Source organism: Paenibacillus sp. VTT E-133280 (assembly GCF_002264385.1).
Classification (GTDB): Bacteria; Bacillota; Bacilli; order Paenibacillales; family Paenibacillaceae; genus Paenibacillus_AQ; species Paenibacillus_AQ nitricinens.
The window spans coordinates 1-115,343 of the sequence record NZ_NFUX01000008.1 but is presented as its reverse complement, the minus strand read 5'-3'; the positions used below and the strand labels follow the sequence as shown (position 1 = coordinate 115,343).

The 115,343-nt window shown below is 41.5% G+C and carries 95 protein-coding genes and 4 pseudogenes (1 of these 99 running past the window's edge); 20 read left to right on the top strand and 79 right to left on the bottom strand.

All coding sequences use genetic code 11. The features are described from left to right. From CA600_RS05930 to CA600_RS32170, 7 genes and pseudogenes are all read right to left on the bottom strand, one after another. Positions 1-137 carry the 5' end (the start) of an ABC transporter substrate-binding protein gene (locus CA600_RS05930; RefSeq protein ID WP_094869337.1) on the bottom strand. Its footprint begins 1,318 nt before the window's first position, so 137 of the gene's 1,455 nt are visible here — the first part of the coding sequence; its start codon is at positions 135-137; its stop codon lies off the left edge, out of view. Positions 138-194: 57 nt separating this feature from the next. Beyond that, entirely contained in the window at positions 195-1,100 is a 906-nt protein-coding gene (gene murQ / locus CA600_RS05925; RefSeq protein ID WP_094869336.1) for an N-acetylmuramic acid 6-phosphate etherase, read from the bottom strand. A gap of 573 nt (positions 1,101-1,673) precedes the next feature. Next, positions 1,674-2,537, bottom strand: coding sequence for a MurR/RpiR family transcriptional regulator (locus CA600_RS05920; protein WP_094869335.1), 864 nt, complete (start codon positions 2,535-2,537; stop codon positions 1,674-1,676). A 305-nt stretch (positions 2,538-2,842) separates the two neighbouring features. Next, positions 2,843-3,148 (bottom strand): annotated as a pseudogene (locus CA600_RS32255) (hypothetical protein); the annotation flags it as partial. After that, a complete protein-coding gene (locus CA600_RS32250; RefSeq protein ID WP_094869333.1) occupies positions 3,129-3,491 on the bottom strand; it encodes a hypothetical protein in 363 nt (120 codons plus the stop codon). The pseudogene CA600_RS32255 and the gene CA600_RS32250, both read right to left, overlap by 20 nt. A 15-nt stretch (positions 3,492-3,506) precedes the next feature. Continuing rightward, a complete protein-coding gene (locus CA600_RS05905) occupies positions 3,507-3,722 on the bottom strand; it encodes a hypothetical protein (RefSeq protein WP_094869332.1) in 216 nt (71 codons plus the stop codon). Positions 3,723-3,906: 184 nt separating this feature from the next. After that, positions 3,907-4,155, bottom strand: coding sequence for a hypothetical protein (locus tag CA600_RS32170; protein ID WP_179281548.1), 249 nt, complete (start codon positions 4,153-4,155; stop codon positions 3,907-3,909). Positions 4,156-4,243: 88 nt separating this feature from the next. Here CA600_RS32170 and CA600_RS05895 point away from each other — a divergent pair, with 88 nt between their 5' ends. Next, positions 4,244-4,945 (top strand): response regulator transcription factor, encoded by a 702-nt coding sequence (locus CA600_RS05895; protein WP_094869330.1) that lies wholly within the window; start codon positions 4,244-4,246, stop codon positions 4,943-4,945. Positions 4,946-4,951: 6 nt separating this feature from the next. Next, positions 4,952-6,343, top strand: coding sequence for a sensor histidine kinase (locus CA600_RS05890; RefSeq protein ID WP_094869329.1), 1,392 nt, complete (start codon positions 4,952-4,954; stop codon positions 6,341-6,343). 82 nt (positions 6,344-6,425) lie between these two features. Here the strand turns inward: CA600_RS05890 and CA600_RS05885 are convergent, their stop codons facing one another. The 4 genes from CA600_RS05885 to CA600_RS05870 form a co-directional block, all read right to left on the bottom strand. Next, the gene (locus CA600_RS05885; protein WP_094869328.1) at positions 6,426-6,779 is read right to left on the bottom strand and encodes a YxeA family protein; all 354 of its coding nucleotides are present in this window, start codon (positions 6,777-6,779) and stop codon (positions 6,426-6,428) included. Between the two features lie 5 nt (positions 6,780-6,784). After that, positions 6,785-8,704, bottom strand: a complete 1,920-nt coding sequence (locus CA600_RS05880; protein ID WP_094869327.1) for an FtsX-like permease family protein — start codon at positions 8,702-8,704, stop codon at positions 6,785-6,787. Further along, positions 8,691-9,458, bottom strand: a complete 768-nt coding sequence (locus CA600_RS05875; protein WP_094869326.1) for an ABC transporter ATP-binding protein — start codon at positions 9,456-9,458, stop codon at positions 8,691-8,693. The genes CA600_RS05880 and CA600_RS05875 overlap by 14 nt, the downstream gene beginning before the upstream one ends. A gap of 173 nt (positions 9,459-9,631) precedes the next feature. Then, positions 9,632-10,780 carry a VanZ family protein gene (locus tag CA600_RS05870; RefSeq protein WP_094869325.1) on the bottom strand — a complete coding sequence of 383 codons (1,149 nt, stop codon included), beginning with the start codon at positions 10,778-10,780 and terminating at the stop codon, positions 9,632-9,634. 183 nt (positions 10,781-10,963) lie between these two features. Between CA600_RS05870 and CA600_RS05865 the strand changes: the two genes are divergently transcribed. After that, entirely contained in the window at positions 10,964-12,010 is a 1,047-nt protein-coding gene (locus CA600_RS05865) for a DUF418 domain-containing protein (protein WP_094869324.1), read from the top strand. Positions 12,011-12,383: 373 nt separating this feature from the next. On the opposite strand, the gene CA600_RS05860 is transcribed toward CA600_RS05865, so the two are convergent. The 7 genes from CA600_RS05860 to CA600_RS05830 form a co-directional block, all read right to left on the bottom strand. After that, complete coding sequence (locus tag CA600_RS05860; protein WP_094869323.1) at positions 12,384-12,782, bottom strand: nuclear transport factor 2 family protein; 399 nt, start codon at positions 12,780-12,782, stop codon at positions 12,384-12,386. A gap of 4 nt (positions 12,783-12,786) precedes the next feature. Next, a complete protein-coding gene (locus CA600_RS05855; RefSeq protein ID WP_094869322.1) occupies positions 12,787-13,608 on the bottom strand; it encodes a cytoplasmic protein in 822 nt (273 codons plus the stop codon). 124 nt (positions 13,609-13,732) lie between these two features. Further along, a complete protein-coding gene (locus CA600_RS05850; protein ID WP_094869321.1) occupies positions 13,733-14,353 on the bottom strand; it encodes a DsbA family protein in 621 nt (206 codons plus the stop codon). A gap of 728 nt (positions 14,354-15,081) precedes the next feature. Next, positions 15,082-16,722, bottom strand: a complete 1,641-nt coding sequence (locus CA600_RS05845; RefSeq protein WP_094869320.1) for an alkaline phosphatase — start codon at positions 16,720-16,722, stop codon at positions 15,082-15,084. 131 nt (positions 16,723-16,853) lie between these two features. Next, positions 16,854-17,990: a glycoside hydrolase family 18 protein gene (locus tag CA600_RS05840; protein WP_094869355.1), complete on the bottom strand. Its 1,137-nt coding sequence runs from the start codon at positions 17,988-17,990 to the stop codon at positions 16,854-16,856. 4 nt (positions 17,991-17,994) lie between these two features. Then, on the bottom strand, positions 17,995-19,095 hold the full coding sequence (locus tag CA600_RS05835; protein WP_094869319.1) for an acyltransferase: 1,101 nt from the start codon (positions 19,093-19,095) through the stop codon (positions 17,995-17,997). A 44-nt stretch (positions 19,096-19,139) separates the two neighbouring features. Continuing rightward, a complete protein-coding gene (locus CA600_RS05830) occupies positions 19,140-20,465 on the bottom strand; it encodes a glycosyltransferase family 2 protein (protein WP_094869318.1) in 1,326 nt (441 codons plus the stop codon). Between the two features lie 584 nt (positions 20,466-21,049). Here CA600_RS05830 and CA600_RS05825 point away from each other — a divergent pair. After that, a complete protein-coding gene (locus tag CA600_RS05825; protein WP_094869317.1) occupies positions 21,050-22,399 on the top strand; it encodes a lytic polysaccharide monooxygenase in 1,350 nt (449 codons plus the stop codon). 95 nt (positions 22,400-22,494) lie between these two features. Here the strand turns inward: CA600_RS05825 and CA600_RS05820 are convergent, their stop codons facing one another. Together CA600_RS05820 and CA600_RS05815 are read right to left on the bottom strand one after the other, a co-directional pair. Further along, positions 22,495-25,083: a metallophosphoesterase gene (locus CA600_RS05820; protein WP_094869316.1), complete on the bottom strand. Its 2,589-nt coding sequence runs from the start codon at positions 25,081-25,083 to the stop codon at positions 22,495-22,497. Positions 25,084-25,172: 89 nt separating this feature from the next. After that, positions 25,173-26,081, bottom strand: coding sequence for a chitosanase (locus CA600_RS05815; RefSeq protein ID WP_256989751.1), 909 nt, complete (start codon positions 26,079-26,081; stop codon positions 25,173-25,175). Between the two features lie 235 nt (positions 26,082-26,316). Between CA600_RS05815 and CA600_RS05810 the strand changes: the two genes are divergently transcribed. After that, complete coding sequence (locus tag CA600_RS05810) at positions 26,317-26,916, top strand: AraC family ligand binding domain-containing protein (RefSeq protein WP_256989750.1); 600 nt, start codon at positions 26,317-26,319, stop codon at positions 26,914-26,916. A 6-nt stretch (positions 26,917-26,922) separates the two neighbouring features. Continuing rightward, entirely contained in the window at positions 26,923-27,156 is a 234-nt protein-coding gene (locus tag CA600_RS31720; protein ID WP_256989758.1) for a helix-turn-helix domain-containing protein, read from the top strand. A gap of 21 nt (positions 27,157-27,177) precedes the next feature. Here CA600_RS31720 and CA600_RS05805 read toward each other — a convergent pair whose 3' ends face one another. From CA600_RS05805 to CA600_RS05755, 12 genes and pseudogenes are all read right to left on the bottom strand, one after another. Beyond that, positions 27,178-27,828, bottom strand: a complete 651-nt coding sequence (locus tag CA600_RS05805) for a polysaccharide deacetylase family protein (protein ID WP_179281547.1) — start codon at positions 27,826-27,828, stop codon at positions 27,178-27,180. Positions 27,829-27,906: 78 nt separating this feature from the next. Beyond that, positions 27,907-28,473, bottom strand: a complete 567-nt coding sequence (locus CA600_RS05800; protein WP_441339151.1) for a YkoP family protein — start codon at positions 28,471-28,473, stop codon at positions 27,907-27,909. A gap of 219 nt (positions 28,474-28,692) precedes the next feature. Next, the gene (locus tag CA600_RS05795) at positions 28,693-29,166 is read right to left on the bottom strand and encodes a hypothetical protein (RefSeq protein ID WP_143812103.1); all 474 of its coding nucleotides are present in this window, start codon (positions 29,164-29,166) and stop codon (positions 28,693-28,695) included. A gap of 141 nt (positions 29,167-29,307) precedes the next feature. Continuing rightward, the gene (locus CA600_RS05790) at positions 29,308-31,110 is read right to left on the bottom strand and encodes an SgrR family transcriptional regulator (protein WP_256989757.1); all 1,803 of its coding nucleotides are present in this window, start codon (positions 31,108-31,110) and stop codon (positions 29,308-29,310) included. A 383-nt stretch (positions 31,111-31,493) separates the two neighbouring features. Beyond that, entirely contained in the window at positions 31,494-32,549 is a 1,056-nt protein-coding gene (locus tag CA600_RS05785; protein WP_094869312.1) for an NAD(P)/FAD-dependent oxidoreductase, read from the bottom strand. Then, complete coding sequence (locus CA600_RS05780; RefSeq protein ID WP_256989749.1) at positions 32,550-33,554, bottom strand: ABC transporter substrate-binding protein; 1,005 nt, start codon at positions 33,552-33,554, stop codon at positions 32,550-32,552. It lies immediately after the preceding gene. Between the two features lie 114 nt (positions 33,555-33,668). Next, the gene (locus tag CA600_RS05775; RefSeq protein ID WP_256989748.1) at positions 33,669-35,285 is read right to left on the bottom strand and encodes an AraC family transcriptional regulator; all 1,617 of its coding nucleotides are present in this window, start codon (positions 35,283-35,285) and stop codon (positions 33,669-33,671) included. Between the two features lie 23 nt (positions 35,286-35,308). After that, positions 35,309-35,626, bottom strand: a pseudogene (locus CA600_RS32165) (alpha/beta fold hydrolase); the annotation flags it as partial. A 394-nt stretch (positions 35,627-36,020) separates the two neighbouring features. Continuing rightward, positions 36,021-36,401: pseudogene (locus tag CA600_RS05770) on the bottom strand (malic enzyme-like NAD(P)-binding protein); the annotation flags it as partial. Then, positions 36,400-36,909, bottom strand: a pseudogene (locus CA600_RS05765) (FAD-dependent oxidoreductase); the annotation flags it as partial. The pseudogenes CA600_RS05770 and CA600_RS05765, both read right to left, overlap by 2 nt. A 182-nt stretch (positions 36,910-37,091) precedes the next feature. Further along, entirely contained in the window at positions 37,092-37,502 is a 411-nt protein-coding gene (locus CA600_RS05760; RefSeq protein ID WP_094869311.1) for a DUF6855 family protein, read from the bottom strand. A gap of 121 nt (positions 37,503-37,623) precedes the next feature. Next, positions 37,624-38,901, bottom strand: coding sequence for a hypothetical protein (locus CA600_RS05755; protein ID WP_256989747.1), 1,278 nt, complete (start codon positions 38,899-38,901; stop codon positions 37,624-37,626). Positions 38,902-39,170: 269 nt separating this feature from the next. Here CA600_RS05755 and CA600_RS05750 point away from each other — a divergent pair, with 269 nt between their 5' ends. Continuing rightward, on the top strand, positions 39,171-39,644 hold the full coding sequence (locus CA600_RS05750; protein WP_094869310.1) for a hypothetical protein: 474 nt from the start codon (positions 39,171-39,173) through the stop codon (positions 39,642-39,644). Positions 39,645-39,973: 329 nt separating this feature from the next. On the opposite strand, the gene hcp is transcribed toward CA600_RS05750, so the two are convergent. From hcp to CA600_RS05735, 3 genes are all read right to left on the bottom strand, one after another. Continuing rightward, positions 39,974-41,266: a hydroxylamine reductase gene (hcp, locus tag CA600_RS05745; protein WP_094869309.1), complete on the bottom strand. Its 1,293-nt coding sequence runs from the start codon at positions 41,264-41,266 to the stop codon at positions 39,974-39,976. Positions 41,267-41,359: 93 nt separating this feature from the next. Next, positions 41,360-42,760, bottom strand: coding sequence for an MFS transporter (locus CA600_RS05740; RefSeq protein WP_094869308.1), 1,401 nt, complete (start codon positions 42,758-42,760; stop codon positions 41,360-41,362). 243 nt (positions 42,761-43,003) lie between these two features. Then, positions 43,004-43,462: an SHOCT domain-containing protein gene (locus tag CA600_RS05735; protein WP_094869307.1), complete on the bottom strand. Its 459-nt coding sequence runs from the start codon at positions 43,460-43,462 to the stop codon at positions 43,004-43,006. Between the two features lie 157 nt (positions 43,463-43,619). Here CA600_RS05735 and CA600_RS05730 point away from each other — a divergent pair, with 157 nt between their 5' ends. The 4 genes from CA600_RS05730 to CA600_RS05715 are packed head-to-tail and all read left to right on the top strand — an operon-like array spanning position 43,620 to position 47,759. Beyond that, complete coding sequence (locus CA600_RS05730; protein WP_094869306.1) at positions 43,620-45,200, top strand: spore germination protein; 1,581 nt, start codon at positions 43,620-43,622, stop codon at positions 45,198-45,200. Between the two features lie 5 nt (positions 45,201-45,205). Further along, positions 45,206-46,372 (top strand): Ger(x)C family spore germination protein, encoded by a 1,167-nt coding sequence (locus CA600_RS05725; RefSeq protein WP_179281546.1) that lies wholly within the window; start codon positions 45,206-45,208, stop codon positions 46,370-46,372. A gap of 5 nt (positions 46,373-46,377) precedes the next feature. Continuing rightward, positions 46,378-46,620 (top strand): hypothetical protein, encoded by a 243-nt coding sequence (locus CA600_RS05720; RefSeq protein WP_094869304.1) that lies wholly within the window; start codon positions 46,378-46,380, stop codon positions 46,618-46,620. Positions 46,621-46,643: 23 nt separating this feature from the next. Then, positions 46,644-47,759: a GerAB/ArcD/ProY family transporter gene (locus CA600_RS05715; RefSeq protein WP_094869303.1), complete on the top strand. Its 1,116-nt coding sequence runs from the start codon at positions 46,644-46,646 to the stop codon at positions 47,757-47,759. Between the two features lie 126 nt (positions 47,760-47,885). On the opposite strand, the gene CA600_RS05710 is transcribed toward CA600_RS05715, so the two are convergent. The 6 genes from CA600_RS05710 to CA600_RS05685 all read right to left on the bottom strand — a co-directional run bounded on the left by CA600_RS05710 (position 47,886) and on the right by CA600_RS05685 (position 55,189). After that, entirely contained in the window at positions 47,886-48,992 is a 1,107-nt protein-coding gene (locus tag CA600_RS05710) for a GerAB/ArcD/ProY family transporter (protein WP_179281545.1), read from the bottom strand. A gap of 30 nt (positions 48,993-49,022) precedes the next feature. After that, positions 49,023-50,207, bottom strand: coding sequence for a Ger(x)C family spore germination protein (locus tag CA600_RS05705; protein ID WP_094869301.1), 1,185 nt, complete (start codon positions 50,205-50,207; stop codon positions 49,023-49,025). Further along, entirely contained in the window at positions 50,197-51,753 is a 1,557-nt protein-coding gene (locus CA600_RS05700) for a spore germination protein (protein WP_094869300.1), read from the bottom strand. The genes CA600_RS05705 and CA600_RS05700 overlap by 11 nt, the downstream gene beginning before the upstream one ends. A gap of 466 nt (positions 51,754-52,219) precedes the next feature. Beyond that, positions 52,220-53,023, bottom strand: coding sequence for a CAP domain-containing protein (locus CA600_RS05695; protein ID WP_256989746.1), 804 nt, complete (start codon positions 53,021-53,023; stop codon positions 52,220-52,222). Between the two features lie 87 nt (positions 53,024-53,110). Then, complete coding sequence (locus tag CA600_RS05690; RefSeq protein ID WP_094869299.1) at positions 53,111-54,511, bottom strand: ADP-ribosylglycohydrolase family protein; 1,401 nt, start codon at positions 54,509-54,511, stop codon at positions 53,111-53,113. 96 nt (positions 54,512-54,607) lie between these two features. Continuing rightward, positions 54,608-55,189 (bottom strand): LysE family transporter, encoded by a 582-nt coding sequence (locus CA600_RS05685; protein WP_373455815.1) that lies wholly within the window; start codon positions 55,187-55,189, stop codon positions 54,608-54,610. 122 nt (positions 55,190-55,311) lie between these two features. On the opposite strand from CA600_RS05685, the gene CA600_RS05680 reads away from it, so the two are divergent. Then, the gene (locus CA600_RS05680; protein ID WP_094869297.1) at positions 55,312-55,866 is read left to right on the top strand and encodes a helix-turn-helix domain-containing protein; all 555 of its coding nucleotides are present in this window, start codon (positions 55,312-55,314) and stop codon (positions 55,864-55,866) included. A gap of 78 nt (positions 55,867-55,944) precedes the next feature. On the opposite strand, the gene CA600_RS05675 is transcribed toward CA600_RS05680, so the two are convergent. Then, on the bottom strand, positions 55,945-56,220 hold the full coding sequence (locus CA600_RS05675; protein WP_094869296.1) for a hypothetical protein: 276 nt from the start codon (positions 56,218-56,220) through the stop codon (positions 55,945-55,947). A gap of 16 nt (positions 56,221-56,236) precedes the next feature. After that, a complete protein-coding gene (locus tag CA600_RS05670) occupies positions 56,237-57,355 on the bottom strand; it encodes a copper amine oxidase N-terminal domain-containing protein (RefSeq protein ID WP_179281544.1) in 1,119 nt (372 codons plus the stop codon). A gap of 253 nt (positions 57,356-57,608) precedes the next feature. Here CA600_RS05670 and CA600_RS05665 point away from each other — a divergent pair, with 253 nt between their 5' ends. After that, positions 57,609-58,235, top strand: coding sequence for a glycoside hydrolase domain-containing protein (locus CA600_RS05665; RefSeq protein WP_094869294.1), 627 nt, complete (start codon positions 57,609-57,611; stop codon positions 58,233-58,235). Between the two features lie 228 nt (positions 58,236-58,463). Here the strand turns inward: CA600_RS05665 and CA600_RS05660 are convergent, their stop codons facing one another. Both CA600_RS05660 and CA600_RS05655 read right to left on the bottom strand, forming a co-directional pair. Continuing rightward, positions 58,464-60,290 (bottom strand): M56 family metallopeptidase, encoded by a 1,827-nt coding sequence (locus tag CA600_RS05660; RefSeq protein WP_094869293.1) that lies wholly within the window; start codon positions 60,288-60,290, stop codon positions 58,464-58,466. After that, positions 60,290-60,679 (bottom strand): BlaI/MecI/CopY family transcriptional regulator, encoded by a 390-nt coding sequence (locus CA600_RS05655; RefSeq protein ID WP_094869292.1) that lies wholly within the window; start codon positions 60,677-60,679, stop codon positions 60,290-60,292. Before CA600_RS05655 ends, CA600_RS05660 begins: the two co-directional genes overlap by 1 nt. 305 nt (positions 60,680-60,984) lie before the next feature. On the opposite strand from CA600_RS05655, the gene CA600_RS31140 reads away from it, so the two are divergent. Next, positions 60,985-61,332 carry a hypothetical protein gene (locus CA600_RS31140; protein WP_094869291.1) on the top strand — a complete coding sequence of 116 codons (348 nt, stop codon included), beginning with the start codon at positions 60,985-60,987 and terminating at the stop codon, positions 61,330-61,332. Here CA600_RS31140 and CA600_RS05645 read toward each other — a convergent pair. From CA600_RS05645 to CA600_RS05580, 14 genes are all read right to left on the bottom strand, one after another. Beyond that, entirely contained in the window at positions 61,329-62,204 is an 876-nt protein-coding gene (locus CA600_RS05645; protein ID WP_094869290.1) for an amidohydrolase family protein, read from the bottom strand. The genes CA600_RS31140 and CA600_RS05645 overlap by 4 nt on opposite strands. After that, the gene (locus tag CA600_RS05640) at positions 62,191-65,367 is read right to left on the bottom strand and encodes a GNAT family N-acetyltransferase (protein ID WP_094869289.1); all 3,177 of its coding nucleotides are present in this window, start codon (positions 65,365-65,367) and stop codon (positions 62,191-62,193) included. Before CA600_RS05640 ends, CA600_RS05645 begins: the two co-directional genes overlap by 14 nt. A gap of 305 nt (positions 65,368-65,672) precedes the next feature. Next, positions 65,673-68,714 carry an RCC1 domain-containing protein gene (locus CA600_RS05635; RefSeq protein WP_179281543.1) on the bottom strand — a complete coding sequence of 1,014 codons (3,042 nt, stop codon included), beginning with the start codon at positions 68,712-68,714 and terminating at the stop codon, positions 65,673-65,675. A gap of 324 nt (positions 68,715-69,038) precedes the next feature. Then, positions 69,039-70,214, bottom strand: coding sequence for an MFS transporter (locus tag CA600_RS05630; RefSeq protein WP_094869287.1), 1,176 nt, complete (start codon positions 70,212-70,214; stop codon positions 69,039-69,041). Positions 70,215-70,391: 177 nt separating this feature from the next. Beyond that, entirely contained in the window at positions 70,392-71,411 is a 1,020-nt protein-coding gene (locus CA600_RS05625; protein WP_094869286.1) for an LCP family protein, read from the bottom strand. A 30-nt stretch (positions 71,412-71,441) separates the two neighbouring features. After that, entirely contained in the window at positions 71,442-72,563 is a 1,122-nt protein-coding gene (locus tag CA600_RS05620) for an FtsW/RodA/SpoVE family cell cycle protein (RefSeq protein WP_094869285.1), read from the bottom strand. Between the two features lie 128 nt (positions 72,564-72,691). Continuing rightward, positions 72,692-73,225 carry a hypothetical protein gene (locus CA600_RS05615; RefSeq protein ID WP_094869284.1) on the bottom strand — a complete coding sequence of 178 codons (534 nt, stop codon included), beginning with the start codon at positions 73,223-73,225 and terminating at the stop codon, positions 72,692-72,694. Positions 73,226-73,318: 93 nt separating this feature from the next. Continuing rightward, a complete protein-coding gene (locus CA600_RS05610; RefSeq protein WP_094869283.1) occupies positions 73,319-74,701 on the bottom strand; it encodes a sensor histidine kinase in 1,383 nt (460 codons plus the stop codon). Positions 74,702-74,704: 3 nt separating this feature from the next. Further along, positions 74,705-75,409 (bottom strand): response regulator transcription factor, encoded by a 705-nt coding sequence (locus CA600_RS05605; protein ID WP_094869282.1) that lies wholly within the window; start codon positions 75,407-75,409, stop codon positions 74,705-74,707. 140 nt (positions 75,410-75,549) lie between these two features. After that, positions 75,550-76,632, bottom strand: a complete 1,083-nt coding sequence (locus CA600_RS05600; RefSeq protein ID WP_094869281.1) for a Gfo/Idh/MocA family protein — start codon at positions 76,630-76,632, stop codon at positions 75,550-75,552. 17 nt (positions 76,633-76,649) lie between these two features. Beyond that, positions 76,650-77,570, bottom strand: coding sequence for a helix-turn-helix domain-containing protein (locus tag CA600_RS05595; protein WP_094869280.1), 921 nt, complete (start codon positions 77,568-77,570; stop codon positions 76,650-76,652). Between the two features lie 27 nt (positions 77,571-77,597). Then, positions 77,598-78,602 carry a Gfo/Idh/MocA family protein gene (locus tag CA600_RS05590; protein WP_094869279.1) on the bottom strand — a complete coding sequence of 335 codons (1,005 nt, stop codon included), beginning with the start codon at positions 78,600-78,602 and terminating at the stop codon, positions 77,598-77,600. Between the two features lie 192 nt (positions 78,603-78,794). Then, positions 78,795-79,838: an NAD(P)/FAD-dependent oxidoreductase gene (locus tag CA600_RS05585; protein ID WP_094869278.1), complete on the bottom strand. Its 1,044-nt coding sequence runs from the start codon at positions 79,836-79,838 to the stop codon at positions 78,795-78,797. Next, complete coding sequence (locus CA600_RS05580) at positions 79,835-80,845, bottom strand: ABC transporter substrate-binding protein (protein WP_179281542.1); 1,011 nt, start codon at positions 80,843-80,845, stop codon at positions 79,835-79,837. The genes CA600_RS05585 and CA600_RS05580 overlap by 4 nt, the downstream gene beginning before the upstream one ends. Before the next feature lie 211 nt (positions 80,846-81,056). On the opposite strand from CA600_RS05580, the gene CA600_RS05575 reads away from it, so the two are divergent. Further along, on the top strand, positions 81,057-82,640 hold the full coding sequence (locus CA600_RS05575; RefSeq protein ID WP_094869276.1) for a helix-turn-helix domain-containing protein: 1,584 nt from the start codon (positions 81,057-81,059) through the stop codon (positions 82,638-82,640). A 185-nt stretch (positions 82,641-82,825) separates the two neighbouring features. On the opposite strand, the gene CA600_RS05570 is transcribed toward CA600_RS05575, so the two are convergent. Next, the gene (locus tag CA600_RS05570; RefSeq protein WP_094869275.1) at positions 82,826-83,446 is read right to left on the bottom strand and encodes a GNAT family N-acetyltransferase; all 621 of its coding nucleotides are present in this window, start codon (positions 83,444-83,446) and stop codon (positions 82,826-82,828) included. A gap of 86 nt (positions 83,447-83,532) precedes the next feature. Between CA600_RS05570 and CA600_RS05565 the strand changes: the two genes are divergently transcribed. Both CA600_RS05565 and CA600_RS05560 read left to right on the top strand, forming a co-directional pair. Beyond that, on the top strand, positions 83,533-84,114 hold the full coding sequence (locus tag CA600_RS05565) for a LysE family translocator (RefSeq protein ID WP_094869274.1): 582 nt from the start codon (positions 83,533-83,535) through the stop codon (positions 84,112-84,114). An 18-nt stretch (positions 84,115-84,132) separates the two neighbouring features. Further along, a complete protein-coding gene (locus CA600_RS05560) occupies positions 84,133-84,906 on the top strand; it encodes an AraC family transcriptional regulator (RefSeq protein WP_094869273.1) in 774 nt (257 codons plus the stop codon). A 27-nt stretch (positions 84,907-84,933) separates the two neighbouring features. Here the strand turns inward: CA600_RS05560 and nagA are convergent, their stop codons facing one another. The 13 genes from nagA to CA600_RS05495 all read right to left on the bottom strand — a co-directional run bounded on the left by nagA (position 84,934) and on the right by CA600_RS05495 (position 102,083). Beyond that, the gene (gene nagA / locus CA600_RS05555; protein WP_094869272.1) at positions 84,934-86,076 is read right to left on the bottom strand and encodes an N-acetylglucosamine-6-phosphate deacetylase; all 1,143 of its coding nucleotides are present in this window, start codon (positions 86,074-86,076) and stop codon (positions 84,934-84,936) included. A 23-nt stretch (positions 86,077-86,099) separates the two neighbouring features. Continuing rightward, on the bottom strand, positions 86,100-86,885 hold the full coding sequence (locus CA600_RS05550; protein ID WP_094869348.1) for a DeoR/GlpR family DNA-binding transcription regulator: 786 nt from the start codon (positions 86,883-86,885) through the stop codon (positions 86,100-86,102). Positions 86,886-87,051: 166 nt separating this feature from the next. Beyond that, a complete protein-coding gene (locus CA600_RS05545) occupies positions 87,052-87,531 on the bottom strand; it encodes a DinB family protein (protein WP_094869271.1) in 480 nt (159 codons plus the stop codon). A gap of 38 nt (positions 87,532-87,569) precedes the next feature. Next, complete coding sequence (locus tag CA600_RS05540) at positions 87,570-89,036, bottom strand: protein adenylyltransferase SelO (RefSeq protein ID WP_094869270.1); 1,467 nt, start codon at positions 89,034-89,036, stop codon at positions 87,570-87,572. Between the two features lie 196 nt (positions 89,037-89,232). Further along, positions 89,233-90,522, bottom strand: coding sequence for an L-cysteine desulfidase family protein (locus tag CA600_RS05535; protein ID WP_076299336.1), 1,290 nt, complete (start codon positions 90,520-90,522; stop codon positions 89,233-89,235). A gap of 111 nt (positions 90,523-90,633) precedes the next feature. Continuing rightward, positions 90,634-91,341 (bottom strand): DNA alkylation repair protein, encoded by a 708-nt coding sequence (locus tag CA600_RS05530; RefSeq protein ID WP_094869269.1) that lies wholly within the window; start codon positions 91,339-91,341, stop codon positions 90,634-90,636. A gap of 160 nt (positions 91,342-91,501) precedes the next feature. Further along, positions 91,502-92,332 carry a carbohydrate ABC transporter permease gene (locus CA600_RS05525; RefSeq protein WP_094869268.1) on the bottom strand — a complete coding sequence of 277 codons (831 nt, stop codon included), beginning with the start codon at positions 92,330-92,332 and terminating at the stop codon, positions 91,502-91,504. 15 nt (positions 92,333-92,347) lie between these two features. Then, a complete protein-coding gene (locus CA600_RS05520) occupies positions 92,348-93,253 on the bottom strand; it encodes a carbohydrate ABC transporter permease (RefSeq protein WP_094869347.1) in 906 nt (301 codons plus the stop codon). 271 nt (positions 93,254-93,524) lie between these two features. Further along, positions 93,525-94,937 (bottom strand): ABC transporter substrate-binding protein, encoded by a 1,413-nt coding sequence (locus tag CA600_RS05515; protein ID WP_094869267.1) that lies wholly within the window; start codon positions 94,935-94,937, stop codon positions 93,525-93,527. A gap of 178 nt (positions 94,938-95,115) precedes the next feature. After that, positions 95,116-97,143, bottom strand: a complete 2,028-nt coding sequence (locus CA600_RS05510; RefSeq protein WP_094869266.1) for a DUF5107 domain-containing protein — start codon at positions 97,141-97,143, stop codon at positions 95,116-95,118. 114 nt (positions 97,144-97,257) lie between these two features. Further along, positions 97,258-98,637, bottom strand: a complete 1,380-nt coding sequence (locus CA600_RS05505; protein WP_094869265.1) for a carbohydrate ABC transporter substrate-binding protein — start codon at positions 98,635-98,637, stop codon at positions 97,258-97,260. A gap of 22 nt (positions 98,638-98,659) precedes the next feature. Beyond that, a complete protein-coding gene (locus CA600_RS05500) occupies positions 98,660-100,303 on the bottom strand; it encodes a response regulator transcription factor (RefSeq protein WP_179281541.1) in 1,644 nt (547 codons plus the stop codon). After that, positions 100,281-102,083, bottom strand: a complete 1,803-nt coding sequence (locus CA600_RS05495; protein ID WP_094869263.1) for a cache domain-containing sensor histidine kinase — start codon at positions 102,081-102,083, stop codon at positions 100,281-100,283. Before CA600_RS05495 ends, CA600_RS05500 begins: the two co-directional genes overlap by 23 nt. A gap of 173 nt (positions 102,084-102,256) precedes the next feature. Between CA600_RS05495 and CA600_RS05490 the strand changes: the two genes are divergently transcribed. Further along, positions 102,257-103,102: a lipase family protein gene (locus tag CA600_RS05490; protein WP_179281540.1), complete on the top strand. Its 846-nt coding sequence runs from the start codon at positions 102,257-102,259 to the stop codon at positions 103,100-103,102. On the opposite strand, the gene CA600_RS05485 is transcribed toward CA600_RS05490, so the two are convergent. The 4 genes from CA600_RS05485 to CA600_RS05470 all read right to left on the bottom strand — a co-directional run bounded on the left by CA600_RS05485 (position 103,050) and on the right by CA600_RS05470 (position 109,674). Continuing rightward, the gene (locus CA600_RS05485; RefSeq protein ID WP_094869261.1) at positions 103,050-105,584 is read right to left on the bottom strand and encodes a GH39 family glycosyl hydrolase; all 2,535 of its coding nucleotides are present in this window, start codon (positions 105,582-105,584) and stop codon (positions 103,050-103,052) included. The genes CA600_RS05490 and CA600_RS05485 overlap by 53 nt on opposite strands. Positions 105,585-105,707: 123 nt before the next feature. Then, positions 105,708-107,408 carry a glycoside hydrolase family 3 protein gene (locus CA600_RS05480; RefSeq protein WP_094869260.1) on the bottom strand — a complete coding sequence of 567 codons (1,701 nt, stop codon included), beginning with the start codon at positions 107,406-107,408 and terminating at the stop codon, positions 105,708-105,710. Between the two features lie 38 nt (positions 107,409-107,446). Then, positions 107,447-108,817 (bottom strand): MFS transporter, encoded by a 1,371-nt coding sequence (locus tag CA600_RS05475; RefSeq protein WP_094869259.1) that lies wholly within the window; start codon positions 108,815-108,817, stop codon positions 107,447-107,449. Between the two features lie 515 nt (positions 108,818-109,332). Next, on the bottom strand, positions 109,333-109,674 hold the full coding sequence (locus CA600_RS05470; protein WP_179281539.1) for a DUF4181 domain-containing protein: 342 nt from the start codon (positions 109,672-109,674) through the stop codon (positions 109,333-109,335). A gap of 413 nt (positions 109,675-110,087) precedes the next feature. On the opposite strand from CA600_RS05470, the gene CA600_RS05465 reads away from it, so the two are divergent. Then, complete coding sequence (locus tag CA600_RS05465) at positions 110,088-110,519, top strand: flavodoxin domain-containing protein (protein WP_094869257.1); 432 nt, start codon at positions 110,088-110,090, stop codon at positions 110,517-110,519. 94 nt (positions 110,520-110,613) lie between these two features. Here the strand turns inward: CA600_RS05465 and CA600_RS05460 are convergent, their stop codons facing one another. Next, positions 110,614-112,683, bottom strand: coding sequence for a serine hydrolase domain-containing protein (locus CA600_RS05460; protein ID WP_094869256.1), 2,070 nt, complete (start codon positions 112,681-112,683; stop codon positions 110,614-110,616). 83 nt (positions 112,684-112,766) lie between these two features. Then, positions 112,767-113,489 (bottom strand): MOSC domain-containing protein, encoded by a 723-nt coding sequence (locus tag CA600_RS05455; RefSeq protein ID WP_094869255.1) that lies wholly within the window; start codon positions 113,487-113,489, stop codon positions 112,767-112,769. Between the two features lie 205 nt (positions 113,490-113,694). On the opposite strand from CA600_RS05455, the gene CA600_RS05450 reads away from it, so the two are divergent. After that, positions 113,695-115,158: an ATP-binding protein gene (locus tag CA600_RS05450; protein ID WP_256989744.1), complete on the top strand. Its 1,464-nt coding sequence runs from the start codon at positions 113,695-113,697 to the stop codon at positions 115,156-115,158. Positions 115,159-115,343: the final 185 nt, after the last annotated feature.

Sequence of the window (115,343 nt, the reverse complement as noted above, 5' to 3'; positions counted from 1 at the left end):
CCACCGTTACTAGTTCCTGTGTTACCGGAATCTGTAGAAGCTGGAGCGTTATTTCCGTTTCCTCCGCAAGCCGATAATAGTGATACCATCATGATTCCTGACAAAAACAGAGTTAATCCACGTGATCTTTTTTTCATCGAAAACAGCCTCCTCAATTATTAATAGCATCCATCCTGTTATTCCACTTTTCACACCTAAGCCAATGATGAGATTGCCTGTTTCAAGCGTCCTCCGTTTGCATTAAGTACTTGTTCTGCTTCTTTTGCATCTAACCCCGATTTAATCATCATAATTGCCAGCTTACAGTTCATAGATGCTTTTTCAAGTGTTTCTGCGGCGGTTGATGTATCTACACCGGTCGTGTTCATGATGATACGAATCGAGCGATCTACGAGCTTAAAATTACTAGCCTTCAGATCAACCATCAAGTTGTTGTACGTTTTTCCTAACTTGACCATTGTGCATGTTGTCAGCATATTAAGCACCAACTTCTGAGCAGTTCCTGCCTTTAATCGAGTCGAACCGCTAATGACCTCCGGTCCTACAACAGGTGTTATACAAACATCTACAATGGGTTCGAACTTTGAGCCTCTGTTGTTACAAACACCGATAGTGGCTGCTCCAAGTTCCTTTGCTTTCGCTAAAGCTGCAATAACGTAGTTTGCACTACCGCTTGCCGAAATCCCAATAAGTACATCTTTGTTTGTTACACCAATGCTTTCGATTAATGCGATCCCTTCATCCATATCGTCTTCACAGCCTTCAACCGCAGTACGCAAAGCAATATCACCACCAGCAATATAGCCCTGCACCAAGGAAGGATCTGTACCAAAGGTAGGAGGACATTCGGAAGCATCCAGAACACCTAATCTTCCTGATGAGCCAGCTCCTATGTAAAACATTCTTCCACCATTAGACAACCTATGATGTAGAATATCTACCGCCTTTGCAATCTGCGGAATCTCCTCAGCTATAGCTCTGGGGACCAGTGCATCTTGTTGATTCATTAACTGGATCATTTCTTCCGTAGTACATTCATCAATCATTAATGTGTCTGGATTCACAGCCTCTGTTGTCAATCCCGCAAGGTAGTCATTCATAGCCATCCTCCTTCTTCCCAGCCTTAATCTGTCATTGAATTAACAAAACGCGTTAGATTAACTCACAATCATTATGCTCTTATACTAATACAACACCATCGCTTCGTCAATAGATTTTGAAATATAATTTCATAAAGAAATTAAATTCTGATGTTTTATTTCATTCCTTACATACTATGTTATACCACATTTATAAAGCGCTTACAAGATGCAATTTAAATTCTTACCAATTGCTTTGATCGCTATGGCTCTAAGGTTAAAGCGATTTTAAAAAATGTATTATTTGCTGATTATCGCTCCAAACGAAACATAAAGTTACATCATCCGTTTTCAACCGGATGATGTTTCGTCTTCGATTCCATTCATTTTCTTTCTCATAATTGTGTGCCAAGCTACTAATTATTGAATTAAACTACTTATTATATTCATTAGATCAACGTATTCATCATGTAGATAATCTGACATGGATTGATAAGTAGTACATTTTAGTACACGAATAAGTGAATGAAATACAAAAAAAAGAAAGCATTGATCCATGATCAATGCTTTCCTCCACATTCATTCTATCAGAACCTAATTTCTAAGTTTTTTCTTTAATATATTATGCGTTTTTGTTAAGTAGGTTTTTACTTCTTCATATTCTGCACTTGCGACACCAGCAAATAATATGTCGATGATCGTAAGCATCGCAATACGCGAACCCATAGCCCCACTGCGGATTGTTATTTCAGGTGTGGATATGCTCAGTACAATATCCGCCCGCTCCGCAAGCTCACTTTTATTGTACTTCGTAATCGCAATACATTTCGCTCTATTCTTTTGGGCAATTTCCAGTGCATCAATAATATCACTAGTTGCTCCAGAGTTAGAAATGAAAATGGCAACATCCTCTTTCTCAAGTAAAGTTGCTGCCGTGAGCTGACTATGACCATCTGTATAGGCATGACACATCTTATTAATTCGCGAGAACTTCTGTTCCCCGTCCATACAAACGAGTCCCGAAGCACCTATTCCAAAGAAAACAATTCGCTTACTATGACATAGTAATTCTACAGCTCTTGTAATTTCTTTTCGATCAATAACACTAAGCGTATCCTCAATGGACTTGCAATTATTCAATGAAATATTTGATATAATTGTCGAGAGATCATCACCTGGCTGAATATCTGTATATTGAGCCTTTGAATCCTCATCACGAGAACCCAAAGATGCCGATATACTCACAATAAAATTGCGGTATCCGCTGTAACCCATCGTCTTACAGAAACGAAGGACAGATGCATCGCTTGTCTTACTCGATTGAGCCAATTCCTTAATCGACAAATGAGGGATCTCTTCCGTATTTTCTAAAATGTAATCTCCGACCAATCGTTCAACTGGTGTAAAACTCTCTCGCATCTCACGAATTTTAATTAATACGTTGTCATTTAGACTCATAATCTACCTACTCTAGATTTAATTAACACCTTAAATAATATCATAAACAATATAAACAACCTATTTCAAGAACAAAATACGTTTTGGCATATCAAAAGCTAATATTAATTAATCTATTAAAATCATCCTACTCTTAGGTCATCTGGTGACTTTACGTTGATTATAGCGTAATAAAGTTGTAAGGTATAGTCGATAATTATATACTTTCTGATATGGTGAAACAAGGGACCACAAAGGTCCCCGAAGATTCTTTCTATTGTTCTCAGCATACGTATAACGCATGTATTTTTAAATTTTACTGCCGTCTAAATATGACCCGATTTGTCAACTGCATTCTTTGATGTAGCACAATTACTTGAACCATTTAATTTGCTAGCAAGCTGCTTTAATGCAGTCAAGAACACCGGCATGGCCGCTACACTTAGTAATAATAGTGCAATGATTAATACGATTGCTACCTGTATAAGTGTCATTACGCCCGAAGGAATCAACGCGGCGCAGGTGCCTCCTAGAATAAAGGCAGCAGACAATACTACACTAACCATAACATGATGCCACTCAATTCTTGATCCAACATCCCCTTCAAGCTCGTTATACCGCATCATCAGGAATTTTTTGCGGAATGTAGAATCTTTCCGTTGTCTTGGATTTGCTAAAATCGCTTAAGAATTTTTGCGCATCTTTCAAACCACCGCTTACTTTATCAAGACCTTCACTACTAGTAGATAGACCAGATTCCAGCTTCCCCATCTGGTTCTGCAGGTCATTCAGAACACCCAGCAATTGCTTTTGTCCATCATTAATTTGAGTCACGCCTGATTGCAGCACAGCGGTTTTTTCCGCTATTGCCAAAGTTTGCTGAACATTAGGGTCGTTTGCCAGCTCTGGTTTGCTTTGTACCAAATTATTCACTAACTGCTTCTCCAACTCCTTGCCATCTAGGTGTGTAGTCATTTCGGTGATTCCAAGCTAGGATTTCTTATCCTGCAATGCCTTGATGACTGAGGCAATAGAATACTTTTTTGTATCGGTTAGGGCCTCATTGCTGCCGCTGTTAAATACCGCAATGATATCAAATGTTTCTTTGTTACTCTCATTCATGGTTTTTAACATCATATTTGCCAGAGCGCTTTGTGCAGTATCAGGTATCTTTATTTGCCCTTTCTCCTGCACCAGCTTTTCCATATTCGGCATCGTTATCAAGGCGACGATTGTAAGAATAATCCACAGTAAAAAATTAGGTTCTCCAGTCCCTTATCTTTTTCACTTAATACCTTCCTTTCATTTCTCGGAATGAATTTTCATTCTGAACGTAGTGACAAAGGAACCTAATGCTCCTTAGTCGGAAAATCAGCAGACTCCCTGCAATCTAATGGCATTCCAAAAGCTGTCTGTAAGTTCTTCTTCGAGACTCAAGCCAATACAGTAACTCACTTTCTTCCATCATTTTAGCGAACATCTTCAAAGGGCCATATACAGTGCAGATCAATGCCATGGAAGGCAGGGGGCGAAACAATTTCTCCTCCTTACCTGATTTGGGTATATCTAGAATGAATTTTAATAAATCACCGATTATTGCTTTGCTATGTTCGTCTAAGTAATATCCATCTTCATGCAAGCCTTTCTTTTGCGATTTTTTTGCGCAAGAAATAAAGAGTCCTTTATAATGTAATAATGTACATAAAGACGGATTTGGAGGGAAACAAATGGCAAGTCATAAATGGGTATTAATCATAGACGATGAAGATGATTTAGCTCGTCTGATGAAGGCAGTTTTACATAAAGAAGGTATTGCAGACGTTGTAACGGCCGGGACAGTTGCAGAGGGATGGGACAAGTTTCAGGAGTATAATCCTGAACTTATCTTGCTTGATATTATGCTGCCAGATGGAGAAGGATATGACTTATGCAGAAAAATTCGGGAAACATCAAATGTACCGATCTTATTTATGTCTGCAAAGGATGAGGAAATTAATAAGCTGTTAGGACTGGCAATAGGTGGCGATGATTATATCACTAAACCGTTTAGTCCAAAAGAAGTCGCTTATCGGGTAAAAGCACAGCTGAGAAGAGCTGGCTTTACAGAGGAAAAAAAGGCTCCGAAAAGTTTGCAAGTTGGCCCCTTTGAGCTTAGTGCCAACGAGACAGAATTAAAAAAGAATGGCGAACCCCTTGTGCTTACCGCCAAAGAAGTCGGTTTAATGAGCTGTTTCATGCATCATCCGAATCAGATCATAAGCAAAGAAACCTTGTTTGAACAGGTATGGGGTGAAGATTTTTTTGGTTCCGATAATACAGTGATGGTACATATTCGCCGCTTACGCGAAAAAATTGAGGCTGACCCTTCAAAGCCCGCCTTTATATTAACGGTTAAAGGTTTAGGTTATAAATTACATACCAAGGGGTGAGATAAGTTGAAATGGAAATTGACACTCCGTTTTTTAAGATCGGTCATGACTATTGTTGTGATCGTTGGTATAGTAAATGCGATTTTATTCCTTTTTATATTCTTTTTACAGCTAAAAAACAATAATTTCGGCACTGAAGAAGCATCTGCAGAAACCTTTAGCCGGACCTTTTCACAATATGTAGAACTACAATCCGGCAGACCCGTTGTCAACGAAGATGGCCTCAAAAAACTACAGGAAATGAGCGCCTGGGTACAATTTTTGAATGACCAAGGGGAGCAAGTAGCAGCCTTTTATGCCCCTGAAGAATTGCAAACAGCGTATTCTCCTATTGAAATCGTACAAATGTATAAGTATAAAGAATTAGATGCAAGCACGACTGTTTTTGTCAGCACAGCCCAAAATTTCAGCTACTTTTTAGGGATTCAAAATCCGAAAATAGGCCGCTATGTAATGACCTATGACTACGCTAAAATTTTCAAAGATGTTAATATTTTTCTCTCCATTTTTCTTATCGTTGATGTTCTTATTGTAATTATCATTGGATTTTTATTTGGGAAAAAGTTAACTGCACCACTTCATACATTGATAGAAGGTATTCAACAGCTCAGGGAACGACGTTTTAAGAAAATGCCTACTCCCAAAGGTGTGTATGAAGATGTGTTTCGTAATATGAATGAGCTATCTGAAAAGCTCGATCGACATGAAGAGGAACGTAAGCATCTCGACCAAATGCGTGAGGAATGGATTAGTAATGTTTCACATGACATGAAAACACCACTCGCTTCTATTCAAGGGTATGCAGAATTTATAAACGACAGTGCCACAGATTTAACAGCACAAGAATTACAGGACTACACAGCAATTATCAAGAGTAAATCGATGTATATGAAAGATTTGTTAGATGACCTCAATTTAACGACGCGTTTGCGTAATCACCAGCTATCCCTGCAATTTGAAGAAGTAAATCTCGTTCAGTTTCTACGAGAAATGACGATTGAACTTTTAAATGACCCGACCTTTGGTGAACGGCAAATAGAGTTTGAGGCAAATGAGGTTACAGCCGTATATAAAGTAGATGAAAAGTTACTAAAACGAGCGATCCTTAACTTTATCTACAACGCGCTGGTGCATAACGATGAAAATGTCGTGGTGAAGATTCGAGTGGAAACCATTCATCCGCATACCCAAATTACAATTTCTGATAATGGCCAGGGTATTCCGTCTAAAGATCTGGAACAGGTATTTGAGCGCTACTATCGGGGTACAAATACTACAAGCACACATGGAACTGGACTCGGAATGGCCATCGCAAGAGACATTATTTGGGCTCATGAGGGGAAACTCGATTTGACGAGCGTTGAAAATACCGGAACCACCATTACCATACTTTTATAATACAATTGCCTTACTTACTCATTAGGCAGAAAAAAGGGCTGTACTCCACTTACTTTATTGGAGACAGCCCTTCTTCAATCTATTAGTTTTTTAGTGCCTTTAGCGGAATATCCTCTAATTTCACTTCATCGAATGAGGATACTTGATCACCTTTTTTTACATACATTTTCAAGTAAGCTCCTTTGCGAAGATTTTTTTGTGCATTAAATTGGAGTGGAATGGTTTCACCTTTGGCATTTGTAGCCTCCAGTGTATACGAATAGGAAGTCATCACTGTACCATCGTTCAGTTTATATTCATGGGCTTCCCCATCCTTTGTTATTTGTAAATAGTAATTATCGGCATTAAAGCGATTGAAGTCAAATTTAGCTAGAGCAAAGACACCTGCAGCTCCTATAACAAACAAAATACCAATAGTAATTAGAAATTTTTTCATCTCAATCATCCTTCTGTTCTATTATTTAGTGTGATAATACGATTGTAAGAAGCTACGGTTAACAAATAATACAATCCGTAAATTACGGTATAAGCAATCATCCAGAGCAACACAGGTTTTGCTAAGTCCATCATCATTAGACTAGAGAAGGCTTTTAAAGCTACTACACTGTGCAATAACCCAACTGTGAGCGGTACTACAAAGATAATGAATACCTGTGACGCAATGGATTTTCGCATTTCTTTTGCATTGACACCCATTTTATGCAGCATATTGTACTGAGATTTATCTTCTTCTGCCTCAGTTAATACCTTAAAGTAAATGATACTGCCTGTTGCAGCCAGAAATACGAGACCCAGAAAACTTCCTATAAATAGTAGAGAGCCGACACCTTCCAAGCTTGTTTGGTAATCTTGCGGACCACTCGAGAATAACGCTTCTTCTGGTAATTGATTTGCTATTTTTTTAGATAAATCTACAGAGGCATGATCTACCCCGAGGACACGATAATGCAGCACTTTCCCATCATTTTGCAATATTTCATACTGATCATCTGAGACTACTACGGTTATACCTGCTGTACCTACATTCAATACGGTTTGCGTGTTAAAGCTTTGGAATGTGAGTGGATGGCCGCTGCCTGTTGTTATAGTTTTTCCTGTATAGTTAGGCGAGAATCTTTTGTCATATCCGATATCTAAAATAACCGCATAGCCGTCCTTTATATCTAATTTTTCTTTATGCTGTACACTTGCTAATTGGTTGTAGGTTTTTTCATCGATAACTGTATATTTTCTTTTATCAGAGCTATCGAATGTGGATGGTGAGTTTAACTCTTTCGTATGAAACGTAATGGATAGTGCTTCAAACTTTTTATCGTATTTTGTATCTGATAGCACAGCACTCACTTGCCTATCCAATTCTGAATCTGTTGATTGATACATAAAGGTATTCGGATTAATCGTTTTCGCCGAGTCATTCGTATTGTAATAAAGACTATATACCGCTCCACCGGCAGTTACTGTCGTAGCACTTAACACCGCAATCACAGTTAATGTTCGGGCATTCCCACGGATACGGTAGAGCAGCTGTGAAATAGTCATTACATGAAGGCCTTTCCACAGCCACTTTTCATTTTTCTTAATCATCGCTAACACAAATCCAGTCACACTGTGGAATAATAAAAAAGTACCCATAATAACCGTTGTTAAAATAATGAATACCGTCATAAGAAAACCAATTTGAGCCCATACGTTAGAAGTGAATAAATCCTGCATCGCGAGCCAATACCCTAAGACAATTAGCAATATTCCAAGTACAGCAACGATCATCGATGATTTGGGCGCCACTTCTCCCTTTTTTGAAGCATGAAATAAATCAATCAGTTTAAATTGATAAATCAAGCGATAGCCTTGAAAGGATGTGACTAAGAAAATAATCAGAAATACGATAGCAGTGTTCTTTGCTGCCGCCGCTGAAAATGTAAAGGGTGCTATAACGTTATATCCCATTAAATGAATCAAAATCGTCATAAACCCTTTTGAACAAAGGAACCCAAGTACAATCCCTACTACTAAAGAGAATAATCCTAATAATAGATTTTCAAAAAAGAGCATAAAGCCTATCTGACGATTACGAACACCAAGCAGCGCATACAATGCCACTTCTTTTTTACGTTTTTTCATGAAAAACGAATTGGAATACACTATAAATATGACCACGAAAAAGAAGAGAATGACTGCGGCTCCACTCATTAGTGAACCTAGTTTTTGGGATGAAGCCGTCTGTTCTGCTATCGTGTCACTATATTTCAAGGTCACAAATGTAAAGTAAATGATGATACTAAACACCATCGAAGCAATGTATAAAAAATATTGAGAAAAGTTTCGTGCTATATTTCTTCTGGCTAGACTAAATAACGTCATCTACCTCACCCCCAATGGCTGCATGAACATCTAAGATCTGTTGGAAGAAGGCTTTGCGTGTTTGATCCTGACGATATATTTCTGTTGAAAATGAACCATCCTTGATGAAAATAATCCGGCGGCAGAAGCTTGCGGCAAATGCATCATGGGTCACCATCATTATGGTCGAATTGTTATTTCCATTTAGGGTACTTAAGCTTTCCAATAAACCGGTTGCTGATTTGGAGTCAAGCGCACCTGTTGGCTCATCCGCCAAAATCAGTGCAGGCTCCGTCACAAGCGCTCTAGCTGCAGCGGTTCTTTGCTTTTGACCCCCAGAAATTTGATAAGGATATTTTGCCAGTAAATCTTCAATCCCAAATACTTTAGAGATCTGAGTCACGAGATGATTGATTTCCTTTGCTGGAACTTTAGCAATCGCCAAGGGAAGCAATATATTCTCCTTTACAGTCAAGGAATCGAGTAAATTGTAGTCTTGGAAGATGAAGCCGAGATGTTCACGTCGAAAGTCTGCTAAAGCGGCTTCCTTCATATCATGAATACTCTTGTTCTTCATATAGATCTTGCCTTCAGTTGGAGAATCTATAGTGGCTAACAAATTTAACAAGGTTGATTTCCCCGCTCCGGAAGGGCCCATAATCCCTACAAACTCACCTGCATGAATGTCAAAAGACACATTTTCTAACGCTGTATAAGCAGCGCTTAACTTCCCGTACACTTTTTTTACTTTTTCAACTTTTAACAATGGTTCCATTCATTTCACCTCATAATTTGCTGATACTTTTACTATAGGCGGCGAACCTTACAGCAAATTCATGCCAACCTTACAACAAGCTTAAATCTACAAAAAAAGGGATACCCTGTAGCCATTTAAGACTACGGAGTATCCCTTTGCTATTGAATAGGATTTGAGTAAGCGCCTCAGCTTTATTTTTTCCTGGTTGTATATAAATCAGATGCATCATCAAAATAGAAGCGGCGTTTCTGTTTGCCAAACACGACTAATATCGCATGGATGAACAGCACGATCGATAATATGAACAAGGTCAATCCAGCACCCAGCGTTAAGAATATGGATGCCTTATAAAATGGAGAATCCATTGATAGCTCCACGTTATTTAACGTATTCGCAATGACTGTTATGAAGTATATCGCGTAAATCGCACCAAAGCGTTTAAATAATCGCTTGTTTGTTTCCTTTTGGCTTACTTTACTGTCATAGAGATAGCGCATAATTTTCGTACCGATGGTCGCTCCGTTCCAAATCCACGGAATTATAAAAAGTGTTATAAAAAGCGTCACTGTCGTCGCAATAAATTCACTAACGATATTCACGTTGGTCATACTCAACACCACTTTAACCACTATGTTGCTGATAAATATATCAATCATAACTGCCAGCAACACAGACATCCCTTTCACTTCATCAAGAGCCAATAATGTTTCTGCTTTCTCATTAATTTTCTTTTTGGAGGGGAATAACGCCAACACGGCTGGAGCAATAAAGAATCCCAGTACCCCGCCAGTAGTATTCAACAATAAATCATCCACATCAAAAATACGATAAGGGCAATTATAAATTCCGTAAATGCCGGTTACCTGTGTGACCTCATAAAATAAGGTTAGTGAGAAGGTGATCCCTAGCGCTTTCTTCCAGTGTTTCTTGTCTTGAAAAAAGTATCGCAAATAAACACCAAAAGGTAATAACAGCAAAAAATTAAAAAAGGCTTGATAGAACGATGGTTGGCTAAATAACAGTCTATACGTTGCAGGCTGTGACAGAACTACACCACTATTATCAAAGGTACTCACAATAAATTGAAAAGGTATAAGGGAATAGTGTTGTGTACCCGGTTTTTGTAGCGAACAAGTATTGCGTGTTTCTGGCAACGGCAACAAAACTAAAAATAACGCTGCTAGAAAGTAAAAGATAAATGAAAACGAAATTAATGTAGTTGAAAAAGGCAGATAATTAAACTTTCTATAGGTATACACGAGCCATGGGATAAATAAGGCGAATGCTAAAACAACAAAAAAGATCGCTGCCACAAAGATTGGTTGCGTATATGCTGACATTTCTAGTTCACACCCCATAATTATTTAGTATTCATATTAACCATAAAACGGATTCTAATTCAACTGGAGTTGGAACATATTATCAGATTTAAGGATTCTGTAATGTTGACATTCATTTAATGTAAGGTTCGCAACTTATAGTGACTTCTAGGCAAATAAAATTATTTTCAAAGGAGAACTATAATGAACCCCTCCATCTCACAAAAAGAAAGAATTATTTCACTCGACATCATTCGCGGACTTGCTCTTTTTGGCATACTGCTTATAAATGTTGGGGGCTTTAAACTTATTATGGAAGGAGATCCCTTGCCAGACTATAGTGGCATTAATGGAATCATCAGTACTTTAATCACCATCTTCGTACAAAAAAAATTCTTTTCTATTTTTTCATTCCTTTTTGGAGTAGGCCTGTACATTTTCGCCTCAAGAGCTGAAAGCCGGGGAGATCAACCAAGAAAGCGTATGGCTAGACGTTTACTAATCCTCTTGCTGATGGGAATCATTCATATATTTATCTTTTGGGGATCGATTCTCCCCGCTTACGCCATTATCGGATTGTTGTTGATCCCTTTTTATTACGCGAAGATTTCTACCCTTAAAAAATGGCTTGTTGGCATGACATTAATTTATATCCTTTGCCTGATGTCAAAAATATTTTCACCCTCGCTTGGGGTGTTATCAACTGTGTTAGATCTGTTTTCTAATGACGCTATACAAATCTTCATCATGTTTTTAACTGGCTTTTTAACCGCAAAATCAGGTTGGCTGACACGCATACAACAATTGTACAAACCGATTAGATGGATTCAGATTGTATCTTTTCTTTTGTTCGCTGGTTTCTCATTATGGATTTGGAACGCTTCTCAAAGCGGGAACAGCTATGTAGATTCAGTTACAGCCATAGGGTCACTTCCAACCACTTTGTTTTACTTAACCACATTATTTCTACTATTAGAGAATAAACATATCGTGAAAATTTTGAGACCCATAGCACGAGTTGGTCAAATGGCATTTACAAATTATGTAGCTCAAAGCATTATAGGGACAGCAATCATTTCAATTATAGGTCTCGAAGTCGTCTCACCAAAAGATATTCTCTACATCGCTGTTCTGATTTATTTGATTCAAATCATTTTTAGTACCATCTGGTTCAAGTTCTTTTCTATGGGACCCTTAGAAAAGGGTTGGCGCTTGTTGACATATGGAACAAAACAAACTACAAAACGATAAAAACTCTCGCTAACTTGGGCAGCGGTGGTAGTTGATGTTCTCATTTTTCCAATTAAGCATCGTTTTCATCCACTTTTAACAGCTTCGTGTTCAATCTTATCGCTCTGTTCACACCAACGGTTGAACCGCATGTTCGATGAATTTGTCTTATCGTGATATCTTTATCCTCAGTTGCAGCGTGCATCTTTACCGGAAGTTCGCAAGAATCGAAAAATTCATAAAGAAACGCCATCCTTTCCAAAAATTCTATAGAGAGGATAACGTCTTTTTGCTTTATAGGTAGTGTAAAACCTTAGCTTGATAGCGATGGGGTAGCGTCAGGAAAATGCGGTTATCCTGCCGCTACCCCGTATACAAATTAAGTTACAAACAACTAATTTGAACTTAATGCATTATTGACAGTTGCGCTGTCCACGATTTGAATAAATTTATTAACCTTATCATTCTCATCAAATTCATATAGATGGCAAAAGTCTGCTATAAATGATTTTCCTGTTGCTTTATACGTCCCACTATATTTTCCGTAGACGATAACAGTGTTATTATTAAACGCATAGATTTCATCTTTTGCAGAATAGCCATCCCATTCGGTTCCAAGGCGTTCATGTGCGTTTTTCACTACTTCATCTGGACCTACATAAGTACCCGCATAAGGAAATCCAGCAGCTTCTGTCCAAGATACATTATCACTTAAATACATTTTGAAGGCATCCAATTTTCCTTCACCGGTTAATACATACGTTTCATGTAATAATTTTTGATAAATATTCATAACATTACCCCCAAGGAATTTCTTTCGTTACAACTTTTGCACTTAATTCTAATACGCCTTTATTTGCATAGCCTGGATATGCTGCTTCAAGTTTTGCAACAAAATCCGTAGAAGTTTTACTTTCTTCAGAGGCTTTAATTGCAGTTTTTAGATAATTGCTAGTTGCAATAAGGGCTTGATTATCTAAGGATTTTTCTATTGAACCATGGCTTGGTACGATTATATTAGCATTTAATCCTTGTAACACTTTCAAGTTCTCAATCCAAGCTTCCATTGCTTCTTTTGAGCTAGTATCTGCTAAGAAAACATGTATTTCGTTGAATATTTCAATGCCACCAATCAATAATTTCAATTCTCTGTTAAACAAGCTAGTTCTGTAATTATCTAAACCTACAAGTTCAAATGTTAAACCTTGAAAGTCAATAGTTTTTTCTGCAAATACTTGAGGCAATACAACATTACCTGGCGCGTTTTCTCCAAGTGCATCTTTCCAAACTTTTAATTTACCTAAAACAGAATGAACAATATGTTCAACAGTAGATTCTGTGGCATACGCAATGGCTTCTGGATACGCTGCTTTAATACTTTCTAACCCAAAATAGTAGTCCGGATCTCCATGAATAATAAAAATTTTATCTAAAGACAAGTTATTTTCATTTAGGAAATCAACAATTTCTTTCGAATCGGATTGAGTAAATTTCGCATTTATTAAGAATGCATGTCCTGCTTTTTCAACTAAGGTTGCAGTCACCATAAAACTTTTTTCTTCAGAACTAAATATCGTCAATTTCACATCATTTTGATTTATTTCGATTGTTTTAAACATAGAATTTTATCTCCTTTTTATTGAACCATCTTTAATTTCTAACGCTTTTTCAGGAGCTTTATTCTTCCTCTCAGCCGATATATTCTGTGGAATGATAAATGTTTTATACCTTAAATTAAAATCCTTAATAACAATCTTTAAAACGTGCTTCAATTTTATCCGATGTCATTACTCCGCCACCAATAGTAATTAATTGGTTATCCTTGTGTAGAAGTAAAGAGGGGTAGCTATTTATACCAAGTTGTTGAACCGTGTTGAAATCATTTTGAACATCTATTATAGTTTCTTGAGATTTTAGTCGCTCTAGTACTTGTTCAGGATCCAAATGATGATCAATAGCTATCTTACGATATGTTTCAGGGTCACTCAGACTTTTTCCATTATAATAAAACGCTTTTTGCATGGCAGAAGTAAATTCTAATAAACGGTTCGGTGCTAATGAACGTAAAGCTGAAAAGCCAATTGCAGCATCCTTTGAATTCATTGTAAAAGTACCTTCTGACAACAACGCCTGATATGAAGGACCAAATTCCGCACCAGTAAGTTCATTAATTCTTTTATTACCTTCTGATATATATGAGAATTTTTTTATTGGCAGATTATCTAAAAATAATCCTCCGGATAAAACAGTTAACGGAATTTCAGGGTGATTTTTGTGAAAACCTTTAATACTTTCTGAAAATCCATAGCACCATCCACAATATGCATCCCATATATATATAAGGGTGTCTTGTTTTATCTCCATTAAAAACGCCTACCTTTATTTTTTATTATTAAGCAGTCTCGCTGTTACTTAGAAATTCTCTGCTAACTTTTTAGCGCGTAGAATTGCATCTTCTTTAATCTATTGTGCTTTTTCAGCGCCTTATTATGCCCTTCAACATCTATTGCTTCAAAAGAAGGGACGCCAAAAAAAATTCATTATTACCTAAAAATGGAGATGCCCCCTCTCTAGTTCTTCAGCTGGACCTTCAGACTAGAAAGCACCAGGTGCTTGAGTATGAAGTGCTTTTTTATCTGTAACAGGGACTGTTACTACTACCTGTAACTATTGTAGTTACAGGTAGTGTGAAAGTCAATTCTTATTAACGAAAAAATTAACTTCCTATTGTTGGGCTCAATCTAAAAACCTTCAGATGTACTTCCTTGGTATGTATAGAGATAATTTGATGAAGTTATAACTCTGCTAATCTAACAACACAGGATTTGCAGGTGTTTTTCCATTTTCATCCTCATTTTATGCTCGCTTGGATTCGTCAACCGCTGTTTTCGGTTTTGGGCCGCTAACTTATTACATTAATTTGAAAGTGTTCAAAAGCCTCCCGCGGGGAGATTTTCACGATCACTCACTTTCCTGATTCCAATTCAAGTCGAAATTTCTTTTCCCAACCCAAAAACCCCTTTTTTATAAGGGGTTTTTGGGTTTAAGCGCTTTAACTTTTCGACGAAGAATCATACCCTAAACTTTAATAATCAGAGAATCAAGTCTACGGCATCCTGCGAAACCCACACTTTATCCTTAATCATTACCGTCAGCACATTGAGTTTCGTTGTTTTGCCATCCAGAATGGCGATGTTTTTATCAATAGGCAGCTTGAGAACCTGACCTGCTTTTTTCACTACAACCACCGGATTCGTCTTATCGGTCTTGTCTAGGGTGATCGTAGCTCCTTTGGACTTGAATTTATCACTGGATACGTACAGCGTATCCTGAAGCTCAGCCAGATTTAGTCCGGTTACTTCTTGAATATACTTATTCACATCCGTATTCTGGATTACACCGCTGTTCACGAAATCGGTCGGTTTATAATTAGCCGGATGGTAGGCGAACAATCCGACTTCTTCCGATGTGTGATCATCCGTAGAGAAGGTTACGCCTATCTTATTTCCCAAGATTTTACCGATGACCGGCGAAAGGTTATCCTTCATACCTAATCTGACTTGATCCGCTTCTTCTTTGGTTAAATCACTAAGTCCATAATTATCCGCAAGGACCTTTTTAAAATTGTTCTCATTAATACTGTCTTCAATGTAATAACTGGTATGCTTTGCTTTCTTCATCAAGGAGACTAGGTCTTTAGTAGAATCATAGTTCGTCATATTGAGCCCGCCAGTAGCATGATCTGAAACGGACAAGACTGCTGTATTTCCGTCTTTTTCTGCAAAGTCAACAGCGGCTTTGAAGGCTTTATCAAACGCTAATGTCTCACTCATAATCCCCACCGGATCGTTATCATGACCATACCAGTCAATCTGACTTGCTTCGACCATCAGAATGAAACCTTTCTCGTTCTGTGACAACTTCTCTACAGCAACTTTGGTCATTTCAGCAAGGCTCGGTTGCTTTTGCGGGTTCAGGTCAAAATCAGCATCCAGTGCTTCGGGGTTGAACAGACCCCAGATTTTATTCGTTTTAGAATTCATTAAACCTGCTTTATCCGTTACGTATTCATACCCATTTGATTTCAAGACTTTGGTTAAATCTTCTCCATCCTTGCGGTTAATATCTTCTTTGCCGGGTACCAAATACCCGGACCCACCCCCAAGAAGAACATCTACACCACTGTAGACCATCTGTTCTGCAATGGACTGCGCATTGTCACGCGTATATGCATGACTTAAAAATGTAGCCGGCGTCGCATCCGTTAATTCACAAGTAAATACCGTTCCTGTACTTTTCCCTGCCATTCTCGCTGCATCCATAATTGTAAGCAGAGGTTTGTTCACGTCCTCTGGCTTAACTGCGTCCACGAACGGCATCGTGATTCGGTCGGGCAGTATGGATACCGTCTCACTCTTGACCTTATGGCCTGTGGCATAAGCCGTAGCTCCCGCAGCGGAATCTGTGGTAAGTGAATCCGTAGAGTAGGTTCTCACCAGCCCGCTGAAATACTTGTCCATCGTAAGCGCCTGCCCTCCCTGATACCATCTGGCCAAGTTCACATCGGACAAGCTCATCCCATCCGTAATAAACAGGATCACGTTCTTGACCGTTTTGTTTGTAGGCGCATCAGAGTTATTGGCGCCACTGGCATAGGCCGTTCCATTCCCAGCTGCAAGCAGACTGCAAACCATAATTGTACTGCAAATTCTTCCGATAACTTTTTTGCGCATTTGAATCCTCCTCTAGCAGATTTTATTAAGTACGTTTCTAGTTTAAAGGAGGATTGTTTGCGGGAGCAGCACCTATTCTCTTTTTATATATTAAATTCTATGCATATTTTGACTTGACCATTTAGCAATAACTACTTGTTCAGATTATCAGATAAATACTTTACTATGCCTTCTTCGGAGTCTTGAGAATACTCCCACACCATGACACCAGCTAATTTTTTATCTTTGATATATTTAACTTTTGCCTGCAAAGCTTCTTTATCTTCATACGTAATAAAAGTATCACCATCATACAAATAGGCCGTCTTAGCTGTATCGTCAAAGTATCGTTTAAATCGATCTTGACTCATATATTTTTCTTTTATTGTCTTGTAGCTTAAATCTACTTTGTCGATATTGATGGGTTTACCCAGTAAAAATGAGGCGCCCTTATTCTCATCACTTTTAACATTCTCCCATCCGTAGGAATAAGCTGGAACACCTAGTAGAAGCTTACTCGGATCAACATCACGATCTAAATATAAACGAATTATACGATCCACGCTGGTTTTGCTCTTACTATTCTTATCTATAAATAAATTTGAATTATACCCTGTTTTATCTGACCAAGCTCCAGTCAAGTCATAGCTCATCACATTAATGAAATCCACGTACTTTTCTACTTTTTTAACCTCAACGTTTTTGAAGAACCAATCTTCATTTCCAGCAGCAAAGGTTAAATAGTAATTTTTATTTTTACGCGGAAGTCTATCCAGTTTTTCATTAAGTTCCTTCATAAGACTAGTAAAGTTCTTGGTATCTTCTGGTCTGGCTTTAGTTGTGTTCCAGGAATCAAAGGCTGGATATTCCCAGTCTATATCGATCCCATCTAAATCCAACTCCTTAACCATTGCGATCATACTCTCAGTAAAAGAGTACCGGTTTCCATCCATAGAAGCATCGGAGAATCCGTCCGCTTTATATCCGCCAACACCAAGGATGAAACTCGTTTTTTTATTATTTGATTGCAGCTTTTTTATATTTTCTTTAATGATCTCATTTTTAGCAGGGTCCAGATCAAAATATACATTGGTTTTATCAATTTTAGCAAAGGCGAGAATAGCAATATCAATGTTTTTGTCTTTTAGATTAAGATCTTTAAAGTCTTTCCATAACGGTATGTACACGGAGGTTATTTTTTTGTCTGAATCATTGAGATTGTAATAGTAAATTCCCATGCCTATAGCTAATATAGCGATGAAGATTTTTGTATATATACTTATTTTCATCATGTTAACTTCTTCCCCCAAATAATACATGTGTAATATATTTATTTAGATTTAAGACTTTAACCGTGATAAAGCTAAATAAGAATACAATAATGACATTAAAAGTAAGGTTAACTATGGATTGGAGTAGAGTAGCTTGTATTTCTGCTCTTCTGGATACCAATATTTCAACTAACAAATGAATTAAGTAGATACTAAAGCTAGCCTTGGAAATGGAGCTGATTATTTTTTTGACTTTGTAATTCAACTTCTCGCTAATCACGGTTTCTTTTTCTTTAAAATAGATAAACGTTCCAATAGCCATAAAAAATGTTGAGAGTGAATAGTTGCCATAGAACATTTCATCTAACACACCACTAGATAAGGAAGAAAAATAGGTCGCTAATGGCGTTACAAAAAAGGATATAATGCCTAAGTTAAAGAAAATATTTTTAGCTTTGATGGATATCGTATAGTTGAAGAGATAATATCCCAGGATAAAATATCCTAGATAACCCATGAACAAGGGGATGTTAGTTATGGGAATATTAATATATTCAGAGGTCAATCTGTATACGAGGTCGGAGATGAATTTATAAACCACACTAACCAAAAACCATATCAACAGATAATATTTTAAATCCTTTTCACTGCACACTTTTACCAGCTTACTAATTAATGGAACTGTTATATAGATCGCAATAATCGCATAAAGAAACCATAAATGTATATAATTCTTATCAAAAATTAAACCGTACGAAAAATGAATGAAAAAATCATAAACGCCCATGCTGCTTTTTTGAATGATATATTGGGTGTAAACGGCATAAATAAGTGACCAGCTAACTAAGGAAATGATTAAAGGAAGTACTTTTTTAATATAAAATTGCCGATATGATTTCACTTCCACTCGAAGGATCATCGCACCACTTATCATAAAAAATATTGGCACAGCAAATCTAGATATCGAATTAAAAATGTTGCTAATCCACCAAGAGGTTGTATTGAAATCATTTGTCCTTGTAAGCAAGTCTGCAGTGTAGTGCAAAATGATAACAGCTATGATGGATATTATTCTTAATACATCTATAAATACAATTCGTTTATCTTTCAATATATGATTCATAAGTACCTCCTAATGAGTGGTTTGCTGATAGTTACAGTAGCAGACTAGCTGATACTTGAAACACCTTTTCTCTCAACGAATCCCCAGCCCTCGTCATTATCAAAGTATTTAAACGTGCCTACGATATTCATATAAAGCAGCAGATTTCGATAGGTTAGTAATTCAACTTGGCTAAACAAAAACATTCTTAAATAATCTTTAACTGAATAATTGCTGCCATATTTTTTGCATAAATAGAGAGAAATTCCGATTTGCAGCGCATTAATGACAATTACAGACAACATGAGAATAAAAGCCTTAAATAAATTGGTACCTAAAAAGAGTGATTGTATAAGATAAAAAATGCTTGTAAATGCTGTTAATGTACCTAGAACAAAACCATCGATAGCAAAAAAGAGACTGACACCAATGCTAAACTTTCGTGATAATTTGGACCAATAGATTAAAATGCAATCTACAAAGGCTTTTTGCCAGCGTATTCTTTGTTTATAAAAGTTACTTAAGTTTTCTGGGCATTCCGTGTAGCATACGGCTTCTGGCGCGTAGACGAGCTTCTTATTCAAGTTATTCGCTTTAATGAACTCGTGAATTTTTAAAGTAATATCAATATCTTCGCCTACAGTACTTCTAAACCCGTTAACGTCCACCAATATACTCTTATAAAAAGCACCAAATGCGCCTGAAATAACGACAATTGAATTAAAAACGGATTGTGTTAGTTTTCTAACATAAAATCCATGGATGTAACTGATAACTTGGCTTTTTATAATACCTTTACCAGTAAATTTATCTTGGATAACGCCGTTCCTTTTCTCAGCGCCCTGTACGATCTTTACCGTACCCCCTAAGGCGATGATCTTATCATCTTGAAAATATTGATTTACATATTTAAGCGAGTTAATTTCCAGCATGCTATCTGCATCCAACGTGATCACAATATCAGTATTCGCACAATCGATACCGGCGTTAAGTGAATCTGCCTTTCCGCCATTGACTTTATCAATTACAAATATTTTTTCATATTTCTCCGAAAAATAAATCCCTTTAATAGCAGCGTATGAAAGCTTCCCCTCTGCTTCTCTATCACTTATCGATAAGTCCAAAAGCTCATGTAATTTTTGAAACGTCTGATCCTTTGAACCATCATTAATAATGATGACTTCATAATTACAGTAATTTAGGCCCTCCATTGCATCTATGCAGTTCTTAATGGTGAGCTCCTCGTTATAAGCAGGAACTAAAACGGAAATCGATTTTTCATCACATTCGTTATTCAATTTCTTAACTTTACTGAAAAATAAAGGGATGACTGTGTAAAGAGTTTGAAACCCAATAAAAATGAAGGTTAACAAATAAAAAAAGTATTGCATCTCCTCACTCCTTTTTATCTATCTAAAGCTTATAATTCTATGAATTGAACTGTTCTCCAGACAGTTAATCCCACACTAATTTCAATCACTTACATCCTTTGTTAGTAATTCCAACTAATAATAGTAAATAAAACCAAAAATAGCAACCTTTGAAAGCGTTGTTATTGTAATTTTCTGAATAATATATAGTTTTCCTCTTTATTTTACATACATTAATTTTCATTTCACAAAAAAAGAAGAAAGAAGAAACTTTCAAATTCCAAGTATTAAAGAGGAAGATAGGAGAAATGTAAATCGGGTTCTGAGGAAGTCGTTTCATACTAGAAAATAGCATATTTCTTCTATTTATGGTAGACAAATTCCATTTATTTTCATATAATCACTATGAAGTTACAGCAATTGTTATCATTCAATGAATTTAGCCCTACACACCTTTTTCTCTACCTTTCATGTCGATATATGAGCTCTTATGAGTTTATATAAATACGTTCAACAAAGAAAGGAGTTGTAATTGAGATAAGACGTTCGGGTATGAATGCATCATTCATTCGCAGTGCATATTTCATTAAAAGAGGAGGAATAAAATGTCATCTTTTCGCATTTCTCATTCACCTTGGGTAAAGCTGCTAGCTTATGGGAGTATCATGTTGATTATTTCATTGGTTGTAATGCTATTTCCGGAAAGGTCCTTTTCTCACGGCTATGTTGAAGGACCTGCTAGCAGGGCAGCACTCTGTAAATCCGGACAAAATACAGATTGTGGCCCGATTGTTTATGAGCCCCAAAGTCTAGAGGCACCTAAGGGGTTCCCTGCTGCAGGGCCAGCAGACGGGAAGATTGCAAGCGCTAACGGAGCTTTTCCCAAGCTTGATGAACAATCGGCTACACGCTGGTCTAAAGTCAACATATCTGCTGGACAAAATACTTTCACTTGGAAACTGACTGCCGCTCATTCGACAGCAAGCTGGAAATACTATATTACAAAACCTAACTGGAATCCTAATGCCGCTCTTACTCGAGACTCATTCGACCTGACTCCTTTCTATTCGGTGAACTATGGAGGTGTACAGCCACCCTTCTCTTACTCAGACACGTTTAACGTTCCGGAACGTAGTGGATACCACGTCATCTTGGCTGTGTGGGAAGTCGCAGATACTCCGAACGCCTTCTATAATGTCATTGATGTCAACTTTAGCGGAAGCAACCCTGTCGATACCCAAGCGCCTTCCGCGCCAGCAGCTTTGACGGCAACTGCAAAAACATCCACCAGCGTTTCCTTGGCCTGGAACGCATCCACGGATAATACCGGTGTAACAGGGTACCAAGTATTTAACGGATCTTCTTTGGTTGCTACCGTATCCGGCACAACATTAAATTACACCGTATCTGGATTAACCGCGAATACTGCCTATACCTTTAGTGTCAAGGCAAGAGACGCTGCTGGCAATGTCTCAAATGGAAGCAATTCCGTCAGTGTTACCACCAATGCACCCGTCGGTAATGATACGGAAGCACCAACAGCCCCCGGCGGCTTACATGTTATGGGGACCCCAACATCCTCCAGCATTCAGTTAATGTGGAATCCGTCAACGGATAATGTTGGTGTTACAGGCTACCGTATTTATAGAGGAACGACATTAATCACCACTATACCTGGAGCCACAACGGATTATACAGTAACAGGGCTTAGTGCAGGAACAACATATACGTTCAGTGTATATGCCTTCGACGCCGCAGACAATCAATCAGCGGCCAGCACCATCAATGGAACAACCGCGACAGCGTCTACAACCCCAGCTTGGGCACCTAATACCTCTTACACAGTCGGTGCGTTGGTAACCTATAATGGTTCTGTGTATGAATGTCGTCAAGCCCATACATCGATAACCAGTTGGGAGCCTGCCAATTCCCCGGCGCTATGGTTATTGAAATAATGATGTGAAAAAATCAAATCCCTAAATTGGGTAAAACCACGAGATACAGTGAAACTGTACTTCGTGGTTTTTTGCTTTTTAATACAATTGAGGATTCATTGCATTCCTGCTTCTGCTGGAAGCGAATTACTTCTTGTCCCCAGTGCTTTAATAACGAAATTGTAGGATTTAGCAGAATCTATGCCGTTTAATGTATAGCTGTAACTTGTCTGACTGTTTACCGCCGGCACATACACGCTCCAGTTCGTGCTGACTTTATCATTTTTCTCGTAAATCCGGTAACCTCGCACTGGCTCAGAGCTATTTACAGGCGCTTTCCACGAAAGAACTGCACGGTTCCCGGACTGTCTTACTGCGCTTGGATTTTGGACTATGCCGGGTTTAACGTCAGTCCTTTTAATACTGTAAGCGTCATAGACGGCAATGGGTTTATCTTTAACTGCTGTGTAGGATGTGAATTTCAGCACGTCGCTTGTAATGGATACATCCACGAACATTTTCTTGTTGGGCTGATCGTTTTTTGCTGCAAAAAAACTGTCTGCATCTGGATTAATAGCATAGAATTTCGAAGCGGCTGAGTTGCCCATTAGATACACGGTCCCTTTGGGATTCAGCACATTTCCTTGCTCATCGGTAATAACATTCTTAATCGGAACGTTGTTCAACATTTGAAAAGACCTCATATACATATGGTCATGTCCTTCAAACACCATATCCACACCCAGCTCATCAAATACAGGAATCAGGTATTTCCGGTAAAACTCTACCCGGTCGCTTTCTGCCGAAGCATTATCCCCAGTGGAATAAGCTCCCTTATGCATAGAGACGAATTTCCACTTCTTATCGGTCTTTGCCACCTGATTCCGCATCCATTCCAATTGCTTCGTGAACTGAATATCTGCTTTGTACGGCTTGACCTCTCCTTCGTACTGGGAATTGATTTGCATAAACAGGGCATCGCCGTATTCGAAAGCATATACCGACCCGTCATGAGCACCCGTCCCAACATCTTTTGGTAGATTAAAATGATTATAAAAGTTATTATTCGGATAATCCTCTATCTCATGGTTACCGATAATCGGTGCAAATGGTACATTGGCAAATTCTTTTTTCGGCACACCCAAGAACCACTGCCACAGCTGCTCCAGATCACCGTCATCCGTTAGATCCCCTGTAAGAAGAACAAACTTGGGATCTATCGTTTTCTCAATAGCTCGCTTAAAAGTATCCTGCCACAGATCGAAATTCGATTTACTTGAGCCTTGGGTGTCGGTTACATAGAGGAAATGGAAGTCCTGATTATCCGCCTTGTCCGTGGTAAAAGAACCCGCCTCGCTCCAACCGTCCGCATCACCGTTACCGGCCCGGTAGATATACTTGGTTCCAGGCTTAAGACCGCTTGCAATAACCTTGTGGCTAGCGAACTTTTTATACTTCTTGGAGCTTCTGTCTCCTGATGTCATTAAGGTTTCAATAACTGTTGCTCTGCCCTCATAAGAAGCTGCCAGTTGTTCCGGGAACTCGCTTCCTCCCGCATTGGAAGCTTCCACTACTTGCACTACTGTACCTCTGACGGTTTCGGCTGTATACCAGTCAAAGGCAATACTTGTCTTTGGGTCCCCATTAAAAGTCATGTTCAGCAGCGTTGGTGTTTTGATGCCGGTATCCGGAGACTTCGTCTTAAAGCTCCAGGTAATATCGTTCTCCGGTGTCCGGCCATCCGTAGTCCCCTTAACAAGCTCTTTTGGGATGGTCACGTTGTAAGTTTTGCCGGCAGTGAAATTAGGGTGGCTGACTTTGACTGTATCTTGACCGAGGAGCAAAGCAGAGATGTTGTTAAGAGGAACATTGTTTTCTGTGATTACAACCTGATAACTACTGTCGAGGCTGATGGCTTTGTTAAACTTCACTGTGATCTCTGCGTTAAGGGGAACATCTGCAGCCCCTGAAGCGGGAGTTTTGCTTACCTCAAGTGTGGGAGCGTCCCCAGGTTCGCCGCTGCTGCGTGTTCCTTTAATTACCACATCTTTAATTCTGCTTGAGCCTGAGCTGGACACCGTTCCCCCGCTTACGCTTTTCGCAGAGTTTACCACCCAGCGGATATAGAGTATATCTTGATTGTTTGTTCCGGCAGGCAAAGCGAGGTTCGTTAATTTGCAGGAATTATTGGAACAATTAAAATTGTTCTGGGCTAGAACAAGGTTGCCGCCCGTAACATCTGTCCATTCCTGTTGATCTATACTGTATTGCACCTTAAAATCCCTGGGTCCTGTACTTGAAGAGGTTTGCTGTGATGAGAGGAAGATACCTTCGAAGCCTTGGGTAGAAAGCGTGGCAAGCCAGTATTTTAGACCCATTCCTTCATGCCAGCCCTGGTTGCGTACGCTGTTCTCACCTGAATCATAGGTGTATGCATCCGTATTAGTTCCTACATCACGAATGGATGAAGACGTTTGATATACCCCGTCTGTAGCCGGAAATACACCATTTTCGCCTTTGTCTTTAAAAATCCACTGGGCAATCGTTTCCTGAACTGCCGCTGCTTCACTTGTAAGGTCTTCCTCAATTTCCTCCCTTCCTGCTGAGACAATACCGGTCAACTCCATGGCAAGCAGCAAACCTATAACCATTAGACTGATTACCTTGTAAAATCTATTTTTGAGATAAGATTGGTTGTTATCCATTCAGCCCATCTCCCTCTAAATTAATCTTACTTATCATTGAACCGCCGTCACCAAGAAGAACGGCGGTTCTGTCTACTCTTGCATTCCTGTTATTGAAGTTCCCAATCGGTGACTTGAAGGACTGCCGAATCTGCACCCTTCAGGTCTGTCTCTCCCATGTTGAGCAAATTGCTCCACTGCTTCACACGGTTCTTGCCGTTAGGCGGAGTGTTGTACTCATTAGTATCCACAATCTTGGTCCGTTCTTTATAGAATTTGGTCATGAAAGTCTTCTCATCTGTGCTGCTTCCTGATTTACCCAAAAGCCCTTGAAGAGTCTCGGAGCCGCCGGTAGCACCATGGTTTAGCGCAGCATCCACGAAGGAACCAATCGTTAATGCCGAGTTAAAGCCGCGATTGCGGGCCTGCTCCACACTGTATTTAATGTAGATATTGTAGAATGTTTTCCACATAGCCTCTCTCCACTCGGGATCATTTTGCAAATTGCCGATTTTTCTGCAGAAGCTCTCTTCGCTTTCGTTAATTTCGAGGATTTTCCCTTTCATCGAACCCTTAACACCGATCCGGGCCAATGCGCCTTTAACCGAAGGATTACTCGCGCCTTTGGCAGCATCATATGCCTTGAACAGATCCGGACCGTCGGGACCGGTATCATTTGAGCCGCCTGTAGTCGCACCGAATATTCCAATCGTATATCCGCGGTCATCATCAATATCTTCACAATATCCGTAAAAATTGATCCAGTTCAGATCGTCCTGCTCCGGTTTGTTGACAAGCATCATAATATTGTTCCACTGCTCACCATCCAGACCTGTGTTGTCGCGCAAGAATTGAAGTGTTGCCGGTGAGAAATTAGAATCCGGGTTCCCTGCCGCATAACTTTTCTGTTGAGGTGCATTGGACAGATAGCCATAAGAAAAAATCATTGAAAAACTGAGCAGAATCAACAATGAAAATTTCATCTTCTTGGAAACCTTACTATTCGTTGAATTAAGCACCGCAATCTCTCCTTTAATTAAATAGTTTAAGCGCTTTAACTTTGAGTGGCAGCGAACCTTATCCCCAACCTATCTGAGCATGACAGCCCTCCTTTTTCCAACACTTGGTAATTCAATTCAAGCTTATCTCATAAAGTTTGACTAAACAGCACGTATTTTCTTGTAATTATTAAATTTTATACATATGTTGCTACAAACCCTAGATTAAGTCTACAATCCTCTTAGGAGGTGCTGAATGAAGCCGGTATTTTATGAGTCTACTCTTTTTGAGATCAGCCGCAAGAAACAGGTATACACCAGCATGCCTTCAAGACACTATCATGATGCCTATGAGATTCTGTATTTAATATCCGGGGATTTTTATTATTTTATAGGGGACAGAACCTACCAGGTTGCGGGCGGTACGTTGCTATTTATGGATATTCATGAAATGCACAAACTGGTCAATTCTGGATGCAATATGTATGAACGGGTTACACTGCTGTTTAAAAAAGAATTCCTGCAGCATTTCTGCACTGGCGGTCAATGTGAGGAACTGCTCGAATTGTTCAAAAGTGATTACCGCGCTTTGAAGATGACCGGGAAGGATCAGTATTTCATCGAACAGCTTTTTCAGAAGATGATCCAGGAGGGAAAGAAGCAAGATCGTGGATATGAACAGTACCAACAAATAATATTGGTGGAGTTGCTTCTCTATCTTAATCGTAAACTATTTGACAGCCGTGTAGCTCCAATGTTGGAATCCAATCGCACACACAAGAAGGTCCTGGACATCGTTAATTATGTAAATCAACATTATATGGAACCGCTTAAGCTCTGTGAGATTTCACGGTAGTTCGACATAAGCTCTTCCTACCTATGCCGAACTTTTAAAGAGGCCACCGGCTTCAGTTTTATTGAATATATTAATAACATCCGCATTAAAGAAGCGCGTGATTTGCTCGTTGGCTCTTCTTTTAATGTTACTGAAATTGCAGGTATGGTTGGGTTTGATAACATCTCCCATTTTGGACGGACCTTCAAATTAATGATGGGTATCTCGCCGCTCTGCTTCCGCAAACAATTTAAGTCATAACAGTAAAAATACTGGAATGCGTCAAGACATTTCGTCAAGACGAACAAATTGCAGGTTTCTTGCCTGCAGTTGATTTAGCACTTCCTCTAAAGCTTGCAGCATAAAATAAGGAGCATGCCGGTCCGCGCCCACAGTCTCACCGCTGTCGTGAAGTAAGACAACGGAGCCATCGGTGATTCCATCTAAAAGAATGGCCTGCATCCGGGTTTGACAGACCCTGGTGTTCCAGTCGCCTGCCTTCAGCGACCATAGAACAATTCGATACTGCTTGTATCGAAAGAAATCAAATAGATTGATTAATCCCCAAGGTGGACGGTAATGAGTGGGCCTGGTTCCGACAATAGACTCTATAATATCAGCGGAGCGGTCCAGATGTTCTCGCCTAATCGTACGGGGCAGCATCAGCCAGTTAGAGGTATGACAATAATTATGGATGCCAATCTGATGGCCTTCCCGATCCATTCTTCTGATCAGGTCTGGATACTGCTCCGCTCGCGATCCAAGCACGAAAAAAGTGGCCTTCACTTGATGTAACTTCAATAAATCCAGTAATTCCGGCGTATATTCCGGATGTGGTCCATCGTCAAAAGTGAATGCCACCTGTTTCTTTACCGTTCCTTTGCGAAAGACACCAAAGCCGCTCACTCGCGTAATCAAACTCGGAATAAACATGTAAAGGGTGGCAGTACATAGTATTCCTCCTATAAGATATGTAAGAATAATTACACCTCCATATAACAAGCTTAAGACTTATCCAGAATAGTTCTGTCCGGGTGAGAACCGATTCTTCAGTGAGGCCCGTGAATGAATCAGTAACATCGGGACCAGTTGTTCGGTTCGCCGACTGATTCTTTGTCTGCCTTCCGGATGCATGGCAGACAGCAGCAATCGAAGATAAATGGTGGTGATGCGTTCAAAAAAACCGGACTTTATATTTTGTTGTTCAAAACCAAGACCATGTGTTAATCCCCGATGGAGCAGTGTAATACCTAATAAAGCCTTGACCTGCCTGAACTCGGACTGCGATTCGAAGGCTTCATTGATTTGCTGCATTGATTTACGCAGCATGCGAGCCGTTTGGAGTGCAGCACGATCCGATCCTTCGGACTGGATCAACTTCAGGATACTTCCATTATCGAGGTGGAGCTCTCCCACCCACTCGCCTTGGTTGATGACCGTGGCGTCTTGGCATATAATAGGCTGTCCCCGGTGCTTTTTTAACATCACGGTACATATACCAAAGTGCGACTTATGCGCTCCACGAAAATGTGAAAGCAACGCAAAAGCTTTTTCCCACATCATCCAGACGGACTGCACCGTGGTTTTACGTATTTTGAAACCCAACTCATCCACCCTCCTTAAAACGGTTATAGTCTCTCATTTCATACATTGTGCATAACGGATCGGCTGCAACAAAGGAACATAATGAACCTCATTAAAACTTTCTTAACGTCTACATCTATTGGACGCCATACAGTGGAATTTCTCTGCGATTATATTAAATTTTCGTATAACTTTTTTCATTAGCTACTCTTTCTAGTATTTTTTGAGTTGTCGTGGGGAAGTCACTACCCAAACGATGAAAGCCGTTAGTGCCACACCACCGAAAAAAATGTACCCATTAAAAAACAGGTTATTTGTGTATTGGTTAATCCAACCGAAACGATACACCACGGAGTCTTTATGGTTAGTAAATCCATTGAGATTGTTAGATAATGAACGAATTTTAGATGTTTCTCCCCAAATCATTATTCCTATAATAAGTATGGAGGTTAAAGGGAGTGTAACATGGACAAGTTTACTTTTATTCTTACTTTTGAACCCCCTAATTAAAGCACCTACATTAAATAATAAAATGGTGAACAACAATAATCCTACAACCAAAGCTATGATACCTGGGTTACCATTCCCTGAAATACTTCCACCAGGACTATATTTAAAAGTCATCCCTTCTACAGCAAAAATACTAATCACATTTAATATCAAAATAATGAGTAATTTTCGCAACATAATGCCTCCTCTTCACCTGACCTAACTGGTAAAATACTAAAAAGGCGGCTTTCCCCTTTGCAGAAATCTCTGTTCAAGGAAAGCCGCTTCTTCATGTTGTCAATTCTCTGAATTTTGTCTAACGTGTTCAAGGATACTTGCTTAGCTCAGCTTTTCCAGCCAGATATCTTTAAAATCGACCCACCCAAGTGTATTCAAATGGACGCCACGGATTGAAGGATGTAAGTATGTTCGAAACTCTTTATGATGGAGAAAAATGACCGAAGCTTCGTCGCTTAAATGTTCCTCAATCCCCTTCAAATGCTGGCGTCTGCCAGTTTCCGTATCGGCGCTTAAGGCATCGTCAATTCTTCCGTTAATCCAGTTCAGAAGCTCATCGTCCAAATACGCCCGGAAAGGACTGTCCCCATGCTCATAAACTTCAATCTCACATACCTCGTCTTCAGCCAAGACGAATCCTACGATCATCAAATCTTCGTCGTGATGTGGACTGCCACAACCAGGTTTATCTTCCCATGAAATGATCTTTAGATCTACCTTAATACTCCACTGCTCAAGTCTTTCCACAATCCATCGAGCATCTTCCTCAAACTTCTCATGGGCAGTGAAGCGGATGACTGAACCGTCATAATTCGATTCACGCAGAACAGTTTTTACACGATCTAGACGGAACGGTTCAACAGAGCGGGATTGGCTCGCTTCCGGGTGGAAACCGAAGGCAGATAGCACGCGATCACCCCCCAGTTCCGAGACCAGGTCGCCAGTATTCAGAATCATGCGTACCGCCCGGCGGAACGCCTCCGACTGCTGTGCACCCGGCCGTCGAAGATTCCAGGTTAGCATCGTACAGCCATTGGATAATTGCTTTAGCGTCTGCCAGTCTCCGTTATGGTTTCCCAGCGGATGATTCTCGACGAACTCGTGATGCAGCACCTCGGGAATATTAATTGCTGACTGAAGACATTCCTCCGGCATGGTAATCATATCCACACCATCCAAATAGGGCCTTCCTTCATGATAGGCAGTGTGGGCAGCCAACTCGATGCAGTGCGATGACTGCGAGACGATCCGAAAAGGGCCGGTGCCGATCGGCAGCCGCCAGAAGTCCGTCTCTTCCATACCACCCAAGTTGGCAGGCAGGATGGATGCTGCGCTGGAGCACATGTACCTGTCGAAGATTCGGTTTGGCTGCTTCAAATGCAATTGTATTACACGCGGGCCTAGCGCTTCGATCCGTTCTACTCCCCGCAGCAACCAGCGGTTATTGGTGTCTCCGCGCAAACGCTCCAGCGTAAAGGCTACATCTCTTGCGGTCAGTTCGTGCCCATTATGGAAGTGCACCCCCTTGCGTAGATAGAAGGTCCACTCACTCGCTTCTGCATTGGACGTCCAATGATGAGCGATACTCGGAACAATTTTGCCCGCAGCTTCATCAAACCGGAGGAGGCGGTCGTAAATTTGCCGCAACAGATGTGCGTCAGCGCAAAATCTTACTTGAGCAGGGTCAAAGGTCGTGATGGGACTGTAAATCGGGAAGCGCAGTATGTCACTCGTAGAGATACCATCACGTGCTTCCTCTTTTCGGTAGCCAAATTGACCGTTTAGCCATTCAAGGAATTTGGGCTTGGCAAGCGTTCCCTCACCGAACAATTGTAGCCATTCAAAAGCTTGCTTATAATCCCCTTTTTCTGCCCAGCTCTGGATCAAGCTTAGCAGGAAAATTTCCTTGTCCGTCTTGAAAGCGATCCGCGAGCGATTCCCACGTCCGCGCCCCGGAATCCAATCAATCAGACCTTCTTCCTCCAGCCTGCGCAGGATAAGCTTCGCGTTCCGAGTGGTGCAGAACAACGCTTCCGCCAGCTCCTCCAAGGTTGCTTCTACGGGCATTCCCTCACTAATCCCCCCACCGAAGCGGTCGTAAAGCGTAAAATACCGTTCAGTCATGATCACCTTTTTCTGCCTCCTTTCGGTTATATTCCTCAAAAGAGGAAATCATGTGTGGAAAGTATACGCTTTTTATCCCCTTTTGAACAGCGCATAATAAGTCTTACAGAAATAAGGAAGCGGGGGAGAACATATGTTGGAACATCCATATCTGATTGAGAAACTGAGAGAATATCGAGAGGCAGAAATAAGTTGGCGACTTTTGAGGCGAATTCAGAGCTGCTTATGGAAAGTTAAAAGAAGTAACACCACACAAAAATCAGCTATCCATTCGTAAACTGGCTTTCGGCTTCCAAAACCCTCATGACCAACTCCTGCAGGATAGACGTAAAAAAAGACGACTCGAACGTCGTCTTTTGGGATGTATTCATTTTCAACTCCTATTAGGACTGTATGACATTGAGGTTTCCACAAGCCTCGTTTCCAATGGCTTTGTTTTTCTCAAAAAAACGAGCGTTATGAGAAGAAACACCAGCCATATCTGAAGCTGACGGATCTAGATAAAGTTTGGCACTATTAACTGCTAACACAGCATCATTAAAGGCACCAGCAATTAAACGAACCTTACTGCCATAAGTAATAAAATCACCTGCTCCGAAAATCCCGGGGATACTGGTTCGCATCCGCTGATCAACAGACACACCATAATCTTCTTTGTCTAAGCCCCAGTTCAGTAAATCCCCAAAATCACGATCAAATCCATGACTCACGATCACTTCATCGACTTCAATTTGTTCTATTTCACCAGTCTCAGCGTGTTCAAGAGCTACAGTTCCAATGCGTTCACCTACGCCATATAAGCGAGAGATACTATACGGTGTCATGACCGTAGCGGATGTTTTCATTTGGGCTACAGGCAGCTCATGTGCAGTAAACTCATTTCGTCTATGTACCACAATGACTTGCTTCGCCAAACTCACAATTTCATTTGCCCAATCCACTGCGGAATCTCCTCCGCCAGAAATAAGAACACGTTGATCTTTAAATCTCGATAAATCTGTAACGGTGTAGTGGAGATTATTCAATTCATAACGGTTTGCACCTTCAATATCCAGCTTTTGAACTTGCGTCATTCCGCGACCAGCACATAGTAATATAGTACGTGTATAATGAAGTCCGCCTGTTTTGGATGTCAGAATAAATATATCATCCTGCCGCTCCATATGAGCAATTTCCTGTCCTAGTACAAGGGTTGGATCAAAAGTTCTAGCCTGCTTCTCTAAAGAATCTATTAAGCGTTCACAGCGTATTGGATCAACGCCGCCAACATCCCACACTAACTTTTCAGGATAGGTGCGCATGAATCCACCTAATTCCTCTTTGGCATCAATTAGTTTTGTACGCATGGCTCTCATACCACTATAAAAAGCTGCATACATGCCTGCGGGGCCACCACCAATGATCGTAATATCATAGATATCGAGTTGTTTTGCGTTCACTTAAGGCACCAACTTTTCTACGATATAGTCAATAAGCTTACTTGTTCCAATTGGACCTTTGGCTTGAATATAATCATTGGTACGTATTGGGAAGACATCATTATTTTTGACGGCTTTCAGGCTTTTCCACAGCGGATTTTTTTCTAATTCTGCTAATGATTCTGAGCTATCAAGATCCACCATACTTCTTGTTTCCAGGAAAATATAATCCGGTTTGATGTCCGGTAAAATCTCTAATGAAAACTGTGTGAACCACACATCGGAATCTTTAGTAACTTCAGGACTATTCAGCCCGAGCGTTTTATAAAAGAATTCACTAACATCGTCATCTGCTTTTGGACCTAAATAACGGTACCGGCTAGGTTCTACTCTAAGCACGAGTACGGTTTTATCGCCAATTGCCTGATGAATTTTTTCTTTGGCCTCACTCGCCTTCTGATCAAGAGCAGTTAACAGCTTGTCCGCTTCGGCTTCTTTATTAAAAAGTACTGCCAGCTCTTTCACCGCATCATGTACCCCTACACCTGCGTTTAGAGCGACTGTCGGCGCAATTTTTGACAACTCATCATACACCTTCGTATCCAAGCCTTCACCTGGCGTAATAATCATATCCGGTGATAAGCTGAGCAGTTGCTCGAGGTTGTATTCATATTGTGTTTGTGAGATCAGTTCAACTCCGTGTTGTTCCAAATAGGGTGTCCGATAATCAGGTTCAATCTCAGGAACGACTACACTCACCTGTGGGATAATGCCCATCTCGATTAAATCCTCTGCATAACTCGAACTCGTGACAAGAATGTTTATAGGATTAGCCGGGATGGTGACCTCCCCAAATATATCACTTACCACTCTTGTTTCTTTATCATCACTTACGTTTGTTTGATTATTACTTACTTTTTGCTCCGTGGAAGCTTCTTCTGGCTTATTTGCTGATTTGGAACATGCCGTTAAGACAAACACTAATAGCGTTATTCCTATCAACGTAAATATACGTTTTGACATCATCTATTCTCTCCCCTTGTATTGATAATAATTATCATTATCAAAGATTATCAAATAAGAAGATATCATTCCATAGGGAATGGTGCGAATTTAATTGGATTATTGTGCTCTACACTATTAATGGCTTATTAAGTTACTAACAATTTGATCAATTATAATCTTCTGCCCATTGACTCCACAACCATCTACCCAAAGACTTGTATCAATATAGGAAACGTGATTATTTTTGACTGCTTTTAAATTTCTCCACGGTTCGCTTTCCATAAGTTTATCCATATTTTCTTCAGCACTAAAATTCTCCATCACACGTTTCTCTACGAAAAGATAGTCAGGATTAGCCCTATACAATTGCTCTATCGAACAAGGATTAAACCATGCCTCGCCTGTCTTTAAAAACTCTGGAAGTGATAGTTCCAACTTCGTGTAGAGTAATTGAGAGACTCCGCTTGAGTTCCCTCCTAAATATCGATATCCGAAAGCTTCTACTCGTAACACCATTACTGTAGCACCGGATTGAACGATGGGCTGTAATTGTTGCCGTGCTTCGTTTATCTCATTTTCCATTTGAGTTTGGAGTTTTTCCGCTTCTTCCTTCATCTGAAATAAAGCGGCCAATTGACTAAGGAGAATATCTATATCCATAGTTAGACCTGTTATGATTGGAGCGATTGTGCGCATTTTCTTCTTAATATCTTCTGTTAAAAAATGTCCAATGATTAATTCTGGCTGCTCTTGTTGAATCAACTCTATATTCGTATCATATTGGGGCACTTCCAACAGTTTAACGTGATGCTTTTTAAATAGTTCTCGTTGATGTTGAGGTACTAGTAACGGTGTTACCATTACAGCATGCGGTATTATCCCTAATTCGATTAGAACTTCAGCACAGAGTGGTGAAATCGATAAAATATATCGTTGATGCAATTGTTGAGCATAATTTCTGGGTGACACACCTGCAAAGTGTTTGAAGCGACGACTAAAATAGTGCACATCTTCAAAACCAACCTTTTTAGCAATCTCTTGCGATTTCGCTGAAGTTAATAATATTTCTTCTTTCGCACGGTAGATCCTATAATTGGCCAGATAGTCTAATGGAGGCTTCCCACATTGCTCACTAAATTTCCGAGAATAATGCCACTGACTTATCCCTGCAATTTGCGCTAATTGCTCGCGTGATATCATCTCACTATAATGTTCTTGGATATAGTCAATAGAACGAAGAATTCCTTTTTCTGTCGTCTCTTCATCACCCGATTGTTTTTGATATAAGTTTTTCAACAGTCCATATAATAGATGCTGATTTCCGACCATCGATTCGCTGACACTACTAGGCAAATTTTCATTCAAACGATCACTAATACTCGTCAAAAAACCGCCCGTCAGCTGAATAATTTGATAGGTATTTCCTACTGGAACATGCCAATTGAATTTAGTTACCTTGCCTTCTGAAATGAATGGAGAATATGTATCAAATTGAATTTGCCAACCTGCTAAATCTAGATTTCCTCCTTCTAAAACTTCAATAAATGAGTTTGGTTCTATAGCAATTAAATTGCCGAAAGAGACTTGAACACGATGCCCATTCATATTCCAAATCGCTTGACCATCCGTAATAATGATTAATGTATTTGAAGTAAAATAATGAATTGCTTCCGCAGTGATCCATTTAGCTGGTATCGGTTGAGTGGACTCCCATTGAGCGATCCATCCAAGATCATTTGGTTGTGCTTTCAAATTTTCTCCCCCTATTCTCCTCTGTTCAACATCGGATTTTCAAAATATTCCTGATTCTTCGCAGCAAGCTTTTCAAGCAAAACTTCTGCGTATGCCAATTCCTTATAAGGCGTCAACGAGGATCATACAAGAAACAAGCTGTGGATAAAGACTTGCGAATAATCTTGCTACCAATCAGACAACTCCTCTACCCAGTCAAGTCATGTTCGGTGGACAGACGTTGCTTGGCTTTTACCGATATTTGTTCTATCGTAAGAAAATGTTGACGTTTCCTGCATTATGCATTCTTGGACTTTGTTCCGTGTCTCACTGCAATCACCTAATCCTGCTATAAAAATCATACTTGATGTGCTTTTTTTTGAATATCTACAGTATAGCTTGCTGTTGTAAACTCACCACTGATTTTTTGATTGATTTTCTATTATACTATGGAATGACTTGGCTAATCTATTGGGTATGTTGTTTATTGTCATGGGGCATCACCTTCTTGTCTTTTAGAACTTTTTGTTGTGTATCGAGTTTTTCATTCCCTTCAAAAAAAAGAAAAAACCCTTATATGACAGCTAAGGGTTTGAATCACTTCTTCACTTAGTTAAATAATAAGAGGCATTAACTCAGAGCGCTTATGGCTATTCTTTCTCCCCGGCCTAAACGATCAATATCCATAACCACTAATCCATCGCAGACATCAGTCCGAACCGGACGTATTGTCTCTATTTGAATGGATGTCCAGCTTTAATTGTTTTCCATTAACGCGCCTATTCTTGCCACACCACTCTTGAGCACCGCACGAATAACCGCTTCCCGGATACGCTCCACTACTCGTGGATCAAACGCATTCGGCATAATATAAGTTTCATGAAGATCGCTGACGTCAATCACCGAAGAAATCGCCTCAGCAGCAGCCAGTTTCATATCTTCATTGATTTCAGTGGCGCCACAGTCAAGGGCTCCACGAAAAATAACGGGAAAACAGAGAACATTATTGATCTGGTTAGGAAAATCGGAGCGCCCTGTCGCCATAACCTTGACGTAAGGCCCCGCAATTTCAGGATCAATCTCCGGAGTAGGATTGGCCATGGCAAATACAATCGGATCAGCAGCCATTCTTTTTAGAATCCAGCCAATTAATCGCACTTGCGGAATGGTCTACGAAGAAATGAAGCATCTCTTTATCGTTCGTATCGTGGCCACCTTTTAAGGACTCTTCATAAAACAGATCATTGCTGTCTTCAATGCCTTGCTCTTTTTGGAATTTCGTTTCAGAAGCGTTCATTCCCGAAGATGATTTTGTTGTATTCCCGCCGGCAACCGGCATTTTTTCAAAAATAACCGGGTTCATCCCTTTTGCTCTCGCCTCAAGTGCAGCAGACATTCCGGCACCGCCTGCACCGATAATGATGATGTCATATTTATCTTTTAGTTGATCGTACGGTGTATAGCTAGCTTTGGATGCTCCCGAAACGGCTTCAGTTTCCTTTGTCTCGTTGATCTTGCTGGTGTTCTTGCTGGTGTTCTTGTTCCCGTTTCCGTTGCTGCTGTTGCTGTTGCTGTTGCCACATCCTGTGATAACAAGCATAACTGAGAGAACGAGAATAAGAGCAGTGGTTACTTTTTTATTCATGTTATAGCTTTGCCACCTTGTGAATAATTTTTACAATCAGCTTAACGGCAAAGACCCTGCCCTTGAAAGTTTATGTAACTAAAAAAAACGTTTTGTAACTAAAGTAATCACTGCAATGTGTATGAAAGACCACCGGTTAGGGCATGGCTCAAAAAAAGAAGAGCCTTTAGGCTCTCCTTCGTTTACAAGATCGCTTTCATCCGATTGTTTCTTGGATTATGTTCTACTTCCGCAAGACCCAATTCTTCGAGCAATGGTGGGATATACATTCCAAATCGCCCCCGAAGTCCCTTCTTTAATCCATACCAACCGCCAACAGGGTTTTCAGGTGAACGCCCCCATGCTTCAACGGTACCTTCTTTTGCTGGTTTTTGCTCATCAGCACTTCCTAACTCCATCCAATCACCATTTTGTATAAGCATGGCGTGTAGATCTTCAATACAGCGGTAGTCATAATGCAAAACCGTTTTCCCTACAATGCAAACTATAATTTCTTTACCGTCTTTTTCGACCTTGTACATTTCATACTCGGATGTTTGCGGTGGTGTCTTTAATTTCCAAGGATTTTCCTTGGTTCCTGTAGTTGTCGACATATTTTCAACTCCCAAAGTAACTCACAAAATTAGTAAGTTGTAATCATTTTATTAGTTTGCATCACCTTACTATACTTCATTACCTTTATTCGTCCTACTCAGTATAAGGAAGCTGGCACTATCATTCCAAACTACTCATCTCCACCACATCTCCACTAGTGGCCTTCACAGCATAATTACAATCTAACTTCCCGCACAGCACATACTTCTTCTGCCCAGGATCATACACATAGACTGGCGTTAATTCGAGCCATCCCTTGAGCTTGTCATAAGCTTCGTCATGACTTACAGCAATTTTCTCTTCGCTCTTGAACTCATCAAACATATCGAGCATTGGTTTGTTATCCATATAATTTATAACCTTAAAATTCTGCACATCGATGAACAGAAGGATCTTACGCTGGAATATACGATTACTTGGCGCCTTCATTCTCAGTGTTGCCTGAATATGTCCTCTTTCCCGTTGAAAAGTCTTCAACATCCATTCTCCGGATTCATCCGGATAGAGCTGGCTTAAACCAGCTTCGACTGCGGCTATACATACGGCTTGTTCTGCGTCTGTGATAGGAAGTGAGTCCGGATGCGGTTCGCGAGCTATTGCCTGCTCAATGGTAACTACCTCAGGTAGACGTTTCTCCGCCCTTTCGAAAGGCTCCAGCTCCGTATTCTGTTGCTCCCAATGCATTACCTGATCTATATTGAATCGTGCTCTCGTACCTGATATAAACTCAAATGGGATGGTGGTTGTTCCGTCATTTGTAATGTAGATCTCTTCTATCCCATAGATCAGCAGGAGTTGCTTCGTCTCGTACACCGGATATTCTATAAGTTGTAGTTGTTTCCTCGCCTGGGGCTCTATCGTTTGAAGTGTGAGAATATAGTTCTCTTTGTGCACAAAGGAGCTGGAAGGAAACTGGCCATATACACTGTAAAAAACAAGCCTGCCTTCCGCATCGAAGCGAAGCTCGATCCGTCCACCAGGAGTGACTGGTATGCTACCTATTTTTTCAATAAAATGATATTCTCCAATCTGTTCCTTCTCTAAGTGGAATTGTTTACCGTATACCACCCTTGCCTCAGCTTCAATCCACCGGATGACTCCGTTAAAATCTATATTTTGGAATGGTGTCCCCTCCGCATAAGATTTCCCGCCAACAAAAATCACACTTTTATAGTTGCGGGATTGTAGGTCAATCGTGATGACGGCAGTTCCTTCCGGATTGTAATCGCCCTTCCATTCCTTAATATGAGCAGGAAACCATTCCATACTAAGAAAATAGTTGGTTTCTCCCAGCATCATAACGTCGCGATAAATTTCATGAGAGTGTAAGTAGTAGTTGTCCAATCCATATTTTTGCTGTGTGGCGTCAAGCAGTTCTTTGATCCGAATATCCATCATAGTGCACCCCATAAAATTGATGCTTACATCATACCATTACATAGTGTTGATTACGAAACGCAGCAGCGCATATTAGAGTCGATTGTTACTTATTAAATAGTAGAATCTTCTGAATATTCTACAAGCTCATGCAATGGGCTTTGCTGATGTTCAGAAAATGATCAGTAACTTGGGTTTTAATAATGCAGAGGGTAATAAAATTTTGCACAGCCTTAAACAGAATTCTATACGTGAATAATGACCAAATATTTAAATGGAGGTAAATCATCATGTATGACATCATCGATGGAAATGCGGAATTAATACAATTTTTCCCACTTCCAGCGCATCTTTATGGTAAGGATATTGCTTGTATTGTAACTGTTGCTTATGCGGAAGAGCAGGGACCAAATTTAACGGGCCTCATAAATGCTCTATACTCCAAGGGATATACAAACCTTGATCATCTACTAAATTCCACATGGAATAAACTATACCAAGTTCCGAGGCTGGGACACAAAAGACTGATACTTCTGCTTCGTTTACTAGAACGAATTTCTGCAGATCCCAAGACCATAGAAAACCATGCCATTGTCCCTCGTGTTACAATGCAGAGTAAAAAGGAAATAAAAGAATTAACTTTAAAGAGGATTATAAAGAAGTATAACGAATCATCTGTGGAGGTATTAAGTGAAGCTACCGAAAAAGAAGCTCGTTTAAAGAAAATTAAAGATAGACTCCGTGAAATGGGGATGATCATATAATAAAACCCTGCCTGTATAATGAAGTGCACTCTTTCAATTCATTCAGTAATCACGCGATGCATCGAACCAGCGTTGAGCCGTCTCCTCTGTTATAGGCTCGCCAATCAGATGATCTTCACTCCCTCATTTTTAAAAAAGAGGGTGTCCCTCCGTCATTTTATGGCTTTTGGGACACCCTCTGTTGAATTATTTCACGCCGTCACATAGGGTACGATTCACTGCGTTATCTGAAACGGCAAGTTATCAAAAATATAGTTTTATTTGCGTTAGTGTTGTATCACTTATCTTGATTACAAGCGCCTGCGGCCAATGTCTCTAACATGATTAACCTACGACAACGCCAACATCGCGTTCATATCTTCCTCAGCGGTAGTAATCAGCTTTAATCCGAAAAGCTCTACCAACACATCCAGCACACCAGGCGAGATAAACTCCGGCGGCTTCGGCCCAATACGAATGTCCTGAATGCCAAGGCTGAACAAGCCCAACAGAATAGCTACTGCTTTTTGCTCAAACCAAGACAGTACAATACTCACAGGTAGCTCATTCACCGAGCAGTCAAATGCTTCAGCCAAAGCCAACGCAATTTTCACCGTAGAGCCGGAATTATTACATTGCCCAAGATCTATATACCGCGGAATGCCAGTGTCTCCAACAGTGCCATAATCGACATCATTAAAACGGAACTTCCCGCATGAAGTAGTTAAAATAACGGTTTCGTTCGGTAAGGAAGTTGCCAACTCGCGATAGTAATTCCCATCTTTACCTGGTGCATCACAGCCTGCAATAACGAAGAACCGGCGGATATGCCCGTCTTTGACAGCTTGAATAATCTCAGGTGCCAGCCCGATTACCGTTTCATGATGGTATCCTGTCGTGAGTACAAGATCTGAATCTACATCTGCCGCAGGTAATGACAACGCCCGGTTAATTAATGGGGAGAAGTCGTCATTTGTAATTTTCGCTACCCCTTCCAGCCCTGCGACTTCATAGGAGAAAAAGCGGTCTGCATACGTACCCTTAATCGGCATCACACAGTTTGTAGTTGCAAGAATCGCACCTGGAAACTGCTCGAAAAGTCTGCGTTGATCGTACCAAGCTTTGCCGATGTTTCCTCTCAGATGTTTATACTTCTTTAGCGCAGGATAGCCATGAGCAGGTAACATTTCCGAGTGAGTATAGATGTTGATGCCCTTTCCTTCCGTCTGCCGCAACAATTCCTCCAGCGCATACAAATTATGCCCTGTCACTACAATACATTGACCTTCTATTTTGTTCTGACTGACTGTAATTGGCTGCGGAATGCCAAAGCGATCCGTATGTGCGCGATCCAGTACATCCATGATCCGAACCGCCGCATCACCGACCTTCATTGCCATCTCCAAATGCTCCTGCGTATTAAAATTGGAATTGGTCAAGGTCATATACAACGCTTCGTGGGTAATACGATCGACCTCGGGGTCACTATATCCTAGCTGCCGAGCATGAGTCGCATAGGCTGCAATTCCTTTTAAGGCAAAAATCATCGTATCCTGCAAACTAGCAATGGTTTCATTTTTGCCGCATACTCCAACAACGGTGCAGCCGCCAGTCGGTGTCTGTTCACATTGGTAACAAAACATATCGTTATCCTCCATATTTCAGATAGTCTTTCGATACTCTCAACGTAACAGAACACCCTACCTTGAGTTGTGATTACACACACATTTTTCACATCAAGAAGATTGAATTGTCCGTCTATGGATCACAACCATCATTATAGTAACGCTTATACAAATGAAAATATTAATGCCAAAAACCATTTTGATCGCCTGAAGTTGACTCTCTTGCCCGATCTGTCCACTCACCATCCCAAGTCCAAGCGCAGAGCCAAACACCATACCCGCATTTCGTGTTAAAGCAATGATTCCTCCAATGGAACCTACGTGTTCCTTAGGCGTCTGCTGCATAATATAGCTATTATTCGGAGAAGCAATAAGTCCCATCCCAAGTCCAATAAGACATAGAATTGCAGCGATTCCAGAGACCGGGATATTCTCTAAAAATAATAGCAACAGTACGAACCCGCTTCCCATGCAGCTTAGCCCCATTAGCATCAATCGATGAGAGCCATAACGATCGGACCAGTAACCAGCAAGAGGACCTGCAAAGGCTAATGCAATGGGATAAGCAGCCATCATGTAACCGGTAGTAGAGGACGAAAACTGAACCGTTGCTCCCATCAAAAAGAATGGAATAAGGACAAGTAACGTATTAGAAAGAATAAAAGAGGCATTGCTCACGATCAACCCAACCGATACAGCAGGAATTCTTAGCGCCCGAAGAGGTAGAAAAGGTGTCTTTTGCCTCCGTTCCCATAATAGAAACGTGACCAACAGCAGGATAAACCCCATCAAACTCGCCATCGTCTGCGCAGACACCCATCCCCACTTGCTCCCATTTGTAATTACGAGAATAAGCAAGGTGATCCATGCCATGAACAAGCCCGCCCCCACGATGCTGACAGTTCCCGACTTACGATCTTGCACGCGGCCCGGAATGTACCGGTAAGCCATAATTGTAGCCACAATCGCCACAGGAACATGGATCAAAAATAGCCACTGCCAGCTGAGCCACTCCGCAATCAACCCTCCCGCAATAGGGCCAGTCATCCCGCCCAGTGCGACAGCCGTACTCAGAATTCCGAGTGCATGTCCTCTCTTCTCTTTCGGCATATGGATGGTGATGAGCGCAATATTCGTTGCTTGGAACATCGCAGCACCTATGCCCTGCACAACTCTAAGCGTAAGTAATATTGGCAGATTAGGTGAAAAAGCGACCAAGATCGAACCAACTGTAAAAATCACAAATCCGAGATTATGAATGCGGCGAAACCCATAACGATCACCCAATTTCCCCATCACAGGGAGAAGCACAGTAATCACTAGTAGGTACCCTGTTGTGATCCACAACCCCTTCGCAAGCTCTGTCTGAAAATGATTAATAAAAAAAGGAAGCGATACATTCATAATTCCGGCTGTAAAATGGGAAATAAAAGCTCCCATACAAATAGCCGCCATCATACCCAATCGCCGCCTGCGGGTGTCCGCTAGCTCTTTATTTTTTGCAACATTCATGCTGATCCCGTCCCCACTCATATTTGTCTAAGAATACTAACAATTATAAGTAGATCCATTGCCAGGACCAATCCCATAAAGATGGGATAAAGAGAGGGCTGTCTTTTAAGTCCTAAAAAGACAGCGAAGCAGCTTATTCTCCGTAATTGGAGAACAAGCTGCTTCGTATTTTGTGTCGTGAAGGCTACATCATCTATGGAAGTTATTTAATCAAACGTAGTCTGTGGACGAAAAAAGTCTATTTTATAATCCAAGGATTTGCTTTTTCTTGGCTTCAAATTCTTCTGGAGTTATGATACCGGAATCCTTAAGTTCTGCTAACTGTCTCAAATCATCGATCGACCCAACAGGAGCTGGAGGATTAGGGCGATTGTGTTTTTCTGATTTATATACTGCTATGTAATCACGGATTTTTTCGGCGATTTTCATTTTTCCCGGTTGAATAAGAACAACGTTAGCACTCGCTCCTTTTAAATTATCCTTTTTGGATGTTTGAAGGCTGGATGTAATTACTTGTAAATAAGGGACTTTTAAAAAGGGCTTAACTATACTGATCGTAATAACGGAATCCAAGGGAATCGTTTGAGTTTGTCCTCCCAATTTCTGAACATTACTAGGCTTAATTACTAGGTAATCCTCGTATAGTTCAAGAGATGATGTACCGCCGCTAATTTCGTGTATCATATTATCCACCTCATTCATAAGATATCCCTATCTTATCATATATTTACAGACCGCTTCTATATTTATCCTCTACTTCAAATTTCATAGATTCAGTCACTGAATCCCCACTGAATAAATTCCTAAATCAGGGAGAAAATAAAAATCACTTAACATCTAATTTATTAAGGAGAACTGCATGCGGAAATTTTTCAGCCCCAAGATTCCTCCGGCAAATCCAAAGCTGCATCCACAAACAGAAACCAAAAATGAGCGTTCAAACAAGGAACCTTTGTCCCCTGCCATATCTGAATCTCTCGAGGACAATTTGCAGATTATTAGCAATTGTTTTGCCAATTGTTCAGATCTAAAGATTATCCCTTGGAATTATGGCCCTGATCTTAGGTATCAAGCCTTGGCAATCTACTTTAATACACTTACCAAGTCTGACCCTACAAATCATTTTAAAGATACTTTGCAAAATCTAGTTCCGCATGAGCTAGGTCCCGCCTCAGATGTAAATGTTCACGATGTCATCTCTTTCTTTGAACAAAATGGGGTTACTTCCCCACTCCTTGAATTGATGGACAATATCAATCAGGTCGTTAAGGGAATTCTTGACGGAAAGGTTGTCATTCTCTTTGATGGCTGGCAGAAAGCAGTCGCATATTATGCCCTTGATGTTGAGCAGCGTCAAACCTCGGAGCCTATTACTGAGCCAACCGTACAGGGTCCACACATCAGCTTTATAGAAAGCTTGGAGCGTAATATCGGTGTTATTCGTAGCTTATTAAAGACTACTAATCTTAAGTTTGAGTTCTTCACTTCCGGTAAGCAGGTTCAAAGAACGTTGTCCTTTGGTTACCTGGATGGAGTAGTGAAACCAGAAACGTTACAACAATTCAAGCAACGTATAGCTGATATCGAAAAGGAAGAGATTATTGACGTATCCTATCTCGAAGAGTGGATCGGGGATTCTCTCTACTCTCCCTTCCCACAAGTCCGCTACACAGAACGACCAGATACAGCTATAACCGCTCTACTCGACGGGAAAATTATTGCTATGGTAAACGGAAGTCCTTCCATATTGATCTGTCCTGGAAATTTCATTGAATTTTTTACGAATAGCGAGGATTATTACTACCGAACCATTTTTTCATCTTTAATACGGTTGATTAGAGTGGCTGCCTTCATCATCGCGCTGTTGTTGCCTAGCACCTATATCGCGTTATCTAACTTCCATTCCGAACTAATTCCCACTGTTTTGCTACTTGCCATTCTTAACACGCGCGAAGGCATCCCCTTTCCTGCCTTGATTGAGGCATTAATCATGGAATTTTTCTTTGAGCTATTAAGAGAAGCGGGCATACGCTTACCTAGGCCGATCGGGTCAGCCGTCAGCATCGTTGGTGCATTGGTCATAGGACAAGCAGCTATACAATCGCAAATTGCCTCTCCGGTTATGGTCATTGTGGTCGCCTTAACAGGTATTGCCTCTTTTGCGCTCCCTCAATACAATATGGCCATTGCACTGCGGATCTTACGGTTTCCATTAATGATTCTTGCGGCAACGTTCGGAGGGCTTGGGATCATGGTTGGTTTTATACTGATTTATCTCCATCTGACTACCTTACGCTCTTTAGGTGAGCCGTATTTAGACTCGTTAGCGCCACTTGACCTTAAAAAAGTACGTTTTTCAATTTTCGTACTTCCGAGAAAGCTACTGCTTCATTCACCTCGTAGTCGTCATTTATATAAAAAGACTTCAGGAAGGAAGTAGATATAGTGAAACGACTTACTACCTTGCTAATCTGCCTTCTTGTTCTCAGCCTAACTAGCGGATGCTGGGATAATAAAGAACTTGACGAGTATGGGTATGTACAAGCAGTAGCCATTGACCAAGGGGAAGATGATCGCTTTGTGATAACGACTCATTTCTATAATCCTTCCACCAAAATTGAAATGGGGCAGTCAGGGAATCCAGCGTCCAAGGGGATTAATATTTCAACGAGTGGAGAAACCTTTTTTGAAGCCATACGAGAGATCCCTGCAAAATTCGGCCGAAAAGCCAAATGGGATCATATGCGTGTCATTTTAATCGGTGAACAATTAGCTAGAAACCTGAACATAAGGGAAGTGCTTGATTTTTTCTCTAGGGATCAAGAGCCACGTGGTACCGTTCTTCCCCTCATTGCTGAACAAGCCGCGGCGCCTTTTTTAGATGTAAGTCCGTTTATTGAACAAACCATTGGTCAACAGTATAAGAGAATGGAAACAAGTGGTGCCCTATATGCCGCAAAAACTTCCAAAATCCCTCTTTATGAGCTGGCTATTCAAATGTGCAGTCCCTCCAACACTTCTGTTCTACCATACCTGCATAAGACCCGTGTAGATAATAAAGCAATAATATCAGGACTAGCGTTAATACAAGACGGGAAAATGGTAGAACTTCTGAAGGAGAAAGATACTGAGGCGTTCATGATGCTAATGGACAGATATATTTATGGAGTCTTAGAATTTCCTTGCACGAATGAGACCGAAAATGCGCTACGAAAAAAGGAATCTCTTGAAGTGCTCACCTTCAACAGTAAGCTTACTCCAACCGTAAGCAATGGCTCTGTTTCCGTCGGTGTAAAAATTGCTATTGAAGGTACAATCGGAGAGTTACGCTGTTCACACTTAAAAACTGTTAAAGACATGAAGCAATTTGAACAGCGAATTGTAGCTCAGGTTGAACAGCAGGTAAAACATACTACTGATTTTTTTAAAACAAAAAAAGTAGATGCACTTGGAATTGGTAATCAGATCTATCGAAGAAATCCGCAGCAGTGGAAACAATTGGGGCCTGTATGGAAGGAAAAGCTTGCTCAGACTGAATTCGATATCCATGTTGAAGTCAAAGTGCTAAGCACTGGTATGAATTCAGGTACAATATTCGGGACAAAGGAGTAGTGGCTATGCTGGGACAAATTATCTGTGTACTGATATTAGCTTCCGCTATGCTAGCCCATGACATCCCAAAGTTTAGACAGGCCTCCGTTCGTGATCGAGTGGTCTATGGAGTCCTTCTGCTGCCGGTTCTTTATCTCGGGTTTATCTTCATAGCAGCAAAACCGTGGCCTAATTTGGACTCGCTCTTCAATCTACTTACGGGTCCAGCTGAACACATCGTCCATTGGATCAATCCGGCTATTTCATAAGCGTATAGAAAGAGGAGGAACGTATGAATAAGCAAGAACGTGTTAGCTCTATCCAAATGTCCATGCTGTTTCTCTTCTTTATGACAGGTTCTTCAATCGTCATCGTCCCTGCTTCACTAACTAATTTTGCTGGCAATGGAGCCTGGATTTCTCTCATCATTGCCTCGGCCATAGGAATGCTTCTGCTAACCGGTATTCTCTATTTAAATAGACGAGCGCCGGAGCTATCACTTGTGGAACAAAGCCGCGCTGTGCTTGGAAACGGACTGACTCTCGTTCTATTACTTCCTTTCACATGTGTTTTGTTTTGGAATGTCGCAGGAATTGTCATTGAGATTGGTACCTTTTTCAAAAGTACGATGTTAAAAGAAACGCCTACTTATGCGGTAAATACGATGTTTTTTATAACGATTGCCATGACGGCACTCGCTGGCATCGAAGTAATTGCCCGTATGGCCGCAGTCTTAATGTCTCTAATGTTCGGATTTATTATCTTGGTCTGGATTCTCGTAGCAGGTTTGTATCATCCTGAATACCTGCTGCCCATCATGCCTGATGGAGTTAGACCTATCCTAAGTGCTGCATATGTAGTCTATGGCTTTCCCTATTCCGAGCTAATCGTTTTTTCCATAATTTTACCTTTTGTGCATAAAGAAGATAAATCAAAGCTAGGAAAACAAATGTATCTGGCACTCATCATAAATGCCCTAACGTTAATTACTTCTGTCATTAGCAGTATTATGGTACTGGGACCCCTGTCCGGCAGCTTGAAATATTCATTGTACCAGTTGGCGAGGTTAATTTATTTTCAGGAAACGATAGAGCGGGTCGAGTCCGTGATCGGTTTTTCATTGATTATTGGCTTCTATTTCAAGGCTTCAATCCTGCTGCTTATTCTAATTAAAGTCATGAAGGAGCTTCTGAGATTAGAAAATGAAAAACTAATTGTCTTCCCGCTTGCTTTTATTTGCCTTCTGCTGTCTGTGACAACTTACACACAAGAATCTGAGCTTACAGAAATCGTGAACACTACTTGGCCCTTGATCACTAATTTGGCTTACATCCTGCCGTTCCTTCTGATTCTGTTGGTCACATTTATTCGATTCCACATGAAGAAGCATAAAAATCAACAGTTTTGATCCAATTTTTAATCAAGGTCATCGATTACACTGAAATTGAACTTGGAGCCTTTCTTTTCAAGCTTGAAGAGCATACGCGCAATATTCGTTTGATCTTTATAGAATCTTTCAGCATAATATAGCTCTTTATTTCGCAGATTTTAGGTTCCTCTTCTCTTGAAACCAGCCCATCACTAGAAGTATGAGTGGAATGATAAACAACATCGGAATCTGGAGATAGTACTGAGTGATACGCATATCTATATAGATAAATTCTACATTATTGCCAGCTATCGCAAGGGAGCAAATGAACATCACCATACTTACAGGGATAATTAATTTACGATAGGATGGAATTCCGAACAAGGTTGCCGTACCTAATAGCGTCACATATAAGAAAATGCCGAGCCGAAAAAAACCTCCCACAATGGCCGTGACGAGAAACAATGCATCAAGGCGTTCCAGAAAAGCACGACCTTCAATTAACTGCGAGGTAGTCAGCAATGGATATTGTGTTCTTGTAAATAGATCTGCCCCGAGGACAGACACATTTAAAAGGGTAACAAACGCAATAAAACATCCGCTGATCAATAAGCCTGTGATCACTGTTTTCTTTATTTTGCGTGGCTTATTTACATAGGGAAACAACATCAAGAACACAATAATCTCACCAAAAGGAAATGCAACAGTGCCGGGAATCGATTGCTTCAGCACGGTTAACCACCCCTCTTCAAGCACAGGTCTTACATTTTGAAGATTTACATTCCCTGACGTAAGAATCAAAGTTAAAACGGTAATAGAAACGAGAAATAACACCGCAAAAAAAAGCTCCGCAGTCCTCGACAATACCTCTATCCCTTTTCCAACGACATACATAACCGTGAACAGCATCAAAGCAATAATTACGAGAAAGGGGGTCTGCATAAACACAAAGGATACAGCCATTGAAGCAAAATCACGGACTACAAAGCTCCCATTAAACAAAAAATAAACGACATATAACAAGGCGACGAGACGTCCCACTACAGGTCCTAATATCTTTTTTGCATACTCCGTGAGCGGAAGATCCGGATAAAATAGTGACAATCGATGATAGATCAGAAATAAACAAATGCCCCCGAGCATCCCTAGGATTGCGGTAATCCATGCATCTTGTTTGGCTTCCACACCAAATCCGGAGATAATCGCACTCACGATTTCAAAAATTAATACAAGGATAAGCAGTTGACGGGGACTGATCTTTGCTTTTTCCAATATCCTCCCTCCTCTCTATAAAAAATGGATTCAACTACTAATATCGATACTTTCCAATATGGTTCTATTCCGTAATCCAGTATTACGCAAATAAGCCTCCACTTTCACTTGTACTTCAATTGTTGGGAAGGTCACATCATTCCAATCCCGCTTCAACGTTCTCCATTGCTTAGGATAATCACGATGCAGCACTTCACCGAATCCAAAAATGTCCGACTTTTGCTGTTGCATTAATTTAATCGTGGCTAGCGCCTCATCATGAACGGCTTGTGTGTACAGACGCTCAATTTGCAAGAACAATTTAGGGTTAGTGATATCAATGGGGACATCAACCTCACCGATATTTGCATCCGCGCCAATCTTCACCTCAATTATTGGTTTACCGAATTTATCAAAGCTTGAATGAAATGATGATTTGGACCGTATATTCTCGATCCCGATTGTATGTGGCTGCCCATTCCAAGCCATGGTTAACAATGTCGAACGAACTCTGCCTAACACCCATAAGAATCCACGGCTTTCACTCCCGTCTAGCCACCTCATTAATTTCCCGTCTTTAAAAGTAGCAATCCCATTAGTCATAATCTTATCTTCTTTATTTGTAAGATCGAGTTGAACGCCAGTAATGGTCGGTTCTTTACCCGATGAAACGATGGCTTGAATGACTTGGTATATTTTTTCATCAATAGTTTCGCCAAATGCTTTCTCGGTATCAGCTACCATTTTCTTAATCTTAATAGCAGGTGAATTATCGAGACTTGTTGGTTGTTTAATGATCTCTTCTCCCGTCGTTCCCCTCGCAATAACCATTGTAGCGGAAGGACGAAACTCACTATCCCGCTCAATACCGTCAAAAAGTTTCTTAATCCCCTGTGTTTCAGCCAATTCTTCACCTACCAAGAGAACTAACGAATGACCATAATGTAATTGCCTAGAAAGGTTTTTCGAAAGAACACGAGTGGCATCAAATACATTATTTCCTTCTGCTGAATATGTGGTTGGAGGTAAGGGCACTGGACTGCCCCCACCTTGTGTACTTGAAGCATTTGTGGGATTAACAATTTGAACCGTAACCCGAATGTTTTTCTTCTCACCTTTATCAATCGCCATCGCAACCACAAAACCAATATCCGTTAGCTCTCGACTATCCCAACATCCCGTAAGCAGAACAATCATAACCATCGACAACCAAAATCCTGCTAATTTACGCTTCATCTGGATCACCCACTTGCTCTGTTGTAGGCCTCTTCATTAATTTAGGAACCAAATGTCTCATCCAAATCGGTAAAGCCGCATGAACCTGATCATTCTTTGCATGCATCGACGGACTATAAGGAGCCATATAAGGAACACCAAATGAACGTAAACTACACATATGTGCAATGATCATAATCAAGGTAAGAATCATTCCAAAGAAACCGAACGTTGCTGCGCTGATCATGAGGAGAAAACGTAACAATCTCGCGGATACAGCAATGGAGAAAACAGGTGTCGCTAAACTTGAGATAGCTGTAAGTGAAACAACAATAACCATTGCCGTTGACACTAAACCTGCTTGTACAGCTGCCTGCCCAATGACAAGTGCTCCAACGATGGATACTGCTGATCCAATCGCTTTTGGCATGCGAACACCTGCTTCACGTAGAATCTCAAAAATAATTTCCATTAATAGCGCTTCAACAAAAGCAGTAAATGGCGTTGCTTCTAGCTGTGAAACAAGCGATATCACTAACTGTGTCGGTATCATTTCTTGATGAAAGGTTGTTGCTGCGATATAGAAAGAAGGTCCAATCAACGAAATGATATACATAACGATTCGTAACAGCCGCAACGCCGCACTAATGTCATACCGATGATAAGAATCCTCTGTAATTTGAAAGAATTGATTAAAAACGGCTGGGATGATTAGCATAAAGGGGGTTCCATCCACCAAAATTGCAATTTTACCTTCTAAAAGATTAGCAGCAACGGTATCTGGGCGTTCAGTAGGTAGGATCGTCGGAAACGGAGTGAACCTCTGATCTTCTATCATTTTCTCAATATATCCCGATTCCAGAATGCTATCCAATTTGATCTTGCGTAGACGTCGCTTCGCCTCTTCAACAATGGCATCATCCGCGATCCCATTTATGTACATGATTGCTATCCTGGTATGTGTAACTTGTCCTAACGTCATCGATTCCAGCCATAAATTAGGATTTCTTATGCGCCGCCGAACCATCGAAATATTGGTTGTTAAGCTTTCAACAAACCCTTCACGAGATCCTCGAATTGAGGTATCCGTACCAGGCTCATCGATGGCACGAAATTCACCGCCCGATGTAGCAATTGCTAGGGCTTCATTCGATCCATCAATTAATAAAATGGTCTGCCCCCACAGCAGAGCATCATAAAGTTCATCCCATTGAACAAGCGTCTTCAGACCACCGATAGGAACAATTTTATCTGTGATGACTTGGACCAGATCATTTAATGACCTTTGTTCACTACTCAGCATGACGTTTAGCAAGACTTCCATTACAAATTGATTTATGGTTGTATTGTTAACAATGCCATCCACATAAATAATTGCGGCTTGAAGCTCCTCCTCCGAGCCCCCTATCGTAAATTCACGAATAATTATATCTCCACTATTCCCTGTCTTTTGGCGAATCTGCTCTACATTGACTCTTAATTCTGTTGAATCAATCGGTATTGAAGGGACAGTCCATTGCGGATTGCTTCCAGTCCTTTTACTACTTGCATTTCCATCCATTGCCATGCCCCTTCACCTTTCTCTCCATTATTTGCTGCGCTTTGCGTGATTATTCTGCCCATTAGCAGCAAATATTATTGGAAGATAACAATGAAGGCAGGGAAGTGGTATGAAAATATTCTTCATAACTGTACTGTTACTTTTCTTAGGATTAGGACTTATCTTTCTGCTTGACATCATTTCAATCTTTAGCTTACAAGAATCTTATCGTAATATAACGGCCTCGTTTCGTGTAATGAGCCCTTCCGAACGCCTCATCTTTAATTTCTTAATTGTAGGCACAATAACTTATTTAATATGGCCAGTGATTCAAAGATGGTTGCCACAGCAACCTCCATCATCGCAAGGTCAACCATCCGAGCATGTCGGCAGAAACCAGACGAAATAGTGAATCATAAATAAAGCCCATGTCTTTGGACATGGGCTTTTAAAATTAACTGTACAACATATGTTGTTTATATTGCTGATCATACTAACCAATAAATTCTTGAACCCACTCGCTGTTGTAGTATCCTATTCCAATTTCAGTAAAGGAGCTATTCAGGATGTTGGCACGGTGACCAGGGCTGTTCATCCACTGATTCATTACTTCTTCCGGGCTCGACTGGCCTTTGGCGATATTTTCCCCTGCTGTATTATAGGAGATCCCAAATGCCTTCATCATATCGAACGGAGATCCATAAGTTGGTGACTGATGGTCAAAATAATTGTTGTCGGACATATCCTGCGCTTTGGCCAAAGCCATTTTCGACAGCTCACTATTCAAACTAAGGGGTTTCAAGCCTGCGTTTGTTCTTTCTTTGTTCACCAATTCCAACACCTTCTGCACAGATGCCGATGAACTGGTGGAGGTTTGCGGATTAGCAGAATATTGTGGATTGGCCGATTGTTGCGGATTAGCAGAATATTGTGGCTTAGCGGAAGTTTGCGGATAAGTAGTTTGATCCGCTGTTGTACCACCTGTAGGTGGAGTAGTACGGATAAATCCATCCAGCCATTTCGATACATCACCGGGTACTTGTTTAGTCTTAATCGTTGAATTGCCTGCATTCTCTGTGGAAATAGAAGACGCTTGAGTCAAGTTTGACGTTGTAGCTGTTTTGCCAGCATGATGTCCAACCTTCGTTTGTTGAGTAGTCATTTGGTTGTTGGCTGATTGATTACCCGAACAAGCTGTAACAAGCAATAGCGCTACTATTACGATAAATGGTTTGATAACGACCCCTCCTGATTTGGCAAAGTTGTGACTTAATCGAATAAAGTTTTTGTAAAGCACGATTGAATTATTCATCTCTAATTCAAAAAATAAAAAGCAAAAAAATCCACAGCAACATACATTGCTGTGGATTTTTTTGTAAGCTTATTATGTATCGAGATCCGTATTCTTGTTCACATAGAGCTCACTAGGTTGAACTTGATATCGACCGGAATGCAGCATCTCTGGTAAACGCCCCATGCGCTCCGCCAAACAAGAAAGACTTTGCTCATGAAAATTAGAAAGCCCCGTATGAATCCGATCTTGAAATGGCTTAAGCCATCTTGATTCTAAATGATCAGGACCGAAATAAACCCCAAGCAGAGAGCCAGCCGTTGCCCCGAAACTATCCGTATCGTTGCCTTGCATCACCTGCTTGCATATTCCATCGCCAACATTATCTGCAAAGCGCAGGGTATTAATTAAGGTTCCTATCTCCTGATAAACCTCACAGTGACAATAATTTGCATACTTATGGTTAATACTCTGATACGCTTCCAGCCAGTCATCTGCATTCGCTACCATCTCAAGGCAATCATTAGTAATCTCGTAAAATCGGCTTCTTTTAGGAACGAACTGCAGAGCCGTATTGATTATTTCAATGGGATCGCGCAGCACGTGAGCAGCAGCAATCGCAGCAGCAATAAACATCGTGGCGTAAATGCCGGTCCGGCGATGAGTAAAACTCGCATCCCGCCAAGCTAGCTCAGCAGCCAGAGCAGGTTGACCAGGACAGGCATATCCATAAGCATCTGCACGAATCGCCGCACCGCACAGTTCCGTACCCTGCACCATAAAATCAGGCCAAGCCTCTATTTCAGAATGATTGAATAGTTCCTTATCATGTTCCAAATAACTAATGCCTGATCGCATCAAAATTGCCCTTTCCGGACCCCAAGTTGTACTTAACGGAAGATGATTTAACCATAAATCTCTTAAATTTCTTTTCGTAAAACGATCACCGAATTGTTCTAACACCATCATTCCCATTAATGTGTAATTGATATCATCATCAGGTGCCACATAACGAATTCTCCCCCGTGTTGTCTCAAACCAAGACCAATGACGACGATCCAGCGCATGGAGAATTTCTTCAGAAATGTAATCATTCAGTGGCCATTCCCCTACAGAAGTTAACGCTTGACGTAATTCTGACAAGCTGGGGTTAACCTCTATCGGTTTGCCCAGCATTGAGCCACAGACTGAAGCAAGGAAACCTGCCTCTACACGCTTGGAGCTATCCTTCAGATTCAAAATCCCGACCTGACCTAGAGGTCGTGCCGGTTCACATTCCCGCCATATCTCATCTAAATCGTTCGGCTCATAGTAAGGCCAGTTGTCCCTCATTGGAATGACAGCCAAGCTATGGGCGAATTCTAGATAGGCATCATAGCTTGCAGGAAGCTTTTCCAACTTGGCTAAATAACCGGAGGTTTGATGCCCCTGCTCGAATTTATTACGCAGAACTCCTTCCAATTGAAGTTTAAGAAATGTAAGCGATGGTAGCATATTGCATCTCCTTTGTCCCCGTATCTATCCACAATACCTCAATATCACAAGCTTTAGAAGTAAAAGATAACTAGATGATTTCCCCTTAATAATTCTTCATCCCAACACTATCGAAACTGCACAATACACTAACAACAGTCCCATCAGTACATTAAATTGACTTCTATATTTAGATATCATTTTTTTGAAAAGAGAACCACACAAACACCAACAAAAAGTGCCCATATAACCGATGAATGCAAGAATTAAAGAATAACTCAATAATCTAAAGGAGGATGAATGATAGGTAAGGATAAATGTAGATGTAACTGTGATCCCATATAAAATCCCTTTCGGATTAATAAATTGTAAAAGCATTCCCGCAATAAAGCTATTGTGTTTATCTCCATCTTCATCACTTTCTGGTTGTTTACTTGTAATCATTTTAACTGCTAAATACAGCATGTAGACTCCGCCTAATAGAGCCATAATAGATTTAATTTGTGGAAGAAGATTATTCAAAAGTAGATTAAAGTAGGAACATAACAATATGATTATAAAAAATCCTGTGCCCACTCCTAAACAAAATTTCATTGTTTTTTTCAGCCCAACTTGGTTTGCAAAAGTCATTGCCATAATGTTATTGGGTCCCGGAGTAAAACTTGCAACAAATGCATATAAAAACAAAGAAACAAACACTAAATTATATCTCCCTTCCAACTTGTATGTTATAATGCATTTATAAGACGTTATAACGTACATCCGTGCGTTTTATTGTATATCACGATCGTTATAAAGTAAATGGAGAGAGGAAAATTACAGTGGAAGAAATAAATTTGGTTATTGCGGAAAATATAAAAAAGATAAGAAAAAATAAAGATTTAAGCCTGGAAAAGGTTGCGGAATTAACTGGAGTCAGCAAAACAATGATTGGTCAAATCGAAAGAGGCGAATCGACACCAACCATTACAACTCTTTGGAAAATCGCCAATGGCTTAAAAATTTCATTTTCTGCCCTGATAGATTATCCAAAACCTGACACAAGAATAATCTTAAGAAGTGACATTCAGCCACTGCTTGAAGATAACGGAAAATATCGAGTGTATCTATCTTTTCCATTCGAAGAAAGTAAACGGTTTGAAGGTTATACCGTGGAGATAGACAAGGGTGGGTACCTTGATGCCAATTCTCATATGGAAGGTACCGAAGAATTAATCACCGTGTTTGACGGTGAATTGTCTTTACGTGTCAATAACAACGAATACCTCTTAAAATCTGGTGATTCTATCACCTTCAAGGCAGACAAGCCGCATGTATATCATAATCCAGGACCAACAATAACCCGTTTAAGCATGATTTTATACTACCCCTCTTAGCAAAAAAAACCCAAGGCACTTGAGCCTTGGGATCCCGTCTTTCAATGATAACCTGCGGATATTTGAAGTTCCGTTTGCTTATATCTTCCTCCTATATCGGGATAATAGCAAATCTGCCACCAAACCAACCAAGATGGCCGTCCCAAAATGAATGCCATAGAGAATCAATTGCCAAATGCGCTCATTTTCCATAGCATAGTGCAGATCTGTAAGCCAAGGATTTAACCACATTAATGTCGGTGACGTAAAAAAAAGCAGCAAATTTTTATCATCTTCACCGGATAAATTAATTAGACAAATCATTATGGATAGTAGAGACAGCCAAAAGCTAAGTCTTTTGTTTAAAATTTTCATAACATCCTCCTGCAAGTTATGAGCCGCCCAACATAAATTTGTAAATCTTACCGTCCTGTACATAATCATTATTAAAAAGTAGGGCATCACCTTCTCTTTTCAGGAACTTCAGGTTGTCTCCATAATAAGGGAGGTCGTTTGTTTCAGCATATTTTTGCTGTTCTACGTCAAGGAGTTCCTTGTACAACAATGTCTTGGTCCCTGTTTTACGATCTATCATCATGAGGAAACCTTGTTGATTGGACCGTATCATCAGATAATCCTCGTCCATTCCCTCCACTAAATAATTATCCGAAATATCCCCTAGTGTGGTCAGATCAATCTTCTCCGTTACGTTACCCGTTCCATCTTCAATTAATCGTAATATTTTCCCATCGGTAAGCAGGAGCTGATTGCCAGCTATTTTCACATTGTCACCGTAACGAATATAATATCCTACACTCGCTTGGCGAATGACCATTCCATCCTTAATAATCATCGTATACCATTTATTATTGATATGTGGTTCTCCGTAAACATCTGTTAAGGTTAGATAGAGTAGACCTTTTGGCGTCTTCTGAAAGTTGAACTGAACAGCATCGAACAGCTGCGATCCGAGGTTCGCTAGTAGGCGAGTATGTCCTGCGGAATCTGTTAAATATAAACTCCCAGTTTTCTTATCTACTGTATAAGTAGATCCACCGAATTGTGCACTGGCACTTGCAAAGCTCAATAGTCCAGTTGCTGTATATATCCTCTTCGTCGCATCCCAGCTAACCGTTGTTCCTCCTAATGAATTTACAAGAAAGCGTGCAGGTACATAGAGCTGGCCATTAAGCTCAAATGGAACACCCTCCGCGTTTACAAGCTTACCATCGAGGACTCCCTGTTTACTTCCAATTCGAACGGCTATCTTTTTCCCCCATCCAGTAAACTCTGCTCTTTGATGGGATTTATCCCATACTACCTTAAGTCCTGCCGCTTCCCAGTGACTAGCTGAAACATAAGTCATTCCATCCTTTACTAGTGCTGAACTCGTTACTTTCCCGCCTCCATCCATAATGTAAGTGAAATAAGCGGGCAATGCCGCATTCGCTACTGGAGCAGTAAGCAATGATACAACAAATATTGGAGCTAGCAACCATCTTTTATCCATACATTGACCAGCCTCCATGTTAGCGAACTATAAACTCTTCATATTGTATTGACGCAGTTTTTTTCCAAATGTTCCTATAAATCTTCAATATTAGTAAATTTAATATCAGTTTCCCCCAACGAACCGACCCTCTCCTTCTGCCTTTTTCCCCTCATTTGCTTGTTCCCCCAAGAATCTGTGAAATTTTTTTCATATATTGTTGAAGAGGTTGGCGCCAAACCTTGAACAAACAAATAGAAAGAAGGCAGATAAAATGGCTCTAGGTTGTGATACTGCTACTAATGTAACAGCGGCAAGATTAACTACACTTAAAAACAATAGCTTCACATTTGTTGGCCGATATTTGAATCGTGTAGAAGGTTATCAGGATGGTCTCACATCAGCCGAGGTGACACGAATATCAGACGGAGGATTATATATCGTATCCCTTTACCAAATCAGTAAATCGCTCGATCACTTTACGAATGCCAACGGTGTTGCAGATGCTGAAACTGCTGTAGGATTAGCAAGCGATATGGGACAAACCAGCAGCACTCCTATTTATTTTGCCATAGACCGTGATATGACCTCATCAGAAATCTCAAACAATGTTGTGCCTTATTTTCAAGGCATAAAATCCGTATTAGACAGCAGTACCAAAAATCCCAAGGGCTATAAAATGGGTGTATATGGATCAAGAGCGGTCTGTTCTTATATCCGTGGCACTTATTCTGCTACAACACGCTACACCTTCATCGTAGATAATAGCTGGTTGGGAACCTTCGATGATTGGAATCTCAGACAATATAATTTCAACACTGAGCTCGGATCTAGCACTGGCAAAATCAACGTAGATTATGTAGAATCCTCATCGAATGGCGGCGGTGGCTGGAAAAAGTAAGCTCATTCATTGCACGCCAGAGCAAGGGGTACCTGTAAAACCAACAAGGCAGTGGTTCTCCTTATTGGAGAATCGCTGCATGCGTAGAGGTGGAAGTCGATCGACGTTCCGCTATCCCCTCTCCGTATATTTTTTAACGAGATAACTGCATTCTGTACACTTATTTCGTCTACAAAGGGCTGAATTCTCACTTTAACTGTATTCAATACAATTAAAAGCCTTTTGTTACTATTTAGAATCCTCAAGCTGATCATATGCTGAATCATATGTCCACTCTAAGCCGTAGCCCTTACTCGACAGGTAGATGGTACCGATTGTATTTCCCTCTTTAGTGAGCAGAATAGGAAACAACCCTTCTTTTCCATTGAAAATAGGTGAAAGCGGCGTTTTTTGATAATCATTGAAGACATCCGGAAGAGTCACCGCGAGCTTTTCCCATGACTGCCCCTTATCCTTGGTCCAATAAATAACTGGCCCATTATCTTCATAGTATCTGAACCCCAAGAAGCCGATATCCTTGCTAGAGAAGCCAGCTCCTGTTAAACTTTCCGCGTACAAATCGTTAGGATTACCAATCTCCGTCCATGTCTTCCCACCATCAGAGGTCAGATATACATAATTCAACGAACGTCCCACACCCGCAGAACCTCCGGAGACAATCCAGCCGTTTTGTTTGTCTGTAAATCCGATGAACTTCGTGTCATAACCTTTTGCACCTTCAATGTTGTAGGTATTCCACGTTTCTCCCATGTTATCACTGATTAATACCTGAAGTGGAGATTCTTTTCCATCTGCAAATCCATAGACAATAGCGGTTTTATCCTCGGAAATAAAAAAGCCAGTCTCTCCTCTCCCCATCCCCATTTCTGTTCCAGTTGTATCAAGCTTTAAAGGCGTTGGCGCTTGGATCTCCCCCTCCCGATAGGAGACAGAGACATTACCGTTCTCGTCAACGGAATATTCATTTCCAGCATTATGCACAACTACTTGTTCACCGCTGGAGCTATAGGAATAAATCGTACCTGGTTTGAGCGTCTTATCTGTAGATTGACCATTTAGATTCGTACATGCAGCTAATATTGCTGTCACTCCAACCAACATTATGACTGTAAAAAAAGCCCCTACTCCATTTCGTTTTTCTTTCATATTTAAAATACTACCGAATCGCTGCTTCATCGAGTGTTTTCCTCCTGCAAAATTCGTTGACAAAGCTACATGCCGAGTGGCACTGCTTTGCATGACCGATAAAATCGCTTCACAGTATTTCTTCCGATAGGCCGCGCCTCGCTCACGTACAACCGTATCATCACAGTAAATCTCAATCTCGTGGGCAGCTTCGCGCGTCATTAACCAAACAAACGGGTTAAACCAATGTAGTGCCTGCACTATCTGCAACAACAGCTTATAAACGATGTCAAGCCTTTTGTAATGAACCAACTCATGTTTTAAGATAAACTCCAGTTCTTCATCACTATATTGTTCATGAGGCAAAAACAAAGCTGGCTTGTAAAAGCCCATTAACATCGGATTGGGAACTTTACTGCTTATCAAAACTGGAATGGAGGCTGTTACGTTCATTTCTTTAGAAACTTGTTTGAGCTTGGTGACTATATTCTCCCCAAGAATAGGATTGCTCCAACGCAGTGCCTGTTTTCTGAAAAAGAAATAGCTCAGCAAATGATACGCTAAAAATAACACAGCTCCAGCAAGCCAGATGAATGCTAAAATGTCCAGAATTGATGGGATATGGCTTACATTCCCTGCCTGAGCTGTTTGAGTGATTACAGATGGATCAGCCTGTAAATTCTGAGAAGGTGTACCCTGAAAGACTGCGGCCATCCCCTGACCTTCTGGTATTTGAATGGCTACAGGAGGATTAGTAAAGGAAAAGTTGAACGGCAGCAATAATCGCAGGGTTAAAATCAACCATATCCAATAACTCCATTTCGCTGAATAATGTCTCCTTAACATAGGCCTTAACAAGATCAAACCGATAATAACTAGACTTGTAGTTAATGAAATAACCAGAAAATCTAAAAAAAGACTTGTTATCATCAGGTTTCCTCCTTTTCTACTCTATCCAGCATTTCCCTCAGCTCTGCAAGATCACCTTTATCGATTGCCTTTCCGTTGTATAAAGACATCACCATATCTTGCACAGAGTTACCGAACAGCTTCTCAAGCGTGGACTTCCCTTCGCTCTCTTTATATTTCGTTTCCGAAATTGCGGCAAGATAACGATTGCTACGTCCCTCTTTTTCACAAAACAAAAAGCCCTTTTCAACTAGACGTGACAACACAGTCAATAAAGTTGCAAGTGCCCACTTACGCTTATCCCCCAGCTGATTCAAAATGTAGGAGGAGTTAACCCAATCTTCCGCCCTCCAAATCACCAGCATAATTTCCAATTCAGCATCGGGCAGCCGTTTGATTTTGTTATTCATCACTATTTCACCTCGTTATACAATTGTGTAATAAAACCATTATACAATTGTATAATAAAAAAGCAAGCCCATTGTTTCAGCTTTAATGTATACATCATAGACGCTTATATGCACTAAAGAGTTGCTAGATAAGTTAATATCCTTTTACAAAAAAACAAAAGGCTGTCCCATAAGTAGGTCTCTTTATTCAAAAGACAGCCCTTCCTGACTTCAAAGCTATAAAAAATAATACAACAACAGAGCACGTCACCGGGTTATTGGAGACGTGCTCTGTTATATTTCCGGTCGATGGCGGCCTGCTTAAGTTGATTGTAGGCAAGGCGAAAGCCAACCGACCTCTAGCGTCACTTTTTCTTTGTCGCGAAGCAGAAATCGCCGGAAGTTCCGGTTATATTTCAATTGAAATTGTAAAAAATTTTCCGCTTAAACAGCGGAGAGAACGGACTGATTGTGGAAAAGCGACAGCGGTCCCCTTGGTCTCCAGATTTTCGCCACTAAGAGGAATGAAAAAATCTGGAGAGCACAGCGATTGGAACAACGGTCCGCTCGCGGAGCTTCCACTCAAAAAGCCTAAGTATATCCTACGTAAAAAAAGGCTGACCCAAGCAGCCATTTCATGGCTTTTGGGTCAGCCTCTTGTTCGTAATACTTAGAGCGCCGCAATCCGCTGCTGGATGCGTGGAAATAAGGCGAAGGCATTCTCGTAAAATACTTTTTCGTGGTGCTGCTCAGGGACAAGTCGGCGGACAAATTCCGCATATAGGTCAATAGGAGCGAGTGGCCAATCCGTGCCGAACAACATTTTCTCATAGTGGTCGGAATACACCAGCGCCCGGCGAAAATGATCCATGAACAGAGGTTCATTCATGAACCGTTCAAAATGAGGCCGATCACCGACCACAAGACCCGACAAATCGGCATAAACGTTTGGATTTTTGGCCACCACTTCGGCGGCATCCATCACCCACGGATCGCCAAGATGGCAGATCATAAAATTCACATCACGTCGTTGAAACGCTAATTCGTCCACGGTAAGTGGATGTGCATACTTTAGCAATCCGTTCATCGAGTACGTATCACCAGTATGAATGACCACAGGCGTACCATACTTTGCTGCCAGCTCATAGATCGGCGAATAGATTTTGTCATAAACGTAATGATGATAGTACCCGGCGTAGAGCTTAATACCAGCTACCTCGGGAGCTTGCAGCCGTGCCTCAATTCGATCCAGCTCCTCTTGTGCATCCTTTCCTCCGAGCATGTTCGGATTGATCCCCACGCATTCCATTAAGAAAGGCGGCACAGTATCCTCCAAGTCAAGGCTCATCGGATTAGGGGAAGTAGAGTCAGGGAAAGCTCCCTTCGTCTGCTCCGTGACCCCCATTCCAATGCCGAGAACAACGTCGTTCTTATCAAACTCCGCTTTGAGACCAGCAGCAGTGTAATCGACTTTGGAGAGATCCTGTGCTGTTTGATGAAAGCTGTCGATGTCCGACAGATGAATGTGAATATCAATGATCGGCATTTAAGATCTCCTTTTCGTCAATAGGTCTAGCAAAGGTCAGCTTCAAAAGATTGCGGATATCCTCTGAATTCAGAGCGAGTTCTCCCATGATCAGGAAGGACGGCTGTGTCCAAACGGTTTCTCCATTTAGAAGCGGAAGATGATGATGCACCCCGTGATTAAATACTTTATTGTTCACATACGCCGAGGCACTCTGATTCGGATGACTGCTCACCATATGCAGCATATCCTTACGCGAAGTTGCACCAATTCGCAATAGTCCCTTGGCCTCAAGATAGGTTTCAACCGTGCCTAATAAGAACTTGCCCTCCTTGGAGAATTCCATCCATCCTTCGGCATAAACTGGTGAAGGTTTGATATAATTTTCCTCCGACAACGAATAATTCGGCAGGGTCATTCCGCTGTTATTGGTCACCGAATGCAACACACAGAGCACAGGGACACCTGGGAGCATAAGGTAATGCTGATTAACAACAATTCCTCGGTTCTTTTCCTGCTTCTCGATCGAAGTAGTGATACGTAATCCTTTCCATACATTGCCCTGAATATCCATTTTCTCGGTCCAAGCTGCGCTTCTTGGCTCCTCCAACCGACTAAATCCACCTATACCTGAAATCCCCACACCGAGTCCACCGTGCCAAGGATTCCACCAGGAACGTGGTGCTGCTTCCGGATAGGAGCTATCCAGCCATTCTTCTCCATGGTGCTTCAGGGAATGCACAACACTGGCGAAATCAGGAGCAGCTGCAATAGAAAGAACTCCGTTGCTCACAGTGTAAATAGGCCCCGCCGGTCCCTCTTCTGTGCCATAGATAACGGCTGCTGTTTCCGTTTGTGGGAACCAGAGGCCTGTTCGCTCTTGAATACGATCCTCTCCACGATAGACAACTCGAACCTTCTGTCCTGATTGGCTGTGTTCTAAAGAAGATTCCACTTCCTCAGGTGAGAGCTCAAAGCCCGCGGAGTGCAGATTCTGCTCTCTTTGCAGCTCCATCTCAGCGACTTTCTGCTCCTCTCCTCTATCCGTTTGGACATACAGCTCGAGGCTTCCATTAAGCGAAGTCATTTTTCGTTCGATTAACTCCGCATGAAGCGCCCCCGCCGCAAACGGATTTCCACCGCCGAGTGTTAGTTCAAGATGATCATCCAACACTGGTGTGATCGGATCCACCTGCTTCCGTGCAAAGGTACGGAAATCCGACCACTTCAGGAAGGTGTTTAAAGCGAACACCAGTGTCTTTGTCCGTACGACATCTCCAGCAGAGATTTGACCAAGATTATGCTCCAGACCAAGTGGATACTCCGGACGAAGCAGCTTCAGCGAAGGATCCCAGCAAACGCCGCATGTGACATTTTCTTCCTTGCTAAACAACCAATTTTCCGTAATTTGAGCGCTGTCCCAATTACCCGGATCACCCGAATAAGAATCGCCCATGTCTACGTAATGACCCTGATAAGGCAGGATGAGCCGTTTGCCAAAAAATCCGAAATTGGTTAGCAGATACATATCCTCTTCCAACGTTTGGTTACTAGTATTGCGTACCTCGCTATAAAACTCAGCGATTCCGTTTGCAAAGAGCTTAGCCACTCTTTTTATCTCCAGACCCGGGAATTCATCCGATTCATAAAGGGTCTCTAAAACTTGGCCCTCTCCTTCGGAATAGATCTTCACTTCTTTAGCCTGTTTCTTCGAGAATTCTTCGGCGAATGGTTTACCTAACTTCGGATGGGTCAGCCAGAAATTATGGCTCGAGCCGGGATATTCAATCCACATCCCATTGTCGTTATTATTAAGATGTACGGAGTAGGCGCCGTTTACAGCCACCCACTGATCCCCGTTTTCCCCACCAAAGCGGCCATGTTTTCCTTTCATTAGCACAGATAATTTGCTGATGAAGGACACTGCCTTCTCTCCAGCCGGAACGGCCGTTACCTCAATATCCCGTGAATAAAGGCCATATGAATTTAGGGTAAAGGGCACCCGGATGGAAGCCTTACCTTTAGCTGGAACCGAGAAGCTTACTGCCCGATCCGCCCACGTCAAAAATTCTTCCTCTGGCAAATCAAAAGAAAATTCCGCTTCCGCTGCAAAATTATTCTCAACATTCAAATATAGCTCAGCGGGAAGACCGGGATACAGCTCACGTGTTGGCAACTCCATCAGCATTTTCAGCGGGAATTTAGGAGCAACACCTATACGGAACTCAGCGCGCTTGCCACCGATGATCCATTTGCTCATAACCACGGGGTGAGTCTTCTTGTCGTTTTGCTCTTCACGAATCGGATCAAGCTCGAACTCACCTTCTACGATAACTGTTTCTCCTGGCGCGAGTGTTGGTGCAGCAGACAAGGCAAAACGAATATTTTTGTCATTTTGTCCTTTGATCTCAATAGCCAGATCAGACGCCGAACGATTCTTGATGTGATAGCGAATCTTGTAGGTGGAACCGAATACAAGATCGTGATCGTCAATCTCCGTGGAGATTTCATAGTCAGGTGTATCAAGAGCCGTCAGGCCGCGACCGGTCTTCTCGAATTCTGCGCGTAAGGAGAGTTCTCCCTTTTGCCAAGTGTAATCGAAGAAATCAAAACCACGCTCCCGGCGACCGTCCGGCTGAATCGGCAGTTCACGGGTGCTATCTGCATACCAATCCAGCTGCTCAAAATAAGGAGCGAGTGCTTCCGTTTGCAGAACCGTCGGAATGAAGTTCATCAGATGGACGTAATCCTCATTTTTTTCCCAAAAGAATCCACATTTCTTATACATCGGTACGGCCTTCGTATTGCCTGCCCAAGTAAACAGATCAAGTCGCGGCCAGCCCGCTTCAACTGTTCGGCGAACAGCGTTCAAAATCAGGTTACGCCCTACCTTGTATCCGTGATAATCAGGTCGTACATTCAACAGCGGAACATACAAAGCCCCTTCGTCTTGACGGTAATGAGCAAAACTGCAGAAGCCGACCACTTCCTCACCATCAACGGCGAGAAACACATTCAGATTGGACGAAATTTCCATCTCGCGGCGCACGGTATCCTCTGTTCTCTGATTGGTGCCTCCTCCCCAGCTTTCGTTGCTACGGTTCCACATTTCTGCGACCGCCTTAGCGTAAGAAGGATCATATTCGATAATGCGGATTTGTTCCGCTGTAGTCTTTACAGTCATGCTCTCATCTCCTTATTCCTCAAATATGAGTATGTATTCGCAAAAAGTTATTCTAGATAACATCTCTACAACTTTATTCAAATAACTCCTACGAGTTCTTATTATACTATTAATTGGAAGGCAGTTACGAGGTAAAAAACTTGATAAAAAATTCTTTCTGCTCCATCAAAATTTCATTTGTCTGATTATTTATTTTATGCATACAAAAAGACGAAACGCATAGTTGTTGATGTAATACGTTTCGTCTTTTCATAAGGTTTCTAATAGTTTAAATCACTTGTGAGAATCGCCTGTTACGTAATCTATTAGTTTTCGCGCAAATGCACTAGCAATCCATCAGCTCCAGTCACCAACATGTCAGTGCCTGTCCAAAGCATTTCATTAAAATTATAGAATTCATTATGCTCATAAAAGTTCCAACTCTTTAAATCCTTCGAGACTCCGATTCTGTTGCTGCTTATGAAACGGTAATCTTTTCCGGTCCAAACCAATCTACTAGCGTTACTGCTGGCGGCATGGGTTTCTATATATTGATCATATTGTCCCTTTACTGATGTCCATTGCAGACCATTAGCTGAGCTATAAATATGATCCGATACAATGATGAATTTATCCTTCGCCCATTGTACATTCAAGAAAGTGTAAGCTTCTTCATAGTCGTTCTGCTGTTGCTTCCAATTAGGGAGATCATTCCCCAGCGTAAAGGTCTGCAGATTCCATTTGGTTAAATTAGTACTCTGTAAAACGATGGCTTTACTGCCATTAGTTCCGACTACAACAGTGGTTCCGTTATGAGTAGCAATGTCCGTCAGCTTACCAGACCAGTTGTAGATTTTTTTCCAGGTTGTTCCGTTCTCTGAAGAGTAAATCATCGACTTCTTATCATTGCCTTTAGCATGCCCGATAGCTACATACTGTTTGCCAGTCCAAATCACGTGTTTCATTTCGGCATCCAGAGGCTTATTGTTTCTGTTCCAAGCAATACCATCTTTGGATGTCCAGGCATATTGCAATCCTACCGCTACAAAAACGTTACCATTCCAAGCCACGGAGGTCAGACCGTTTACTGTAGTATCCTCCCTGTTACCCAGCAGCATCTGCTGCCAATTCTTTCCGTCCTTACTCGTTGCAACAGTTGGAACTGCATACGTATAAAGTGAGCCAACGGCGACATATGTTCCATTTCCTTTTACAACTTGACTGTAGGAAGCATCAGGCTTCGCACTCTGCTTCAAATCCCACTTTAAACCGTCTTTGGATACGGCCAGACGGGTACCTGAATAACCAACAAAACCTTTCCCGGTATAGGTCACCATCATCCCCAAAGGCATATTAGGAATTTTCTGCTGCTGCCATTTCACTTTATCGGTAGATACAAATACTATACCCTCTTCGCGAAATCGAGTAGCGTAGATTAGGTATTGCTTGCCATTCCAGAATATTTTGCTGCGGCTGTACAGACCGGAGAACATCTCTGAAGTTCTGACAAGCTTGAAATTAATTCCATCCTTAGTACTGAGGTTATTGCCTTCGGTATCATAAAATACTAGCGTGCCATCTGACTGAAGCTCATCAAAAGTCAACCAATAATTACGAATCGGTTTTCCATTTATTGTTGCTTTATATTTCAGATTGTTATTTACTTTACCAGACTGTTGAGTCCACTGGCTTAAATTATCAGATGTATACACAATAAGCTCAACATTTCGTTTATCGCTCAGGATATAAAGGAATTGATTACGAGTACTAGCGGAGCCATAGTACGCATATCCCCCGTAAGTCATCATATAACGTTTACCATTCCAGTAAATCTGATCGAGACGTTCACCAACCGTGCCTTGCAAGTTCCACATGCTTCCGTCCGTGGAAGTGTAAACTTCCGTCTTCATGGTTTGATCCGGATAAGACAACAGAATGAATTGATTATTCTGCCAAGTGATCGTGTAAGCTTTCAATACCGATGACTGTAGTTCAACTGCTGTTTCGATCCACTTTTCTCCATCCAGAGAATAATACAGATGAGGTAAGCTTAAATTCTGATCACTTAAAAAGAAGCGATCATGTTGATAAGTGATACTTATTTTGCTTGAATTGATCGGTAAAGGCTTTGTACTCCAGGTTGCACCCCAATCTTTTGATACAAGGAATCCCGTCAACTTAGGAATAATAACCAGGCCCTTACCATTGCTGGCAGCTTGCCCTAGCTCGTTTCCCTTAACACCATCATAAGTAAATGTGAACTGCTTCTCTGCGTCCACTGTTAACGCGGAAAAGGCAACTTTTTCCGGAGTAGCAATAGTCTTTTGATCTGACCCGGTACCAGACTGCTGCTTGGAGTTATCTCCCCAAGTTACTGCACTTCCATCCGCCAGAAGCGCAAAAGAATGAGCCGCCATACATCCGTTGCTCAATCCAACGGCATTGTTCAGATTTGAAACCTTGACCGGTTCCACAGAATACTTGGTGGTCCCATCTCCCAGTTGGTTTCGATCGTTGAAACCCCAGGCCCAGACTGTCCTATCCTCTTTCAGAACGGTGTAAAAGTTCTCTCCAGAAGTAATATCCTGAATGCTCTCTAATCCTTCAATCCGTTCAACTGCCCCTTCTTCTCCCTGCAGAAGCTTGAGATTGATTACACCTGTGTTTGAACTTGAAGTATAAATGGTTGAGACACCCCAACCCCATACCTGTCCATCCTCTGACAAGGCATAATTGGGCTGGTTCGTTTGCCCATCAATAATCTTCTTGATACCAGAAAGACCTTCAACCTGGATAGGAACCGATGATTTATTGCCGATACTCCACACTGTTCCGTCGTTTTTAATAGCGTATGTATCAAAGAATGCCTTAAAGTCAGCATTTGAAAGCTCAGGTCTTTTTACCGCTGCTTTGCCGGGTTCAGAAGGCACATACATCCAGACGGTACCATCACTCTGTGTGGCATAGACATATGCCTTGGCATCGCTGATCTGTACGATCTGCTTAAGCCCCTTAATCTGACTAAATGATGCAGTATCTTTTGAATAGTTAAACCGTCCCCATACCGTACCGTCTTTTAGAAGTACCTGTAGAAATTGGTTACCACCTTGAATATCTTTAATCGGCTTATCTTTAAAGAAAGAAACTTCTTGAGGAGCTGCATTCCCTATCTCCCCAAAGCTATTATATTGACCCCAAGCCCACAGATTCCCTTGGATATCTAAAGCATAGGATTGAAGATTGCTGGCAACAATCTTTTGCACTTTCACACCGGTATTAGCCCCCTGATTCCCTACTTCTAAGGCTTTAGCAGAAGGAACTGCGGTAATAAACGTTCCGGTAATTAGCAGTAGTATTAAAACTATCAATGTTATATTCCTTGGGACTACTCTCTTAAATAAATTCATAGTATGTTCTCTAAACTCCTTCGCATCCTTAATTAACCAATGTTTCTTCCTAATCTCTGAACATGGGACCTCTTGCAGTATTAAACTTCACCACTCTCCTTCAGGAATATTATACTATCATTTCCATAAAACACTTATTTAAAAAAAGGAGGTTTTGTAAAACTATTGAGTAACGAAAATAAGACCATGCCTTCTGTATTAGCTAATTTATTTTGCGTAGTATAATAAAAAGCTGTCGAGTCTCCCTCGACAGCTTCGAATCTACTCTAGGAGCAGCCATTCTATTTAACAACTTTCCACACGATCTGCTGATCTATTTTTCAAATTCGCGATACCTACAATGCCAATCAACAGCACGCAGAAAGAATAAGGAAGTGCCATATTAGCGGTGTATAAAGCTGTGCCTATAACTGGACCTATGAATGATCCGCCACCTTGTAGGGCCGCAATAAAGGAAGCAACGCTTCTTTGCTCATGGTCTTGAACCGCCATTGAAGCACCGGCACTGTAGCCAAGCAATGTAAAGCCGATGCCGATTCCCAAGAATGTAAAGTCCACATAAGCAAATCTGATAAACAATAACAAACCTAGCAGACCCAAAGCCACAAATAATAGCCCTACGAGCAGCACCTTTTTAGGATGCCATTTGAGATATTTGCTGATCACAATTTGTGAGAGCACCACCATTATTCCCGAGATAGCCAGACCCGTTCCAATTAACTGAGTGGCTTGCTGGGTACTGTATCCAAGGCTGTCTTGCACAAAAAATCCGATAGTAACCTGCACGATATTCAGCGCAAACGATAGCAAAAGTCCAATCCATAAATAGAGGCGTATCCGTCTGTCGTTGGGTGAAAGTGAAATCGCCTGCCGTTCAATCTCGATATTCTTTTCTTTAGGAATAAACACTAGAAACAAAATAGCTAAGGTGAATAATAATATCGCTGCGGCGTACATTGGCGAGGTGAGTCCCAGCGAAGCCATTCCTCCGCTCATTGCAGGTCCTACTACGAAGCCAAGTCCATTGGCTGCACCGAATAATGCCATTCCCTGAGTACGGGTCTCTTTTGTACTCCAGCCCATAACATAAGCCTGTGCTAATGCCGGAATACCTCCAAAGAAAAAGCCGGCGATTGCACGAAGGATAAAGAAACTCCAAAATAGGCTGGTTTTGCTCTCAGCATGTACTGCATAATCAGCCAGCAATGCAAAAATGACTAGTGTTGCCATATAGACGAACATAATCGAAGCGAGCAGCCATTTTCGGCTCATGAATGTTTGTTTTTCCCAGAAATACCCTCCGAGCAGCCAGCAAAGTCCCGCTACCGATACCAAACATCCTGATTGAAAATCACTAAGTCCCAAATTTCGGGCAAGCGGGCCAATAATCGGATTAAATGCGGCTATCGATATCATCCCTGTAAGTACGATAAGAAACATAATACTCAGTCTGTATTTCATGAAATCCCCTTCTCCTCTCAAGTAAACCAAAACAATATACGATTCATAATCGCTGTGTTCATCGTACTATGCCTGGAAGTCAGGCCTCTACCCGATGGCGGATTACTTTACTGGTTATCGGGATTATTAGTAGAACACAAAAAAACTGCTCCTAAGAGCAGTTTAAGTGATAACCTTTCAATCTACCGTCCCAATATTCTCCAAGTGCAATGAACTTTCGGAGCTAACGCCCGCTTCCGTACTCAGAGTAGTAAGTGCTTGTTTAAGATCCTCTTTATTCACATACACGTATGGACTCTTCCAAAGAGATTCCACATGTAAGGAATTGATATGATCTGGTTTGAGTTTAGGGAAGTTCAACAACCATTGCTGGAGATCTGCTTGTGGAATATCTGTCTTCACATTTTCACCGATGATGTCCAATACATTCCCCCATTGGGACACGCCTTGGAAATTCCCTAGCTTATCCAGAATCTGCTTAATTACTTGCTGCTGTCGATCATTGCGCTGAAAATCGGAGGATTCAGCCGTTCCTTGATTCGATTTGCGGTAACGCACAAAATCAAGCACATGTTTGCCATCCAGCTTCTGCAAGCCCTTCTTTAAGTCGATGTTCGTCCCGTCTGCCGAATCGATATATTTCATATCCATATCGACATCAATGGTTAGCCCGCCAAGCAAGTCCACCGTCTCCTTCAGCACATCAAAATTCACTACGACCATGTGATCAATTGGCAGACCTAGTAAATTGCTGAAAAACTCTTTTGTATTAGGGATAGCTTCAGTTTTATCTTTTATGTAATGGTATGCATAATAATAATTAGCTTTTCGAGAGGGCAACGATTTAGGTTTTAGTAACAAATCCCTCGGTATAGATAAGAAACTCGTCGACTTCGTGTCAGGATTGAAGCTGACAAGCATTAACACATCGGTATTCATTACCCCACCACCACCGTCCCGACTATCTACCCCGGCAAGCAGAAAAATCATAGGTTCAACCGATACCGTCTCCTTTTTTTCCTCTAGGGCAGCGGTTGGCTGGACGTTGATTGGAGCAGCCATGCGCTCTATCGCGTTATCCGTTTTTTTGTATAAATACCCTGCATATACTCCAATTCCGATAATCGTTGCGCCTAAGACAAGTCCAATGCTCGTCAGAATTTTACGAGTTGTTGTCCATTTGCGTTTGTTAGTCATAATTCCCTCCACTCAGTTCCAGTAGCTTTTTCAAACCGTGCTTTCATCCTTATGGACTTTCACACTTAGCACTATGCCAATCGCAATCATATTAGTAAGTAACGAGCTACCTCCATAACTAATAAACGGCAAGGATATCCCCGTTAGGGGCAGCAATCCAAGATGCATTCCAAGGTTAACAGAAACTTGAAAGATAATCATGGCGATAAATCCGGTGACAACATATGCTCCTGCACGATCCCTGCTTTCTAGTGCGATAAAGATCATTCGATAGACGAGCAATAAATAAAGCATCAGCAGCACAGATGAACCTATAAAACCGTATTTTGCACCGATGACCACATAGATCGAATCGGAATACGCGTAAGGAATATATCCTTTTCGCAAAAAAATACCTTCACTACCCGATAATCCACCGGAGCCAATGGCAATCATTGCGTTTTTGACATGCCATGATTTATCCGGATCACTCTGCGGGTCTAAAAAAGCCTGAATTCGTGACAATTGATGGGGCTCGACAATCTTGGATAATAAGTCGAAATTGGCATAGTAGAGCCATAGTATCGTGCCGATCGAAATAATCACCACACCGAGGATCAAAATCATATATAGAGCACGGATGTTACCAATCCAAAGCATACTAAGCAATATGCCAGCAAAAACGAGCGCTGTACCCAAATCGGGTTGATCCATGATCAAAATGAAAGGAATTAAAAAAATGAAACAAACCGGCACTAAATCTTGAAAAAAGCGAAGCTGCTGTCCTTCTCGTTTACCCAATAGATGAGCAATGAGCAATACCGTACATATTTTAGCCAGCTCGGAGGGCTGGAGCTGAAAGCTCCCAATACTTAACCAACGCACGGCACCATTGAGGTTTTCCCCAACCAGCTTAACTAGCACAAGCAGACCAATACCCACGCTATAAAAGAGATACGCTAACCAGCCTAATAGAATCTTATAATCTACCAATGCGATGAATAACATGGGTATGCAAAATAAAGCAAATAAATACAATGAACTGATGTAAAGTCCGTCTAACCGTGTATCCGTAGTCGCTCCATAAATAGCAACAGTACCAATACCAACTAGGCCTGTTACGAGAAAAAGTACGGATCTGTCCAGCTTTGCAATTTTGGTGGAGATAAACATGAAACAACCTCTATTTAATTTCTGTATTTTTCTTGTTGTAAAATGAGCATCATAAATAATCCGCCTGTGCACAAATACATCTTGCTTCAAGATGAAGCTGAAGTGCAGCGGATTATAAAGTGGAATGATTATCTCAGATCAAATTTGTCCTGATACGCCTTCTTCGATAACAGCTTTAATTTATCTTCACTCAGCGTGTAAATATCCAGTCCGTTCCCTGCCTCGCCCAATGACCAGCCCAGTGCGAGTTCGTTATGGCCATCATCATCGACATCATAGAATCCGGCATAATCCAGGCCATACCCAAACCCCTCAACCTCCGAAATCTTTTGCCACGCTTCATTTTCCTGCCTAAGCAGCATCGCTTTTATAGAAGAACCTTTGTTTTTGCTGTACTCATATACAACTACAGCTTCGTCAATACCGTCTCCATCCATATCCCCAAAGGAGATAGCATGATCCTCTTGTCCTTCCAACGGAGTTATCAATTGAGCTTTGTCGGGAAGCCATTTGATAAATTCCTGACTCGTTTTGTCTCGCTGCAGGCTTGCTTCTGATGATGGAGGCTTAATCAGCTCTCCTGGTGTTGCCGGCACTCCGCATCCTCCGAGCAAAATTAACGTTGTTAACATAGCACCTATTTTTATGAATTTGCTCGGCATTTGGATCATCGACTCCTCGCTTGTCCGCATATATAGTATTTTATCTGTGAAAGAGATGAAAGTGGTTATGAAATAGTTAAATTTGAGCTCTATTTATATCGGCAAGTCAAATTGGACAATCGTCCCCTTGCCTAAAGTACTGCTTATTCGTAGTTCCCCATGATGCAATGTAATGATCTGTTCCGAGATAGACAGACCCAAACCGCTGCCTGACGCCTGTTGGTCCGCTTTGTAGAATTTTCGCCGCACATTCTCTAAATCCGCTTCTGCGATGCCTGACCCAGTATCCTCAACTGTAATTACAACTTTCCCTGGAACCGTATGGGCAGTAATAAGAATTCGACCTGAGGAACTAGTGAATTTGAGCGAATTATCAATGAGATTAATCATGACTTGCTTCACACGATTCTCGTCAGCTTGAATGACAGGCAAATTCTCTTCTATTTTCACTTCGAGCAAGATGCCTTGTCGGGTTGCTCTAGGGGTGAGTTGTCTGCCAATATGCTGCAACAGCCCTGTTAGATCCACAGTTGTAAGGTGAATTGCGATTCTTCCGTTATCCAATTTGGAGAAATCCAATAATTCATCCACCATATGAGTTAACCTGTCACTTTCAGATTCAATGATATCTAGCCCATCATGAAACAGCGCCTTGTTACTCTTCCCACCCGCCTTCAAGGTGATTACCCAGCCTTTGATCGAGGTCAATGGCGTACGCAGTTCATGGGATACGGATGCGATAAAATCATTCTTAAGCTGTTCACTGTTCGATATTCGACTGGCCATCATATTCAATGTATCTGCCAAGGAACCAAGCTCGTCTTGATAACGCTTTTGTACTCTTATGCTGAAATCTCCTTCGGACATTTGATCTGCCGCCTGTTTCAGATCTTTAATGGATCTGGTTATGGTCCAAGATAGTAATAATCCAAGCAAGGTGACAATACCAATCACGAGCAAACCTACCCCGATCAGCAAAACCGCAATTTGATTAACTGTATGTATCGTTTCCGTTAAGGAGGTAATAAACCTTACTTCTCCAACGATGTTTCCTTTGGCTTGTAAAGGATAGGACACCGTAAAAATAGCTTCCTCGGTTACGGGGTCCTCACCCTTCCAACTGTTAGGCTGCCCTTTTATGGCTGCTTGTACATCCATGTTATCTGTCATCGCAAAATCGCCTTGGATTCCGTTCGAATCCTGCAAAAGCCGACCTTCAGCATTAATAATCTGTACCTGTGCATCGGAATGACTGGCAAAGCCCTTTAACAACCGATCCGATTGTGCCTCTAAATCCTCGTCGCTAAAATATTGCTGATAAAAAGAAGCCGACAGTTCCGCCTGATTCATCAGGGTTTGCTCTATATTATGAAAATAATAATAACGTACAGATAAATTAAGGATAATCTCAAGAATGAGCACCGTAAGACAGATCACTACAAAATAGCTTCCTACTAATCTTTTCTGAATACCCATTCTTCAACCATCCTTTCTAAAGCGGTATCCGAGCCCCCATACAGTCTCAATCCAATGCGGGTTAGAGGCGTCCTCTTCAATCTTCTCTCTTAGCTTACGCACGTGAACATCTACTGTCTTCGGATCGCCAATATAATCCTCACCCCAGACCAGGTTCATTAATTCATTCCTAGATAGTGCTGTATCCGGATGCTCTAGAAAGGTCTTCAGCAACTGGAACTCCTTCGGGGTTAATTCAATAATGTCATCGTGTTTAAACATCTTGTTCGAGTTCAGATCCAGGCGAATCGGTCCGGCTTGAAGGATAGTTCTTTGCGGTTTTAGAGCTGTTTCTGTACGGCGCAATATCGCTTTAATCCGTGCCACCAGTTCTAATGGATTAAAAGGTTTCACAATGTAATCGTCGGCACCCATTTCAAGGCCATTGATTTTATCCAGATCTTGTCCTCGTGCTGTTAAAAAAATGATGATGACCCCAGGGTCCTGCTCTCTTACCTTCCGGCAAATCTCAAACCCATTCAAATCCGGCAGCATGATGTCCAGAACAATAACGTCTGACCGGTTCGCCTCAAAGCTCTGCAATGCTTCTTCTCCACAAGCAGCTTCACTAACCATAAACCCATTATTCGTTAAATTTATAGCTATAAACCGTCTAATATTATCGTCATCTTCCACAATAAGAACTTGATTTCGCTCTACAGTATTCATGCTCTTCACCCCTATAAACCAGTATTCAAACAAGCAAAAAAAACAAAAAAACTCTCCCGGTAAAGAGAGAGTCTTGTCTCAGATCCCTGTAATTAAATCACAAGTGGATATTACTCTATATCGCTATGCTTGTCAAAAATCTAATCCAAATACACAGCCTTACCCGTTTGTGCAGATTCATAAATCGCTTCTAATATTTGCGAAACAACATATGCCTGTTCAGGTGTTACAACCGGGTCTTTATCCTGTTCAATAGCTTCGATCCACTTTCTTAATTCGATGTCAGGTGCACTCTCTGCTTTTCCTTCATAGTAAGCAACGCCGCCTGCCCCAAGCTCAATTTTATTGGTGTACAGCTTGCTGAATTTCTCTCCATTAATTCTAAGTCCGTCCTTCATATCAGCGCCTGCTTCAGTCCCGCTCAAGCTGCATTTCGCTTCATGCACATCCAGAGAATTGAGTGCCCAGCTCGCTTCCAGCATAATTGTGGCGCCATTCTCCATTACGACCATCCCAAACGCTGAGTCCTCCACGGTGAACTTTTTAGGGTCCCAAGGTCCCCAAGCGTTGGCGGCCTCTTCTTTTTGCGAGAGTTCATGATATTTGGTGCCCAGCACGACTTTCGGTTTATAGTTATCCATCATCCACAGCGTTAGATCCAGCGCATGGGTTCCGATATCGATCAGTGGCCCTCCACCTTGCTTCTCTTCATCGAGAAATACGCCCCATGTCGGTACCGCTCTCCGTCTGATGGCATGTGCTTTTGCAAAATAGATATGACCAAGCTCCCCGGACTCACATGCTTTTTTCAAATATAAGCTGTCTTCTCTGTAGCGGTTGTCATATCCAATGGTTAACTTCTTGCCTGTACGTTTCGCCGCTTCCACCATTCGTTTGGCATCTGCTGCCGTTTTAGCCATTGGTTTTTCGCACATGACATGTTTTCCTGCTTCAAGGGCTGCAATTGAGATCTCTGCATGAGCGTCATTCGGCGTTAGCACGTGAATAATATCAATAGAATGATCTTTCAACAATTCAGTATATTCTGTATAGACTACAGCTTCAGAACTTCCGTATTTCTCCGCCGCTTCTTCCGCACGTTCTTTAATAATGTCACAGAAGGCAACGATCTCAACCTTACTTTGTCTGCTCAAACTTGGTAGATGCTTCCCGTTCGCAATTCCACCACACCCAATAATTCCTACGCGAAAAACTTTACTCATTTCATTCACCCTCACTTCTAATTAGTTTGTTTTGTATTTCGATAAGTTGCTGGAGTCATGCCTAAACGCTTGCGAAATACGATATGCAAATACGTTGCATTCGTAAATCCTTCGGATTGAGCGATTTGTTCGATCGGATAATTGCTTTCTTCAAGCTTACGGCAGACCGCTTTCAACCGGATATCCTCAAGCGCCCTACTGAAAGATTGTTCGGCGTTAACTTGTTTAAACACTCGCTGCAGCTGCCTTGAACTAATATTCAGCTTTTCAGCAACATTCTCCAAGGTAACGGCTCCTGAATAATTAGCTTCCATATATTGAATGGCATATTGGTACCGATAAGTTGACATATCTCTAACAGGCGCTTCTGTTCGAATTCCACCAGCATCATACGCTCTTACTGCCTTTAATAAAATGCTAATTACGAGATGTTTAATGGAAGTATAATATCCCGTTAATTTACCTTCACAAGCTTCATAGGCTTCAAGAAAACATTTCATAGCGCTGTGATAATCTTGTGCTGGAACTAGCGGTAACTGCTTTAGCTTCTGAACACAGGTCTCAGCCTCCGCAACCTCCCAAGGATCTACGTCCTCTCTGATCTTCTCTTTGATGTCCACATGTAGACACAGTTCTTCCATGGATTCTTCTGGATCCGCCTCTTGGCGATGCATGACACCCGGTCCGGTTAAATAGAGCATTCCCTCCGACAAAGGATATTGCAGATCGCCAAGAATAACTTCTCCCTTTCCTCGTGGAATAAAATGAAACTCGAACTCAGAATGATTATGGAAATCTATGACTCTTCCCGGCGGAAAAGAGATCAAATGAAATCTAAGAACTGTAATCTCGTAATGTCCCCATTGGATTGAAATATCCAATCTCTCGAGCATATCATGTTTCTCAAACATCATCTCATAGGGAAAGTTACTCAATATAACATCCTCCTGACAGGTGGAGACCGGTTAAGCGTCTAGATCTGCTAACCGAACCATACGAGCTTCTTTAGCAGAACGATTCGCCGCTTCCATTAATCTCGTAAGGTCCACAGCAATTTGAACATTCTCGGTGGCGAAAGTATCCTTTTGGATATGATTAACCCACTGATGGAATGCGCTTTCACGATTAGCATGTAGCGCTACTTCTTTCCATCCTTCCTCTTTGTCAGCGGATTTGTTACTTCTAAGGAGAAGCTTATCCTCTGGTGTTCCGTAAAGAAGAGTTCCTTCGGTTCCATGTACCTCGATGGTAAACGGCGAATGACTATTCACGAAACCAGCCTCGACCACACCAATTGCTCCTGAATTCGTAAATAATGTTACCACTGCATTATCTTCTACTTCCTTGCCCGTGACATAACCAAAATTAGCACTTACACCGGTCACCTCTTGACCTAAGAAAAGCTTCGTCAAATACATAGGATGACAGCCCAGATCAATCAAAGCTCCGCCACCACATTGTTCCAAGCTATAGAAATGATCGGGAAGCCAGTTTTCTGTAGCCCCATTATGGGATAAGCGTACTCTAACGTAGGTGATCTCTCCGAGCAGTTCTTGACTTAGAACTTCTTGAATCGTTAACGCGTATCCATCATTTAGACGTGGCAAGGATACGGTCAGCTTCACCTCGTTCTCTTCCACTGCGCTTATGATCTCTTCAACTTCTTTATGTGTAGGGGCAATTACTTTTTCCGTAAAAATATGTTTGCCCGCTTTAGCCGCAGCAACAATTACATCTCTATGCACATTGGTAGGCGCATCCACTATGACAGCATCTATATCCTCTTGCGCAAGCAGGTCCTCCAGTGAATCGAAAAAAGGAACATTTAAGCTTTCGGCAGCTTTTTTCCCACGCTCTGCATCTTCATCCCAAACCGCAGCCAATACAGTATCCTCATGTTCTTGAGCTTGCTTCGTATAGTCCCAAGCATGTACATGCCAATAGCTAATCTTACCAATTTTTATCGTCATTTGCTTGTGCCTCCTGTATATATGTTATTCTGACATCTACTAATAAAATATCACATAACAAAGCCCTTTATTAGTAGGGAAATGCGACATTTAATATATAATATTACGACACAAAAGTAATTAAGTTATAAATGAGCAAAAAGGACCACCCCATTCGGGCAGCCCTGTCTGCATGCAAGTTCATCAGCTATTTTATTCCTCTTCCTCCACAACGCCTAGCGCACGGTTCTTCTCTTTGAAACGGTCGTTATGGGACGAGACGTAGGCCATGTAAGGGGCTTCCGGTTCCATGTACTTCTTCGCACTATTTAACGCTAAAATACCGCTGGTGAAAGTACCCGCAATCAGCTCCACCTTGCTCGGATAAGTAACGAAATCACCCGCCGCGTAGATACCCGGAATGTTGGTAACCATTTGGTCGTCTACCTGCATGTTCCATTCATTCATATTAAGCCCCCAATTACGGATCGAACCGTAATCGCACCTCATCCCGTGACTGACGACCACCGCATCGACCTCAAGCTTCTGTTGCTCGCCTGTAACAGTATGAGCTACGGTGACAGTGTCTATAGTTGTACCATCCTGGCTATGAAGCGCTTCTACCGTAAAGGGGGTAAGGATCGTCACGGAAGACTGTTTCATTTGGCTTACAGTCCTTTCGTGTCCTCCGAATTCACCGCGTCGATGGACTATCGTCACGCTGGCCGCAATCGGTTCCAGCTCAACAGCCCAATCCACCGCGGCATCACCGCCGCCAGAGATCAATACCCGCTTGCCGCGAAAGCCGTCCAGCTGCTGCACCGTATAATGCAGATTGGTCACTTCGAAACGATCTGCTCCCTCGATCTCCAGCTTTGCCGGCTTGCGAGCGCCATAACCGATGGCCAGAATAACCGTCCGAGTGAGATGCTGCTCACCAGCATCTGTCGTCAGCAGAAAATTCCCATCCTCCTGCCGCTCACAATGCTGGATACGCTGGCCGAGCACAATCATCGGCTCAAAGGTTTGTGCTTGCTGAACCAACTGGTCGATCAGCTTTTCCCCGCGGACAGGGGTGATCCCTCCAACATCCCAAATCATTTTCTCCGGGTAGGTCAGTATGCGTCCACCCAATTCGTCCTGAGTTTCTATGAGCTTGGTTTTCAGTTCTCTCATGCCACTGTAAAAGGCCGTGTACAATCCCGTAGGGCCGCCGCCAATAATCGTAACATCGAATAATTCCAGAGAATGGCTCATGACTGCTCTCCCAACATAACTGGAAGCTGCTTAATTAGCGCTTCTCTCGCGAGCGGATCTGTTGTAATGCCCAGCCCCCCGTTTACAAAATAAACTTTCCCCGCTTTTACGGCCGGCAAATCTCTCCAGATCGGCTCGTTGATCATTCGCTTAACCTCATCAAGCTCAGGACCGTCAAAATAAACAATAAAGATTCGGTCTCCTGCTATATTCGGAAGCACTTCAGCAGATATGTCCGAGTATCCGTAGTTCTCTGGATCATCAATCAGCTCTTGGATACCTGCTGTCGGTTTGAATCCTTTCTCATGATAGACAAACGTTGGCAAATAGCTGGTCGTATACACGCTAAGTCTATTTTGACCTAGCATATATTGAAAGACAGAAGCCGTCTCACCGCTCTGAATGGTGCCCTTCTGCAGCAGAGAATCCCACATTTCATTAATGTCAGCCTCATGCTTCGCTAGAAATTCATCCGCCTCTTTCTCAAAGCCTAGCCAATCGCCAATCCTCTTCACACGTACAGGCATTGGATCCCACTCATTCGTCTGAATAACTGGCGCAACTTTTCTCATAACTTCAAGCTGCTGCGCATCCGTCATCGAGGTAATAATTAGATCAGGCTCCAGCTCAATCAACTTCTCCGGGCTCGGCGGCCAGCCCACATCGGCAACGTCTTTCACTTCATCCCTGTACACGGCATATTGAAGCCCATCCTGAATCAGTCCAATAGGTTGAACGCCAAATAGCAAAATATCCCCGACTGTGTTATCTGTATAAATAATCCGCTTGGGCGAACTTGGAATCTCCACCTGTTTATCGTAAGCATCCATCACAAACTTGGTTGCTGATATATTTTCTTGTCCGCTTCCTTGGTTAGTTGCAGCCGCCCTTGTATTTGTCGATTTTGCTTCGCTGCCTCCGCCGTTGCTGCCACACGCACTTAATGCCATTGCGATACAAAGTACAGTTAGACCTTTCCGTATATTCTTGCTTTGAATTACCATCATTGTCTCCGCCCATCTCTCTGTTTTATTGATAATCATTATCAACTATAGCCAGTATAGTTTTTGCCCTTAACTCCGACAAGGATAGGATGGGACGTTATTTTATACTATTGGGCTGCTTAATAACTAGAAGGAATCGATTGATATCTATGTAGCTTTGCTGTATGATTCCTTTAATTGATAACGATTCTCAACTAAGCTTGGAGGTTTTCACTTGGACAGGAACGGTTTAGAGGTTACAAAGCCGGTACATACCCTTTATTTTGAATTGCACCATTTACAACATGTTGTTACTTCCCCATCAAGTGGAATCCCCCCGCAACCGTTGACCTCATATACCTTGTTAGTCACAGAGGAAGGTGAGGGTACGCTAGGGTGGAATGATGAAGAGTATACGTTAAAGGCCGGAAGCTGCTGGCTATTTAATCCTGGATCGATTATCGACATGAGCATATTTCACGGTCAGGGCAGCTTGTTTTGGTTGCTCAACTTTTCTATCCTAGGCAACACAGCCAGACCCGTCGCAACCTATTTGCAAGTCGGTGAATGCCGTATTTCCTCTACTAAAGTTCCGCTGCGCATCGTCAGGGAAATCAGCAAATATCAGAATGATAAGTCTGCTGCACGGCAAATGGACAATCACACGAGATTCCAAAAGTTGATGCGAATCATGATAGAGAGCACGGAAGATCAGCCTGCTTCCGAAACAACACGTCAATCTGTACTAGCTATTATTGAACAGCTCAAAGAGCACTTTACCGAGGAGATATCCGTAGAGGAGCTTGCTGCGCGAGCCCAAATCAGCAAACGCAGATTCACCCACTGGTTTAAGCAAATTACTGGAAAACATGTTTTGGAGTACATCACGGCATTGCGGATGGAATCAGCAAAACAGCTCTTATTAAAAGGCGAGCGCCTGCAAGAGATCTCCGTCAAGGTTGGCTATCGGGATGAATTTTATTTTAACCGCCGCTTTAAGCAGACGGAGGGCCTAACTCCCGGACAATTTGTCCGCAACTATGAGAACAAACCAGCTCATATTTGTGCACTAACCTGCCTTGGGCATTTACTCGCACTTGGCATCCGGCCCATCGCAGCCGCAAAGAATTTAACCAACAGACCCTACTTGCGAAACCTTAGTCTGGATATTCACCGTATAAACAATATTCCTTATCAACTGGAAGAGATCGCCGAGTTAAATCCGGAATATATACTTGTATCAAACGAACAGGAATGTGAAGAGCTGTCATCCGTTGCCTCTACGATGATCTTCTCCCAAAACGACCATAAACCAATGACTTTACTGGCAATGCTTGGCGAAGCTTTTAATAAACAGAGGATCGCGCAGCAGCTAATTTTGCAATATGAACAGAAAGCTGAGCGTCACAGAACCGAATTACGAGGATTCATATCCAAAGAAGAAACGGTTTCTGTTATCGAAATACGCACCGATTCCATTTATGTGTTTGGCAACTTCTGGTGTCGTGGAGCTTATAATTTATATGATGGCCTGGGCATGACAGCCCCTCCCATTATTGAGCAAGAGATGCTAAACCGTGAGGCTTATCGCCTGATTACTGAGGAGCAACTTTCGCTATACGCAGGCGACCGATTATTTGTGAGCATTCTTGATCCGGTTCGATTCAGAACGCTGGAGAAGACATTCATCTGGAAGCAGTTAAAGGCTGTACAAAATAATCGTGTTTATTCCATAGACCCAGAGCATTTCGCTGTCAGCGACCCCATCTCCATGTACAGCCAAATGGACGTGCAGATGAAGCTACTGCTTGCTCGCTAGTTTGAAAGCAATCTGGCTAAAGATTCTCTTTACTCTATCAAACGAAACCAAGATCACGCTTAAAAAAGCCAGCTATCATAGCTGGCCAAATCATAAAAGCAGCATTTGCTGGCATCATAACTACCATTCTCTTGCCAGCAGCTGTTTCGGGAATGATGCAAGGAAGGCACTTTGTCTTTTTTATTTCACAATTTACTGGAAGCGAATTTACTCATTGAAGGCTTATAGGTTAAACATTTCTTACAAGTCTCTTTTTCTAAATGATCACTCACATTACACAGCCAAACCATATGATCGGAGTCGGGACCCCAATAATCTTTTATTACCTTATAAGGCTCCCCAAATTTACGCTGCCACTTGATTTGTGCGCGTTTATAGCCACTGTCCAAACAAAATTGCTCGATCCCATGTTCGTGTAGAAATATCATCATTTGCTTAATTAATGCCGAACCAATCCCTTTTCCCTGATAGCTTGGCAACACGTATAAACTACCCAATTCTCCCAAATGATCCAACTGATGTTCTGCACAGATTTGAATAGTCTCACCACATGGACCATAGGAAATTGTACCCACAACCTTCCCATTGATTTTAGCGATAAAAAAATAAGTATCCGTGTTTGCCTGTTTCAGTGAAGATAGCGCCTTTTGCTTTTTATGATCGGTTTCACTTTGTATGTCCTCTTGTAAGTGACCTAATCCCTCTTTGTTAAAGGCATCTGATATTGATTTTTCAAAAACCCGGCATGTAGATACATAATCACCCTCAGTGAGTGTACTAATAGTTAGATGCTTCGTCTTATTCATTATGTTGATCTCCTCTGCAATAATGTACTATAAACAATCAAGGTAGGAGGTTTATATTCATAAGACAACTTTTACTGGAGGTCATCATGAATATAATTTCCTTTCTTCTCTATTGCATTGTAGTTACATGTTCACCTGGTCCTGCCAATATTGTTATTCTTTCTTCCGTGCAACATTCAGGGGCTAAGAAAACCATGCGGTATGTATACGGGGCTACGATGGCTTTTGGGCTATTGCTTATCCTTTCTACCTTAATGAATCGTGTTCTGGTAGAGATCATCCCAAATATTCTGATCATTATGCAAGTCATTGGGAGTATATATATGCTCTACCTAGCTTACAAAATCTATAAGATGGGATCAATGGAAGACAAGCCTAATCCAAATGCCAATTTTCGCTCGGGTTTACTTATGCAGCTTGTGAATCCTAAAGTGCTCTTATTTACTTTAACAGTCATTCCCAGCTATGTAATGCCATTCTATACTTCTTCTCTTACCTTATTTATGTTTGTTATAATTATAACTGTGATCGGATTTTTTGCTTTTACGACATGGGTTGTATTCGGGGCAATCTTCAGAGCATTTCTGCAAAATCATCAAAAAGTTCTAAATACTCTGATGGCATTATTTTTAGTATACTCTGCCATTATGATATCGGGAATCCTATAAGTCTTGGAGGTTAAGAGCGTGGAGAGTTTCAACTATAAAAAGTCGGTAGATATCCTAACATTGTCAGCTAGCATGAGTGATTTCACTTATAAAAAACATTGCCATGAAGAATACGCAATTGGTGTCACCTTACGTGGCATTCAGCAATATAACCTTGAGGGTAGCTTGCAATCCTCTCATAAAAATGGTGTAATGCTATTTAATCGAGAGCAAACGCATGACGGCAATTCATATGATAAAGCAGGTATTGATTATGTCATGCTATATATCAAGCCAACCTTGATACAAGAGATCCTAGGAAAAAAAGAACTCCGCTTCTCCTCTCCCATCCTATATGATGACAAATTGGCACAGTGCATATTAGCGCTAAGTCATGCCATCCAGAATGGTAAAGAGGAGTCCTTATGCAGTGAGCTGTTGTTAAACCTGGTTCATGTTGTATCTAATACTGAACTAGTTACAGAGCACAGGATTAATAATAAATTTGTCAAAAAAGCAAAGGAAATGATGTACTGCAGTTTAGAACATGTATTGAAACTAGATGATCTCTGTAAAGAGTTTGGACTTTCCAAATATCAATTTATCCGAGAGTTTAAGACACATACTGGAATATCACCTTATCAATTTTTCTTAAATTGCAAGGTAGAGCATGCCAAGCAGTCCATTGAGAAAACTAAGGATATTTATGCCGCTGTAGTAGAGTGTGGATTTGTGGATTTAACTCATTTGAACCGGCATTTTAAAAGCGTGTTTGGCATAACCGCACATGAATACAGGTTACAGCTGCATTGAGCAGAAGTAACCTGTATTCATCATGATTTATAAAATTTGACCATCTACCATTGTCCAGCACACTTTAAATTCATCATCCAAGAGGACCAGATCAGCATCAAAACCAGATGTTATTGTCCCCTTTTGTTGAAGTCCAAGAATATTGGCCGGCGTAGTTGAAGCCATCTTTACGGCGTCTAACAATGGAATCCCAGTTTCGACAGTATAACGTAAAGCTTCATTCATAGTCACTGTGCTTGAAGCTAGCGTTCCATCCTTCAGTCTCGCTACCCCCTCGGATACTGTAACATGATGGCCTCCGAACATATAATCCCCATCACCTAATCCCATAGCTTGCAGTGCATCTGTAATCAAGACCATTCCTTCTGGTCCTTTCAAGGTATGCATTAATCGAATAATTGCAGGGTGCAGATGAACGTTGTCCACAATCGCCTGAAGACTTACATGCTTCTCTTCAAAAGCAGCCACAATTACCCCTGGATCCCGATGATGGATAGGCCGCATGCCATTAAAACAATGCGTAACATGACTTGCCCCCGACGCAAAGGCTTGTTTAGCTTCTTCATATGTGGCATCCGAATGAGCGATGGCTATAACTACACCCTTTTCTTTCAAAAAGGAAATGAGCTCCATCCCTCCCGGCAGCTCCGGAGCAATTGTAACCATCTTAATGAGTGAACCCGCTTCTTCAAAAATCAGGTTCATTTCCTCTAAGTTGGGGTGGCGTAGATATTTTTCGTTCTGCATTCCTTTTCGCTTCGGATTCAAGTAAGGTCCTTCTAAATGAATACCTGCGATCTTTGCGCCCACTTCATGTCCAATCACACGCTTGACACTACGAATCATTTCTAAAAGATCTTCTAGCGTAGAACTCACTGATGTAGCCAAAAATGAGGTACAGCCAGATGAAGCACAAGCACTTGAGACCTCTTGAATACTCTTTTCCGTACCGTCCATCATATCGAAGCCATTGGCGCCATGAATATGAACATCTATCATCCCGGGTACTAACAAATGTCCACCACCATCGATCCGTTCATGTTGTCCCTCTGGAATCGAAAGATCCTCTGTATCTATCTTCATAATTTCCCCTTCAGAAATCCACACATTAGCGGCTGGGACAATACGATTCTGAAGCGCCACTTGTACATTTTGCAGAATATAAGACATAAATATCCTCCTCTGTTTCGTTATCAGTCTTGCTCTCGAGCCTCTTCAGTTTCTTCTGGACATTCAATCACTGTGATGTTCATCTGATCTAGAATTTCTCTGATCTCACTTGGGAGTTCCCGATCGGTAATTAGAATGTCAACGAACTCAAAGTCTAGACGGAAAAATGATTTGCCAATAAATTTAGTGTGATCAGCCACTAAGATGACTTGTTCTGATCTTCGGGCCATTTCTCTCTTCACCCGTACATCTTCTTCATATGGATAGTAGAGTCCATCAGCACGGATCGCGGATGCTCCAATAAAGGCTTTATCAGCACGGATTTCACTAAGTTTATCGATAATAGAAGGGCCATATAACAAGCGATTTTTCACATTCAAGTAACCACCAAGAACATAAATTTGCAGATCCTCCCGTTTGGACAAGATCCCTACATTATCAATCGAGTGCGTGACCACCGTAATATCCTTCGCGCTGATCTGTTCTGCTACAAACTGCACGGTGGTAGATACATCTAAAATCACAGTCTCATGATCTTGGATAAGCTGCGCCGCAGCCTTTCCTATCCTCTGTTTACTCTCAGATTCATCGATCAAACGATCCTGATAAGATAACAATTCTTTTTGTAACTCAGGTAACGATACCCCTCCATGCGTTCGGATCACAACACCTTCTTGTACTAATCTAACAATATCCCTACGTGCGGTATCTCTGGATACATCAAATTGCGTACAGATCTCTTGAACACTCATCGATTGGTGTTGTTTCAAATATTCGAGTATTTTTAACAATCTCTCCTCTTGAAACATCATGTATGCACCTCCTAAAGTCATCATAAGTTATTAATTAAGTATTTACAAGTATTATATATGTGATTATAAGTATTTATAAGTATTTTTACACAACTTATTTTCATTGATATTCGCAAAAAAAGACGTTAGCCAGATGAATGTACATCTGTTAACGTCCTTCAATTCATTTCATAGTGCGATTCCAACTCTTTTGAATCTTTCGAATAAAAACGATTTGCCCCACGTGATACGCGTTATGTGTTGTCACATTGCCCATTACTTCCCACCACTGACTGCCTTTGAATTCTTGAACATCGGCATCCAATTGTTCCTTTGTAATCAGTTCCTGCCAACGTAAAAGAACTTCTAAGAGTTGTTGCTGAAGCTCTTGGAACGTTACTCCTTTTGCAACGACAAAGGTATTATTGTTATCCACTGAAGGAACCGCATGGATACTCTTTTCTTTATACCTTGTTTGCCAAGTTTCATTCCAGTAGAGCAGATGCTGCACTATCTCAGTAATACTGTTGCTTTCTTCCGTTACTTTCCAAAAAGCTTCTTCTTCGCTTAAGTCATTTATGGCTACCTCAAAGGGCACATACCAACTTGGATCATTCGCATTAGCTAGCAACTGGTTAGCCAGAACATCATATGCATGAAACATTCTTACTTCACCTCATTATTTAGATCATTATCAGCAAATCAGGTACCGCAGAAGGTTCGATATGGACGTGCTGATTCCTTAGGTAGTGCCGAGTATTCATCCTGTTCAGGGGAATAAGCGTAAGGATTGGAAAGAGCTTTAAGCAATCGCTCCATCACACTGTAATCTTCCTGTTGTACTGCCGCTTGGAGTGCTTCTTCTACCCTGTGGTTCCGCGGAATGATCGCAGGATTACTATTGCGCATTAGCTGCAGCGAAACCTCTTTCGATTGCTGCTGTCTGCTAAGTCTAGCCTGCCATAACTCCTGCCACTTCGTAAATTCCGCTGCACCAAACAGAGCGGTTTCTTCCAGCTTTTCTAATGTTAGGGCACGGAAGGTATTGGTATAGTCCGCCCGATACTTCTGCATCAAATCTAGCAAATCTTCAATTAGCGCTACATCCTCTACCTCTTCGTTGAAGATTCCGAGCTTCGCCCTCATACCTGTGAGCCAATGATGGTAAGACCGCTCTTTAAAATCTGCAATTTCCTCTTCAGCGAGCCGAATCGCCTGTTCCTGATCATCAGCCAGCAATGGCAGGAGAGTCTCCGCGAATCTCGCGAGATTCCAAGAGGCAATGCCCGGTTGATTGCCATAGGCATAACGACCCTGCTGGTCAATGGAACTGAATACCGTTTCTGGATGATACACATCCATGAAGGCGCAAGGACCATAATCAATCGTTTCTCCGCTAAGCGCCATGTTGTCGGTGTTCATCACTCCGTGAATAAATCCTACCAGCTGCCACTTGGCAATCAATTCAGCCTGACGTCCAATCACTTCCCGAAGCAGGAAAAGATAACGATTCTCCTTAGAATCAACTTCCGGATAATGTCTTTGTAATGTATAATCTGCCAGAGTACGGAGATCCTCAACAGTACCCCACGCTGCAACATATTGGAAGGTACCCACCCGTAGATGACTTGCAGCAACCCGGGTCAGAATAGCACCAGGCTGCTCTGTTTCTCGAATGATCGTTTCTCCAGTAGTTACCACTGCCAAGCTGCGAGTGGTGGGAATACCCAAGCTATGCATGGCTTCGCTAATGATATATTCACGCAGCATCGGTCCGAGTCCGGCTCGGCCATCGCCACCACGAGAATAGGGTGTTCTTCCCGCACCCTTAAGCTGAATGTCTACGCGGTCACCTTGGGGTGTGATCTGCTCACCAATAAGCGCAGCTCGGCCGTCACCTAACATGGTAAAATGTCCGAATTGATGTCCAGCATACGCTTGAGCAAGCGACACAGTACCTTCAGGGACTTCATTCCCTGCAAGATACTGAACACCATCCTTACTATGTAGTGCTGTACTATTCAGCCCTAAGGTAGCAGCCAATGGTTCATTTAAAATAACTAACTCCGGCTTACGCACAGGAGTTGGTTTAATCCTTGTAAACATGGATTCCGGCAGATGAGCATAACTGTTCTCAAAGTTCCATCCTATATCTATCTTCTCCGTCATAATATCTCCTTTTTATACCATCAGTTTATGCCTTTATGATCTCAGAATAAGTTATGTTAAAATTTAATGCAAATCTTCGCAATGACAAATACCCTTACTGAATAGATAAAAAGACCGTCCAGTCTCCTGCCATTCATGTAGGGAACCGGACGGTCTTATATTATGATGTTCTAACCTGTTATGACCTTAAAGGATGCTAATTCGCTCCGCCTTTGGAGAGCATGATATTTAGAATGGTCTTGTCAGTATCCGCCAGACCTTCCTGAACCAGTCGCTCCATGTTGCGGATAGTATCTTCCACCTCTTCGAAAATAACTCCATCCTTGGTCGTAGGAGCAATATTGTTCATCGCCAGTGTGGCTGCCTGAATCGCCGTATTGGTGGAGGTAGATATCTTCAGCGCACAGGTTGAATTTGCACCATCGCAAATCATGCCTGATAAAGAGGCTATCGTATTCTGTATCCCATGCTTGATCTGCTCAAGAGTGCCGTCCATGAGATAAATGATCCCGCTATTCGCTCCAACTCCACCTGCAATTCCTGAACCACATAAAGGCGACAACCGCCCGATATAATGCTTGATATGCACAGTGACCAGATTACTTAGTGCAAGCGCCCGAGCCAGCGTCTCTTCATCCTTACCAAGTAATTCCGCCAAAGAAATAACGGGAAGCGTACAGGCAATGCCTTGATTACCGCTGCCCGCTGTTGTCATCACAGGCATTGCGCTGCCATCCATACGAGCATCTGAAGCCGCAGCAGTGGCCGCTATTATTTTGTTTGCTACATCATTGCCGAACAAATTCACAGCTGATTGCTGATTCATCTTCTTCCCTACTTGCAACCCATAATCGCCCCGGAGTCCCTCTTCGGAAATCGCTTTGTTCATCCGGGCGCCTTCCAAGAGGAAGCTAAGGTCTGAAAATGGAGCCGTAGTTATAAACTCGAATATCCGATCTACAGAGCCTTCATAGGCTTCAGTATCAGAAAGTCCAGGCTTGCCACAATCTGCTTTAGACTTCTTAGGTGTCACTTTTTTCCCGTCCAGAGCCAGATATTCTATATTAGTGTGTTCTTTAGCAAGGATGGCAGTCGCTGTATGATTCTCTGTCTTCACCTGTGCTTCAATATATAACTTCTCAGGAGTGTCCATTATCTCCACTTTTAGCAGCTTTCGATCAAGCAGGTCATTGGCCAGCTTTAGCTCATCCTGAGTCAGGCCTGATAGAATTTCCAGCTCCTTGTGCGAACGTCCGACCACCGCACCGAGGGCTGCTGCGATAGGAAGACCTGTCTGGCCTGTCCCAGGGATGCCCACTCCCATTGCATTTTTAATAATATTACCACTGAGATGCAGCTGAATCCCCGTTATTTCTTCCTCGAGAAGCTCTGCCGCCAAGGAGACGGCATACGCAACTGCGATCGGCTCTGTGCAGCCTTCTGCCGGTACGACTTCCTTGTGCAAAATTTCCAATAAGTTGCCCATGTATGCTTTTCCCCCTTCTCTCTCCCACTTGGAGTCATTTCTATATAGTAACGCAGAGTGAAGTTTCAGGGAATCCTTTTTCCTTTTTCTTCTCTAGAAGCTTCTGCTAGATCAACATCTTACATGCTTACGTTTAAAACCAAGCTGAGCTTTGTCGACTGCTTTTTGAATATTTGCGTACGCGTGAATCAATTTACTTTTTGCCTTATCCTTATCAACTTCAATAGGCCCTACAGTTCTTGCGGTTTCACTGGCCTTATCATGAAGTGGCGAATAAGATATGGCCACTGTGTACATGAAGTTGTTCATTGCGTATTGGGTACGTTCTGGAGAATCATGAATCGTATTTTCCACCATCTCAAGCATACCGGCAAGCTTGCTTTCGGAAAACTCAACATCCGGCCGACTGCCAAGCAGCCAGCAGTAACAGCTCCAGCCCGCTGACATTCTCAGCTCTTCACCGCTCGCAATCCATTTATCGGCAACTCGTTGTGCAATATCTGCTTCTGCCAAGGTTACTGCCACTACAAAGTCGGACAGCATATAAAAATAAGCCGCATCCATCCATCGGTCATAATCCGCTTCCGTCATTGCATTGGGATCAGCAATGATGCCGGCAAAATACATGGCATCATAGTTCCCTGTCGCGTAAAGTTCCTCAGCCAATGGCTGATTTATTTTTGTTTTCTTGAAGATTGGCTTCATTGCTCCGGTAGCCACGCCAAATAGCGGTTCCTTTGCTCCATTAGATATATATATTTTCTTAGTTCGTTCCTTACCAAGCGCTTCCAGCTCCTGCATGACCATCTCTAGATCCACTATTTAACACTTCCTTTTTCAAAGTTCTCTCACAAGCTATCTTAGGTTTGTACTAGTTAAAGAAAGTGTACTGTATGGGTTTCCTTGTCGCAAGTTGAGTTTCTGAAGAAATCCTTATGGGTGCGCAAATAACCACCTATATTACTAGGTGGTTATTACCTCAACCTTTTACAGAACCGATTGTAATTCCAGCAACGATCTTTCTGGACACAAGAAGATAAAGTATAAACGTGGGCAAAAATACCAGAAGTGATGCAGCAAAAATACCCGAATAATTACCAGTATTCGTATATCCTACTACGATGGATTGAAGCGCTAATGCTATTGGATGTCGATCCGGATTATTTGCAAAGATCAGAGCATAAAAATATTCATTCCAAATCCCCATCACATTAAAAATCGTTAACGTCAAAATACCGGCCTGTGCCATAGGTAAGATGATTTTGATAAAAGCTTTAATCGGCCCACATCCATCGATCGCTGCTGATTCCTCCAGTTCTTTCGGAATGGATGCAAAGAACCCTGTAAGCAAAAATACAGCAAAAGGGACATTCGTAAAAATGTATACAAAGATTAACGTAAATGTTGAGCCTGTTAAATTCAATGAATAAAATAACGAAAACAATGGAATAGAAATCAGTAGCCCCGGAACCGATAATGCCGAGATAAACATTAAATCAACTAACCGTTTTCCCCTAAACTGAATTCGTCCCAATATATAAGCAGCCGGAGCTGCAACAACAATAATACCTACGCAAGAGGTTACCGTGTAAACTAGACTGTTCAAAAAGTACAATCCGATCTTCGTTTCTTCGAATAATCGGGTATAGTTGGAAAAATGAAATCCGCTCGCCAGTAGTTTGTTCGTAAATATCTCTCTTGTCGTGCTGAGTGAAGCAAGGAATGCGTATCCAAAAATAATAACTGTAAAGATAAGCCAGACTACTAATGGAACATATCGAATGATTCGAGTGATTGAGTGAAGACGCATATTGTCTCCTCCTTCCTAGTATTCTAAACGATCCTTCCTAAACAACAGACCAATCAAGAAGGAAAAGCCAATAATTGCAACAGTAATCAATACACCAATCGCAGCCCCTGCTCCAACATTGAAAGCTTGCGTATCAGAAATTCTCTCCCCACCAAATACCTTCAAGTACATATAATAGCCAGGAGTCATCGTATGTGGATCATTTCTCCCGAAGATGGAAGACCATACAAAGAAGTTAATGGCTGTAACCGTCCATAACACCAGTGTGGTCTTAAACACATCACGGAGTAACGGAAGAGTAATATGGAAGAACTGATATAACGTGTTTGCTCCTTCCAATAATGCTGCTTCGTAGTAATCATTAGGAATCCGATCCATGGCCGCGCCTAGAATTAATAAGAAATAACCAATGGATCCAAAACAAAAAGCGATCAGCATGGATAAAAATAAATGCTGGTCATCCGTCCATTGAATATTGGCTAACTGTTCAAGTCCAAGAAGGCGAAATACATGTGTCAACAATCCAAAGGTCGGATTATACACATACTGAAGCCATATTACTGACATGACAACAACAGATACAGTATTAGGCAGGTAAATCAAGGCTCTCCAGAAGCCTTTGAAACGAACGCCAGAGGAAATAAGCACTGAGAAGAAAAAAGCCATAACGAAAACAATGAGTCCACCAATAATCCAAATCTTAAGCACATTTAATGAAGAATTTAAAAAATAGGAATTATGAAATAACCCCCAGTAATTGTCTAGACCAATAAATTTCCATTCACTGATACTACTATTTATATTAGATATCTCGTAAAAGCTCATAAACACTGCCCGCAAGGTTGGATAAAAAAAGATCGACATATAAACCAGGATAGCAGGCAGAAGGAATAGCATGATAATCGGTTTACTAATTCTCATCTTTGTATCCCCCGCATCATTTTCAAGGAAATTATAAGGCTCAAAACCAAAATTAGCATGTTGACCGTTTATGAACCAGCCGCTACGGGTTCGGAGGGTTCTTCCGACCCTCCGCTCTGTCCACACGCCATGTCAACCTCTAATTTTTAGTTAGAATCCTTTTTCAAGTACCAGAATAAATAGAACGCGTAAATTGCAATTTATTCTTTCTTATACTCTAAATAATCTATATGCAGCTGCCGCTATTGACCGCCACATATAGACTACAGTTTTATTTACCGGCGTAGAATTTCTTAGCTTCCGCACTTAGCTTCGGCCCGAATTCTTCTGGCTTCAGTTTGCCAGTGATAAGTTCCATGAAGGTAGGTACAATGGTAGCAAGCGTAAAGTCGCCTCCATCACCAATACCTCCACCCCAAGGCATATTTTCTTTTGCATTTAGAAAAGCAGCCTCTGCTTCTGCAAGCATCGCAGGCCATTCAGAATCAATGGTTGCTGGGATCGCAAGTGCATCCTTCGCCATTTTTTCTTGTATCTGCTTACTAACGATATGTTTGATAAGTTCAAAAGCAGCTTTTGCATTCTTGCTTGATTTATTAATGAACATCCCTTGAGATCCAAAGATCAGCCCTTGTTTTCCACCTTTACCGTTTCCATTTGGAACATCCGGGAATTGAAACGTGCCCCATTTGAAATCTGGTCCTGAGGTGGCAAGCACTTCATTCGGAAGCCATGTTCCATTTAGATAAGCGGCAGACCCACCAAGCACGAGATCCTGCTGAGCCGCAGGATATTTACTTCCAGCAATTTTATTAGAGAAAAAACCTTTAGCGTTTAAATTAGCCATATCTTTAGCGAATTGAAGAATGATTGGATCATTCCACATCTCACCGGTCTTATCTTGCACAAGCTGGCTTACCCAATCTGCCCCCATCGCATTTGCCAGATAAGATCCAATAAATAAGTCCCGATATGCGTCATCAAAGGTAAGCGGTGCTGAACCTGCTGCTTTGATTTTTTCAGCATCTGCAAGAAACTCTTCCCAAGAGGCAGGTGCTTTTGTTATCCCAGCCTTCTCATACACTTCCTTGTTATAGAAAAAGAGCACTGCATACGGTTGCTGCGGAATCGAATAAATACCTTCTTCTAAACCGTACTTTGTGGATAGCGATTGTATCCAGCTTAATAAGCTTGGAATTATTGAATCCTTTACTGACTTGCCTTCCATTCCGATGGACGGCTCCGCAAGCAAATCATCAAGCTTCATAACGTAATCTTTCATGCCTTGAATACCAGCTGGGCTACCTGGATCGGCTTCCCAGATATCAATTTGCTCTCCTCCATCCAAAGCAGGCTTGATCAATTTTAAGATATCACGACCGGTAAACTTCAGATCCACTTCAACTTCTGGATTAGCTGCCTTGAATTCAGCAACGGCTGACTCAATAACCTTCGCTTGTGGTTCTGTGCTGCTCCACATCGACCAGAATACTACCTTACCTTCTAGTCCAGAAGCTTTAACTTCGGTGGTAGCCTCAGTTGTAGCTGTAGGGGTGTTCTCCTTAGTTGCTTCAGGCGGGGCAGCATTGTTCGTTGTATTGCTTGATCCACAACCAGCCAATAACGTTAGTACCATCGACATAGCAAGCAACAAACCGGTGAGCTTCTTTTGTCTTTTTTTCACGTGTGTAGCATCCCCCTCTAATATGAAAGTGCTTTCACAAGTAAGTATATAACGAAGCAAGTCAGGTCTAACATCGACGATATTGAACAAAGCATGCACAATTTTATCTAAATTTTAATCACCTTCAGCATCCTAAAAAAGAGAGCTTCGATTAAAATCATCGAAACTCTCTCTTCGTTTAAGCGCCAATTATTCTAAAATCAATGTTATTAGGCGGTGGATATAGGGTGATAGCTTCCTTCATTAATTCTTCAGATAATACAGTATTTCGGCTCTCCGCTAGCTTTTTGGCTTGAAATTCATACCACAGCTCCACAATCGTAACTTCGCCCTCACGAATCACAGCAAATTCTTTCTGGAATAAGTTTAATAGGAATTCATTATGATCCAACGCCTGAGCAGCAGCTCCAATAATAATTTGGAGACGATCACTTTGCCTGAACTCTTCAGGAAGTGATTCGTACACACTCCATGCCTTAGCAAATTGTTTATTTCTAATTAACATGCTAATATACTCATCTGCAAATGCACTGTCTGGAAAGCCATTGTACAAAGAATACGCCAGTTCATAATAGACCAGAGCCTGATCTGCCTCTCCTCTCTGTTCAGAGGTAATCGCCAGATTACGATAAACCCAAGCAGACGGCTGCAATTCAAGCGATTGATGCCATGCAGTTATAGCTTGGTCTTCCATTCCATACTCATAGAGCATAATGCCGTAATGCAAGTAGGAAGTCCACGTTTGATTATCTGCATCCCCTAGACTGGTACGAAGCAATTCCATCCATTCTTCTTGGACCATCCAAGAGGCCGGAATATCTTGCACATCTCCCTCTGGCAAGCCTCCCTCTTGTAACAGGGCTAACCATGGAAGCTGCGGTGCTGCAATACTGGATTTCAAGAATAGACATCCATCCGGAATAGACCTTTCAGCATGGGCCTTTCTGCGAATGTCCTCGAGTGCTCCCCAGCCTGAGCCTGAGTGCAATAGTTCTGATGGTGTTAAATTAGCATAAGCTTGCAACTTCTCATGAAGAATATACACCTCATCTTCTTGCAATTGTTCATTGACTTGCGTTTCAATAAAATCCCGAGCCTCAGACCAATCGCTTTGATTTGCCTTATGTGCATCCACCTGAGTAACACCGAATATTTGAGTGAAATCCCATATTGAATTTGCAGGCATGTCTAGTCCATGCATCTGTGTTGGAGCAAGCCCAGCTTGTATCTCAACATAATTACCTTCGCCTGGCTTCGCTAAGAAATCGCACCATCTTCTACCACCTGCATGGTTGCCCCAGCAAAATAACTTACGATATCTTAAGAGGCTAGTCGAACGTTCGTAGAATAAACTACCATCCTCATAGGCAATCGCTTCCCACGGGGATTTATAATCTGCTTCTGTCTGAAAAAAATACTCGTTAGAGAAGGGAATTCTCATTGGATATGACGAGTCTTCATTTGGAACTGAAGGAAGCACTGGCAAATCTCCCAATCCAAACCCCTTCACTTGATGATCAATATAGATAACCTTACTAGTGGATGAGAATACTCTTGATTGCAAAGTTTCCGGTGCTGCAATATTTGTCCAATAATACATAGGAACCGACGCTTCGTTATCATTAATGATTCTTACATAGACAGAGAGCTCCTTTGCCCCTTGAGGAAGATGAAAATCAATCTGCCAAAAAATGTTTTTACAACGCTCATATTCATAAATTCTTAGAAATTCATTGCCCTTATCATCCATCAATTTGGCAGCATGTACGGGAGATGCGGTCGTAAAGGTGTGACCTACCTGTCCCACATTCCATTCGATTCCTCCAGAGAACCAAGCATTAAGAATAGCTAAATTAGCCGGTTGAAAGACAGGGTTTGTATACAATATATCTTTGTTCGTACGTTTATCTTTAAGCGAATAGAGTCTACCTCCATACTCAGGTAAAAAGACTGCTTTTAAGATGTCATTTTCCAATACAATCGACTTCATAACCAGCAGTTTTCTTTCACGTGTATACCGATCCTGCATGCGATAAGGTAAATATCTCCCACCTGTATGTTCACCCAGCTGCTGTCTCAATTCTGGAGTAAGTGTACCATTATCCCCTACTTTAGTATGATGGTCTCTGTTTCTGAACATTGGAAGAGGATTCTCTCCTTCTAATAATGCACCTTCAAGAGTTAATGTTGAAATGACCACACTCATTCACGTCACATCCAATCCCATATAGTTAATCCAATTTTACACTGCTAAATACTAAAGCTACCATTAACAGAATTGAACAAAACCTGTACGATTTAGGACACGGAATAAACAGTTTTATTCTTTAGAAGAACTTAATTCCCGCACACTCTTGGTTATTTTCTCAACCTCATCTTGCCACTGTTTAACAGTCAGCGTATTGCTCATTAGGCCAGTTATGGGGTTCCATATTGCCTCTACGTCTTTGATGACTAGCTGCGATGCTTGTTTCCATTGAAAAACAATCGGCGCTACATCTTTTTGAGATATTTGAACGGAATCATAGAATATTGGAGAAGTGTATGGCTTTACGATTTCCAGACCATTTTTAACCGTGACTATCCCTTTGGATTTCTCCGCATTTAATTGAACGATATCATCATTGTATTGATAACGCAGGAACTCCTTGGCAAGTTCAATATTCTTCGCCTTGGCGGGAATAAACAGGCTATCCAAATAGGACATGACATACCTCTGATCCCCCTTATTGAACACTGGTGGTGCGAGAAAACCAAATTCGAAGCCTTCTTCGCGTGGAGTGCCTTTCATTTCATTCTCTATCCATATTCCGCAAGGAATGAACAATGCCTTACCTTGTAGAAAAGCAGCCTGTGCTTGCGTATGGCTTAATTTAACGGTTCCTGGCATGACATAACCTTTTTGTGCAATAGCACTTAACACCTCGGCTATTCGCCTGACGGAATCGGACCTAAATGCATCCTTCTCATAATTTTCCGCCTTCCAGACGTCTTCCATCCCCCCCACAGATGCCACCGACGGCCAGAAAATAGACTCTAAATAACCCGGGAACAAACCTTGGTAGGTGAATAGTGATCTTCCATCCTTCTTAGCGAGCTCACCTAACTTCAAGAATTCATCCCATGTCTCTGGGAGCTTCCAGCCTTTTTTCTCAAAAAGAGTCTTGTTATAGATTAGCCCCATTGGAGAGGTATAGAACGGTGCAGCATAAATTTTCCCATCCCCTAAGGGATTAGCATAATCTAAAATACCATCCAGCATTTTATTCTTAAGCGGTACTTGATTATCGAGAGCATTCCCTTCAAATACATCCGTCAAATCAAGTAATAATTTATCTCTCAACATTTCTTCAATCATACCTGTCGTCTCACTCTGTGAGATATAAATGATATCGGGTGGATTGCCAACGGCGATTTGCGGTTTAAGTATTTCCATGATCTTAGGGCTTGAAGTCAAATTAACAGTTACCCCTGGATAGTCTGATTCAAATTGTTGTTTCACCGCGAGCCAATAATCCTTTCCTTGCCCTCCCTCAAATACAGCTAAGTTCAGAATTTTGTTCGCAAACTCATGTTTCACTTGGGAGGATTGCATTTTGTTCAGGCTCGAATCCGAAGGAGTACATCCTGCGCTAGCCCATAATAATAGGATCACACCTGCGAATATTAAACTATTTTTAATAGATTCCACATATTTCATAACAGGTGTCTCCTCCTTGGACTTATTTAGTTGCGAGTAATTTCTTACGGAAATCTGAAGGACTAAGCCCTACGATCTTCTTAAATACTCGATTAAAATAAAACGGATCATCTATCCCCACCTGTGAAGCCACCTCTTTTATCCTCGTATCCGGAAGCTTTAACAATTCAATCGCTTTATTGATTTTTAGTTCATTCATATATTGAACAATGCTTCTACCCGTATCTTGCTTAAATACACGACATAAGTAATTAACATTCATATTTACTTCTTGAGCGAGACGGTCAAGCGTTATTTTATTCTCAACATTCTCTTGCAGAATCTCCGTGATTCGAAATACTTCTTTGCGATAAATATTGCTTTTAACTTGATACAATAGATTAATGGCTTCCTGCATCGCTTGCTCAATAGTTAGAATAAGCCCTTCCATAGACTCAGTTTGTGAAATATCACTCTCAAAACTCTCTAAGAGTGTGGTTGCCCCTACCCTATTTTGTTCAGTGGACGGTAGTACTTGTGTGTTCCATTTTAAGATCATGTTGTCTAGGTCAGATAATAAACCCAAAAGGTGAAATTTTAAGGCTGACGGGTCCCATTTGATTTGTTTTGCCTCATTAAATAATATGCTTATGTTCTCCAATACTAGCGTTGTATTCCCTACTTCAACTGCTGCTTTGACTTGATCCAGCCATTCCACATAGTTAATGGAGTGTAGTGACTGGGTTAACTTTGAATGCCCAGCAACTAAGACAGATGCAGGCCCTGTATAAAAGTTGTAAGTTGATGCTCGCAGACACAAAGTGTATCGTTCTCTCAACTGCTTCAAACCTACAAATGCATCACTTAATGTAATGCTGACACTTAAATTCAAATAAAGCTTAAGCATCTGCACTAAGTTATTCATTAACAGTAACCAACTGGGTTCTTCAAAATAACCGCTCTGTTCATAAACTATAACAATATACTGATGACTCTCCATCTCTATGAAATCAAATGCAAAGTGATCTGACACGGTTTCTTTCACAATATTCGCTATAGAAAAGCTAAGTAGTCTCTTGTTATTAATTTTACCGTTACTTAGCGCCTCCACATAATCATCGATTCTTATCATAATAAGATTACCAGCAAGTCTATCGAAGGGTATCCCGTACTTCTGTGTTTCTTGCATCAAATAAACCATGTCCTGCTCCTGATCTAAAAGAAGCTCTCTCCATATGCTGTTCCGTTGCTGAAGCTGCGTTTCATTAAGCTTAATTTTCATATGAATATCCTGTTCTTTAAGCTCTCGTTCTGTTAATAACTGCTCCGTGATCTTAGTCAGCAGAAGAATCAGCTCATCTGGCTTAAGCGTCAGCTTCAACATATAATCTTCTGCTCCAAGTTTCATGGCTTCCCTCACGTAAGCATAATCATCATAATTACTAAGCACCACAAACTTCCCAGTGAATTTCCGTTCGTTGAGCGTTCGAATTAATTCAAGTCCATCCATGTTAGGCATCACTAGATCCATAATCACGATATCGATCGGTTCTGTCTCTATGACCTCAAGAGCTTTGTATCCATCTGCAACAGCACCCATTAATTTAAAACCATATTCATCCCATTTAATTAGTGTACTGAGTGCAATCCTCACTATTTTCTCATCATCCACAATTAGTATCCGCATCAGCTGAGTCCTCCTGAAGTGTAGAAATATAAGGTATCGTGATGATAACATCCGTGCCTTGATCAGGCTTACTCCAAATCTCTAATCCATAGGGGTCTCCATAATGTAATTTGATTCTCTCCCGCACATTTCCAATACCGATATTTGCTAATCGATTCTCTGAATGATTATCTCTAAGCTGTAATATCTCCTGTAACTTTTCAGCACTCATCCCTTTCCCATTGTCGCTTAACTTAATCTTTAACACCACTCCGTTCAATTCAGCAGTCATTGTAATCCTAGGTTCCATATTCTCACCGCTTAGTCCATGAATAATCGAATTCTCTACAATGGGCTGAAGCAAAAATTTCAACACTTGAGTATCTAATAACTGTTCAGGAATTTGCACATCAACCTGTAAAGACATCCCGTATCTAATTTGTTGAATAACGACATAGTTCTTGATGTTCCGAAGCTCTTCCCCTAGCGTTATCCGTTCATTCTTCTGAACAATTGTACTTCGAAGTAATTCAGCCAGTGCACCTAAACCATTGCTTACACTATCCGCTTGACTTAGCATCGCCGTCCATTTTAACGAACTCAATGTGTTAAATAGAAAATGCGGATTAATTTGTGCCTGCAACATTTGCAGCTCAATCCCCCTCTTCTGTGCCTGTTCTTGTTCCACACGCTCGATCAATAGTTTGATTTCCTCGATCATGGCTTCAAATTTCCCTGAAAGATATCCGATTTCATCTGGATGCTTGTCGTTTATTTCTACCTTTAAATCACCTCGCATGACCTGGTTCATTCCACTCACTAACTTCTTAAGGGGTGTGGAGATACTAATAGAGATGAAGGTTGCAAATAAGGATGAAACAACTACACATATGACGGCAATGAAAAACATTTCATTTCTAATCTCCACAGACCCCATATTCAAATAGGCTTGTGGAATTAAACTAATTACATTCCAATGAAGTACCTCATTATGTGTATTTAAGAAAAAGTAGGGTTCCGCCCGCAGCGTTACTATCCCCGTCTCCATACGGGAATTAATCAAATGATTTAAAGTACGATTAGCTTCCAAATCTTGATCCGAATGAAACAGGTGATTGTTGCTCGTCAATATTTCTCCTGCATCATTCATAATGATTTGTTCACTACCCTGTCCCATATTAATGCTTCCAAACAAAATCTGTGAGAATAATTCCTCATCAATTCCCATAATGACGAACCCCACAGTTTCGCCTGATCCATATGAAAGTGGAATCCTCCTAGCCAATGAAAGGATATTATCACCAGCTGTCGTATGGGCTGTGGTCCAGATATCCGCACTTTTATTCTGTTTGGCCAGAGCAAATATTCGCTGTTTATCCTCTGTAGTAAATTCTTCGTATCCATAATCGTACAGAACTTGTCCATGATTAGTTAGAATCTGTAGTGTTTTGATTGTAGCAAACAACCAAAATTTATCGCTTAACACAGTGTCTTCAAACTTCTTATGTATTTTACTAATATCAAGATCACTCAATCTATTGTAGCGGAGCAGGGCTTGCTGAATATCTCCATTCAACATGATTTGATCAGCGAAAGTCTCATATTTTGCCACTTCTGTTCCGATCTTGCTTCCTAAGAGGCGTAATATATCATTAACAAAGGTAGTTGTCTTAGAGGTGATTGCTTCATTCGATTTATGGTAAGCCAGAAAGCCGAAGGTACATAGTGGGATAATAGCAAGCAGCAGAAATGAAATCATTAAGCGTCGCTGAACTTTTGACTTTCGAAGTAATTTAATCATTAGCGTACACTAAAGTTAGATTCATATCGTAAAACCTCCTAATAACAGATCATCTGAGGTAAGTATTCAACGGTGTACCATTTAGCCCTTTCACATTAGTACAGGGTCTCGCATGATATAGGAATCTCTCCCTCGTCCCCCTAATATAGTTTAGGAAGAAGGGCGGGATGCACATGGGTACCAAAAATGATCAAGAGCAAAGGGCTATCTTTCTAGCTGCTATCTGCGGACAGACCTATGCGCAGTTCTCAAATAAAGACGGTTCGTTCGTCGTTCCATTAGATTATCAGATCGTGGATACGATTGAAGCAAGATCCATCAGCGAGGTGTGGGAACGCTTTGGATTTATTTTGGAATCTCCACAAGAGATTATCGTTGCCTTCCGCGGAACCAGCTCCACAACCGATTGGATGTCAAACGTTATGGCCTCACAAGAGAGATTCAATTACATTAAAGAAGATACCCTTACCCACCGGGGTTTCACGAATATCTACTCATCAGCGCGCGATGGGATTATCTCTACACTCGCTAAGTTATCTCCCGATAAGACCTTATACATTACTGGTCACAGTCTTGGCGGAGCACTCGCCACTTTATGTGCTATTGATCTTGCGGCCAACACCTCGCACATCTCACCTATTCTGTTCACCTATGGCTCACCACGTGTAGGCGATCCGAACTTCGTTAATGCTTTTAAACAATATGTCCGCAAGAGTTACCGTTATGCCAATCTCTTTGATGTTGTTACCTACGCGCCTCCACATGTATACAGGCTACCTAAACGGGAAACGAAGTACTATTACAGTCATGTCCATACTTTTTTATCACTGTCATTCCAGAATGGATCGGCAAGTAGTAATCATATGATCAGCTACTATTTCACAGAGCTCTCCAAGCTTCAACCGCAGTACTCCGAGGAACTTTGTTTAACAAACCCTGGATTCTGTCCAGTTGTAAATCCCCCCATCATAAGCGCATCAATTCCACCAACTGCACCTCATGTGGAGACAATTTACTAATTAATGAATAGGTGCTCGTTATTTCGACTTGTTCAAAGGTCAGTTGCGGGCAGCTCGCTTGCTTTAAATAATTAAGGGTGTCAGCATCAATAGGATGAGGCGCCCCCATTCGTACCCACAGGTCGAAAACGCTTCCATTTTGTCTGTTTATTGTATGTCTTTTGATAGAATACGAGCCTGGATGAATATCTGTAAGCTCCAACGTCAACTCTATATCTCCAACTTCTTCGAACACATCGTATCTATTCGTGCGATTAATGAGCGAGGCATCACCTTTTTGGTACAATGAATCGATATGCGCATAAGCATACATCAACACCTGCAGCCCCATATCACTGCTAGTAACGTAATATCCTTTCCCTTGATGAATGAATTGGCGGCCTAATTTTGCAAGCAGTTTAAACGCATAGAAGGATGGCTTTGGTATCCCGTTATACGTCATCAGCCCCAGACCTCCATGAAACATTTCTGACGACATTTTGAACTCCTCTAGCAAATCCGTAGCCGTCCAATAACCAAAACTATGGAGACCATCCATATTTTCCAGAACATTTTTCACGATATAGGCTGCCTTAAAGCATGTATCATTCACTAAATCGCGGTGAGAGCCTGTGGCATTCCATTCTGTCATATGCAGTTCAGGAACATCCCTTCCCATAGCTTCAGATACGGTTTTCTTCAATTTTATAATGACTCGCGATAAATATTCTGTATCTGCTGAAAGCTCTATTTTCTGAAACAACACATCCGGATTCTCTTCATAATCCACCTGAATCACTTGAGTTGATCTTAACGATTCATCATACGGATAACTGTGAAAGGATATAAAATCAGGCTTTACGCCTCGTCTGCACACATCATTCATAAACCTTGTCAGCCAATCTGACTGCATTAACGTAAAAGATAAAACACCTGGCCCCCCTACACATAGCTCAGGATCTATGGATTTGATGATTTGAAATGTTGAAATGAACAGCTCACAGTAAGCTTCATAAGTATCTGGCCAAAAAATATGGATTTCCGGTTCGTTCCACACCTCGAAATACCACTGCCTCACTTCATGAATGCCATATCTATGGATGTAATGCGTAATAAACTGATGGATCATCTGATTCCACTTACCGAGGTCCTTAGGACTACCCACTAAGCTCTTTTTATAAAAAACAGAAGTAGCTTCCTCTCCCGCAAGCTGGCGTGGTAAAAAAGAAAGCTCTAAAAACGGTTTCAATCCGGAGCACAGTAAAAAATCAAATAATGAATCGCTATAAGCAAAGTTCAGGCTTACTTCTCCCCGCTCATTCTCGCCATAAATCATCATCTCATCATCAAAAATACCGTGAAACCGTATATACTGAAACCCAATCTCCTGTTGCATTTGCTTGATATGTCTTTGTACCTCTGCAAACAATACCTCTTTGGCCTTTCCCACCGTCATGAGCTTCTTCCAAGTATGCGCAAGCTCCTTACTTTGGTTAGACTTTACCGAAATCTCATGGGTCTGCTTATGTATAGGAAGGGCCACTGGTAGATTGGAAGCAGCTGACAAATTTTTGTTAGGAAGATATTTGAATAGCGACTCAAACGCCTGTGTGGGATTCATGTCAAAGTAGTTAAACTGGGCCACACTGCTTTTCTGAAATGAACTGCGTCCGTCCAAGATAGTCCTCCGGTATTCTCCAGGTGTCTGTCGATAGAACTCTTTAAACACCGCATTAAAGGATTTCAGATTGGGAAACCCATGATCATGAGCGATCTGTGTAATCGATAGATTGGTAAGTGTCAAATCTTTTACAGCTTTATCCAAACGCACCGCATTCACATATTTGGTAAAGGAAGTACCCATATACGCTTTGAAAAAACGCGACAAATACGGAACAGTCAAATACTCCTGAAGGGCCAATTGCTGGATGTTAATTGCCCGATTGTAGTTCTCTTTGACATAAGAGGTAATTCGCAATAGCCGTTCACGATGCTTATCATCCTGTTTCTCAGGACTTTGATCCTGTTCACGAAATCCTTGCATGAGTAAATAAGTTAAATTAAGAAGACAGGACTGTATCCGTAAATGATACCCTTGTGGGCGCTTATTGTGGAGAAGCATCATCTCAGCCAGCAATGTACGAAGTTCATCAAACTTAGATTGTTCTTCATAGCTAGAAGCCGCAGAATTACAATTGAATAACATTCTTTCGATCTGAGGTTCAATCAGAATTAAATAAGAAACTGGAATTTGCAGCGCTAGCACCAAATTATTCTCTTCTGCTTTAATCGCATGAATTTCATTAGCATTAATCAAGAACAAATCTTCTTCATTTAACTCTCTAAATCTGTCTTTTGTGAAAAGCTCAAGTTTCCCCTTGAGCACGAATAATATTTCAATGCTATCATGCCAATGATTCGGGACCTGATGGGTACTGTGCAAAAACATGTGGACCGGAAGATGATCGTCCATCTCAATATTTTCGTAGGTGTAGCTTTGCAACTAGCACCCTCCTCTCACTCTCTCAATAGATGTCTTTTGTCCTATTATATTATAAAAAAAGCGATTGAATAGAACTATCCTATTCCATCGCTTGATACTATTACAGATCTCTATAAATTCTGATTATAGTTGTGTATCCCAATAGCCACAAAACGGATCCACAGGATTAACTCCTTTAAAGGAGGAACGCCCCACAAGCTTCTCAATCAGAGCATCTACCACATAATTACTTGGTGAATAGGCATTAATAAACGTTGGTATACGCGGGACGTCGATCAAATGATAGGGATTCGCTACAGAAATGAAGATTGTTGGCATTTCTTGAATAAACCATGGCATGTCTGCCCCAAATGGAGGTGCCCAATTAATCCGTACAACGGTTTGATTACTATGGGTTTCCAAATTTGAAATATAGACCGCAGCATCATAATGATCCGTTAACGCTTTTACACCTCCAAACATGGCACTGAAATCTACTTCACTCTTATTAAAGAGCGTTACCTCGAATCCTTCCTCTTTTAGCTTGGAAATGAAGTACGGTGCAATATCTGCCCCTCCGAATAAACCTTCCTCGCCCCCTAGTGTGAATACCAGTAGACGTTTGTGACTCTCCGGACGGATTGGGAGCATCTCCTGTGTATCCTTCACCAATGTAACTGACTCATCTGCACATTCCTGAGCCCAACGCACATGCTCTTCGCAAGCAAGGGTGGCAAGGGCTTCTTTTCCTGGAACGAGCGTGCCTTGTTGTTTCTTCTTATGAAGTCCCAACGCAGCTTTCACTGCAAGTATACGAGTCACTGCTTCATTCACGCGCTCCTCTGTCAGAATGCCAGTCTCAATTCCTTTCATCATATAGGCAAAGTCTTCTTCTAAACTCTTGTTAAAGAGGAACATATCACAACCCGCAGCTATGGATGTCGGAACCGCTAGCTCCCGCTTCATGGCCATTGTGAATCCTGCCATTGGTGTAGCATCTGTAGTAATCAATCCATTAAAGCCGAGCTTGGTACGTAATAAATCATTTAAAAGCTCAGGAGCTAACGTTGCAGGCATAATTTCCAAATCTGTAATTCCCGGACGTAATTCTCTGGAATAGGCAGGATGAGCGATGTGCCCCACCATGACCGTATGTGCGCCAGCTTCTATACAATCCGTATATACCTTCCCAAAGGTAGCATCCCACTCTTCCACTGAAAGTGAGTTAATAGAGGTCAACAAATGCTGGTCCCTTTCGTCAACGCCATCTCCAGGGAAGTGTTTAATAGATACCGCCATGCCATGTTCTTGAATCGCTTCGGTATATGCCTTGCTCATGCGAGCTACTCTCTGCGGATCAGAACCAAATGTTCTAACGTTGGTTATCGGGTTACGAAAATTATAGTCGATATCGAGAATGGGTGCGAATGCCCAGTTACAGCCTACAGCACCACCCTCCCGCGCGGCAATGATGCCAAGTTTACGAGCCATTTCGGTGTTATCCGTTGCCGCCACTTGCAGCTGCTTGCCGTAGAAAGTACCCTCTGCCGCAGAACCATTACCTCCTGCTTCAAGATTAGCAGCAATTAGAAGAGGAATATCTGATGTATCCTGCAAGTAGCGATGTGTTTCTTGCACCATCTTGCCGGGACCGGGACGGAACATAATCCCGCCAATCTTAATCCCTTGTGTCAAAAGTGCTAGGTGTGCCTTATCATCGGTGAAACCGATCGGGCAAAATAACTGCCCGACCTTGCCTGCCAAATCCAGAGAGGCTAAGGTTTGTTCTACCCATTTAATCCCTTCATCATCTAGATGAAAAGGCTTTGCCTTCAAATCAATCATTTCTCCAACCTCACTCTCTCCAATTTATTTATTGGAATTCATATGTTTAAGCAGCCATTCGCGATAGAAGAATTGCGACGTTCCTCGAGCTCACGCATCATAACGGGTTGATCCTTGTCAAGACGATAGAACAACAGCAAAGTAATCATAATAATTTGGCCAATAATCGGTGCCCACAAATAGTTAAATGAAATCGCAGCTAATGCTGATTCTGGCTGCGCCGTGGAGTTAGCTACATAACCACCCATCGATAATATCACTCCACCAAGTGCTCCACCGAGTCCCATCCCCACCTTAACCCCAAAACTAGCAGCTGAATAAAGTAGGCCTTGTGCCCGAACACCTGATTTCCACTCCCCATAATCAACCGTGTCGGCCATCATTGCAAAAATCAGACCTGCTCCAACTCCCATGCCAAGCCCGCTTATAAGAAGCCCTGCCAACAGCACCGGAACAGAAAGGGAGTTCCCCCCAGTAATTGCAATAAGGTAGCCAAGGATAGAAACCACTGATCCCATAATAATGGTGTTCCTTTTCCCAATTTTCTTTACTACAAAAGGAGCGATCACCATTGAAAATATCATCAACAATTGCATCGAATTCACGATAGGAATGAGTTCAGGCTTTTTCATATAATAGGTCATGTAATAAATGCTGGTCTGTCCTTGTATCGATGTTGTGATCCACAGGAACAAGCTCATCAGAAGCATGATCAACCAAGGTACATTGCCTTTGAGCGCTTTAACACCTTCTCGCATCGGAAGCGGTTTTTCATCAATGGCTTTTACGCGTTCTTTAGTGTTCGCAAACATGTTTAGAAACAGCAGCAGTGCAATGCTTGAGAACAGGATCATGGTGACCAGAAACCCCTTTGCTTGATCGCCGCCACCAAAAGCTTTCACAAGCGGCATCGTTCCAGCACTAACTGTAACAACTCCAATCACGGCGAATATCATACGAACCGTATTGATCACTGTACGTTCATTAGAATTACTAGTCAGACTTGGCAGGATTGCAGACAGTGGTAGATTAATACCAGAATACATAATACCAAGCACGGTATACGAAATGTATGCGTATACAAGTTTACCCGTATCACCAAAATCCGGCGTCAAAAACATAAGTACTGCAGTTAAGCTGAAAGGAACAGCAAGCCAAAGAAAATAGGGTCTGCATTTCCCCCACTTTGTTTGCGTACGGTCAATCATGACACCAATGAACGGCTCGACAATCGCGTCGATTACCCGTGCAACAAGAAATACCACCGCTACCGCACCTGGGTTCAGACCAAACACATCCGTATAGAAGTACATAAGGTAAAGTGTTGTCATCTGGAATATCAGATTTGACGCAGTATCCCCTAGCCCATAACTAATTCGCTCTCTCCATGGCATTTGATTTTCATTCATACTGCCATCCCCCCGCGTCGCATTTTGTTAGCGCTTTCTTAATTGCATTGTACTGAAGCTGATTCTTTTACACTGTCCGTATTTTAACGGAAATAGGGGGCATTTTTATCTTTTAACAGAGCGGAAGCGTTAGGTTGACTATTTGGATACAGATCAACCTTAAAGAGCCTACAGAACAGCAGCATGCAAGTAATTGTAATAAATGCTCCAAATAATTCATCCGTTGCAAAATGATCTCCCATAATCACGCGGCTAGTCGAGGTGCTGATTCCCCGCACTTCCGCACAGACAAGCAGAATCTCCGCAAATACCAGCCCATACCCACGCGTTAAAAGTATAAAGCTCCATTAATGAATTCGGATAGGCGAATAATAACTAAAACTAGGGTAGATTATAACCCTCCTCTTATGTGAAAAAGTGATCAATAAATCGGAAGGATCGTTTATCTACAATAAGCAAAAAAGCCTAATCCCTTGTGCACGTTGGCAGGAGGTTAGGCTTTATGGTTCAAACGATCAGAAAAGGAAATAAACTAACACCACACCTTCGACTACCAAGATCAGTGAAACGATATGTTGTTTCGTATGCTTTAAAAATTTCCAATCAATAAATGACTGAAATCCTAGGGCAATAATTATAAATACAATCCAAAACCACTTCATTCCCGTCCCCTGTACACCATCAGCTATCATTATTACAATTACTGAAATTAATCCAATAAGTCCGATTATTAATTTGCCTTTTATATTTAGCTCATTGCCGTCGTCAGAAAGTTTTTCTTTATCCGGACCAACAATCCATATTCTAAGAAAATAACCAGAAAAGGCAAGGATTAATATTAAAAATGGAATGATCATTCCTGTTGCCCCCATCCTAAGAAGTTATTCATATTTATTTCTTATCATTAATTCTTTGATTTCTCTTAACTCATTTAATATTTCTTTTGAAATTTGTGTACTTCTAGAGTTATCGATGCCTAATTTAATCACGAATACTCCAAGCAAAAAATAGATGACTAGCATTACGATGATACTCAACTTATCTCCACTCCCCTCTTTATCGTTTGATTCTTAAAAGATGCAGTTCGCGATAGCGTAATTATTCCTATGATACCATAATAAGGGTGTGTGATTAACGCATGAGAACTTGTTGCTAACTTGACAAAAGATCTGCATTTTCGATAGTATGGATAATATCTTGATTATCAAGATATTCAATTTAACAGGGTGGTTTGAAACCTGAACAATTTAAACTGAAAAGAGGGACCACAATGGCAGTACTTATTCTATACGCTACAAAATCAGGGGCAACAGAGCAATGCGCAAAGGTATTATCCGACGAGCTCCCTCAGAGTAAGATCTGTAATATTGAAATAGAGAAGCCAAGTCTTGAGGCATTTGATAGCATTATTTTAGGTGCTGGAGTAAGAGACGAGAAGATATATAAAGCGATTCGTGATTTTATCAAAAAAAATAAAGATGAGCTACTAAATAAGAAGATGGGCTATTATATTTGTAACGAAAAACCAAAAACTACTGAGCAACTAATTGAGAAGAATTTTCCGGATGATTTAAAAAAGGCTGCAGTTTGCATCGAATCCTTTGGCGGTTATAAAGCCTATAAGGCTCCCAAAGAAGGTACTGATCAGCTCAAAGGGATTTTTGTAGATAAAATAAAAGAGTTTTCTAAGAATTTTAAATAGAGGAATATAGAATTTTCTAATAAAAATCCTGTTATCCAGATCAATGATCTGGATAACAGGATTTTTTTATAAAATAGAATTGAATGGTTTATTACTACTTGATTGTCAATTCAAACTTCGCACCCACATCGCTTACAAATACAATTTTCCCGTTACTCGGAAGTTTAACTTGCGTAAGACCACTGACAGTAGAGAAATTTACACACACACCATTCGCATCATAAACAGCAAAGGAACCTTTAGGTGGTAGCCCTACTGTCATCAACTTGCCTGATGCTGTCTCAGGTATTTCATACCATCTTGCATATCCATCTGCTTGAATGGTTACCAATGATTGCGGGCCGGCATAGATAGGTTTAATCGCATCCTGTGTAATAAATAATTGGTTTCCAACCTTGAGATACTCCACACCCTCTTTATTTTCAAAAACAATATCCGCAAGATCGCGCCCACCTAAAGTTGGAATTTGCACGGTCATTTCAGCTTTATTCGGCCCGGTTATTTTATTCGAGCCCATATAGCCCGGTGCATCAGGGAACATAGCAATTCCAGCTACTGGCATACTCATGTAAAATTGTGAGCTATACTTCTCGCTGACATCAAAATACAATTTCCCTTGACGCTGCTGCCAAGCTGACAAGACCTCATTGGATAAAGCATTCGCCTCTAGCTTTTCAGCTGCATATTGAGAAAGAGCAGTCTCACCAAGCCCTGGAATGACCCCGTACCCTTGAATCCAAAGGTAGATGCGACCATTGCTTTCCTTCACAAAGCTAACTTTATTAGCACCCGCTGCATCTAAGAATTCACCGTTTGTATTATACGAAAATTTCTGAGCTGGAAATGTAGGTGCCATAATCGAAGATATACTCAATTCCCCAGCTTTTGTAATCTCTATCTTCATCAGTTGTGTAGAATCAGCATAGACACCAGCATAATCCAGCAATTCCTGCGGCATAGCCTCTTTGTTCGAAGCTTTAAATGTAGGTGTAGGTTTTAGTTCCTTGATAACTCCCTTTTCTTGTAGCGCACTGAGCAATATTTCGTTAGCAAGCATCTGATCAGTTGAGCTATCCCCACCAGAAGATACCACAGCTGCTGCCATCTGCTGATCAGGCAATATGACAAGTGAAGTATGATACAGAGTTGTATCCCCTCCCTTTGTCAGAGCTTTGATATCGTACTGATTGAATGGATATAAATTCACACTGTCCCAGCCCAATCCGTACGCAAACGAATTATCTTTTCCTTTCGGCCACATTCCACGCTTGTACTCCTCTTGCTCCATCGCTTTTATTGATTTTTCTGACAGAATCCCCTTCGATCCTCCAGTGAAAATAGTTGCAAAACGCACCAAATCTTCAGCCGTAGAATAGATGCCCCCTGTTCCAATCACGTTAATCGTCTCTTGGGGTAAGGCGGCAGGGTAGGTAGCATTATATACACTTGCCAGCTGTCTAGAATCCACAGAATCTACTGGCGTTTTCGTATGCCCAAGCCCTAAAGGACCTGTAAAATTCTGATGGATGAATGTAGTGAAGTCCATTCCACTGACTTTCTCAACAATCAACTCCGCCAGCGTAAATCCATCATTACAATATACTGAGTAGGCTCCTGGATCTGCCTTTAGGCGTTGAGTTGTCAAAGTCGCTAGCAAGTTATCTTTGGCGATAGAATCAGAATCATTGAATAAGAAAGAGTTTGATAAGTTCGAACCCCCTAGACCTGATGAATGATTCAGTAGCATTCGTACGGTGATTTGCTTATAACGTGAATCTTCCATCGTAAAATGATTCAGATACGATACGACAGGTGCATCCAAATCTACCTTTCCTTGATCAACGAGCTTCATAATAGAAGCGGTCGTATACATTTTACTCGTCGAGCCAATTCCATACATCGTTGTAGTGCTTGGTGCTGTCTTGCTCTCCACATGGCTGTATCCAGCTGTGCCGCTCATAACGATATTATCGCCATCGATAAGAGCATATTGGAGACTTGTCGTCCCTATCTTTTCCGTTAAGAATGCTGCCTTCTCTGCCGCGACCTTCTGAGTGTTCACATATGTTTGCGTTTTGCTACTATCTGCTGCTAATGCATTCGTAGGAAGATAAACTACTAAAAGTAAAAATACCATCAACAGGGATATTATTTTCTTCTTCATACATTCCCTCCCGCTATGAATTTTCCATTCCTTTAAAGGGTAAATTATCCACATGGGAATGTAAAGGACGTTTATATCATTATCTATTCCATTAATTCTACTTTGTCTCCGATTCTGATTTCCCCTGTCTTAACTACAGAAGCGTAAACTCCGAAGTGTAGTTCAAACTCTTGGTTTAGTTTTTTCAATAATTTAGGGTCTCTTTCCTGACTATCCGGGTCCATCGTGATAACCATACATCTCTCACAAAAACTATCTACCTGTAGCTGAACATCTCCTATGGAGAGCTGCCGCCCGATCCAATCCCCTTCGAAAAGAGATTCATCGCTTAGAGCTATAACAAAGTTCCCACGAAACCTGCGCTGATCTAAGGAATGTCCCCACGCAGCCTCTAGCTTCTTCAAACTAGCATCCGTAATGAGCAATATGCTGGCACCATCCACCGATAACAGTTGCGGGTGCTCTGGCTGTGGATGTGAAGCTTTTATACTAGACATGGAAATTCGCGTTTTAGTTTGGCTTTGGATTTCTTCCAATAAATGCTCATCCCACCCAAAGGTTCGTCCATCCGAAGCCCTTACATGAATTTCTCCATTGATAAATTGCGCTTGGTAGGTAAGCATTTTAGGATTATTTCTAGCCGTAAAATACCGCCACCAGCCCTCTTTTGACTCATCATAAAAGGCACAGAAGCGATCCCCTAACATTCCATACGGTTCTATCACACAGGTTTCCAATCGTTCACCTGCAAATGACTTGACTGGATAGCGATTAATTTCTCTGATTTCACCAATGATTGATTGCACGGTACAACGCCTCCACTTTCAAAAAATACAACATATCCTTTAATTCTACCTGAAATCGTTTGACTCTTGCACCCTTATTTTCACAACAACACATAGCTATTTCGAACGATTCTCGATCACATAAAAATTTATATATTTTACTTGAATATATGTTTTATACTATGACTATTACATATAGTGGAAAGAATATGAGAGGTGAATAGCAGTGCGGTCCAATGAATTCCAAAGTTTTGATTTTGCTTTTACACATGCTGTAATTGGAATGGCTCTGGTTTCGTTAGATGGAACGTTCCTAAAATGGAATTCAGCCCTAAGTAACCTGTTGGGGTACGATCATAACGAGTTAATAACACCTTCACCATCTGTCCGAACTCTTCTAAGTCAGATCCATGAAATTGCTGAGCTTGGAAGGTCTCTTTCCTCTATGAACATCCATCCGCATCGATTCCAACAGAACTACTACCTGCCAACCGGACAACTGTTATCCATAGAGATCTCCATATCTATCGTTTCGGATGCTAATGGTGCACCCCTATATTATTTTACTCAATTTGAGAACAAGACCTTGATCAGGCAAATAGAAACTCAGCTGCAAGAAGCGGAGAGCAGTCTATTAGAAAAAGATAAATCATTCCTGCAACTCCTGGAGGGATTACCTCTGACCGTTGTTGTTACAGCAAAAGGGATTATTCAGTATGTGAATTCAGCGGGCTTACAGTTAATCCATGCGGAAAGCCTGAATCAATTGGTGGGTACATCCACTACTAATATTGTAGACCTTACCAATCATGCAATCCTTCAAGAACGAAGGGAAAGATATTACAGTGGTGACACGATTGGCTCTGTTTGCTACTTAATTAATTGCTTAAATGGTCAGCAGAAATTTGTGGATGGATTCACACTTCCGATTATCTTCAATGGAAACATGGCATTTATCGGAATATTTAAAGATGTCTCTCAGCAAATGCTGGAAGAAGAACGGCTAATCCAATCCGAGAAATTATCTACCGCAGGGCAATTAGCAGCTGGAATCGCTCATGAAATCAGAAATCCGCTTACCGCCATTAACGGCTTTATGAAGCTGCTTCGCTCTTCTGAGCGCATGAATGATAAATATTTTTTCATTATTGAGTCTGAATTGAAACGCATCGAATTTATCGTCAACGAGCTGCTGGTCTTATCCAAGCCACAAACGACGCATGTCAGTAAACCAGTGGATTTATTATCTTTACTAGAACAAGTCACCACACTAATGAATGGACAAGCTGCACTGAAAAACCTTCAGATCCTCCCTGTCTGTACAGATCACTCCATTTGGATCCATGGTGAGGCTTATCAGCTGAAACAGGTATTTATTAATTTACTTAAAAATGCGATGGAAGCAATGAATAGTGGAGGAAATATATATATTCATGTGCTTACAAATGAAAGTGAAGCCCGAATCAGCGTGCAAGATGAAGGTTGCGGGATGACAGAGGAACAGATTAAAGCACTTGGTAAACCATTTTACACGACAAAAGAAACAGGAACAGGTCTTGGCTTTATGATCACGCAGAATATTGTACATAATCATGGCGGAGCGATCACTGTAGAAAGTGTTCCTGAGCAAGGCACTACATTTACGGTAACCATTCCAAAAATTTTAGAGCCAGAGGAAGCTGTCATATAACATAAGAAGTTCCGCAATGAATGATCCTTATTCATACTAGTATCCATACCTTCGTAGGGAGGTTCCGCTTAACGAACCATAGTGCACTTATTCCTAATAACAAGCCCATTCCCGGGTAATTTCGGGAGAATAACGGTGCTGGCTCGTTTACGTTACGGCGGCACATTGTATTCGGTTTTTCGCAT

Bases quoted from the DNA above. Each gene is read 5' to 3' on its own strand.
- murQ (WP_094869336.1), bottom strand. From the start codon at position 1,100: ATGAATGACTACCTTGCGGGATTGACAACAGAGGCTGTGAATCCAGAC.
- CA600_RS05920 (WP_094869335.1), bottom strand. From the start codon at position 2,537: ATGAGTCTAAATGACAACGTATTAATTAAAATTCGTGAGATGCGAGAG.
- CA600_RS32250 (WP_094869333.1), bottom strand. From the start codon at position 3,491: ATGACTACACACCTAGATGGCAAGGAGTTGGAGAAGCAGTTAGTGAAT.
- CA600_RS05905 (WP_094869332.1), bottom strand. From the start codon at position 3,722: ATGGAAAAGCTGGTGCAGGAGAAAGGGCAAATAAAGATACCTGATACT.
- CA600_RS05895 (WP_094869330.1), top strand. From the start codon at position 4,244: ATGGCAAGTCATAAATGGGTATTAATCATAGACGATGAAGATGATTTA.
- CA600_RS05885 (WP_094869328.1), bottom strand. From the start codon at position 6,779: ATGAAAAAATTTCTAATTACTATTGGTATTTTGTTTGTTATAGGAGCT.
- CA600_RS05880 (WP_094869327.1), bottom strand. From the start codon at position 8,704: ATGACGTTATTTAGTCTAGCCAGAAGAAATATAGCACGAAACTTTTCT.
- CA600_RS05875 (WP_094869326.1), bottom strand. From the start codon at position 9,458: ATGGAACCATTGTTAAAAGTTGAAAAAGTAAAAAAAGTGTACGGGAAG.
- CA600_RS05870 (WP_094869325.1), bottom strand. From the start codon at position 10,780: ATGTCAGCATATACGCAACCAATCTTTGTGGCAGCGATCTTTTTTGTT.
- CA600_RS05865 (WP_094869324.1), top strand. From the start codon at position 10,964: ATGAACCCCTCCATCTCACAAAAAGAAAGAATTATTTCACTCGACATC.
- CA600_RS05860 (WP_094869323.1), bottom strand. From the start codon at position 12,782: ATGAATATTTATCAAAAATTATTACATGAAACGTATGTATTAACCGGT.
- CA600_RS05855 (WP_094869322.1), bottom strand. From the start codon at position 13,608: ATGTTTAAAACAATCGAAATAAATCAAAATGATGTGAAATTGACGATA.
- CA600_RS05850 (WP_094869321.1), bottom strand. From the start codon at position 14,353: ATGGAGATAAAACAAGACACCCTTATATATATATGGGATGCATATTGT.
- CA600_RS05845 (WP_094869320.1), bottom strand. From the start codon at position 16,722: ATGCGCAAAAAAGTTATCGGAAGAATTTGCAGTACAATTATGGTTTGC.
- CA600_RS05840 (WP_094869355.1), bottom strand. From the start codon at position 17,990: ATGAAAATAAGTATATATACAAAAATCTTCATCGCTATATTAGCTATA.
- CA600_RS05835 (WP_094869319.1), bottom strand. From the start codon at position 19,095: ATGAATCATATATTGAAAGATAAACGAATTGTATTTATAGATGTATTA.
- CA600_RS05830 (WP_094869318.1), bottom strand. From the start codon at position 20,465: ATGCAATACTTTTTTTATTTGTTAACCTTCATTTTTATTGGGTTTCAA.
- CA600_RS05825 (WP_094869317.1), top strand. From the start codon at position 21,050: ATGTCATCTTTTCGCATTTCTCATTCACCTTGGGTAAAGCTGCTAGCT.
- CA600_RS05820 (WP_094869316.1), bottom strand. From the start codon at position 25,083: ATGGATAACAACCAATCTTATCTCAAAAATAGATTTTACAAGGTAATC.
- CA600_RS05810 (WP_256989750.1), top strand. From the start codon at position 26,317: ATGAAGCCGGTATTTTATGAGTCTACTCTTTTTGAGATCAGCCGCAAG.
- CA600_RS05805 (WP_179281547.1), bottom strand. From the start codon at position 27,828: ATGTTTATTCCGAGTTTGATTACGCGAGTGAGCGGCTTTGGTGTCTTT.
- CA600_RS05795 (WP_143812103.1), bottom strand. From the start codon at position 29,166: ATGTTGCGAAAATTACTCATTATTTTGATATTAAATGTGATTAGTATT.
- CA600_RS05790 (WP_256989757.1), bottom strand. From the start codon at position 31,110: ATGACTGAACGGTATTTTACGCTTTACGACCGCTTCGGTGGGGGGATT.
- CA600_RS05780 (WP_256989749.1), bottom strand. From the start codon at position 33,554: ATGATGTCAAAACGTATATTTACGTTGATAGGAATAACGCTATTAGTG.
- CA600_RS05760 (WP_094869311.1), bottom strand. From the start codon at position 37,502: ATGTCGACAACTACAGGAACCAAGGAAAATCCTTGGAAATTAAAGACA.
- CA600_RS05755 (WP_256989747.1), bottom strand. From the start codon at position 38,901: ATGATGGATATTCGGATCAAAGAACTGCTTGACGCCACACAGCAAAAA.
- CA600_RS05750 (WP_094869310.1), top strand. From the start codon at position 39,171: ATGTATGACATCATCGATGGAAATGCGGAATTAATACAATTTTTCCCA.
- hcp (WP_094869309.1), bottom strand. From the start codon at position 41,266: ATGTTTTGTTACCAATGTGAACAGACACCGACTGGCGGCTGCACCGTT.
- CA600_RS05740 (WP_094869308.1), bottom strand. From the start codon at position 42,760: ATGAATGTTGCAAAAAATAAAGAGCTAGCGGACACCCGCAGGCGGCGA.
- CA600_RS05735 (WP_094869307.1), bottom strand. From the start codon at position 43,462: ATGAATGAGGTGGATAATATGATACACGAAATTAGCGGCGGTACATCA.
- CA600_RS05730 (WP_094869306.1), top strand. From the start codon at position 43,620: ATGCGGAAATTTTTCAGCCCCAAGATTCCTCCGGCAAATCCAAAGCTG.
- CA600_RS05720 (WP_094869304.1), top strand. From the start codon at position 46,378: ATGCTGGGACAAATTATCTGTGTACTGATATTAGCTTCCGCTATGCTA.
- CA600_RS05715 (WP_094869303.1), top strand. From the start codon at position 46,644: ATGAATAAGCAAGAACGTGTTAGCTCTATCCAAATGTCCATGCTGTTT.
- CA600_RS05705 (WP_094869301.1), bottom strand. From the start codon at position 50,207: ATGAAGCGTAAATTAGCAGGATTTTGGTTGTCGATGGTTATGATTGTT.
- CA600_RS05700 (WP_094869300.1), bottom strand. From the start codon at position 51,753: ATGGCAATGGATGGAAATGCAAGTAGTAAAAGGACTGGAAGCAATCCG.
- CA600_RS05690 (WP_094869299.1), bottom strand. From the start codon at position 54,511: ATGCTACCATCGCTTACATTTCTTAAACTTCAATTGGAAGGAGTTCTG.
- CA600_RS05675 (WP_094869296.1), bottom strand. From the start codon at position 56,220: ATGAAAATTTTAAACAAAAGACTTAGCTTTTGGCTGTCTCTACTATCC.
- CA600_RS05670 (WP_179281544.1), bottom strand. From the start codon at position 57,355: ATGGATAAAAGATGGTTGCTAGCTCCAATATTTGTTGTATCATTGCTT.
- CA600_RS05665 (WP_094869294.1), top strand. From the start codon at position 57,609: ATGGCTCTAGGTTGTGATACTGCTACTAATGTAACAGCGGCAAGATTA.
- CA600_RS05660 (WP_094869293.1), bottom strand. From the start codon at position 60,290: ATGATAACAAGTCTTTTTTTAGATTTTCTGGTTATTTCATTAACTACA.
- CA600_RS05655 (WP_094869292.1), bottom strand. From the start codon at position 60,679: ATGAATAACAAAATCAAACGGCTGCCCGATGCTGAATTGGAAATTATG.
- CA600_RS05645 (WP_094869290.1), bottom strand. From the start codon at position 62,204: ATGCCGATCATTGATATTCACATTCATCTGTCGGACATCGACAGCTTT.
- CA600_RS05640 (WP_094869289.1), bottom strand. From the start codon at position 65,367: ATGACTGTAAAGACTACAGCGGAACAAATCCGCATTATCGAATATGAT.
- CA600_RS05630 (WP_094869287.1), bottom strand. From the start codon at position 70,214: ATGAAATACAGACTGAGTATTATGTTTCTTATCGTACTTACAGGGATG.
- CA600_RS05625 (WP_094869286.1), bottom strand. From the start codon at position 71,411: ATGACTAACAAACGCAAATGGACAACAACTCGTAAAATTCTGACGAGC.
- CA600_RS05620 (WP_094869285.1), bottom strand. From the start codon at position 72,563: ATGTTTATCTCCACCAAAATTGCAAAGCTGGACAGATCCGTACTTTTT.
- CA600_RS05615 (WP_094869284.1), bottom strand. From the start codon at position 73,225: ATGCCGAGCAAATTCATAAAAATAGGTGCTATGTTAACAACGTTAATT.
- CA600_RS05610 (WP_094869283.1), bottom strand. From the start codon at position 74,701: ATGGGTATTCAGAAAAGATTAGTAGGAAGCTATTTTGTAGTGATCTGT.
- CA600_RS05605 (WP_094869282.1), bottom strand. From the start codon at position 75,409: ATGAATACTGTAGAGCGAAATCAAGTTCTTATTGTGGAAGATGACGAT.
- CA600_RS05600 (WP_094869281.1), bottom strand. From the start codon at position 76,632: ATGAGTAAAGTTTTTCGCGTAGGAATTATTGGGTGTGGTGGAATTGCG.
- CA600_RS05590 (WP_094869279.1), bottom strand. From the start codon at position 78,602: ATGACGATAAAAATTGGTAAGATTAGCTATTGGCATGTACATGCTTGG.
- CA600_RS05585 (WP_094869278.1), bottom strand. From the start codon at position 79,838: ATGAGCCATTCTCTGGAATTATTCGATGTTACGATTATTGGCGGCGGC.
- CA600_RS05580 (WP_179281542.1), bottom strand. From the start codon at position 80,845: ATGATGGTAATTCAAAGCAAGAATATACGGAAAGGTCTAACTGTACTT.
- CA600_RS05570 (WP_094869275.1), bottom strand. From the start codon at position 83,446: ATGAATAAGACGAAGCATCTAACTATTAGTACACTCACTGAGGGTGAT.
- CA600_RS05565 (WP_094869274.1), top strand. From the start codon at position 83,533: ATGAATATAATTTCCTTTCTTCTCTATTGCATTGTAGTTACATGTTCA.
- nagA (WP_094869272.1), bottom strand. From the start codon at position 86,076: ATGTCTTATATTCTGCAAAATGTACAAGTGGCGCTTCAGAATCGTATT.
- CA600_RS05550 (WP_094869348.1), bottom strand. From the start codon at position 86,885: ATGTTTCAAGAGGAGAGATTGTTAAAAATACTCGAATATTTGAAACAA.
- CA600_RS05545 (WP_094869271.1), bottom strand. From the start codon at position 87,531: ATGTTTCATGCATATGATGTTCTGGCTAACCAGTTGCTAGCTAATGCG.
- CA600_RS05540 (WP_094869270.1), bottom strand. From the start codon at position 89,036: ATGACGGAGAAGATAGATATAGGATGGAACTTTGAGAACAGTTATGCT.
- CA600_RS05535 (WP_076299336.1), bottom strand. From the start codon at position 90,522: ATGGGCAACTTATTGGAAATTTTGCACAAGGAAGTCGTACCGGCAGAA.
- CA600_RS05525 (WP_094869268.1), bottom strand. From the start codon at position 92,332: ATGCGTCTTCACTCAATCACTCGAATCATTCGATATGTTCCATTAGTA.
- CA600_RS05520 (WP_094869347.1), bottom strand. From the start codon at position 93,253: ATGAGAATTAGTAAACCGATTATCATGCTATTCCTTCTGCCTGCTATC.
- CA600_RS05510 (WP_094869266.1), bottom strand. From the start codon at position 97,143: ATGAGTGTGGTCATTTCAACATTAACTCTTGAAGGTGCATTATTAGAA.
- CA600_RS05505 (WP_094869265.1), bottom strand. From the start codon at position 98,637: ATGAAATATGTGGAATCTATTAAAAATAGTTTAATATTCGCAGGTGTG.
- CA600_RS05500 (WP_179281541.1), bottom strand. From the start codon at position 100,303: ATGCGGATACTAATTGTGGATGATGAGAAAATAGTGAGGATTGCACTC.
- CA600_RS05495 (WP_094869263.1), bottom strand. From the start codon at position 102,083: ATGATTAAATTACTTCGAAAGTCAAAAGTTCAGCGACGCTTAATGATT.
- CA600_RS05490 (WP_179281540.1), top strand. From the start codon at position 102,257: ATGGGTACCAAAAATGATCAAGAGCAAAGGGCTATCTTTCTAGCTGCT.
- CA600_RS05480 (WP_094869260.1), bottom strand. From the start codon at position 107,408: ATGATTGATTTGAAGGCAAAGCCTTTTCATCTAGATGATGAAGGGATT.
- CA600_RS05475 (WP_094869259.1), bottom strand. From the start codon at position 108,817: ATGAATGAAAATCAAATGCCATGGAGAGAGCGAATTAGTTATGGGCTA.
- CA600_RS05470 (WP_179281539.1), bottom strand. From the start codon at position 109,674: ATGATCATTCCATTTTTAATATTAATCCTTGCCTTTTCTGGTTATTTT.
- CA600_RS05465 (WP_094869257.1), top strand. From the start codon at position 110,088: ATGGCAGTACTTATTCTATACGCTACAAAATCAGGGGCAACAGAGCAA.
- CA600_RS05460 (WP_094869256.1), bottom strand. From the start codon at position 112,683: ATGAAGAAGAAAATAATATCCCTGTTGATGGTATTTTTACTTTTAGTA.